Genomic DNA, 96989 nt, shown 5'->3' with positions numbered 1-96989 from the left:
CTGTGGAGCATAGGAGAATCGAACTCCTGACCTTCTGCTTGCAAAGCAGATGCTCTACCAATTGAGCTAATGCCCCATTGTTCCGTGGTGGGCCTAGCTGGAATCGAACCAGCGACCTCATCGTTATCAGCGATGCGCTCTAACCGACTGAGCTATAGGCCCTTGTGCGGAACGAGAATTAACTCTACATACTATCCCCGGATTTACACAAATCGCCTGTTCAGCAGATATTTCCGGCAACTCAAAAGCGGGGAAAGATTCGCACGAAAGAAAGAAAAATACCGGCACCCGAAGGTGCCGGTATCTTCAAACGCAAGAGAGGCGCTAGCGGCTGTCTAGGTCGACCCGCAGGCCGCCAAAGACGTCCACGATGGCGTTGTAAATAACCGCCATCAGTGGTGCCAGCAACGTAAGGAGAACGGCGAAAATAACGCCGATGAGCGCGGAGGCGGAGATGACGACACCGAAGGTGACCTCGAATCCGCCGCCGACGCCGCCGACGAGGCTATTGAGCGATTCCCAAATCCCCACCTGGTTCAGGCCAATATAAAGCAGGCATACGGCCAGCATCCAGGCGATCAGTCCGACGAGTGACAGGGCCAGACCGACGCGGAACGCCGAGATAGGCGAGATTCGCGTAATCGTTACGTCTCGTCGTGCCATTAATTACTCCTCATCCTTGGAAGCATCGCCAGCCTTGTGCTCCTGCTGGACTTCATCCACGGTCTTTTCGCCCTTAGCCACAGCTTGAGCGTCTTCCTCACCATCTTCTTCGACGTTGCGGTCGATGGCAAGCAGTTCGACATCGTCGGCCAGGTTCACCAAGCGCACACCCATGGTCGCACGGGAGGACGGACGAATCTGGTCCACCTCGGTGCGGATGACGCCACCGGCGGAGGTAATGGCGAAGATTTCATCATCCTCATCCACAGAGATGGCGCCGATAAGCTTGCCGCGCTTCGGGGTGTACTTGAAGGTCATAACACCAAGGCCACCGCGGCCCTGCGTGGTGTATTCCTCGATAGCGGTGCGCTTGCCGTAGCCGCCGGAGGTGGCAACCAAGAGGAACTCGCCATCGTGGACTACCGACATGGACAGCAGCTGGTCATCGCCGCGGAAGCGCATGCCCTTCACACCAGCGGTAGCGCGGCCCATGGGGCGCAGCTGGTCGTCGTCCGCAGTAAAGCGGATGGCCTGCCCCTGCTCGGAGGTGAGCAGGATGTCATCGCCCTCGGAGACGAGCTGTGCACCAATGAGCGCATCGCCCTCGTTGAGGTTGATGGCGATAAGGCCAGCGGAACGCGCGGACTCATAATCGGTCAAACGGGACTTCTTCACGCGGCCCTGCTGGGTGGCGAGAACCAGGTAAGGAGCATCCTCGTAGGACTGGATCTGGATGACCTGCGCGATCTTTTCTTCCGGCTGGAATTCCAGCAGGTTAGCCACGTGTTGGCCGCGTGCGGCGCGACCGCCCTCTGGCAGCTCATAGGCCTTGAGGCGGTAAACACGGCCGAAGTTGGTAAAGAACAAGATCCAGTCGTGAGTGGAGCAGACGAAGAAGTTCTTGACAATATCGTCCTGCTTGAGCTCAGCGCCGCGTACGCCCTTGCCACCACGCTTTTGCGCCTTGTAGGAATCCACCTTGGTGCGCTTAGCGTAGCCCGTGGAAGTAATGGTGACTACAACGTTTTCGCGGGCGATAAGATCCTCATCGGTCACATCGCCGGTTGCCGGAATGATTTCGGTGCGGCGTTCATCGCCATACTTATCGACGATCTCTGCCAGCTCATCGTGGACAATCTGGCGCTGGCGCTCCTCGCGGGCGAGGATATCCTTCAGATCAGCGATCTCGCGCTCGATTTCCGCCAATTCATCGATGATCTTTTGGCGCTCCAGGGCAGCCAGCTTGCGTAGCTGCATGGCCAGGATGGCATCGGCCTGGATATCGTCGACGTCGAGAAGCTCCTTCAAGCCCTCGCGCGCTTCGTCCACGGTGGGCGAACGGCGAATAAGGGCGATGACCTCATCGAGCATGTCCAGTGCCTTGACCAAACCGCGCAAGATGTGGGCGCGCTTTTCGGCCTCATTCAGGCGGTACTGGGTGCGGCGAACGATGACCTCGATCTGGTGCTCCACGTAGTAGCGCAGCATCTGATCCAGGCGGAGAGTGCGCGGCACGCCATCGACAATGGAGAGCATGTTGGCACCGAAGGACGTCTGCAGCTGGGAATGCTTGTAGAGGTTATTGAGCACCACGCGGGCCACGGCGTCGCGCTTGAGGGTGACGACGATGCGCATGCCAACGCGGTCGGAGGACTCATCCTCAATCTTGGAAATACCCGCGATCTTGCCGCTGGCCACGGACTCCGCGATATTGGAGATGAGGTTATCCGGGTTGACCTGGAACGGCAGCTCGGTAATCACAATGGTCTGGCGGGATCCAGATTCCTCGATGGAGGTCACGCCGCGCATACGGATGGATCCGCGGCCGGTGGTGTAGGCATCCTTGATGCCCTGATCGCCCACGATGAGGCCCGCGGTGGGGAAATCCGGGCCCTTAACGCGTTCCATGCAGGCTTCCAGCGCAGCCTCTTCATCGGCGTCTGGATTATCCAGTAGCCAGTAGATGGCCTCAGCCAGCTCGTTGAGGTTATGCGGAGGGATATTGGTGGCCATACCCACGGCAATGCCGCCCGAACCGTTCATCAGCAGGTTTGGAACGCGGGACGGCAGTACGTCCGGCTCGCTGGTTTTGCCATCGTAGTTGGGCGAGAAATCAACGGTGTTTTCGCGGATATCGCGCACCATCTCCATGGCCAGCGGAGTGAGCTTACACTCCGTATAACGCATTGCTGCTGGGCCATCGTTACCGCGGGAGCCGAAGTTACCCTGCCCATCCACCAGTGGGTAGCGCATATTCCACGACTGGGCCAAGCGCACCAAGGTGTCATAGATGGCGGAGTCACCGTGCGGGTGGAACTGACCCATGGTGTCCGAGACCGGGCGGGCGGACTTTACGTAGCCGCGCTCCGGCCGGTAACCGGAATCGAACATCGCGTAGAGGATGCGGCGGTGCACCGGCTTTAGTCCATCGCGCACCTCCGGCAGGGCACGGCCGACGATGACGGACATGGCGTAGTCGATGTAGCTCGACTCCATCTCCTCATTAATGTCAATGGGAAATATGCGATCAAAAAGATCGTCGTTATTGTCACTCATAACGCCAGATTCTACCCTTTAGCGCCTTTCAGGGCCCGAATTGCCGCACGCATGGTATCACCGTGGTATCACTGAGGCATGGCAATGACATTGCGGCTTACGGCCGAACAGGATCACGCGCTCACGCTACTGGCTTCCGCGCAGGGCACCTCCAAGCACGAGGCGGTGGTGCGCGCTGTTGTTGCGGCGGCAGCCCGCACGCTTGCCGACGCCCACGTGCAATCCACCGCCCGCGCCCTCCTCCCCGGCCGCGCTGAGCTGGAGGCGGAAATCCGCCGCGCCCGGCCCACGCAGTCCTAGGTGATCATGAGTACCGAACAGCTCTACCTTTTGGCACGCGAGTTTTGCGCGCGCTTTAACGTCCGCGTCACCAATTTTGCTGCTCTTGCGGCCGCTGCGGCGGCCAGCACTGCCAAGGTGGAAGGAATAGCCATCCACGATAGCCACCGCGATGCCGCCCGCGCTATGGCGGAGGTTTTAGCCCGCGTTCCGGCGCTGAGCGGGTATAACGCAGAATTCGCAAAGTTCACCGTGCGCGTCTACCTTAGTGTTAAAGAAGTTGCCTAAGTTTTGGGAAGAGTGACCCAAGGAAGGAACTAGCACCATGTCCCACGTCAAGAAGATCGCCGTATCGAGCCTTACGGCCGTTGCCCTAGCTGCCACCGCCGTCACTGCTCCTACCGCTACTGCAGCTGAGGCGGATTCCTGGAAAGACGAGGTAAATCCGGAATTTGAACAGGGCCAGACTGGTGGTTCCTCTACCGGTTCTTCCCAACTGGATCTCACGTTGATCATCACCGCAGCGGCCGCGGGCGTCACCGCCCTGGCCAGCGCCGTGGCCCTCTACTCCCCCAACGTGGATCTGGAAAAGGCAGCCCGCGATGCTGGCTTGGGCCAGATCGCCGATCAGATTGCTGCCATTCAGGCCAACCTCCCTGGCCTGCCGGGACAGCCGGCTTAACTCGCGTAAGGTGGTGCAGCATGGGACATCTTTCTGAACTTATGTCAGGTCCGCAGCGCACTGCGGTGATAAGCGATTGTGGCGAGCTGGTTGAGAGGGTCGTCGCCAAGCAATCGGGCATTACCGGCATGGCGCTGAAGGGCGCAGTCGCCGCCGCGAAAAAGGTCGACTCCGCCATCATCACCAAGGCGCTAGGCCGCGTGCTACCGGATGTCCTCGACGCTATGGACCCGCACTGGCAAGAGTTTGCAGGCAGCGCCGAGCAGGATTTCGGTTCCTTCCTGGAACCGCGTAGCAACGAAGTAAGTGATTCCATCATGGCGGTAGCCGATAAGCACGCCGAGCAGGTCAACTCCCCCGCGCTGTCTAAGCCTTATAACTCCCTGCGCGGTAAAGCCTCGAAATTCCTCACCCCTGCGGTTCCGGATTTCGGCCGCGTGCTGCAGAAGCATATGTAGATTCACGGCAGTTGAATCGCCTTCTCACCGCCAGGTATAAGTGTGGAAGTGATTACTTCCGCAGCTAACCAGACCGAGTACCCCGCCGGCCAAGATCCCGCCCGCTGGCGGGTACTTATCGTTTTGCTCACGGCGCTTTTTATGTCGCTGCTGAGCGTATCCATTGTTAATGTGGCCCTGCCCTCTATTCAATCGGGTTTAGGGGCCTCTAATTCGGATGTGCAATGGGTGCTCTCCGGCTATGCGCTCACTTTCGGCGTCATCCTCGTGGCGGCCGGCCGCGCCGGAGATCTCGTCGGCCGCGGCGGCATCTTTCTAGCTGGCATCGCTATCTATTCCATCAGCGCCGCAGTCGCCGGTTTTGCCCCTAATGCTGAGGCACTCAATGCCGCCCGCTTTATCCAAGGCATAGGTGCTGGCCTGCTTAATCCCCAGGGCGTGGGCATGATCCAGCAGTACTTCCGCGGCCCCGAGCGGGCCCGCGCCTTCGGCTATTTTGGCTCCACGGTGGGCCTCGCCGTGGCCATTGGACCGGTACTTGGCGGCTTGCTCATACGCCTGGGTGGCGCAGACCTGGGCTGGCGGTTGACCATGCTGGTCAATTTCCCCGTCGGCCTTATTGCCATCATCTTGGGATTGATGTGGTTTCCGCGGCCGCTGTTTTCTCGTGTACGCGATGAAATGGGCAATAAACTGGGAATTTTCAAGACCCTAGCCACCCTTGATCCCATTGGTGCTGTGATCCTTGGCGCCGCCGTGTGGGCCATCCTCTTCCCCTTCATGGAGTCTTCTGGAACACCTGGCGTGTGGTGGCTGCTGCTCCTGGGCGCGTTTTTACTGGTGGCATGGGTGCTTTGGGAGCGACGACACAAGGCCACCGGTCATCCACCAATGGTGGATCTTAATATCTTTGCTACTGCGAGCTTTCGCAATGGCACCATCATCGCCACCTTGTGGTTTATGGGTATTACCAGCATTTGGGTGCTCGTCGCGCTCTACTTCCAAAGCGGTCTCGGGCACTCCGCCCTCGCTGCCGGATCCGTAGGCATTCCGGCCGCTTTGTTGAGCTCTATTTCTGCCACACTGGCCGGCCGGTCAGTGTCCGTCCACGGCCGCAAGGTCGTGGTTATCGGCATGATGGTGACCATCTCCGGGCTCGTTGCCACCATTGCGCTCATCTGGGCCACCGAGCAATGGGGTACCAGCGAATGGTGGATGGTCCTGTCGCTCTCCTTGGTGGGCGGCGGGCAAGGCTCGGTCATCTCCCCTAACCAGACGCTCACCTTGGCACATGTCCCTCAGGCCTACGCTGGATCGTCGGGAGCTGTCCTCCAGACCGGCCAGCGCATCGGCACGGCCATCGGTCTTGCCGTCATCACGGCCATAGTCTTTGCCACCCTGCACGGCACGAACGCGGACTGGCCGCTTTCCATCGTCGCCGGCTTCGGCGTCATCCTAGCCATGTGCCTAGCCTCCCTGGGATTCGCCGTAGCGGATCAGCGCAGCTCCCAGGCCTAGGGCTCGCGCTTTAAAACGCCACAATTAAAGCCCACCGCAGTATTTTCCACGGTGGGCTTTGTGCTGCGCTTTAGATGTCTAGGAAGCGGACGTCCTTCGCGCGGCGGGTAATGAAGGAGCGGCGGGCCGAGACATCGTCACCCATGAGGATGGAGAAGAGCTCATCGGCGCGCTGCGCGTCTTCCAAATCCACGCGGCGCAGGATGCGGGTGCTCGGGTCGAGCGTAGTTTCCCATAGCTCGGCGGCGTTCATCTCGCCCAGACCCTTGTAGCGCTGGATGCCGTCATCCTTGTTGATCTTGCGGTTTTGCTCCAGACCCTCGGCCAACAGTTTATCGCGCTCGTCGTCGGAAAAGGCATAGCCCGGAGTGCCCTTGGACCACTTGAGCTTGTACAGCGGCGGGTTAGCCAGGTACACGTGCCCGTCCTCAACCAACTGGGGCATGAAGCGGAAGAGCAGGGTCAATAGCAGCGTAGCAATGTGCTGGCCGTCGACGTCGGCATCGGCCATGAGCACGATCTTGTCGTAGCGCAGCTTCTTGATATCGAATTCCTCGTGGATACCGGTACCCAGTGCGGTAATAATCGCCTGGACCTCAGCATTCTTGAGGACCTTATCCATGCGGGCCTTCTCCACGTTCAAGATCTTGCCGCGCAGTGGCAAGATGGCCTGGAACATGGAATCACGGCCGCCCTTAGCGGAACCACCTGCGGAGTCACCCTCCACGATGTAGAGCTCGGAAATCTTCGGGTCCTTAGAGCGGCAATCCGCGAGCTTGCCGGGCAGTCCGCCCAGGTCGGTGGCAGATTTGCGGCGCACCATCTCGCGGGCCTTGCGGGCAGCCATGCGAGCATGTGCGGAGGACACGGCCTTATTGATAATGGCCTTTGCCTCAGCCGGATTGGCATCGAACCAGTCATTGACGTGCTCGTTCACCGCACGCTGGACAAAGCCCTTGATTTCGGAATTGCCCAGCTTGGTCTTGGTCTGGCCCTCGAACTGCGGATCGCCCACCTTGACGGAAATGACGGCGGCCAAGCCCTCGCGGCAGTCATCGCCGGAGAGGTTGCCATCCTTTTCCTTGATGAGCTTATGCTCCTTGGCATAGCGGTTCATCAAGGAGGTTAGGGCCGCGCGGAAGCCCTCTTCATGCGTGCCGCCCTCGTGGGTATTGATGGTATTAGCAAAAGTGTGAACGGACTGCTTATAGCCCTGGTTCCACTGCAGTGCTACTTCCACCTCATGATCTTCGCCCTTGGCATCGAAAGAAACGATAGTCGGGTGGATCGCGGTCTTGGACTTATTGAGGTACTTGACGTAATCGGTCAAGCCATCCGGGTAGTGGAAGGTGATCTTCTTACGGCGCTTCTTTTCCGCCGCAGCTTCCGCCGCTTCACCGGATTCTTCGTTGAAAGTATCGCCAGCGTCCGGGGCATCATCGAAGGAGGTTTCATCCGCACTGGTCTCGCCGGATTCTGCATCGGCGATTTCTTCCAGCTCGATCTGCTCTTCGGTAACGCGCTCATCGATGAGCTCAATGGATAGGCCCTTATTCAGGAAGGCCATTTCCTGCAGGCGGCGAGCAATGATGTCGTAATCGTACTCGGTAGTTTCAAATACTTCCGGATCCGCCCAGAAGCGGATTTTGGTACCCGTGCCGCGGGCGTTGCCGCCCTCAACGAGATCATCCGGGACGGCGTTCTGGAAGTTTTGATACCAGTGCTTACCATCGCGTTTAATTTCCGCTTCTACGCGGGTAGAAAGCGCGTTCACCACGGAAATGCCGACGCCGTGCAGGCCGCCAGATACGGCGTAGGAGTCGGAGTCGAATTTACCGCCGGCGTGCAGCTGCGTCATGACCACTTGGACGGTAGGTGCGCCGGAGGCGTGCATTTCTACCGGGATACCACGGCCATTATCGATGACCTCGACGCCGCCATCTTCCAGCAGTTTGACGGTAACCTTATCGGCGTAGCCGGCCATAGCCTCATCGACGGAGTTATCAACGATCTCCCAAATGAGGTGGTGCAGGCCGCGCGAACCGGTCGAACCAATGTACATGCCGGGGCGCTTACGGACGGCCTCGAGGCCCTCCAGGATCGTAATTGACCCGGCATCATATGCGTGTTCTTCAGCCACGGATTCGTGCTCTCCTTTTGGCTATAGCTAATTCTAAGACTTTAACTATTCTACACGGATACCCCCTACTGAAAGACACCCCACACCCGTGAGAGATAGGAATCTGGCGCGCTCTGAGGTTATTTAGGATTTAAAGGTCGGATCCAAGTGCAACCTATTAGCCATACGTATCTTGCGATCCTTGTGGTTTCACCCACTGCCGCCCCTCATAATTTCGCTGCTGCTTGGGCCCATGAATGCGCAGCTCAACAATGACATCCGGGCCTAGGCGGTCAGAGATTTTCCGCAGGATTTGTCGCTGCAGATAGCGCAGCTCCGTAGCCCAGGTGGAGTTATCGCAGGACACATAGACAACCTTGTCCTTAATCCGTTGCGGCTGCGTATGGGCGGCGATGCGCTCGCCTACGAGATTTTCCCAATTCCCCATCACCCAGCCATTGGCCAGGTCATGCTCCCAGCCGCGATTGACTACCTCGCGGCTGATTTGGGCTCCCAGGCTCGGCACCGCCAGCGTTCGCCGTTTCTTCCTGCCATCTGGTCCCGTAGGAATGCCCCGTTGATAGCCCATATACCCCTGCTTTTGTGCCTTCTCCAGAGAGGGCACCGGCATCTTTGGCACTGGACGGGTTAGCTTCGGCGGGTTCTTGGAGGTGGACCGTACCAATTTAAAGTACTGGGTGACAGGATCAATGCGCTGCTTGCCGACGCCCCCTTGTTCCTCACTCATCCTTGTCACCATCCCCATCCTCAACGGCATCCTCAGCGCTGAGCTTGGAGATGCGGCCGGTATCGGTATCTTCCACGCTCACGCGGTAGCGCACGATGGGTTCCAAGTTCCCCGGTAGGTCCTCATCTACCGCCGCGGTAATGAGCACCTGCTCGGCCTCGGCGGCCAGGTGGACAAGCTGCTTGCGGCGCTTGGCGTCAAGCTCGGCAAATACATCATCCAAAATGAGCACCGGATCCGATCCTCCCTCTTGCCGCAGCAGATTAAACTCCGCCAGGCGCAGCGCAATGGCATAGGACCACGTCTCACCATGGCTGGCAAAGCCCTTGGCCGGCTGATCACCCAGATTAAGCACCAGATCGTCGCGGTGCGGGCCCACCAGGGAAATGCCGCGTTCAATCTCGCGCTGCCGGGCGGTGGCCAACTCGGTAAGCAAGACGGCCTCTAGTACCTCGCGATCCGAGGTGTCGATCGTGGACTTATATTGCACCTGCGCCGGCCGCGATTCTGGTGCCAGGCCGGAATAAGCGGCGGGGATGTGGTCTAAGAGGGCGTCGACAAGCGCAAGGCGCGCGGCGATTACTTGGGCGCCGAGCCGGGCAAGCTGCGCATCCCAGGTATCCAAGGTAGCCAATGCGGCGGCACCGTCGCTATCGGAATAGCCGCGGCGCAGGCTGCCGGAGGCTGATTTCAGCAAGGCATTGCGCTGCTTGAGTACCTTGTCATAGTCGGCCTTTACACCCGCAAGGCGCGGAGTCCGCGAGGCAATGATGCTATCGAGATAAGCGCGCCGTCCGGCCGGCTCCCCGCGCACCAAGGCCAAATCCTCCGGGGAAAAGAGCACCGTTTTTACCACGCCCAGCAGCTCACGGGGGCTGCGCAGGCGCGTGCGATTGATCTGCGCTTGATTGGCCGCGTGGGGTTTAATCAGCAAATGGGTGGTGAGCTCGCGGCCCTGGTTCACCGCGGTAATAGACACCCGTGCACTATCGGCACCCTGACGCACCAACGGCGCATCGTGAGATACGCGATGGGAGGAAAGATGGGCAGTATAACCAATGGCTTCGACGATATTGGTCTTGCCAAAGCCATTGCGCCCGACAAAAAGGGTGATCCCCGGCCCTAGCTGCACATTAAGTTCGGGCCACGAGCGAAAATCCCGAACATCGAGATCCCTGACGTACATTAGCCCGGCAGGCGAACCGGCATGAGCAGGTAGGTGAAGTTGGTCTCTGGCGTGGGGAAGTTGCCATCTTCATCGGCCTCAGGCAGCTCTTCCGGTTCTGGGATCATAATGGCTGGGCGGGAAGGCTCGGTGAAGCCGAAGACCACGCGGTCGGTGTTGATGACGGCCAAGCCATCTTTGAGGTAGCCCGGATTGAAGGCAATGAGAAACTCATCGCGGCCATGGAAAGCGCACGGCAAGGTCTCGGTCGCGTTACCGGCATCCGCGCCGGCAGATAGGGTTACCTGACCATCGGCGAATTCCATGCGAATCTGTGCATTACGATCCGTCAGCAAAGAAACGCGACGGATTGCTTCCTGCAGCGGTGCCACCTCAATGGAGGCAATATTGGTGTGATTCTTCGGCAGCAGCGGCTGAACATTGGGGAAGTCCGCATCCAGCATGCGCGTGGTGGTTTCGCGATTATCCGCGTGCAGACCAAAGAGACCATCGGCACCAATATTGTCATCGGTGCCAACGGCGATCTCCACTGGAATGTTGAGATGTGGATCCAAGGAACGGCCGGTTTCTTGGAGGGTCTTAGCAGGTACCAGGAGCTTGGCTTCCACGTTCGGGGACTTGGGCTCCCATTCCAAGGTGCGCATGGCCAGACGGAAGCGGTCCGTTGCCGTCATCTCAATGTCTTTGCCATGGATATCCATGTGCACACCGGTGAGCATAGGCAGGGTGTCATCCTTGCCGGCTGCGGCAGCGACCTGGTGGATGGCCTCGACGAAAAGCTGTGGCTGGATAGTGCCCGTAACCTCTGGCAATACCGGAAGCTGAGGGTAATCATCCAGTGGGATCAGTGGCAGCTCGAAGCGAGAGGAACCACAAGTAACCAGTGCTTTGGAATCTACCTGGGAGATCTCTACTTCCTTGTTGGGCAAAGAAGCAACGATATCGGAGAGGAGCTTGCCGGCTACCGCAATCTGTCCGGGCTCATCCACCATGCCGGCGATGCGGACGCGGGTAGAAACCTCATAATCGAAGCCGGTGAACTCAAGACCATTGTCATCCGCGGTGATCAACATCGCGCGAAGCACGGGCTGAGTGACCTTGGAAGGCAGGCTGCGAGCAACCCACGCTACGGCGTTGGCAAGGTCATCTTTAGCAACGCGAAATGACACGGCTTCATCCATGGTGCGAAGAGCTCCTCTGAGGCAAGTAGGAAATTTGTTACTTACAAAAGACTGGCTTCCAACTTACCGCATTGGGCGCGGTGCGCCACAACGTGTAATTCCATCTTTGCCCGCTCGATCCGCGCCTGGCCGGAGGCGGGGCGGGCCGAATTCCACACACCCTCTTTCTTCTATACAGATCAGAGAAATAATTTAGTAGTAGTAATAAGCGCTGTGCAATCTGTGCGTAACTAGGTAAATGACAAGTTCATGGCGCAGATCCGGGGTGTGGCAAATCTTGTGATCTTGCTGTGATCAATCGGGGTGAATTGTGGACAACTAGTGGGATCGCCGTTTTATCCACAGGTTTTGTCATTTGATCACTGATCTACACACAACACTGATCACAGGGTGGTTCTCCCAGCACAAGGCCTGTGGAATTTAAAACTGTGAGCAAGATCCATGAATTACAAAGATGAAATTACACAAGTGTGAATAACGCTGTGGATAACTTTTCTTGCAGATAAACGGCCCTTTTTAGAGGGTTTCGGGCCTTATTTGTGAAATTACACGGGTGTGCCGGTGCGGCGTGGAGGATTCTGTCTAGCTTTCTAGCTGGTTTCAACCCCAAGTGACCCCGGCGAAATCTGGGAAGCGGGATCGGGAAAACAAAAGCGCCCTCCTTATATAAAGGAGAGCGCTGAGGCAGCACGCTAAGGCTTAGGCGCGACTGCGATTCTTGATGCGTTGGGTAAGCGCCTGGATCTCGTCATAGGTATTGCGCTTTTCGGTCATCTCTTTGCGGATTTTGCGATCGGCATAAATGACGGTGGTGTGGTCCTTACCGCCGAACTGTTCACCGATCTTGGGCAGGGATAGCTCGGTAAGCTCGCGGCACAAATACATTGCCAGCTGGCGAGCATGCGCTACCGCGCGCTTCTTGCCGGCGCCGCGCAGAGTTTCCACATCAATATCAAAGAAGTCTGCCGTGACCTCCATGATTGAGGTAGCGGTGATCTGCCGATCAGCGGAATCCGGGGCCAGATCGCGCAATGCGATTTCCGCCATCTCTACGTTGATTGGCTCATCTACCAAAGAGGAATAGGCCGAAACGCGGATAAGAGCGCCTTCGAGCTCGCGAATGGAAGATTCAAAGCGCGAGGCAATGAGCTCAAGCACGGAGCGATCCACCTCGGTGCCGTCATTTGCCGCCTTCTTCATCAAAATCGCGATACGCGTTTCCAGATCTGGCGGCTGAATATCGGTAATAAGTCCGCCTTCAAAGCGCGTGCGGAGGCGATCCTCCAGCGTTGTCAGCTGCTTCGGCGGGCGGTCCGAAGACAAAATGATCTGCTTATTGGCTTGGTGCAGCGCATTGAAAGTATGGAAGAACTCTTCCTGGGTGGATTCTTTGCCCTCTAAGAACTGGATATCATCGACCATCAAGATGTCGAGGTTGCGGTAGCGCCGTTTGAAGGATTCCTGGCGGTCATCACGTAGCGAATTAATATAGTCATTCGTAAACTCTTCCGAAGACACATATTTCACGCGCAGACCCGGGTGCAGCACCTGGGCGTAATTACCAGCGGCGTGCAAAAGGTGCGTTTTGCCTAGACCAGAGCCACCCCAGATGAATAGTGGGTTATATGCACGGGCGGGATTTTCGGCCACAGCAACGGCTGCACCATTGGCAAAACGATTCGAAGAACCGATAACGAAGCTATCGAAGGTGTGCTTCGGATTCAGTGAAGTTTCACGGTTGGGATCATGTGCCGGAGCCTCGCGCGGGATGCGAGCGGAGTTAGAGCTAGCATCGGTGAAATTTCCCGCGGACTGCGCCTGCTGCTGGTTATAGTGCTGGGCAAGTTCATCCAAGCTGGCTGGGGCATGGCTGGATTGCCAGTTGTTTTGTGCGGGCGCTGGTTGCGTACCGGTATCAGAGTGTTGCGGGCGCGGAATGTAGTTCTGGGGAGGCTCCGTGTGCTGGGGTTGTTGCGCTTGCGGAGCCTGCTGCTGTTGCGGCGGAGCTGCCTGTGGAGAAGGCTCTGTGGCCGCTGGTTGTGGTTCCTGCGGAGTGGCCAAGGTAACCGCGAAGGAGCAGGGGCGCCCGAGATGCCGGGTCAAGGCCTTGGCGATGTACTCACCCAGTTCATTTTCGACCACATTTTTGGCGTCGAGGTTCTCGGCGGCAACGAGGGTGTAGCCCTCGACCATCATGATGGGGCGGACCAGTTGGAGGTAAAGGCGCTGTGAATGGGAAAAACTAGGGACCTCGGAATTGGGTTGCTCGGATTGTGCGAGCAGGTCATCAACGACCGCGCGCCAAATGGCATGCAGGTTCGCTTGTGGGTCAGTCACAACAGGCTACCTTTGTGGAATTCAGTCGGGAACGGGTGGACATTGAATAACAATTTTCACCGTGGATTCCACCGTGGTTTTCACAGTGGTTTTTATCGAGTCACCTCGATCTCCACAGAGTTATCCACAGGTGTGGATGAAAGAGTTATTCACAGCTTAGTTCATGGCTGTGGATAACTCTTCATTGGCCGGTTTATGGCGTTAAGCTGCGGAAACTGCAAAAGTCTCAAGCGTTGATTTAGAGTTATCCACATGCCAGGCTTGGCTGTGGAATTTGATTCTTCTGTTGTACCGCCGAAGCGGCGGGTGTGTCTAGTGAGAAAAATTCACCCCCTGGACGCCGATCTGGATAGGTCCTCCAGTGCGGTGGATTCGGCGCAGTAAGAGCCCGGAATCTGGCCGCCTAGCTGCAGGAAAAAACATTTATGTAATTTCGGGTGTACCCGGGTGTCGATTTGTTTCTAGCGGCAGAAATCACGTAATCTGGCATGGTCTATTGCAACAAAGAGTTGCGCGTGAAAGTGACAGCGTCACCTCGCACTGGCTGGGCCCGTCGGCTCGCCGTGCACCGGAGAGACTGTGATGCGTCAGGTTCATGGAATCTAATCATCAGTGGGTGCGCCGCTGTTAGCGGTGGTGTGCCTACGCACAACTTCAAGGAGAATTAACGTGGCAAAGGGTAAGCGCACGTTCCAGCCGAACAACCGTCGTCGTGCTCGTAAGCACGGTTTCCGCACCCGCATGAGCACTCGTGCAGGTCGCGCAATCGTTGCGGCTCGTCGCAAGAAGGGCCGCGCAAAGCTGACTGCGTAAGTTATGCTTCCGGCCCAGCACAAGCTCACATCGCCGACACAGTTTCGGCGCACGATGAAGGGCAGTCGCCGGGCGGGCACTCGTACGGTAGTCGTGCATGCGCGCGATAACGCAGGTACGGACAAGGAGGCCGAAATCGCAGCCACTGGGCCGCGCTTTGGCTTAATTGTTTCTAAAGCCGTCGGGAATGCAGTGGTTCGCCACCGCACCTCCCGGCGGCTTCGCCATGTGTGCATGACTTTCATTCCCAAGCTGCCCGCCAGCGTGGATGTGGTCATTCGTGCATTGCCCGCTAGCGCCACTGCTAGCAGTGAGCAATTAGAAAAAGATCTTGCTAAAGCACTGCGCAAGCAATGGGATATCTAAATTCCCGCGGGGAGGAGATTCCCCCAGCCAGAGGATTGGCCACACCAATGGTCAAAGTGGTTCGTTTCTACCAAAAACATGTCTCTGGCCTTAAGATGGTATCGACCTGTCGGTTTGAACCGACATGCAGTGCTTATGCTCTTGAAGCGCTATCCAAACATGGCGCATTCAAGGGTACGGCGATGGCAATTGCCAGGGTCTGCAAATGTGGCCCCTGGCATCCGGGCGGATTTGATCCGGTTCCGGACCCCAACAACAACTGAGGATTAAACACTCGTGCTTAATTTCATCTACTGGCCAATTTCGGCCGTTTTATGGTTCTGGCACTGGCTGCTTTCCCTCGTGATGGACCCATCCTGGGGCATTACGTGGATTCTGGCCATTGTGCTGTTGACCTGGACGCTTAAGGCGCTAATGGTCAAGCCGACCATCAGCCAGATTCGTTCCTCGCGCAAGATGCAGGAAATCCAGCCTAAGGTGCAGGAAATCCGTGCGAAGTACGGCAACGATCAGACCAAGGCCGCGCAGGAAATGCAGAAGGTCTACAAGGAATCCGGCGTTCGTCCGATGGCCGGCTGCCTGCCGGTATTTGTGCAGATTCCAATGTTCGTTGGTTTGTTCCACGTACTGCGCTCCTTCGACCGCACCGTCGCCGTAGCCGGTGGCATTGGCCACCCCAGTGGCGATCCAATGTCCGTTGAGGACAACGCAAATACTGCCAACTACATTTTTAAGCCGGAGCTGGTCCAGCAGTTCTTGGATGCCAAGATTTTCGATGTCCCGCTGGTGACCAACCTGCGCTTGAACTCGCCGACTGTGGAGGGCGTAACCACCAGCCAGGCCGCCGTTATCATCGTTCCGATGATCGCCGTGATTGCGGTTATGACGCACTTCAACGCCCGCATGAGCCTAAACCGCCAGGAACAGCGCCGCGCCGCCGGTAAGACCCAAGCGCCACAGGGCCAGAATGCGGAAATGATGCAACAGCAAATGGCCATGATGTCCAAGATGATGCTCTGGGTCATGCCAGCTATGCTGATCTTCTCCGGCTTCATCTGGCCAATCGGTTTGCTGTTCTACATGATGGCCAATACGGTCTGGACCTTCTTCCAAACCCGCATCGTCTATGCCAAGATGGACCGCGAGGAAGAAGAAGAGGAAGCCGCGAAGGCTGAGGCCAAGCGGACTTCCGCACCTAAGCCGGGTGCCCGCAAGAAGGACAACCGCACCAAGAAACAGCGCAAAAACAAATAAACACGGAGGAGAACCCCATCGTGTCCAAGATGGACCCGTCAGTAGTATTCGGCTCCCGCTTGCCCCTCGCGCAGGCTTACCATGATTCGCTCGCTACAGACGGGTCCACTCGTGGTTTTATAGGCCCCCGGGAGGTGCCGCGTTTGTGGGACAGGCACATTATTAACTGCGCCGTCGTCAAGCAGGCAATCCCCGAGGGCACCACGGTCATCGATGTAGGCTCGGGTGCCGGACTGCCTGGCATTCCGCTGGCCATTGCGCGCCCAGACCTGCGGATAACCCTGATTGAGCCGCTGTTGAAGCGCTATAACTACCTCAACGAGGTGGTAGAAGAACTAGGGCTCGACAATGTGACGGTCCTGCGTGGCCGCGCTGAGGAAGGCCCGATTAAAAAGGCCGTGGCGGGGGCCGATGTGGTGACCTCGCGCGCCGTCGCGCCCTTGGGTAAGCTTGCGAAGTGGTCGCTGCCGCTAGTGCGCAAGGGGGGCGAGATGATCGCACTGAAGGGCTCTTCGGTACATGAGGAACTAGAACGCGATGCCGCTGACATCAAGAAGGCCGGCGGTGGAAAGGCCGAGGTCAGAACCATCGAGGGAACCACGATCATTCGTGTCCCGCGCGTGAACTAAAGTAGACGGCATGACTAATCCGCGCCTTATCACCATTGCTAACCAGAAAGGCGGCGTAGGCAAAACCACCTCCGCCGCCAACTTGGCCGCAGCGCTTGCCGCAGAGGGCAAGAAAGTGCTGGTGATCGATCTTGACCCGCAGGGAAATGCTTCCACGGCCATGGGTGCGGAACATAATTCCGGCACCGATTCCAGCTATGAGGTGCTCCTCGGGGACTGCAGTGCCGAGAAGGCTATGCAGCCTTCTTCGCACAACGAGAACCTTTTCTGCATCCCCGCCACCATTGATTTGGCTGGCGCGGAGATCGAAATGGTGTCCTTGGTACGCCGCGAATTTCGGCTTTATGACGCCCTGCATAACGGCTTCCTCGAGGAGCATGGCTTCGAATACGTTTTCATTGACTGCCCGCCATCGCTAGGTTTGCTTACCATCAATGCGATGACGTGCGCGGAAGAGGTCATCATCCCGATTCAATGCGAGTACTACGCCCTCGAGGGTGTGGGCCAGTTGCTGGGAAATATTTCCATGATCCGTGAACACCTCAACGAGGATCTGCATATCTCTGCCGTGCTGTTGACCATGTATGACGCCCGCACGCGCTTGGCAGAAGATGTGGCAGATAACGTTCGCGAGCAATTTGGTGCCGTGGTGTTGGGCAATGTTATCCCGCGCTCCGTGCGCGTTTCGGAGGCGCCGGGATACGGTACTACGGTTATTGATTACGCTCCTTCGTCCACCGGTGCCCGCGCCTACCTTGCGGCGGCGCGCGAGCTTAACCGGCGCGGCGATTATCGCCCGCACCCGACCACCGGGGCGATTGGCGTGAGCCCAGAGATTTACGCGGAATTGGAAGGATAGGAACTCATGGCAGAACAGAAGCAAGGTGGACTCGGCAAGGGTCTCGCCGCACTCATCCCATCCGGCCCTGATGCCCCTACCCGCAAGCCGCGGCTGGGAGATTCCGCGGCGGATATCATCTTGGGAAATGCCACCCCGCAGCCTGGCCGCAAGGGCGGCGACGGCAAGCGTGTAAAGGGCGCGCCCACCATTCAACAGGGTTCTGGCTCACAATCTTCGAAGAAGCGTCAGGCCACCCCGGCTCCCATCGGTGCGACCTACCGCGAGATTTCCATTGGGGATATCATCCCTAATCCGAAGCAGCCACGCACCGTCTTCGACGAGGATGAGCTGGGCGAGCTCGTTCACTCGATCCGCGAGTTTGGCCTCTTGCAGCCCATCGTTGTTCGCCCTTCCGAGGAGGGTGGCTTCGAGCTCATCATGGGTGAGCGCCGTTGGCGCGCTTCTTCCAAGGCGGGTCTGGCTACTATTCCAGCCATCGTGCGCGATACCAAGGATGACAACCTTCTGCGCGATGCCCTGCTGGAAAACATCCACCGCGTGCAGCTCAACCCTCTGGAAGAGGCACACGCCTATCAGCAGCTATTGGAAGAGTTTGGCGTTACCCAGAACGAGCTGGCGGACCGCATTGGCCGCTCGCGCCCACAGGTGACCAATATGCTGCGCCTGCTTAAGCTGCCGGTAGAGGTACAAAAACGGGTAGCCGCTGGTACCCTATCCGCCGGCCACGCGCGTGCGCTTCTGTCTTTGGATGACACGGAGGCGATGGAATATATTGCCAACCGCATCATCGCGGAGGGCCTGTCCGTCCGCGCCACTGAGGAGGCAGTCACCCTTTATAAGCGCGATGGCAAGCCGGCCGAATCAAAAAAGAAGCAGCCGGCACCACAGCCGCAGTACTTCACCGATTCTGCCGAGCGCCTATCTGATCGCTTTGACACCAAAGTCACCGTGACCATGGGCAAACGCAAGGGCAAGATGGTCGTGGAATTTGGTGACCAAGAAGATTTTGAGCGCATCATGGCACTAATGCAGCCAGGTGGATAACTTTCGAAAGATGGAAAGTTTAAACAAATGCTATTTTGCGGTCACTTAAGATATTCGATCTTTTAATCCCAAGGCAGGCTTTAGTAGCAGCACTGATTATTTAACTCCTAAAGTCAGGCTAATGGCTTTCTGAACTTTCGATTGACGTCTCCAGGTATTTAGATTTGATACGGACGTAGAATCTCCTAAAGGGGGGTTCTTGTGTCGTTCAATAGAATGTTGCTAACTTTGGGATGATGAATTATTTGCAATTATTGCATTGCTGCCGAATTTGCTTTATGTAGTTAAATACCTCTCTGTGAAGTTTTACAATTCACTTGCAAGGAAATCGTTACTCTTTGTCAAAGTGAAAAGTAGAAGAAGTAATTGGTACACCCCTGAATTGCACTTCTGATCTGCTCGGGTTGAAAGGCCGTCAGAGAGGGACGTTGGCGTTACTCTCCTATTCTGATTCAGAATCGTTCAATGACAGCTACAGCCTGTCAAGCAGAGCGTGTTCGACTCGGATCATTTGTCCGAAACTCCACGAATTGACCATAAAATAGTCACAGTGAAGATTATTGGAATCGGATGGCTCAGTTCTACTGTTGTTTAGGTTACTTACCAAAAATAAACGGACTTTTAGATTGTTCCGTTTCAAAATCAGGGCTAAGAGGGATACCTTTTCTTTCTTGGAGAAGCAAGATAGCAGTAAAACCTACGAGGCTTGCAGTTACTAGATAGATTGTAACCGCAACTGTTGTGCCTGTTGCATCTACTAAAGATGCAGCGATCATAGGTGCAAATGCGCCGCCGAGAATTGATCCAATGGCATAAGATATCGATACCCCTGATGCACGAACGGATGCAGGGTAGAGCTCAGCATACATGGCGGACTGGGCACCATAAGTTAGTCCTAGGCCTACAGTTAGAAAGATAAGCGCGACATAAAGAAGGCCCAGTGAAGCTGAGTTGACCAGTGGGAAGAGTATTCCAGCTCCAATTGCCTGTACGACAAATCCAATGAGATAAGTCCTTCGTCGACCGATATAGTCCGACACCCAGCCGGCGAATAGCGTGAATATTAACCAAGTTACGGCAGACAAAGTAACTGCGTTGAGCACATCACCGCGCTCAAAGGAAATGGGTCCTTCTGGATTGGTGGCATAATTTTGAATATAGCCTCCTGCTGTCATATAACCTACAGCTCCGTTGCCTGCAAATACCAGTGCGGCGACAAATACAAGAGGTAGATGCTGTTTGAAGAGAACTCCAATGGGATTCGGGCCCTCATGACTTTTGTTGCCCGCTATAACTTTGAAAACCGGCGATTCATCGACGCCGATTCTTACTAAGTAGCCCACGATAACCAACACGAAGGAAAGTAAGAAGGGGACGCGCCAACCCCATTGAAAGAATGCATCTCCGGGCGCAATTCTATTCATAATGGATAAAATTCCCGAGGACATGAGAAGACCGATGGGAACTCCAATTTGGGGTCCGGCACCGTAAAGGCCACGCTTCTGGTTCGGAGCATGTTCAACCGCTAGCAATACCGCTGATCCCCACTCCCCTCCAGCGGATACGCCTTGAATAATGCGGAGAAAAATGAGCATAATGGGAGCCCATAGACCTACCGTTTCGTAAGTAGGTAAGAGGCCGATTAAAGTGGTTGCGCCCCCCATGGAGAAAAGTGTGACCATGAGGACGATTCGTCGACCGTAGCGATCTCCATAGTAGCCGGCTAAAAACGCACCGAGGGGCCGAAACAAAAACGATAGGCCCACAGAAGCGAAAGACACGATGCTGGCCAAACTTCCGGTTAAGGGAGAAAACATTACTTGGTTAAAAACGAGTCCGGCTACTGCAGCGTATAGAAAATAGTCGTACCATTCAATCGCCGTACCGATTGTGGTTGCAGCTACTACACGTCCCATTTCCTTGGGAGAGATCGCGGAGGGGCTCGAAGCATCCATCATGAAGATCCATTCAAATAGTAGAAATGAAGATTATCAGTAGATACTAATCGAATGATTCGCTTCGAACCAAGATTTGTGGGCAGATCTCGTTGACTTAGGACTGCTCAGCTTGAAGGAGTTCAGAAAATTTATAGGTACCTGTCACAACTGTATCCTGATCCATGAGATACATACGCTTTACCGCGATGACGATGGCCTCAGCAATATCGTCGCGGCGGGACGGATTGGTGAGGATCTTTATGTCTTCTGGGTTGGTGAGGTAGCCCAGCACGATCTGGATGACCGGCATTTGGGTCAGGCGAAGCAGATCCCAGGTGCGGCCGTGGTTGCCGCAGTCCAGCAGCTCGGTGCGTGCGACAATCTCACGCTGGATAAAGCCGGATAGGGTCTCACCAATAAGCGAGGAATTGCCGGATTCGGAACCGAAATAGAAGGTGGCAACACCATTGGCCTTCTCATTGGGATAGGAATCACAAGCCAAAGAGATGACAATGTCCGCATCGAAGGCGTTGGCTAACTCCGCGCGGGACTTCACGTCCGCATCGGAGGTCCGAGGACGGGAGATGATGGTCTCCATGCCGGCGGCAATCATGCGTCCCTCGATGCGTTGGGTGAGGTCCCACAGGATCTCTTGCTCAGAAATATCACCAAAGCGTCCCTTGACCTGTTGGCCGGCGTCGCCGCCGCTCAAGGCGGGATCGATCACAACGCGCTTGCCCGCCAGTTTAGGACCGGCGTTGCGCACGCGCTCGCGCTCTTGGATATTGTGCGCGGATCCGCCGGTGATACGGCGGCCAAGCAGACTGAGGGCGCGGATGGTGGCGGGACCGCATACACCATCTTCTTGCAAGCCACAGTTGTGTTGGTATTCCTTGAGCGCCGCGTAGGTATTGGTGCCAAAATGGCCGTCTACGCGCTGCTGGTAAAAGCCCAGCTCCTGCAGCTGTTGCTGGAGCTGCGAGATATCATCACCCACGAGCTCATTTGCGGGCTCGTAGGCAAGTACACGGCTGCCGAGCGTATACGAGGCCTGGCGCAGTTCGCGCAGGGTGAGATCATCGATCTCTCCCGTGGGCACGATGCCGCGCGATTGCTGGAAGGCCTTGAGGACCTCAGACAAATTGGCATCAAAGCTCTTGTCGCTCTCGGAGTACTTCTGCTTTTTCCACGCAGAAAGTTCCCCCTTGAAATCTGACAAGAGGCCGAGACGGGCCAAGGTGGCGCGAGCCTCAGCTACACGCACGCTTGTATCGCCGACTCGAAGAACGCGGTTCACGTCTTTTACCCCTTTCACAGCCCGTGTTTAGGGGCCGCATTTCAGAATTTCTACACGCTTAATCTAATAGGAATTAGATTAACAGTTAAAGTTGCTTTTTCACTTGCGCCACGATGTCATCTTTAGAACGCAGACCAACAAATTCGTCTACCTTCTCGCCGTGGTTGAAAATCAGCACGTTAGGGATGGACATGATCTGGAACATGGCACCTAGGTTGCGCTCTTCATCGACGTTGACTTTGGCGATGGTGACCTCGCCGTCTAGCTCCTCTGCTACCTCTTCCAAGATGGGGGATAGCTTCTTGCAGGGGCCGCACCATTCGGCCCAGAAGTCGACGACGACGGGCTTATCGGACTCGATGACGTCCTTGCGGAAGGTATCGGTGGTTACTTTCTTGACGTTGCTCATACTGAATTAACGGCTTTCTGCGAGGAAATGTTCCGCATCAATTGCCGCGCGGCAACCGGAGCCGGCCGCGGTAATTGCCTGCTGGTAGTGGTCATCCACCAAATCACCGCAGGCAAAAACGCCAGGCTGGGAGGTCTTGGTGGTGGGTTGTTCAACTACAACATAGCCATTGTCATTTAGCTCGACCTGACCATTGAGGAAGGAAGAGCGCGGATCATGGCCAATTGCTACGAACATGGCAGTCACGTCCAAGGTAGAGGTCTCGCCGTTGGTCACGTCCTTGAGCTTGAGACCGCCAACTTTGCCGTCGGCTTCAATGACCTCTTCGACGACCTTATTAGTCTCCCATTTAATCTTCTCATTGGCCTGGGCGCGCTCCAGCATGATTTTAGAGGCGCGGAAGTTCTCGGAGCGGTTCACAATGGTGACGGAGTCCGCGAACTTGGTGAGGAAGGTTGCTTCCTCCATGGCGGAGTCGCCGCCGCCGATAACCGCAATATTGTGGTCCTTGAAGAAGAAGCCATCGCACGTAGCGCAGGTAGAAACGCCGCGGCCGGTAAGTTCTTCCTCACCTGGAACGCCAAGGTGGCGCGGGGCGGCACCGGTGGCGAGGATGACGGCGCGGGCCTCGAAGAACTCGTCACCCACGTGCAGCTTCTTAATATCGCCTTCTAGCTCTATCGAGTCAACGACTTCCATGCGCAAATCCGCACCGAAGCGGATGGCCTGGGCGCGCATTTCCTCCATCAGCTCAGGGCCCATGATGCCCTTTTGGAAGCCGGGGTAATTTTCTACCTCGGTAGTATTCATAAGCTCGCCGCCGTACTCGAAGCCTTCGAAGACAATCGGGTTGAGCTCGGCGCGTGCCGCGTACAGCGCGGCGGTATAACCGGCAGGGCCGGAACCTACGATGGCAACATCGTGGACGGTCATTGCTAACTCCCTTAAATCAGAGTGTGGTTTCGCGTAACGCCATGAGTCTACCCGCCACACTGACAAACGTCGGTATTAGCAAACTCACCCAATGGCCGCGCGTAGGACTTCCCTCGCTCGGGCGCAGCGGGATTTAATGGTGCCGGGCTTTACTCCTTGAGCAGTGGCAACTTCTCCGACGCGGAACCCGGCGACGTCGGTAAGCACCAGCGCTTCGCGTTGATCCTCGCGCAGCAACTGCATGGCTTCGCGCACCGCCAGCTGCTCCGCTAGGTTTTCGGAAGGATTATGCGCGAGCAGCGGGTTGCGATCGTCGTCGAAGTCCTCCGTATCTAATGAGGCATTTTCCCTATTCGAGCGATGGTTGAGGTAGTCATAGCCAGAATTTTTCACCAGCCGGTGTAGCCAGGTTGATAGCGCGGATTCGCGGCGATAGGAGTGCAGGTTGCAGCTGGCGCGCAAGAAGGCTTCCTGGACCACATCTTGGGCATCGTGATCGTTTTTGGTGTAGCGGCGTGCCACGGTGGTCAGCCGCGTGCGGTGGCGTTCCACGATGGTGGAAAAGGCCTTATTATCACCTTCAATGAAAGCATCAACTAATTCTTCGTCACTGCGGTCATGACTCAGTGTCATATGTAGATTCCCCCCGGATCAACAACTGTTAACCACAGTGTGACCCGAGGGGAAGCAGAGCGCGAGCGCTGGACAGTACAGTCTATTGACCAGCCCGCACGCGAAGCGTGCGCCGCAGATTATCGCGACACTCGAGCAGTACGCGGCGCAGTGCTCCTGGCAGCTCACGGTGCAGCAGACGGGTGGTGGCGTCGTCGGCCATGGGCAGCTGTGGATAGAAGCCGCGGATGAGGCGGTTGGCAATCTCAATCGGGTGCGCGGCCCAGATCTCTTCCACGCGGGAGAAGAATTCCTCCGCAAAGGCCTCCTGCAGTGCAGCTGAGCGTGGGGCATTGAATCCGGCGACCAGCGCGTCTACCTCGGCATTGGAGTAGGCGCCAGGCGTGAGCGCCCTATCGAACGCGGCACGCTTGGTCTCTGGTGTGGGGAAAGCGTGGCTGGCGCCGAGGAATTCCGTAGCGCCGGTCAGCGTATTATCGCGCTGTTTTTCTTTCTCCAACTCGTCTAGTTCTACGGCATTTCGGGCGGCGAGTGCGCGCAGGATGGACCAGCGGATTTCGGGGTCCAAGCGAAGGCCGGCAATGTCACCGGAGAGCAGGGCCTTAAGGCGCGCGGTGCCTGATTCCTCCGGCGTTGCGGCGAGTGCGCGGATGGCGGCGCGAGCGAGTACAAGCTGGGCGTCCGAGGCTGGTTCGGCCTCGTCCAGATGGCCCCAGATTGCCTCGGCATAGTCGGTGCGGACCTGCTCGCGGTCGGCTTCCGAAACATAATGGGCAATCGCAAAATTGGCATTTGCGCAGGCAGTAGCCAGCAGCGTCGTGTTGGTCTCGTAGGCTTCGTGCTTGACGACGACCCCCACATAATCAATCGCCGACATTTCCCCATCGCGGGTGAGGTTCCATAGTGCGGTCCAGATGATAGCGCGGGTGAGATCATCTTCGATTTCGGTCAGGCGGTTCCCTGCCGTTTCTAGGGAGGTGTCGTCGAAGCGGATTTTGGCGTAGGTATGGTCGGCGTCGTTAAGCAGTAGCAATTCTGGGGCCGGAAGGCCGGCCGCCTCATCGATAATGGTGCGGGTGGTGTCATCGCCGGCGGGGAGATCGATGTCGATCTCGCGATACTTGTGTAAGTCGGCATCAAAAAGCGAGGCGGTCAGGCGGTGTGGCCGGCAGACGTCCTCGGCTTCTGCAAGGATGGCCAGCTCCGCAATCTTCTCGCCTTCGGTGTGCAGCTCCGGGATGAGCGTATCTGGACCCCACGTACGCAGCCAGGCCTGCGACCAAGCATCAAGATCGCGGTCTGTGTGCTTTTTTAGCGCCTTCAGGAGGTCATCAAAGGTGGCGGCGGCAAAGGCGTGCTCCTGGAAGTAGTCGCGCGCCCCAGCGTAGAAATTATCGCGACCGACATAGTGCACCAGTTGCTTGAGCACCGCCGCGCCCTTGGCATAGGTGATGCCGTCGAAATTTTGGCGCGCGGCATCTACGTCCGGGATCTCCGCCTTAATTGGGTGCGTGGTGGGCAGCTGATCCTGCAGGTAGGCCCAATTTTTGCGGGCGCCGGCAAAGTTGGACCAGGCCTCGGTGTACTCGGTGCCGTGCACGGAAGAGTCCGCGCCCATGAACTCCGCGAATGACTCCTTGAGCCATAGATCATCCCACCACTGTGGTGTAACCAAGTCGCCGAACCACATATGGGACATCTCGTGCAGGATGGTATTCGCGCGGCCGGCATGCTGCGCGCGGGTGGCGTGGGAGCGGAAAATGTAGTTCTCCGTGAAGGTGACGAGACCAGGGTTTTCCATCGCGCCGAGATTGTATTCGGGAACAAAGATGGAATCGTACTTGCCCCACGGGTAGGGATAGCCAAAGTTCTGGTGGAAAAAGTCCATGCCCTGGGCAGTAAGGTCCAAGATTTCCTCGTCGAGGTACTCAAACATGGACGCGCGAGCAAAGGCGCGCAACTGTGCCGAGTGGCTGCCATCCGGGGCGGTCCACGTGCGCTCTTGATACTGGTAAGGGCCTGCCGCGAAGGAAGTCAGGTAGGTCGACAGCGGCGGTGTCGGCGCGAAGGTAACAGTGGCGAGGTCACCATCCTCACTGCGCTCGACTTCCGGTTGGTTAGAGAGGATTTGCCACTGCTTCGGTGCGGTCATGCGCACGTGGAAGACGGCCTTGAGATCCGGCTGCTCGAGGCAGGGGAAGATGCGGCGAGCATCGGAAGGCTCGAGGTGTGAGTACAGGTAGGTCGCGTCATCGGCTTGATCGTGCATGCGGTGCAGGCCTTGGCCGGTGCGCGAATAACGGGAGTGGCTGGTGACCTCGATGGTCAGCTCCTCCCCTACTGGCACGCCGTGTAGCCGGATGATGCTGCCATCAAAGTCCACCTCCTGCGGGGTGCCATTGACCTTTAACTCCGCGACCGATTCTCCCAGGTAATCCAGGAAGAGCTCGGGCTCATTGCTGGTGAGCTCGAGGCGGGTAGTCACGCGGTAGGTGGGTCTATCGAGTACCTCCGAAAGATCAAGGTGGAGGTGATAGGCGAGCAGGTCCACCGCTGCTGCGCGTTCTTGGAGCAACTCGTGCTGCGTCTTATTTTGTGGTGCGGTCATACTTAGGAACTATAGTTACCTCCGTCACGTAGGGTACGGGGTTGGGGTCCTAAGTTCCGCTGCCTTTTAGGAGCAAAATACCCAGCGGGTATCGGGATCTCGCTGTGGACCTGTTGGATCAGTTTTGCCCGGTCCACACTCTTCAAGTGGCGCAAGGTGTCAGTGACCATCTGCAAGCGTTACACCACACTAGAGGACGCAACCGCGCGCGGAGGTGGGCGATCTCATCTCAGCACGCAAGATTTGCGAAAGAACCTAGTTGCCGCCTCAGGTACACAGTATGGTGGGCCTCACGACTAAATCTAAAGACGTGCAAGAAATTAATCGTCCGGAAAAATCAATAACCTCGGCGATTTACTCCTACTTTCGTAGTGCAGGGATCGTTCCGAGGCTTTCAAGATAGAGATTAGCATTTCCATAATGAGTAATCCAAGATCGACCCCCGTACCGCTATCGCAATGGTTTTCATCCGCGCGGATGAGCCGGTACGCCGATCACCCCACACCAGAGGCGCTATACCTTTGGAATACTCACCTCACGAAGACCTATCTCGCTGACATTGAGCATGTTGAAGTACTTCTTCGAAACTGCATTCACAGTGCCCTAACCAGAAGGTACGGTGACCGATGGTTTGATGACGATCGAATACCTTTCAACCTTGCAGCAAAGAAGAATATCCGCAAAGCGAAAAGACGAGCTGGAGGAGGAGGGGCGTTACCGGGAAAAATCATTGCTGAACTCAGCTTCGACTTCTGGCGTTATCTCTTAAGTAACCACTATCAAGCAAGCATCTGGCCTCAGGTAAAGAGGGCGTTGAAGAAACCCCCTGACAGCAGACAGCAGTTCGAAGAGCTTGTAGTCATTGTTTATGAAATGAGAAATAGGTGCTCTCACCACGAATCAATCGTTCAGCAGCGCGATAGAGCCCGTGAAGTCGCACATCTCGACTCCGTTGATAACGCTATCCAAGAAATAGCGGGTTTCATTGATCCTCATGCAGCAACATGGATCAAGAACAATTCCAGAGTCTCCGCTTTACGAGCACAACGCCCTTAGGCCCATATCGCAGTACAAAGTGGGAAACTGAAACCGTCATCACAGTTGGTGTGCATTCTAACTATTTTCCGTTGAACCATGCCGCCACCTCGTTCGCTGACAACTGAGGATTACTTTTCACTAGGCAAGGAACGATGTTTCAAGAAAGTCCTCGAGACTCCAATAGTCAGGATCGAACCAAGCAACGCCTTCGTTGACTTCGATTGCGATTAAGTGGTCAGGCAATAAGATGAGGAAATTATTTGTCTCGGTGCGGATTCCTTGGCGTTGTAGCTCTTGTGCGACTCGTTCAGTGCTCTCCTGTGCGGTCTCGGCGGGGTGACGATTAAGGTCAACGCCATAGAAAGTATCCGTGATTGGTACCTCCATGTACTTCATTTCAACGGTGACGCACTTACCGTCCTCCACGCAGCACCATATTTTCCATGAAAATTACTTTTTATGTCTTCATGTTCACGCTGAAATGCCTTCCCAGGGTTAAGGAGTGGCTGTACCGCAATACCGGAAGACGTAGGAAAAGCCCGCGGCCAGAAGGTGGCTGCGGGCTTGGAGAAGCTTAATGCTTCTAGTGCGTCTGGGGCACGGGTCTACTGCTTGATAGCGGAGACCTCGAGCTCAATCTTGATCTCCTCGGAGACCAGCACGCCGCCGGTCTTCAGTGGAGCGTTGAAGTCAATGCCGAAGTCCTTGCGGTTGATCTTGGTTGTTGCCTCGAAGCCCAGGCGGGTATTACCAAAGGGGTCCTCAGCGGTAGCAACATCTTCCACATCGAGGTCGACGGACTTGGTGGTGCCCTTGATGGTGAGGTCACCGGTGACGGTGCCGTTGCCATTCTCATCAACGTTGAGGTTGGTGGCCTTGAAGGTGATCTCCGGGTACTGCTCTACCGCGAAGAAGTCCTCGTTCTTTACGTGGGCATCGCGGTCATCGTTGCCAGTGGAGATGGATGCGGTGCGGATGGTGGCCTGAGCGTTGGACTCAGCGATGTTCTCGGCCACGGTAATGGTGCCTTCAAAATCTGCGAAGTTGCCGCGGACCTTGGTGACCATTGCGTGCTTGGCTACGAATCCGATAACGGTGTGGGCTGGATCGAGTGCGTAGGTACCTGCTGCGAGGGACATAGTGAATACTCCTAAAATTGTTGCTTGCGTTACACCCCACAGTGTACGCACTACTCCTAAATAGTCAATACTTGAAGTAAAAAAGTTTAGAAGGCGCAGCTCATGAAGTTTTGTGTTGAAGAAAAATAAAAACTAAGGCCGAACTGAAGGCGATTTTCTTCAGTTCGGCCGTCATTTCATGGACCGCAATGTGGGTTCATGTATCCGAAGTTTTCCTAGGGCTGTCCAACGAGCCCAATGTCTGCGATGGTTGCCTTATTGGACTTGGGTAGCTCGGTGATCATGAGCAGCAGGCCGTCGAATTGCTCGGGGGTTTTCTCCAGCTCGATGTCTTCCTTGCCGTTTTTGAACTTGCCTCTTGCCAGTTGGTACAGAGAGCCGGCCTGTGGGTTCTCTGGGTTGAAGCGGTCACGATTAACGCCATAGACGGCATATTTCGCCCCAGTCGAATTGGATTGCACCACCGGCAAGACTGCGAAGTGCGTTGGCGAATCGACAGTGACGAGGATGCCGGTGTCCTCCTCTTCGGTAGACCAGGTGGTGGCCGTTTTGCCGTCGATAAGCGCAGCGTCGTCCTTGTTATCAGGAACGGTAACCGCAGAGGAAGGCTGGAGACGCACCGGCGGGGTATCCGGAATGTCCGTGCTGCCGTGGATGGTTTCGCTGACCGGATTAGACGCCTTTACATCGCTGAGCAAGGACATGATCCAGGTGGTCAATGCAGCCATCGCTACGACGAAGATGGTGGCGAAGATACCGATGACGATGACGCCGGAACCGGAATAACCGCGGCCGCCGAAGCCAGGCTCTTGGGCCGGGTCATCCTCTTGGGCCGGTTCTTCTTCTGCCTTTACCGGCAAGGCCTCGGGTGCTTCCTCCGGTGCGAAGTCGTGCAGGCGCTGGGCGATGCCGGCCAAGGTCAGCGCTTTTGCCTCCTGCAGCTGTTCCATCTTTTCCTCGCGGCTGTCCTCATCAGCACTATCGAGGGCAAAGTGCGCGTCCTCGACGCGCTGGGCGGCCTCGTCGGCCGAGAGGTTGGCATCTTCAGAAATATCGCGCAGCTTCTTCGGCGAAGGCTCCGTGGACTCCACGAGCAGCTCCAGGGCGGAGCTGAGAGCCTCGCGGTCGGTGGCGGCGGAGGTGCCATCCAGTACGGCGGGGAAGGCCACCTTGACTACACCGTCGGTAGAAACGCGGAAGCGGTCGCGGTGTTCCACTCCGAGGATGAGGCCGGCATCGTGGGCAGCGGCGGCGTCAGCAAATAGCGGCGCAGTAGCACGAGCCACAGAATGGGGGTCGAGGTTATCGGCCTCAGCTACCTGCTTGAGGGAGGTGCCCTCAAACCAATCCGCCACCACCAGGCAGCCGGTGCGGTAGGACAGGACTTGGATATTATCCGCCACGGTATCGAGCTCCAGCTCGGCAAGGCGGCGGGTATTGCGCGAAATCTCGGCGGAGCGGCGGGCGGCAACTCCCGGAGTCGATGGCGCAATCGGTGCCAGGCTATTGGTATCGACGAACGTCAACGCGACTAGGCGGCCGGTGGACTGCTCGCGTGCTTGCCAGAACTGTGCACCGGTGACCGCACCGTGATCTTGGAGCAAGCGGAAGCGACCATCCGATACCGGGGCGCCCGGCACGAGGCGTGGGCCGCGGACGATACCGGCGGACATTGGTGGCGGTACCAGGGTGGCATTGAATGCATCCTGGGTGAATACCGGCCGGATTTCCGGCACGTCGGGCTCCTCCAGCTCGATAGCCTTGGAGGAATCGACCTTGATGAAGCGGGACATGCCCGGGATGCGCTGCAAGGCGCGGGCCAGGTTCTGGACCTCCGGCAAGGAGGACTTAGAGAGCACCAGGCCGGTGGCGATGAGGAAGATGACTCCAAGCACCGCGACCTTGATCAGCGAGACGATGGAGGGCAAATTCTCTGGAAGGAGGTAATTCACGCCCCAGTACAGCACCCAGGAGACAACCAAGCCTACGAGACCGGCACCAGAAGCCCACAGCACGGTCTGCGTGACGGCTTTGCCGCCGAGGCTGCCGAGCTTGCGCTTGAGCAAGAAGCCACCGATGACCGCACCGGAGACGAAGCCAAAGCCATTGGCCGTACCGAGCAAAATCACCACGCGGTCCGGGTTGGACGTCATCAACGGGGCCAAAAGCGTAAGGACGATCTTGGTCAGCGTGATGCCGGCGATGATGAAGGTCGGCGTCCAGGCTTCCTCGCGGGCATAGAACACGCGCAGGTGCAGCAGCACTAAGGCATACGGGATGAGCGTGAAGGCGGAGAAGCTGATGGTCAGGCCAAGCTGCTCGGCGCTCTCGGCGCCGTACGCACCGTATTGGAAGAGGGCTCGGGCAATCGGTACACCAAAGCCGGTCATGAAAATGACGATGGGGATAAGCGCGATGAAGGTCAGCTTTGAGCCCAAGGTCAGATCGCGGACTACGGCATCAACATCGCCGTCGGCGGCGTTGCGGGACAGGCGCGGCATGATGGCCGTCAGCAGCGTCACGCCGATTACGCCATAGGGCACCTGCAGCATGAGCCAAGCATTCTGATAGACCAGTGGGGCGCCGGCATCCGCATAGGCGGCTACGCGGGAGGTGATCACGTAGCCCAACTGGGAGATAGCCACATAGGTGATGATGGCCAGAGCCATGCCACCGAATTGCTTGATGCGGGCATCCAAGCCCCACTTGGGGCGCAGGTTAATGCCGGCCTTTTTGAGGTACGGCAACAAGATGAGGCATTGCACCATCACCGCCGTGGTGGTGCCCAAGCCCAATAGCATGACGTGGGGATCGGCCACCGGGGTGGGCTCGTGCGGGTCGAGCTGGCCGGGCAGGAAGCGATAAGCCAGCAGCACGCTAATGGAGATGACGTTATTGACTACCGGCGCCCACGCACCTGGACCAAAGATATTCTTAGTATTAAGAACGGCCTGGAAGAGGGCGAAGAGGCCGTAGAAGAGGATCTGCGGCAGCAATAAGAAGGCCAAGGAGGTTGCCTGCACGGCATTGGCCTTGGAATCTTCCGGCAGCATCATCCTCGTTAAGAAGGGTGCGAGCACCACGGAGGCGATGGTGACTATGCCCAGGATGGAAAAGGCCAGGGTAAATAGCCGCCGGACAAAGGTCTCGCCGCGGTCCGTGTCTTCTTTTTCGGCGCGTACGAGGACGGGCACGACCAGAGAGGTCAGCACGGCACCCAATACGATCTCGGTGACGAGGTTGGGGATCTGGTTGGCGCTACTAAACGCGGTGCCCACCGTGGCGCCGAGGGTGGCACCGATGAGCATCTGGCGCAGGAAGCCGGTGACGCGGGACAGCAGTGTCGCGATGGCCATCGTGCCCGTCGCGCGGATGACGTCCTGATTGGATGATTCGTTTTCCGCGTTGCGTCCGGTGAGCGCGGACTTGTCCTTCTCGGGAGGAACGGTGGTGTCCTGCACCGCGGGCGTGGGGCGCTTTTCTGGCACCGGAGCGGGAGGAGAGGCGCGGACGATGCGGCCGCGGGCACCCGCTGGGGCGGGGTGCTCTGCCGGCACGGCGGCATCCTTCGGGTCAACTACACCCGCAGGTGACTTCTCCACGTGTTCGGCCTCGCGGCCAGTTTTATCAGTCATAGAGGATACAACTTCAACTTACTTTTTAAGCCTTTGTGATTTTTTGCGCCGATGGCGGCCTAGCCGGAAGAGAGTGGCTAGGACCAGCGCAAGAGCGCCGGCTATGCCGACGCCATACACGCTTACGATACCGGCACGCGTTTGCACAGCGATACTGATCGGCTCCGAGATGGTTTGCTTTTCTGGGGTGGCAAGCCACAGGCCAATGTCTGTGCGATCGACGTCCTTAGGCATATCGGCGGTCATGGATACAGTAATAGAGCCCTTGGCCGGAATACGGACACTCTTGGGCGTGTTGAGGCGCGCGCCATCGGGGGCATCGTATTGCAGCTTGGCCTCTACCGGTAGCGGAAGCCCATTTTCTGCCACGATGAGCAGCGGCGATGACTCGGATACGCGGGTATAAACATTGCCCGGTGGGATAAGCGCCACAGAAGATCGCAGATCGCGCAAAGTATTCGAATGCACATCCATCGTGTGGGTGAACCTTCGTCGCGCTTCAGCATTGCTGCCCAAGCTATCGCGGTTGGTCAGCGAGAGCGCGGCCAGCAAATCCCGGCGCAAAGGCAGGACGAATTCATAGGGAGTCAGTGCGATATCTGGATCATCGACCATGATATTCATCAGCTCATCGGTATAGCGGGCCTGCTGCTCCACGCGGACGATATCGGATTCGGCGAAGGCGGCGGGATCACTAAAGGGGCTGCCAGGCAGTGACCCCGGAACGGCGGTTTCCTGCTTGAGGCTGCCGACGGTACGCGCATGGGACTGGCCGGAATCGATGAGCGCTTCGGCGGAGTCAAGCGCGTATTCGGCAGCGCTGGGATCCAAGTAATTGGGCAAACGCGCCACGGTGTCGTCGCTAGCGGCCAAACTCAACGCGGCGCCGCCGGTGATGGCGCGGGAAAGTTCGGAATCGAGCGAGTAGTCGTAGCGTAGCTCCGGGTTGGAATAGCCCACCGTCTGTGGCTTGGAGCCGGTTTGGGCTAAAAGGGCGCCCAGGGAGGCGTCGAAAGTCACGGCGCGGCCAGGCCACGAAGTATTATCAGCCACTAGTGCGGGCAGGGGCAGTTGTTGATCCACATAGCCGGAGCCAACCGCGAGGACAGAGGTGGCTGGCTTAGTGCCGAGGATTCGCTCGATGGTGCGGTTGCCGCGCTGCAGACCCTCGTAGGTAAGGAAGGGATTATTCGCCTTGGCCACGGATGAGGCATTAGCGTTTGCCCACGGCATAGACATAAAGCAATCGAGTTCACGCAGGCGCTTGAGCCAGCGGGCGGCATCCTCTTTGCCAGTGCCGGGTTCGAGGTGCACATCGTCGTTGTTATTGAACCACGAATCACGCAGGCGCTTAGGGCGCTCGGCTTGAGCTGGGCGGGCAGAGCCCACCTTATAGCCCTCCGCCATGCGGTTGACCGTATCCAAGAGGGCGGGATCGATGGCTACGCAGCCTGCCCCGCGCAGATCGTGGTCCGCATAGGTGCTCACCAAGCGATCGAGCCGGCCGCCCTCAGCCAGCTCGGTGGCTAGCTCGTCGGAGGCGAGAATAAGGTCTTCTCCCCCAGCGCCGCCTGGTACCGAGTCGATATCGGCGCTGATGGGATAGACCACGGTGAGATCGTGGGGCTTGGAATCCGAGGGGGCATCGCCAAGCGCCTGCTTCTTTCCCTGCACCTGGCCTATGAGGCGTTCTTCCGCAAAGCTGACCGCCTCGCCGCCAACAGTGCCGGTGAGGGTAAATAGCAGCGGATAGGCACCGGCGTCTTCGATGGCTAGGGTCTGCTCGCCGTGTAAGGAGGTGGGAACCTGGAAGGTAACCTCCCGGGTTTCACCCGGCTGCAGGGGCGCGGTGGTGGTGCTGGGACCGTAATACGGGAATTCGCCGGTGGCCAGCTGCGTGCGGGCCTGCGCGGTACCCTCTACGGCATCGCCGCGGCGGCTGGTGAGCTGGAGGTCTTCCATGGCTTCATCGGTGGGATTGTGCACCTGGAAGGTCAGTTTCAGTTCCTTGCCCACGGTGAAGGGTTCGGCCGCGATGAGGTCGAGAGTGGCCCGCTCTGGTCCGCGCGCGCCCAACCATGCCTGGATATCCTGCTGTTTTCCCGCAGTCGAATCCATCTGCGCGGCGGCCTCTGGCAGCGGCAGGCACAATCCCCACCCCGCTACCGCCAGGCAGCCGCCCACGGCGGCCCAAGACTTCAGGCGTTGGCGCATTACCGTGGGGTCACTTTCCCCGCGGCGGCTTCCTTTCGTGCGAGATCGGGAAGGAGATCATGCGCGATGCGCGCCAATTTGCGCTCGTCGGCGTAGGCCAAATGCTCGATGAGTTCAGACACGGGAATCCATGAGACCTCGGTGACCTCCGGATCCTCATCGTTCATGATGCCGTCTACAAAGCGCAGCAAGTGATGGTGCACTGTCTTATGGATACGCACCCCATCAGAGACGAACCAATAATCAATCATGCCGAGGTCTGCAAAAACCTCACCGGAAATGCCGGTTTCTTCCCATACCTCGCGCTCTGCGGTGACTTCCTTGGCCTCGCCATTTTCTACGTGGCCTTTGGGCATGGACCACAGCAGGCGTCCGCGACGGTCGAGGCGGCCGATGAGCGCCACATAAAGCCGGGAAAGATCTACCTCGCCAGTGGCATCGACGCACTCCGCCAAACCAGAGACAACAAGGCCGCCGGCGGAGGTTTCATCGCGGGTTTCCATGGCCGTGGATTGGCCATTGCCACCGCGGTAGGGCCTGCGCTGCTGAGTGCTGCGGCGCGCGCGATTATCCGGCCGGCGGCGCCGCCTGCGCCGGGACCGGTTACGGTTGCGGCCGCCTCCCTTAGAGGGGCCCTGTTCTTGGTTAGTCATCCCTGCCAATCGTAGTAGACTCTCACCCGTGAATTTTCAGGACACTCAGCTAATTGGCGTTCTTGCCCGCGCGGAATCCACCGTCTCCTCCCTCAGCGACCTGCTGGGCGGTTTGGTGGAGAAATTTGCCGCCCGTGGCTACTCGCTCTACCTTGTGGGCGGCTCTGTGCGCGATGCGCTTTTGGGCCGCTTGGGAAATGACCTGGACTTTACCACCCCGGCCCGCCCGGACGTGGTTAAAGAGATCTTGGATGAGTGGGCCGAGACTGTATGGGATACCGGCATCGACTTCGGTACCGTCTCCGCGGCCTATAAGGGCCAGCAGATTGAGATCACCACCTTCCGTTCCGATTCTTATGATGGCCAGTCCCGCAACCCTGAGGTGGTCTATGGTGACACCTTGGAAGGTGACCTAGTGCGGCGTGACTTTAAGGTCAATGCGATGGCCATCGAGCTGCTTGCCGACGCCTCTTTTACCTTCCACGATCCCCTCCACGGCCTCCAGGATGTGGCCGACCGGGTGCTCGATACCCCGGACAAGCCGGAAATCTCCTTCCACGATGATCCGCTCCGCATGCTGCGGGCGGCGCGTTTTGCGTCCCAACTGGAATTTCGCGTGGCCGACCGCGTGGTGGATGCCATGCGGGATATGGCCGGCGAGATCCAGCGCATCACCGTAGAGCGCGTACAGGTGGAGCTGGATAAGCTTATCTGCGGCACGGCGCCGTGGGACGGCATTGACCTGCTGGTTTCCACCGGAATCGCGGACTATATCTTTCCGGAAATCCCGGCATTGCGCATGACCGCGGATGAACACGCGCAGCACAAGGACGTTTATGCTCACTCGCTGAAGGTGCTAAGTCAGGCCATGGACCAAGAAGAAGATGGCCCAGACCTTGTCCTGCGCTGGGCGGCGCTTCTACACGATATTGGCAAACCGGATACCTTTGATAACACCGATGGCAAGGTCTCCTTTCACCACCACGAGGTGGTAGGCGCCAAGCTTGCCCGCAAGCGCCTGCGCAAGTTGAAGTACCCCAAGGCCACCACGGAGGCCATCGGCCAGCTGGTGTACCTGCACATGCGCTTCCACGGGTTCGGGGAAAATCAGTGGACCGATTCTGCCGTGCGCCGCTATGTTACTGACGCCGGCGACCTCCTCCCCCGTCTGCATAAGCTGGTGCGCGCCGATTGCACCACCCGCAATGCTAAAAAGGCCCGTCGACTCCAGCGCACCTATGATCAGCTTGAGGAGCGCATCGAGGAGATCGGCCGCAAGGAGGACCTGGCTCGCGTACGCCCGGACCTTGACGGCAACGAGATTATGGAAATCCTCGGTCTTCAGCCCGGCCCTGAGGTGGGCCAGGCATGGTCTTATCTCAAGGAGCTGCGCCTAGAGCACGGCCCCCTCGAGCGCGAGGAAGCGATTGCGAAGTTGCGCGAGTGGTGGGATTCTAAACAGTGATGTTTGCCGATAGATTATTTAACGCCCTCGAGCGCAATGACCCCGCCCCCGGCCAGCTTCTCATCGCTGCTCCGGGCATGCTTTCGCCGGAATTCGCCCGCTCCGTCATCCTCGTCATTGAGCACAATGACATGATGACCTTTGGCGTGGATCTGACTAAGCGCTCTGAGGTAGCTATTTTCAATGTGCTGCCGGAATGGCTTCCCGTGGTGGCTAAACCGCAGGCGCTGTATATCGGCGGTCCGCTCAACCAACAATCCGTTGTTGGGCTCGCGCAGACTAAACAGGGCGTCGATGTGGACAAGCAAGATCGACTCACCCGCCTCGCACCGCGCCTGGCACATGTGGATCTGCGCGCGGACCCAGAAGAGATCGAGCCACTAGTTTCTGGCATGCGTATGTTTGCCGGCTATGCCGAATGGGGGCCGGGCCAGCTGGAGGAGGAAATCGAGGCCGGCGAATGGTTCGTCTCTCCGGCCCTTGCCCAAGACGTTATTACTCCAGGCCCAGCCGACCTCTGGGCCGATGTTATGAAACGTCAGCCCATGCCGTTGCCGCTCTATTCCACATATCCAGTCAACGTGGAAGATAATTAATTCCTATCGCGCTGCAGGCAATGGGCTAGACTAGCCCGCATGCGCGCGGATATTTCTCAAGGATTAAGAGATACCTGGGCCGCCGCGATCGGCCTTATTCCCCTCGGCCTAGCCTTCGGCTTACTCATGGTCCAATCCGGTTTCAGCTGGTGGTGGACGCCGATTTTCTCCCTCGTCATCTACGCCGGCTCTATGGAATTCTTGGCCATTTCCATGGTTACCGGTGGGGCTTCCGCCTTTGCTTCGTTGGTTACCGGATTCATGGTGAATTTCCGCCATATTTTCTATGGCCTCACCTTTCCCCGGCACCACATTCGTTCACGGGTGGGCCGGGCTTATTCCACATATGCGCTTACCGACGAAACCTATGCCATCGTCTCCTCCCTCCCCGCCGAGGAGCGCCCGAGTGGGAACCGAATACTCACCATCCAAATCTTTTGTCAGGTCTTGTGGGTAGGCGGCGGCATCGTCGGTGCCCTCGCCGGCCGAGTGATTCCCTCTTCTGTGCAGGGAATGGAATTCGCTCTGGTTGCCCTTTTTGTCGTGCTGGCAATGGATTCCTTCCGCAATAACCAGGACTTTTCATTGCCGTTAAGTGCTGTGGTGGTGGGAATCCTTGCTGCAGCCTTCGCCCCAGGACAACTGCTCATGGTGGCGCTGAGTGCCTACTTCATTCTGCTTATTATCCGCTACGCATCTCCCCGCATCGATGCCGCTATTGGCTTGCGTAGACGCGGCGAGTCTACGAGATTCCGGGAGGAACGCTAATGCCCGCTGGAGTTACGCTTGCTTCCATCGCCGCAGTGTTGGTCCCCGTCGGCCTTATTACCGTAGTGCTGCGCCAGCTTCCCTTTTCCTTTGTGAAATGGATGAAGGATAGCCAGTTCTTTTCATTGCTGGGCATGATGATGCCGGTAGGTGTGATGACCATTTTGGTGGTTTATACCGTCTACGGGCAGGCTGGTGCCCCTGGGGGCATCTGGGCGGCTCTCCTCGGCGTGGTAGTAACCTTCCTGCTCCACCTGTGGAAGCGTGAATCAGCGCTGTCCATCTTCGGAGGAACCGCCTTTTATATGCTCCTCGTTAACGTTGTCTTGTAGGCACCGTGTTTGAACCCTAAAGGCCGAACTTGGCGGTAGCTTCGGACCATAGGGCGTCGAAATGAGATTGGTCCACGTAGTGGGCGCTAATGTCTGGAAACTCATCGTAGGTATCCGGGTGCGGGACAACCTCTTGCGGCTGATCTACGTTTCCCGTGGAACTGGTCGGGGTAGCCACACCAACTATGGCATCTGAGGGATCCAGGGCGATCATGCGGACCATTCGACAGCTGCGCGCATCTTGCTCCTCCATTTCCGCCATATGGATGGCCGAGCCTACGCCGGGCACGGTTAGTTCAGTTCGTACGTATAGATAATTCGCCATAGGACCTAAGTGTAGCTACGTGGTGGCACGCTGGGCGTAGCGGGATGCCAGCCACGAACACATCATTAACTGCACCTGGTGGTAAATCATCAACGGCAGGATAAGTAGACCAAGAGACGTTCCCCCAGAAGCAAAGATAACCGAGGCCATGGGTAGGCCCGTGGCTAGTGACTTCTTCGATCCACAGAACTCGATTGCGACTGTATCGGCGCGCTTGAATCCCAATTTCTCACTTACCTTCTTGGTGAGCCACAGCATGAAAGCAACGAAGATCGCTGCGAAGGCGACAAGGAAGGCCAACTCCCATATGGAGATGGAGGACCAAATTCCGTCTACTACGCCTTTGGAAAAGGCAGAATACACCACCATGGCAATAGAGCCGCGGTCTACCACTTTGGTGGCCTTGCTTTGGGCGAATTTGCCAACCCAGCGCCGAGTCAGCTGACCCAGGATAAAGGGAGCCAGCAGCAAGAGCGCGATTTCTCTAAATACGGAAGTGTCGATGTGGACCCCTCCCCCGGTTCCCATCAGGAGCATAACCAGCGAAGGGGTAATAAATACTCCGACCAAGTTAGAAGTAGATGCTGACACGATTGCGCCTGCAACGTTTCCCTTCGCAATGGAGGTAAAGGCAACCGAAGATTGCACGGTGGACGGTACCAGCGTGAGAAACAAGATCCCCAGGTACATATCGTGCGAAATGAAAGCGGTAAGCGGTCGTAGCGCTATACCTATGAGCGGGTAGACCACAAAGGTGAAGGCCAGGATCGTTAGGTGTAGGCGCCAATGCTTAAGCCCATTGAGGGCCTCTTGAGTGGAGAGCCTAGCGCCGTACAAAAAGAAGAGGAAAGCGATCGCAACATTTGTTAGCTGGCCGAATGTCTCGGCAAAATCCCCACGGGCTGGTGCAATGACCGCAAGGATGACCGCCAAGATGATGAGCACTATGAGGGGGTCGGGCTTCTTTAAACTCTGCAGCATTCTAAAAGTTTAAACCCTACCGCTCCTTCTTCCCCGGAAATACTCGGGCCAAAAATATGCCCTCTTTGGTTTCACGTGAAACCACAGAGGGAGGAATGCACCCTAGGCTGTAGTGACATTAGAGCCGTCTTGCTTAACTTCGTATCCTTCCAAGGGGTCGCGGCCCGGTCCGGATATTACGCTTCCATCGCTGAGGTCATAGGAGGTGTTATGTGCGGTGCAGGTGGCCGTCATGCCATCGATCTCGGTGATCGGATTGTGCTGGTGCGGACAGGTCTGGGAATAGGCCTTGAACTCACCTTCTTTCGGCTGAGTAAAAATGACGCCATCTACAATCTTCGCGGATCCGACTGGAATTTCCGTAGCTGCGATTTCTGCGGACGGAGAAGAACCACAGGCTGTTAGGTAGGCACCTGCGAAAGTGGTAGCGGTACCGAGCAAGAAGATTCGGCGAGAGCACTTATTCATGCCCTTAGTCTAGCTGGTGATGATGGTGCCTTGTGACTCAGCCGTGTAGCTGAGCGAATTTAGAGTTTCACGTGAAACACAGAAGTTAACTAACCAGATAGCCCTCCCATGTTTCAGGGGAGCCAGTGGGTGTAGGAGTGAGTTCATAGGTGCCAGATTCAATGCCTAAATCATCGACGATGCTATGGGCCGACTGCTGCCCCTCCGCTACCGGTGTGGATGTTGCCTCTTTGTGGCCTTGCTCGTTATAAGCGCCAATGGCAAAGGTCGAAGCGGCGATGGCTGCGAGGGCGGTGCTTTTCTTCATATGTATCATTTTGCCCAGCGGAGGCCTCTGATGCTCTTTACTTTCTGGGTTCCCCGGAAGCTTTACGCAATCTCCATCGTTATTGGCAGTAAGGCGAAAAGTACGGTAATCCAATTATTAACGTAGCCTAGCGTTGAAGTGACCAATATATTGAAAGAGTGACGGGATATCGTAAGTGACGGAACAAGAAGATGTAACGAGCCTGACCTATAACGTCACTGTGACTGTCGGGAAACATCCAATGAGCTATTCAAGCGAGAGGAAATAGCTACAAAAATTCCCCCTCTGGATGAGGCGTAATTCTTATCCAGAGGGGGGCGGTTGTGCAGCAGGCGCTGCTATCTGTCAGATTCTCGTGCGGCGTGACGGAGTGCGTCGACATCGACCTGCGGTGCAGAAGCCGCGGCAGCCTCTTCCCCACCGCAACCGTCGGAGCCACAATTGCAGGAATCCCCACAACCTTCTTCACTAGCGTGTGCCTGTTCGTAGAGGAACGCGGCACGCGAGCCGAGGTTGGAACCTACAGATAGGGCGAGAACTGCCGCCACAAAGGTAAGAACCGGAAGGAGCCACATCCAGCCCTCAGCGCTAAGCGCGACGATTCCACCGAAAATTAGGCAGACACCGCTGAGGATCCAGAATGGACCAGCGATGCGATGGGCGTTATCCCACGCTTCGCGAGACTTGCGGATTTCTTGCAGTCGCAAGCCAATGTAGTTATTTCCGGGTAGGCGCTTGGTTGAGGCCATGGTACCTACAACGATGAGGAAGACGGCGAGGATGAAGAAGATGATTCCCACTGCGATCATGTATTCAGTTTAGCCTTGTAGTGCTGAGATAAAAATTGCGCCTAGGCCGAGTGCTCTGTCGCTGTGTGCGCTCAGGTAGTATGCATTTAAGGTCGATTGATAGATATTGAATCGACCTTGGCCTCCGCACTGCGCTGTTTCGCCTCGGTCGTTTAGTCCTAGAGGTAGAGCACCCGATCTGATTGTAAGTATATGAATCTCAAGAAACTCTCGGAATCTTTGTTGTTCCGCATTATCGTTGCCATCATCTTTGGCGTGGTGGTCAGCCGATTCGCGCCAGAATGGTTTGGTCGCGTATTCGCCACCTTCAATGGACTATTTAGCAACTTCCTCAACTTCTTTATCCCGGTCCTTATTTTCGCGCTGATCGCTCCGTCCATTGCGGGTCTCGGGCGTGGTGCCGGTAAGTGGCTGGGGGTTACAGCGGGGATTTCCTATGGCTCCACTATTGTCGCCGGTCTTCTTGCCTATGTGCTTGCCCACTGGCTCTACCCCACCATGCTTAGTGGTCAGAATCTGATTACTAATGTCTCCGATATTGATGAGGGTGCACTCTCTCCCTACTTCGAGGTGGAGATGGCGCCGCCTTTTGAGGTTATGACTGCCCTCTTGTTGTCGTTCTGCATTGGTGTAGCTATGACTACCGTGAAGTCCGATACTTTGTATGCTGTCACCAAGGAATTGGAGAACGTAGTAGTTAAGGTAATCTGGGGCTTTGTTGTGCCGATTTTGCCCTTCTATATCTTTGGCATGTTCTTGGGATTGGGCATGAATGGCAATCTGGGCTCGGTACTTTCGGCCTTTGCCAAGGTTTTGATTTTGGCGGTTGTCATGACCCTGGTTTACTTGGTCTTGCAATACATCATTGCTGGTGCGATTACCGGGAAGAATCCCTTCAAGGCGCTTCGCAATATGCTGCCGGCTTATTTCACGGCTTTGGGAACCTCCTCTTCTGCCGCGACTATCCCAGTGTCCTTGGAGTCTACGCTTAAGAATGGCATTTCAAAGCCGGTGGCAAGCTTTGTTATCCCGCTGTGCGCGACCATCCACTTGTCCGGTTCGATGATTAAGCTGACGCTCTATGCCTTCGCAATCGTGTATATGGCAAACCTTGATATTAGCACCGGTACCGGACTTGGCTTCATCTTCTTGTTGGGAATCATGATGATTGCTGCTCCGGGCGTTCCGGGCGGTGCCGTCATGGTGGCGGCCGGCCTTCTGGCAGACATGATGGGCTTTGATGATGGCATGGTGGCGCTCATGATCGCCGCCTACATTGCCATCGACTCGGTCGGCACTGCCGCCAATGTCACCGGCGACGGTGCTATTGCGATGATCGTAGACAAATTCGCAGGCGACAAGAATGACCCCTCCGAAGAGGAATCTGCAGAAGCAACCGCGTAGAGGCTCACCAAAACCACACCCCTCGTTCAGCTGTCGAGAGCTGACGAGGGGTTTAATGCGTTGTGGGACTATTTTCGGGTCGCCGCCTTCATGCGGGTGACAAACTTAGCGAGTTCTTTGTGCAGCGCGGGGTCCACGCGAGCGCGGCCTGAGGTCCCTTCGATTTGGGTCCGCTCTGCAGCGGTTTCACGTGAAACGTGGCGATCAATGATTTTAGTAATGGCCGAGCCAGTAATAGCCCCCTCCGCTCCGGCTGCCACGGCATCGCGCACATGCTCGGGTGCTGAAATGCCGAAGCCGAGCAGTACCGGCGGGCCATCGAATCTATTGATGTTTGCTACGACTTCTTCAAGCCCGATGGTTTTAGATTCTCTTTCGGTACCTGTCACACCGTCGCGCGAAATGGCATAGATATAACCCCGCGAGCTGTGAGCGACGCCTTCGAGGGTGCTCGCGGTGGCACGAGCCGGGGCGATGAAGATCGGATCTATACCGGCCTTTTCTGCTGCAGCGATGAATGGAGCGCCTTCGCGTACGGGGACGTCGGGAAGCAAGATGCTATCCGCGCCTGCCTTAGCGAATTCGGAATAGAAGCGCTCGGAGCCGCGCGTGAAAGCCACGTTGCCATAGATCAACATGCCAATGGGAAGCTCAGGGAATTCTGAGCGAATCGTCCGCACCTGTTCTAGAGCGGAATCTACGGTGGCGCCAGCCGCTAGCGCCCTAAGGTGAGACGCCTGAATGGTCGGTCCATCGGCCACGGGATCAGAAAATGGGACGCCAAGTTCTAGTGCATCTGCACCGGCCGCGACAACGGTTCGTACAATGTCCAGCGTGTCCTCCGGGGTGGGATCGCCCAACATGAGGAAGGGGACGAACGCGCCCTCTCCCCTTTCGCGCAGTGATCGGAATAGGTTCTCGTATCGATTGCTCATTAGTGCTTCTCCTGCAGTTTAAATTCTGGGTGGGCCTCAAGTGCGCGGCGAACATGGTCGATATCTTTATCGCCGCGACCAGACAAAGAGACCACAATGGTGATGTCCTCATCCTTCCGTTTCAAGGCATAAGCAAGAGCATGGGAAGACTCAAGGGCGGGAATGATCCCTTCCCGCTGGGATAGCAGTTGGAACGCTTCCAATGCCTCGGCGTCTGTAATGCCAACGTATTGTGCTCGGCCGCTGGAGTGAAGGTAAGCATGCTGTGGACCGACTCCCGGGTAGTCGAGTCCGGCGGAAATGGAGTATGACTCTTCCACTTGGCCGTCTGCGTTCCTCATGAGGTAGCTGCGTGCGCCGTGGAGTATTCCTACGGTCCCGTTGTTGATGGTGGCACCGTGCTTGCCGGAGTCCAGTCCTTCACCGCCCGGTTCAGTGCCGACGAGTTCCACTTTTTCCTCCGCAATGAAGTCTGCGAACATACCGATTGCATTGGAACCGCCTCCGACACAGGCGACGACTACATCCGGCAGGCCGCCGGTACGCTCAAGCATCTGCTGCTTAGCTTCTTCGGAAATGACCTTATGGAACTCCCGGACGATAGTCGGGAAAGGGTGTGGCCCAGCCGCAGTGCCGAGGAGATAGTGGGATTCATGGAACGTAGCGGTCCAATCGCGGAGCGCTTCATTCACCGCATCCTTAAGCGTTCCGGACCCGGTATCAACGGCTACGACTTTCGCGTTCATTAGCTCCATACGGAAGACATTGGGCTGCTGCCGCGCGACGTCTTTTGCCCCCATATAGACCACACACTCGAGCCCTAAGAGTGCGCAAGCCAGTGCGGTGGCGGTGCCGTGCTGGCCCGCTCCCGTTTCTGCAATGATGCGAGTCTTTCCCATACGTTTGGCGAGGAGGGCCTGTCCGAGGACTTGGTTCGTCTTGTGCGCGCCACCGTGTACGAGGTCCTCACGTTTGAGGAAGATCCTCGCCTTACCGCCTAAATTTTTTGCCTCTGTCAGTGGCGTGGGCCGGCCAAGGTAGTCACGCAGAAGGCCGCTGAGCTCTTCGCGAAAGGACGGGTCATTCTGTGCTTCTACAAAAGCCTTCTCAAGTTGGTCGAGGGCGGGGATAAGGGATTCTGGGACGAACTGTCCACCGAATTCACCAAAGTATGCTGGAAGGAGTGTTTCACGTGAAACGGTCATGATCGTGTCCTTTCTATGGGTGTGTATAGCGTCGGATGATGTGGAAGGCTTGGGACACAAGCGAGGAATCCTTGCGGCCGGGTGCGTACTCTAGACCCGAATTGAGATCGAGCCCCATCGTGCCGATCGACAGAGCCTCTTCGAGGTTGTCTAACCGGAGGCCACCGGCGAGGAAGGATTTATCCTTAACTTCAGGGGGGATAGTGCTCCACTCGAATGAGCTTCCTGACCCGCCGCTTCCGGAGTCCAGGACTAGCGCTTCTACTTCTGGGACAAGGTCAGTTGCCAGTCCTGCGAAATCGGGGCTGAGCATATCGACGGCACGCCAGACGGATAATCCGCCCGCGACGCTGCGTACCTGGCGTAGGAATTCTCTTTCCGCTTCCCCACTTCCTTGGAATGGGGTGTGGAGCTGAAGTGCCTTGAGTCCTGGGAGCTCAGAAAGTCTCTGTAGCTCTTCGATATCCGAAGAACGTGTCACGGCCACGTAGTCCAGACCCGGCTCTGCGGAGATGATGTCACGCGCGGTTTCACGTGAAACAGTGCGCGGCGATTCCCGTACGAAGATAAGTCCTCCGTAGCGGGCCCCTGCAGCACGCGCCGCTTGCGCAGCGGAGGCAGAGTTAAGCCCGCATACTTTATTGCCACCGTAGACAAGATCGCGAGCGGCGCGATCGATATCCTCTTGGCGGCTGAGTTGTGAGCCTACAAGGAATGCGTGCACGTGAGAGCCCAGCCGGCGGACGGTGGCATTGTCGCGGATTCCGGATTCCGAGACGATCGTTTTTCCTTCAGGGATATGGCTAGCGAGGCGCTCGGTTCGTTCTAGGTCGATGCTGAGATCGTGGAGGTTGCGGTTATTGATACCGATGATGTCGCCACCTAATTGCAGCGCTCGTTCCACCTCTTCCTCGGTGATGGCTTCAGTCAGGACGTCTAACCCCAGTTCATCAGCCAGCGCCTTGAGTTTAACGTAGGTGTCATCATCCACGATGGACATCATGAGCAAGATGGCATCGGCTCCGTAGTGTCGCGCGGCGTAAACCTGAATGGGGTCAACAATGAAGTCTTTGCACAGCACCGGCAGGTGGGTAGATTGGGCGACGGTTTGCAGATGGTCATAGTCGCCGCCAAAGCGCGCAGGCTCGCACAGCACCGAAATGGCGGAGGCATAGCGTGAGTAGATGCGAGCGATATCGCCCGGACGGTAGTCCGCGCGAATCAACCCCAGGGATGGCGAGGCAGACTTACATTCCATGATGAAGCGATTGGCGCCATCGAGGGCTTCGACAAGCGAACGCTCCGAAGGCGGTACGCTAGCGAGGTCCACGTAGGACAACCTGTCGCGAATGGCCGGCAGATGAGTGCGGCGCTGGGCGACGATCTCTTGTAGCACGGTTGGCAATTCCTTCGCCGTCATTAGTTCTTCTCCCCTACCGCATAGTTGGCGCTTTCGTGGATATGGAGCCACTTTTCGACAGCGCCGCTATTAATCAGATCCTTAGCGTGAGAGACTCCTGCTGCGATACTCCTCGTGGTCCCGTTGAGGTAAAACATGGCTCCGGCGGTGGCAGCGATGGCGTCCACGTGTGCGGGCTTACCTCGGCCGGCAAATACCGCGCGTAGGGCTAAGGCATTTGCAGCGCCATCCCCACCGGCAAGCTCCGCGAGCTCGTGGCGCTCGATACCGAGCTCTTCAGGGGTGAGCTGGTAGGTGATAATGTCGCCGTTCCTGAGCTCCCAAGCCTGCGTGGTGCCATGAGTGGCAATCTCATCCGTGCCGGCTCCATGGACGACTAAGGCGCGCTCGCGGCCAAGTTCTCGAAAGACCTCTGCAATGAGTTGGCCTTGATCTGGGTTTGCAATGCCCATGATTTGGAGTGATGGGTGTCCTGGGGACAAGAGCGGGCCGAGGGTATTAAATATGGTTGAGATGCCCAGTGCCTTGCGCACCGGTTGGACGTGGGCGATGGCTGGGTTGTAGGCGGGGGCGAAAAGAAACGTAAAGTTCGAGGCCTCAAATTGGCGGACCGCTCGGGCGGCGTCTAAGTCGAGCGGGATATTAAGAGCCTCGAGTACATCCGCAGATCCGGACTTGGAAGAGACCGAGCGGTTGCCGTGCTTGATCATCTTCACTCCCCCTGCAGCGGCGACGAGCGAGGCCCCCGTCGTGATATTGATGGTATTTGCGCCATCGCCCCCAGTGCCGGCCGAATCCATAAGGCCTTTTCCGGTGATGGGGAAGGGATAGCCCACCTTTAAGAAAGCCTTGGCGGCGCCGGCAACGTCCGCGAAAGTCTCGCCCCGAGCCCGGATATGAGCGAGCAATGCCGCGATATGGATATCGTCGTAGGCGCCCACGGCCAAGGGGGTAAATACCTCCGTGGCTTCTTCGATGGTGGGTTGTGGATTGCTTAGATAGGCCTGAAAGGTCCGCAGTGGTGTTCGGCTCATTTTAGTTTTCCTTCTCCATAGTGGTGTGGGTAGATAGTTGGTGAATGCAGCGTTGGAGCATTACGGGTCCAGTGGGTGTGAGGACGGATTCTGGGTGGAATTGCAGACCTAGCCCCATACCGTCTTTTGTCTCCGCGGCCATCACTACTTCGCCGATATCTGAGGAAGTGTGTGCTAGGCAGCGCATCTCGTGCGGGATATCCGTACAGCCGAGCGAGTGGTAGCGTGCCACCGGAATCTGTGTGCCGAGACTATTTGGTTGATCAGGTTCGGTATCGGTGGCAAGCCCTTGGAATACGGGATGCTGAACCCCGGCTGGCGTGAGAGTCATCGGAACGGATTTCCCGTGTACCGGGCCGCAGGGCGCAACTGCCCCACCGTGGTATTCAAGAAGCGCTTGGAAGCCGAGGCAGACGCCGAGAATGGGAGTGGTGCCCAGGGTGGCGTCGATAAGCTCCATCATGCAGCCGGCCGACCGTGGATGGCCGGGGCCGGGGGAAAGCACAATTACGTCGGGCCGCGCCCCCAATACTTCATCGACCGCAACGGTGTTACGAAATACTGTGGTATCGAACCCAGCTAGGGCATCGACGAGGTTATAGACAAAAGAATCGTGGTTATCCAGAAGGACAATGTGTGGCGAACTCATCGCTGCACCTCCAAGTCGGCACCGTGTGCTACGGCAATGGCATTGAGCACGGCGTAGGCCTTATGCACCGTTTCATCGGCCTCGGCCTGTGGGACGGAATCTTTGACAACACCGGCACCGGCTTGCACTACTGCGGTGCCGTCTTGGACGTAGGCGGAGCGGATGACAATGCAGTTATCCATGGCGCCATCGCCGCGCAAGTAACCTACTGCCCCGCCGTAGGATCCGCGGCGTGTCCCTTCCGTTTGCCGCACCAGCTCGGTGGCACGAAGCTTGGGCGCACCCGTCAGGGTGCCCATGTTCATACAGGCTCGATAGGCATCGAGCGCATCGAAATCTGAGTGGAGCTTCGCCGTGACTCGGGAGACCAAATGCATCACACGGGAGTAGCGGTCCACCTGCAATAGCTCTGCCACCTGGCGGCTACGAGGAACGGCCACCCGCGCGAGATCATTGCGTGCTAGGTCTACCAGCATCGTGTGTTCCGCAATCTCTTTGTGGTCAGTACGCATCTCTAATTCATTGCGGATATCAAGCTCATGGCTGATGCTCCCATCCGGGCGCAGCCCGCGCGGCCGAGTGCCAGCGATGGGATAGAGCTGCACTCCCCTATCTTCCGGCGTGAACCTGAGATTGGATTCTGGCGACGCGCCAAATAGCTCATAGCCGTCGCCACGAACGTAAAACATATAGGGCGAAGGGTTAGTGTCTCGTAACGTCCGGTAGGCCGCGAGGGCGCTTGGACATTCCAGCGCGAAGGAACGCGCGGGCACTACTTGGTAGATATCGCCGGCGTGAATCTTGCGTTGGAGCTTTTCCACGTCTGCGCGAAACGTTGCGTCATCCGCATCAGCCACCGCACGGATCTTGCTTCTCTGTGGTGCCGTGGGGCGTGGGGTCTCCGGCCGCGTGGCTAGGGAATCAAGTTCCGCTTTAAGGTGGTCTTCGTCGATATCCCAGCCCTCTAGGCGCGCAGTTCTTTGCAGGTGGTCTACCTCCAGGACCGTTTGAGCCACCAAGAACTCATAGTCTGGGTAGGAATTCGGCCCCGGTTTAACCTCGGGGAGATCTTCGAAGGTGGCCAGGTAGTCATAAGCGAACCCGCCCCCTAGAAATGGTAGTAGCGGAGAGGAATAGGTGGCCTCTAATTGGAAGAATCGCAGAATGTCAGCGGTTGATTCAGCAAGGAGTCGCTGCCGCTCGTCGGGTTCGGCAGAAGGCGGGAATTCGAATACAGCGGTAGTAGTTTCACGTGAAACTAGGCGGTGGCGGAACCGGTCTCGGAGAGGAGGAAGGAGCACCTCCCCCGCGTTGGTGAGGGCCCGCACCTCCACCCTGTGGCCATGGCACGTGACTCTGAGTGCTGCCTTGAGGATGGCGAGACAGTTGAGGTTTTTCTTAGTCTCGATGTCTGCGCTTTCGAGCAACAGGGAGTCGTGCGGTTGCGCGAGCGCGTCAAATGTGGCGGCCGCATCGCTGTCGTAGGGTATGTCGCGGGTAGCCGTGTATGGCATTGCAGTGCCCTTTCGGAGAGGGTGGGTATGGGAAACGAAAATTAAACTTCCACGAGCACAGGCACAAAAACGCCAAAAGGCCCGCAGAATGCGAGCCTGAAAATAGCTTGCGAAAGATGGCCCGCGGGTTACGCGCGCCACCACCAAGCAGTAGTCATGTTCTTCATGGCAGCTACTTTAACCCAAATTTCTATAACTCGGAAGATATTGCCGATAAATATTCTCACAGCCCGAGCTGGCTTTCTCGCAGAAGAAGCCGTATTCGGGACTTTAAAGACTTTAAAGAAACGAGTGGGGTACTGTTGGGTGCATTAACAAAGGGAAGAAAGGTGATGTAAATGACTATGAGTCCTAATGAGGTAGTGGCAAAGGTTCCTACCCAACTTTTGATTGGAGGCGAGTGGCGAAAGGCATCTTCCGGCGAGACTTTCACGGTGGAAAATCCCGCCACCGGAGAGACCATTGCTACGCTCGATTCTGCTAATTCCGCTGATGCGGTAGCCGCTCTAGATGCTGCTTGTGCGGTGCAAGATGAGTGGGCACGAACCACTCCGCGCGAGCGGGCGAATATCCTCCGCCGGGCCTTCGAGCTGGTACACGAGCGCGCCGATGAGTTCGCGACGCTGATGACACTTGAAATGGGAAAGCCTTTTGCCGAGTCTCAAGGTGAGGTCACCTATGGTGCTGAGTACCTGCGCTGGTTTAGCGAAGAGGCAACGCGCGATTATGGCCGCTATTCCCCCGTTCCGGAGGGCACTTTGCGTATGGTCACACGCCGCAAGCCGGTCGGGCCATGCCTGCTAATTACCCCATGGAACTTTCCCCTCGCGATGGCCACGCGCAAGGTTGCGCCTGCTGTTGCGGCAGGCTGCACCATGGTTCTGAAACCGGCCAAGCTCACCCCACTGACTACGCAGTACTTTGCGCAAACCATGCTCGATGCCGGCCTGCCCAAGGGTGTGCTCAATGTGGTTTCCGGAAGCTCTGCCTCAGCCATTTCGGAGCCTTTGCTTGCCGACGATCGCCTGCGCAAGCTTTCCTTCACCGGCTCCACCCCAGTGGGCAAGACTCTACTGAAGGGTGCCGCGGATAATGTGCTGCGCACCTCCATGGAGCTGGGCGGCAATGCTCCGTTCATCGTCTTTGAGGATGCGGATATCGATCAGGCCGTAGCAGGGGCCATGGGTGCGAAGATGCGCAATATTGGTGAGGCCTGCACTGCGGCCAACCGTTTCATAGTGCACGAGTCCGTGGCGGAAGAGTTTACGCAGAAGTTGGCGGCGGAGTTTAACAAACTCGTCGTGGGCAATGGCCTGGACGAAGGCGTTACCTGCGGTCCCCTCATTGAGGCCAAGGCGCTCGACAATATTGCCGCCTTAGTGGATGACGCAGTGGAAAAGGGTGCCACCGTTGTTACCGGTGGCAAGCGTGGCGAAGGTGAGGGTTACTTTTATGCCCCCACGATCTTGAGCAATGTTTCACGTGAAACCCGCGTGGCCCAGGAGGAAATTTTCGGCCCAGTTGCACCTATCTTTACCTTCAGCGAGGAGGCGGAAGCCCTAGAGTTAGCAAACGAGACGGAATATGGTCTTGCGTCCTATATTTTTACGGAAAACTCAGACCGCCTGTGGCGCGTGGCCGATGGTCTCGAATTTGGCCTGATGGGATTCAATGCCGGCGTCATCTCCAACGCCGCTGCCCCATTCGGCGGCGTCAAGCAATCCGGTTTGGGCCGCGAAGGTGGCGCCGAAGGTATTGAGGAATATACCTCAGTTCAATACCTGGGCATCCGTGACCCTTATGCCAATGTTTAGAAACGCAAGCGTCTGAAAAGACACACAGGCCAGCCGGGCTCCCTTTCGGGGCCCGGCTGCGGCCTAATAATGTAAACATTCATTGAAAATGAGTCTGCCTCCCCGACCTAAAGCATTTATCCTGCTCAAACCGTCAATATTGTTTGCATTGGGCGGCAAAAAGTGAGGCCGAACAAGACCAAGAGGGTTTTTTGATTAACCATTGAAGCTTGCGGGGCGTATAGTTCCTCTCCGTATAATTTAATTCGTATCTCCTTCGCCCGCGCAGTGTGGCCTCATGGCCTGCTCGTGGAGAGGGAATTTTCTTTTTGTTATTTGGAGTGAGTATATGACGTCTACTGAATCTGCAGCGGCTAAGCCGCAGCTGATTACGCCCACGTTCGTTCTCGCGTGGGTGGCTAATTTCTGTCAGTTTTTGGTCTTCTACCTGTCCGTGACCACCATGGCCCTCTACGCGGTAGAGAGCTTCGGGGCATCGGATACCGTGGGTGGTTTTGCCTCCAGCGCCTTTGTTCTCGGTGCGACGTGCATGCGCGTATTCTCCGGCTGGCTCGTGGACCGCGTAGGCCACAAGAAGGCCGCCCTGACCTCCCTAGTCTTCGTCACAGTCGTTGCTGTGGCGTATTTTTTTGCACAGAACGTCGCCGTTCTTATTATCGTCCGTTTCCTGCACGGCACGGGTTATGCTTTGACCTCCACCGCGCTTATGGCAGTGGCACAGTCCGTCATTCCGCACGAGCGCCGCGCGGAGGGTACTGGCTACTTCGCCCTCGGTACTACCTTGGCAACGGCCTTCGGCCCAGCACTCGGCCTCTTCTTGGCTAATAACATTGGCTACAACACGCTCTTTGCTGTAGCGCTAGGCGCTAATGTCGTGTCTTTGGTCCTGGCCTTGGTGCTGCGCTACCCAGCTGAGGTTTCTGCCGAGAAGCCGGCCTTTACGCTGCGCAATGCAGTGCACCCCAACGTGGTTCCCATCGGTCTGTTTATGTTGCTGGTCGGAATCGCCTACTCCGGTGTGGTCACCTATCTCAACGCTTATGCGCGCAAGGAAGACCTTGTTACCGGTGCAGGTCTGTTCTTTATTGGTTACGCAGTAACCATGCTTATCATGCGCTTTGTTTTGGGCCGCATCCAAGACCACAAGGGCGATAACGCCGTGATGTACCTCGGCCTGGCAGCCTTTGTTATCGCCCTGCTCCTCATGGGCTTCCCCACCAACGACGTCATGCTGGTGGTTGCAGGAGCCTGCACCGGCCTAGGTTTCGGTACCCTCAGCCCCGCCTGCCAGGCTATCTCTGTGCGCTCGGTACCCGCCGCACAGATGGGCGCGGGCATCTCCACCATGTTCCTCCTGATGGACCTAGGCATTGGCCTGGCTCCGTTCGGCCTAGGCCCCATTGTTGGGGCAACCGGCTTTGACACCATGTACCTCATCCTTGCGGCCCTCGTAGTCATCGCAGCCATCTACTACTTCTTTGTGCACGGTCGCTTCCCCAAGGCCAAGGGGCACCATCTACACTTCGACGAAGGTAAGTAACACGGCACTCCCCTGTTAGCCTGAAGCATTAAAAGCACACCAGCCACCGAGGTTGGTGTGCTTTCGCTTTAGGTAGACCGTGCGGTTGTAGTTTGAGGGTCCGGAGGCTGGGGGTCGCGCGCAGCGCAGGAACGGAAAACTCGCCGAATAAGAGTCCAGGGTGTAGGGCTAGGCGCGCAGACTGTTGTTCTGGTGAGGGGGCAAGCAGCCAGCCTCGATTACGCGCTGGGCAAGGGTACGGTTGCCCATTTTGGCGGCAAAGGCGATGCGCATAGTGATGTCATGGTTGGGTGGCGCATCCATTGTGATGCAGTCGCCGGGTTGGATGCGGCCGGGAGAAATAATGCGCAGATAAGTACCGCAATCGCCACGGGCGGTCCAACGCTTGAGCCACCCGCGCTCCCCTAGCCAGCCGGCAAAGGTGGAACAGGGTTGGCGGGGAACGGATACCTCAAGTACAGCGGTGCCGATTCTTAGGCGTTGGTTAATGAGTAGAGCGGACAGATCGACGCCTTGGGTGGTGAGGTTTTCACCAAAGCAGCCAGACGCCAGCGGGCGGGAAAGCTCGGATTGCCAGTAGTCCAACTCTTCGCGGGCGTAGGCGTAGATGGCTTTATCATTGCCGCCATGATGTTGGGTATCACCAATTATATCGCCGCGCACGCCGGAACCGTCGCCATAATGGGGGCCGGGCGCAGCCACATCGATGAAGGATTGCGGCTGCTTATCGATGCCCGAAAACTCGTGCCGCCCGCTCGGGTCTGGCCGGCGGACGGCGACATTGGTGGAAATGACCTGCATGCCTGCCACACTAGCTGAGCGTGAGCGCCTCCGCGGTGAGAATATCGCGGTAAAACAGCTGCGGAGCGAGGGAGACGGCCTCGGCTAGCTGCGGGAGGGCGCCGTCAAGCGCGGCGGCGAAAGCGGGATCAGCCAGCTTGCCATTGGCCACGCCGCGCGCCGTGATGGCAAAGACGTAGGAGATAAACGGCATCCAGGCGGAATCGCCGAGCTCCGAATTGCCATCACCAAAGGCATCGAGCGCGAGCAAGGTGTGCAGTACGGACTTATCCACACCTAGCTGCTGCAGCGTTACCCGCAGCTGCAGGGCGGTGCTGCGCAGGTTGGAGATGGTGCCCAGGCGGGTGAGCGCGAGGTCGTTGGCAAAGCATTCGCGCAGTGCAGCGATTCGGTGAGCATCGTCGCAGAGCTGATCGTTGGCCGTCGATGGTGTGGGCGCCTCACCTGTGGCGCTCATCAGCAGCATTGGGCGGGTGACATCGTCGACGCCGGTGGACGGCACGCGCGCGAGCGCGGCGGAGCCGTGGGCTTCGATGTAGTCATGGGCGGCGTCGGCAAGCGCGGCCAGCAGTGAGGAAGGCTTTTCGGCCGGCTCCTCGCGGCGGAAATTGCGGGAGACCAAGCCGGTGCGGACAAAGGCGCGCATGCGCTGGCCCGGCTCAAAATCCGCCGCCATGAGGGCATCCATGCTGGCACGCGGATCGGCCTCAATCTCCTTGATGATCGCCTCGAAAGTTTCCTTGGCCTTGGGCGCTAGGCGGCGCATAGCCGCGTAGGTGGGCCACAACCCTTCGGTGTTTGCGGTTTCACCGTCCTGGAAGATGATAAGCGCGCTCGCCGGCGGGTACTGCGGCGCGGCCAAGTCGCTGGCCGGTTCGTCCTCCCGGAAATCCACGATGAGGTGGCCGGCATCCAGCAGCTCCTCGGGCAGCTCGAAGCCTTCCTCGGTGGGGTCCAGTGGCATCGGCTCGCCTGCGGGATTGCCCAGTGGCCAAGCCCATGCCAGCAGCTCCACCTCTTCCTCGTGTGGCTGCTCGGGGACGAGGATGCCATCCTCGATGGTGGCGCGGGAGATCAACGGAGCTTTGCGCACGGTGGCGATGGCGGCATAGATGAGGTCGCTGGCCGCCGTGGCTTCATATTCCATAACGCGCCGGTCAAAGCTGCGCTTTTGGTGCGCTGCGCGCTCCTTTTCCGGCAGGCCCTCGAGATACTCCTCATAGGAGAGCGTGGACCACAAGAGATAAAGCTCCAGCGAGGTCTTTTTCGTCAGTGCAGATTTCAGCGCGCGATTCGGCACGGATAGGCTGGTAGCCGCCTCCGTAGAGCCATTGGCGGTGACGAGGTCCCTGATCTTTTGGTTTTTATCAATGACCACGAATTTTGCCAGCGGTAATGGCTCCGGCGAGTGGATGGTAAAGAGGGCATCGGCATCGAGCTGATCTGCCAGGATGACTTGTTTATCGAGGTAATCGACTGGTTCGGCCGCGGTGCGCTTGACCCGGGTACGAATCGTCGCCGGTTCCACCTGGAAGGTCAGCTCATAGCCGGCTTCGCTGCCGATGGTCTCCTCGCGCACGCTCTCGTCCTCACCAAAGACGCGCTGGCCTTTTTCCATCTGGATGGGCTTGCTCGGCGCAGAAGCCAAGGCATAGCTAAACGGTGAAAGATTGCCCAGGGCGTCGATGAAGCGGAAGTTAGTGCCGCGCGGGCCCTCGTTTTTGGCGCGCATATGCAGTGTTTCCGCGAAGTTAAGGTACTGGATATCCACCAGTTCCTCATCCTTGTACAAGCTAAAGCGGTAACGACCTACCCAGGGATCTTCGAAGGCATCTGCCGGGAGCACCTCGTGGATGCCCTCCGGTAGCTCATCCTCCAGCACGGCCTCTTCTTCCCCACCGATGGGGACATAGGTCAATTCCATGCTGAGCTCAGTGTTCGCGATGACGCGAGGTGACTGGGTATAGACCAGCTCGCCATCCAGCCCGTGGGCATTGGGCAGCGACTTGACGGCCATATCCCAGGCAAAGTCAGGGCTGCCAGACACCTTGATGGTGGCGGGCTCTTGTTGCGGTGCTTCCACCGTGAAGGACTGGCTCACCTCTAGTGGGAAGATGGACCAACCTTCCCAGGCGCCGTGTGAGCGAGCCTCGCCGGCCTTAGCCTTGGTGAATTCCGTGCCAGCAGGGGCGATGAAGGTATATGAGCCCTTAGGTATCGCTGCGGTGGTATCGAGCGGCCGATGGGTGGAATCCAGCACTAAGCCGCCATTGGCCACACCAGCGAATTCCAAGGTGTGCTCCTCAAAGGAGACGCTCAGGTGGCTAAAGGGGTGGGGCATGCTGATCCACAGCCCGGGCTCCTCGCCCTCCACGTAGTAGAACTTACGAGTGTCCTCGCTGTCATTGAGCAGCTGAGCGGACACGGTCCACTGGGGATCCTCTGGCTCATAACCTGCGGTTAAGGCTGGTAGGTACAGCTCCAAAGTGTGGGTGGCTGGGGAGAGGCGCAGGTGCGGAATCCCCTGAAATACCGCTGCGTCTGCAAAAGATGAAAGCTGGCTGCGAAACTTCTCCTGGCTCATTTACCCCAGCCTAGATCATTTTCATGCAGATCTGCATTTTGGCTGCGAGCGGGGGAAATGACCCGAAAGCCGGGGGTGAGTCCAGCGGAGAATTTGGGAGCGCGTGCCCAGCAGGTCGCGGAATGCGCAGCGAACTACACCGCACCGGCACGCGGCTATTACACTGTGTGATTATGAATACCCAGAGCGATTCCACCTCGTACCGCTATACCCCGGAGCTGGCGAACCAGATCGAGAAGACCTGGCAGCAGTACTGGAAAGACAATGGCACTTTCAACGCCCCGAACCCGGTAGGCGAGCTCGCCACCGATGCGGGCGAGCTGCCTAAGGAAAAGCTCAATGTGCAGGATATGTTCCCCTACCCCTCCGGTGCGGGCCTGCACGTGGGACACCCGCTGGGCTATATCGCTACCGATACCTATGCTCGCTATAACCGCATGCTGGGCAAGAACGTGCTGCACACTTTGGGCTACGATGCCTTCGGCCTGCCGGCCGAGCAGTACGCCATCCAGACCGGTACCCACCCGCGCACCACCACCGAGGCGAATATTGAAAACATGCGCCGCCAGTTGGGCATGTTGGGACTCGGCCACGATCCGCGCCGCTCCGTAGAATCTACGGATCCGGAGTTTTTCAAGTGGACGCAGTGGATTTTCCTGCAGATTTATAACTCCTGGTTCGATGAGGAGCAGCAAAAGGCTCGCCCCATTGCGGAGCTCATCAAAGAACTAGAAGCCAATAAGCGCACCACTAAGGACGGCCGCTATTACGAGGACCTCACCGAAGAGGAAAAGGCCGCAGCAATTGATGAATTCCGCCTAGTTTACCTGTCTAATTCCACGGTGAACTGGTGCCCAGGCTTGGGTACCGTGCTGGCAAACGAGGAGGTCACCGCAGAGGGCAAGTCCGAGCGCGGCAACTTCCCCGTATTTCGCAAGAATTTGTCCCAGTGGATGATGCGCATTACCGCCTATTCCGATCGTCTGCTCGATGATCTAGAGCTTTTGGATTGGCCGGAGAAGGTCAAGTCTATGCAGCGCAATTGGATTGGGCGTTCCCGCGGCGCGGAGGTTTCCTTCCCCGCTGAGGGCTACGAGATCGAGGTCTTTACCACCCGCCCGGATACGCTCTTCGGCGCCGAGTACGTGGTGCTGGCCCCAGAGCATGAGCTTGTCGACGCCCTCCTCTCCCCCATCCCTTATGACGATGACGTAGACGAGCGTTGGACCTACGGTCACGATGATCCCAAGGAGGCCGTGGAGTCCTACCGCACCGATATTGCCGCCAAATCTGATCTAGAGCGGCAGGAAAACAAGGAAAAGACCGGCGTCTTCCTTGGCACCTATGCCACCAACCCGGTCTCTGGGAAAAAGGTCCCGATCTTTATCGCGGACTACGTGCTGACCGGCTACGGCACCGGCGCCATCATGGCAGTTCCAGCGCACGATACCCGTGACTACGAGTTTGCCAAGACCTTCGGCCTGCCCGTTACGGAGGTTGTTTCTGGCGGCAACGTGGACGAAGAAGCCTGGACCGAGGACGGTGCCCTGGTTAATTCTGCCAATGACAAGGGCCTAGATCTCAACGGCCTGAATAAGGCCGAGGCTATTGCCAAGGCCATTGAATGGCTGGAAAAGGACGGCTCTGGCCGGGAAAAGGTGCAGTATAAGCTGCGGGATTGGCTCTTCGCCCGCCAGCGCTACTGGGGCGAACCCTTCCCCATCGTCTATGACAAGGATGGCTTTGCCCACGCCCTGCCAGAATCCATGCTGCCAGTGGAGCTTCCAGAGGTAGAAGATTATAAGCCGGTTTCTTTTGATCCAGAGGATAAGGATTCCGAACCACAACCCCCGCTAGCTAAGGTGCGCGACTGGGTCGAGGTAGAACTTGACTTGGGTGACGGCCCGCAGACCTACTTCCGCGATACCAACGTAATGCCGCAGTGGGCAGGTTCTTCCTGGTACCAACTGCGCTACATCGATCCCCGCAACGATGAGGCATTCTGCGATATTGAAAACGAGCGTTATTGGACGGGCCCGCGACCGGACCAGCATGGCCCACAGGATCCGGGCGGTGTCGACCTCTATGTCGGCGGTGTCGAGCATGCCGTACTGCACCTGCTTTACTCCCGCTTCTGGCATAAGGTGCTCTTTGACCTGGGATTTGTCAGCTCTCAAGAGCCCTACCGTCGCCTGTACAACCAGGGATATATCCAGGCCTATGCCTACACCGATTCCCGCGGCGTGTACGTGCCAGCTGCTGAGGTAGAAGAAAAGGACGGCAAGTTCTACTACAACGGAGAAGAGGTCAACCAGGAATACGGCAAGATGGGCAAGTCCCTGAAGAATGCTGTAGCTCCGGACGATATCTGCCGCGACTTTGGTGCCGATACCCTGCGTGTGTACGAAATGTCCATGGGACCGTTGGACACCTCCCGCCCGTGGGCTACCAAGGACGTCGTCGGCTCCCAGCGCTTCCTGCAGCGCCTGTGGCGCCTTGCCGTCAATGAGGACACCGGAGAGCTGGCCACTACCGACGCCAATTTGAGCGAGGGTGATCTCAAGCAGCTGCACCGCACCATCGCAGGCGTGCGCGATGATTATGAGAACCTGCGGCTCAATACCGTGGTGGCCAAGCTCATCGAGTACGTCAACTACCTGACCAAAACCTATCGCACCGAGGCACCGCGCGCCGCCGTCGAACCAATCGCCCAGTTGGTCTCCCCCATCGCCCCGCATATCGCGGAAGAACTGTGGCAGCGCTTTGGCCACGACGAGACCATTACCTATCAGCCCTTCCCCACCTTTGAGGAAAAGTACCTGGTAGATGATGAAATCGAGGTGCCCGTACAGATCAACGGCAAGGTCAAAGCCCGCATCAACGTGGCTGCCGATGCGGACCAGGAGGCGGTCTTCGAGGTTGTTCTGGCCGATGCCAAGATCGCCGAACTGACTAGTGGAAAGAACGTAGTGAAGAAGATCTACGTGCCGGGCCGCATGGTCAACCTCGTCGTCAAGTAGTCACTCCTCCCAAAACTCCGTGGCGCACAGCGCTATGCCGTGTGCCCGGATTCCCTGGCCGACCTCCAGTTTCTCGTTCACAATGAGCGGCAGGCCGTCGAGGTCGCATACCCAAAACTCCCCCATGCCCAGCTCATTGCTGTGCTTGGCGATGTGCCCGATGGTTCCCGCCACCTCTACCTGCGGGTTGAGCATGCTGGGCTTTAAGTTCCGATAAAAGCGCTCGGTAGCAGGAGAATTCAAAGAAAATTCCTCCGGCTCCCCCACCTCGTACCGCAAGGCCACAACCGCCGGCTGGACCTGTCCCTCTAGCTTTTCGCCTCCGACGGGGTTTCCCGCTGGCAGGGCAAAGGGTGCATCCGCCAGTGCTGCGAACCGTAAATCCCCCGTCTCCACAATGCCGATATAGGGCGTTGCGCGATAAATCGTTCCTAGGGCCTGTTCCCCTCCCCGATACGAAGGAACTGCGGCCCACTCCCCTTCGTACTCCATCGCGGTGACCGCCATATCGGACGGATCTGCGTGAAAAAGGACTCGATCAAATCCAGGTGCATCCCATATTTCGCGGCTTGTGGGTAGCTCTGCGATGAGCTCTTCTATATCCATTAGATCAAAACCACATGTGCTAAATAGCTTATCCATGCTCGCCATTTTAAACACTTCGGTCGCTTCTCCCGAGACGCCGTTTGTTCCAGCGGACGGATCGCTACTAAGACTTTTTGTTTAACTATTTAATTTTTGCGGCAATAACATAACGGATTAAATATTTGGATAACCCGGCCAATAGTGTTCCAAAAGCAAAGCAATTATGACTTTGGCCCTAAAGATGTAGGGGCATTAAATTGTTGACATGCTATACGCCCGCCGTATTAACGTAGTAGGAGTTGTTGTATCAACTCCCGATCGCCTAATGGGTTGCTAGATCAACTGCGCTGTTTAAGCTGTTAAATAACGGCAATCGAAGGAGGATAGCCATGCGTGTGGAGCAGAGTGCGGCATGGGGAGATTTTGTCACTATGCAAGAGGTGCTGCATGCGCGACTTTCTGCACAGTTGCAGAGAGACTCTAGTCTAAGCGAAGCGGACTATGCGGTCTTGGCGGTGTTGCATCGCCGCCGCAAAATTCATACCCGTCCGCACGAATTGGGGACGGAACTACGATGGGAAAAATCGCGCCTGCATCGACAGCTGGTGCGCATGGAATCACGAAAATTAGTCTCCAGGCGGGAAGCACCGGAACTTGGGCCTCGAGCCATTGAAGTCACTGTGACGGAAAAGGGAAGTGCCGCCTTCGGTGCGGCAATAGCGCGCCACACCGCCGCAGTTGATGAAATCGTGGTGAGCACCCTTAGTGACGAAGACCTACAAACTTTGGGGGAAATTTCTCGGAAGTTGTTGCGTGGGATTGATGAGCAGGGCGCTGGAGAGTTCGCTTCTGAAGCCTAACCGCGTATGCAAAAGGCACCCGCCATGACGGCGGGTGCCGGGGAATTTTACCTAGGGCGCGGCCTAGGAAATCTTGAGGACGGTGCGTCCGTGGTGGGTGCCCTCTAGAAGAGACTTGGATTCCTCGACCACGTCCGAAAGTGGAATCGTTGTGGTCAGGGACTCAAGAATGGAACGGTCTAGCTTGCGGGCCAAGAGCTGCCAAGCGTTCTGGCGGTAGTGCAGTGGGGCGTCTACGGAATTGACGCCTGCCAAGTGCACATTGCGCAGAATGAATGGCAGCACGGTGGTGGGAAGATCCGGGCCGGCGGCCATACCGGTGGAGGCGACGGTACCGCCCCAAACCGTGCGAGCCAATACATTGGCCAAGACATGGGAACCGGAGGTATCGACAGCACCGGCATAGGTAGCCTTCTGCAAGGGTTTTCCGGCCTCGGCGAACTCGGCGCGGTCCACAATGGTGTGGGCACCGAGCTCGTGAAGATACTGGGAATAGTCATCTGGACGGCCGGTCATGGCGTGGACCTCGTACCCGGCATTGGACAGGAGGTTCACGGCGATGGAGCCGACACCGCCAGTTGCGCCGGTGACCAAAACGGGGCCATCGGGAAGCCCGCGCAAAGAGTTGACGCACAGTGCAGCGGTATAACCCGCGGTGCCGACAGCGGCTGCCTGTTCTGCGGTGAAGTCTGCGGGGAGCGCGACGGTGGCCTGGGAGTTAACGCGCTGCTTCGGGGTGTAGCCGCCGTGGCGGAACTCGCCAAGGCCATCACCGAAGGAGGCGACCAAGGTACCCACCGGTAGACGCTCTACGCTGGACTCGGCAACGGTGCCGACCACGTCGATGCCTGGAACCAAGGGGCTGGTGCGCATCACACCGCGGTCGCCCGCGATTGCCATGGCGTCCTTGTAATTCAGGGAAGAATAAGAAACATCAACGGTAAGGTCACCCTCGCTGAGGAACTCTCCCTCTTCAAAGGAGGTCGTGACGGTTTTGTCTTCGTTGCGAGTTACTAGTAGCGTGCTCATGCTCACCATCGTACGTTAAATGTGATGCAGGGATTCGACAGCGAATCTCCCGGGAATTTTTCAGACAGGCTTGTTAACTTGGGCATTATGACGACGACCACTGGATCCACCCGCACTTCGCACCAGGTAAGGGCGCAAGGCGCGCCTTCCAAGCGCACGTTGTGGCGCAGTGCTGGCGTTGCCTGCGTGGTCGTTGTGGTGGCTATTGCCGTAGCTACAGTGGGCAAGCCGTTTATTGATATTCCCGGCGTGCTCGATGCCTCTGCACATGCCCGCCGCAGCCTGGATCTGCAAATGTTCAACGGCTTTAATAACCCTCATCCGTGGTGGGGGCCGTGGACCAATACCTTGGGCAATATAGCGCTCTTTTTCCCACTTGGCGCGTGCTTGGTAGTGATGGGGCAAAATTCGCGCCACGTCCGCTTTGGCCGTGGCGGAACCATCCTTCTAGCGATGGCGCTCAGCTTGGGCATCGAAACTACCCAATATGTATTCTCACTGGGCTTTAGCGATGTCGACGATGTGGTTTTCAATACCCTTGGAGCGTCCTTGGGCGCGTTCCTAGTTAGCCGCAAGAGCGCACAGGCGCAGCTGCGAGCCGTCCGCGCTATCGGCTGGATGGCCGCATTGGGCTTGGGTGCCCTCGCCGCTGCGATTGTGGCCGGAGTAATTGTCTAAGTACCCAGGCTGACGCGGTGCCCGAAATTAAACATATCGAGGGAATCTCCCTCTTCGAGGCACTCAAACATACCGGCGGCGTCGGTGGGAACTATGCCGGTTACCTGTGATACCCCGTAGTCCTGAAGGAGAATAGGGGCCAGAGGCGTTGAGGGCCCCAAGATTACATTGATGGACTCGCGGGAGAGCTCGAGCAAGCGGGGCGCGGTCTTATTCACAAAGGCGGAGCCGGTAATGAAGACATAATCGCACTCGGGCAGTATGTACTCGGCGGCGGAATCGGGGTAGTCGCCCTCATTGAGTGAACGCTCTAGCATATAAAAATCCGCCGCCTGGTTGAGCGCCTTAGGCGCAAAAGGGAAGTGGCCAATGACGGCGACCTTCTTACCCGCGACGGCTTCGCGGAAGGGATCGAAGATGTGGGGCCAGGGGGCATCGGCAAGCGCAAAGCCATGTTCATCGGCCACGGAAGGTGTGGAGTAATAGGAATTGAGCGCAGCCATGCCGAAGGATGCCTCTGAGAAATTCCAACTCTTGGCCAGTTGTGCGATGGCGCGCAAGGGAACGCCGGAGTATTCGGCGCTCATCTGGGCGGGGCGGGAGGTAGCTGACATGGTCATGGCCACGCCGCAGCTAGGACTTTCGGTGTAAACGCGGGTCCACCGCGGGTTTTGGGCGGCGCGGGAGACCACTATGTCACGGGGAATGGCATCGATGAGGTCATCGTAGAGATCCCAGGCGGACATGAATAAACCAGCTTTTCCTTATCGTTTGGCACTGCTTGTGAGGAGGCAGTTTAGTCGAATAGGTGGGGAGCACCCTATAGCTTTAGTCACATATATTCGCAACGGCTTGTGCAGTCTGTTTAGCAAAGGGGCTTACCCCAGTAATGGTGGCGGAGCCGGGGCCGGTCCAGGTGCCGTAGCCTACGAGGAAGAGACCGTCGACGGTGGGGGAGGTGCCCGCAAGGAGCCTGCGGATGGGCCGGAGAGCAGGCCGGAAGCCGGTACACCAGATGAGGTGGTCTGTGTTGACCTCATCGAGGGATGAAAACATTGGAGTGGCCTGCAAGAGCCCGGAATCCCGCGCCCGCAAGACAGGTGGGACCATCACGATATCGCCCAGGTTCGAATCCGCGCCGGGGTCTGGTTCGCCGCGCAGCATTGCGTTGAGGCGGGCGCGATTGCGCTGAAACAGGACTCGACCATCAACATCATCGGGCATCCACCGCGGGGAGCTGCGGGTGTACCAGGTTGTCTCTACGCCGGAGAGTAGGAGCTCGGCCGCGATTTGGGCACCGGAATTGGCCGCGCCCACGACCGCCACGGTAGATTCGGCAAAGTCCGCGGGGCCTGGATAGAAGGCGGAATGCCATTGCCTTCCGCCAAAGTTGCCGGGGTAGTAGGGAATAAAAGGTGCGGACCACGTTCCCGTTGCCGCTACGACCGTGCGCGAGGTGAGTTTCTCTTCCCCCGCATAAACGTGGAAGTACGCGCCGTCATGGGTCACCTCATCCACTGTGACTGGCCGACGAATGGGCAGTTCATAACGCTGCTCATAGCGTGCAAAATAATCAATAACATGGCTGGCCGGTGGAAAGCCCTCGTAGTGGGGCATGGGCCATCCTGGCAGGTTGGAAGAGGCCGCATTGCTAAAAAGCGTCAGGGAGGGCCAGGTATGGCGCCAGGCTGCGCCAGGACCGGATTCTGCATCCAGAAGGACAAAATCTAGGCCCTTCTTGCGCAGGTAATAACCCACCGCGAGGCCTGCCTGGCCGGCACCAATGACTATGCAGTCCAGCATCAAATGAGCTTTCTCTCTCGTGCCACGGTCACCGCGGCGGTGCGGGTTTCCACGCCCAACTTTTGGAAAATATCGATGAGGTGGGTCTTGACCGTGGCCTCGGAAATGAACAGCTGCTTGGCTAGCTCCTTATTAGAGGAACCGCTAGATAACGCCCGCAAGATTTCCAGCTCGCGGGTGGACAGTGATTCTTGCGGTCGGCCCACACGCTGGGCGAGGAGATCCACAACCTCCGGCGCTAGGGTGCGGCGGTGCGCGGCGGTATTGAGCACGGCTTCGTGCAACGCCTGCTCGGGGGAGTCCTTGAGCAGGTAGCCCATCGCGCCGGCTTCCACGGCGGCGAGGATATCGGCCTGCGTGTCATAGGTGGTCAAGATGAGCACGGGCGGGCCGCCGGCGTCTACTACGCGCTTGGTGGCTGCGATGCCATCCACGTCGGGCATCTGGATATCGCAGACTACAGCGTCTACCTGCGGGGCATCTGCAGTAAAAAGCTTATCCACATCCGCGCCGGTGGAGCCCTCCATTACTACCTCGACATCGGAGAAGGTATTGAGGATGGCGCGCAGGCCGGCGCGGACCACTGGGTGATCATCAATCAGCATGACATTAACCATTGCTTCGCTCCTTCAGCGGGATACGGGCGGCCAGGGCGGTGCCTTCGCCCGATTCTAGGTTCATAGTGCCGCCCACGCTCTCCACGCGGTCGCGCAGGCCGGTAAGCCCGAAGCCATGATCCTTATTATCCCTGCTAGGGGAGGCGGTTACGCCGCCTCCATTATCAACAACGTCCAGGGTGACAGCATCTTCGAAAAGTCCGAGCGTGACCACCGCGCGCGAGGCGTGGGCGTGTTTGATGACGTTATTGAGACCCTCCTGCGCGGCCCGCACAATGACCTTTTTGATTTGGGCAGGCACCTTGCCGCTGCCGGAGACCACCAGTTCAAAGGTGGTATCTTCGCCCAAGGCTTTCACGCGGCTGCGCATTTGGGATAGCAGGGAATTGAGCTGGGTTTCCAGCCGCTCATCGGGGCCGGCGAGCTCTCGGACAAAGCGGCGGGCCTCGGCGAGATTCTCGCTGGCGACTTCCTCGATAATTTCCAGCTGTTCTTCTTTGGTTGCTGGATCAGTGGTGCCGCGGGCCGCACGGGAGAGCAGCAGAATAGAACTAAGACCTTGTGCGACGGTGTCATGAATCTCGCGAGAGAGCCGCTCGCGCTCCTCCAGCCGGCCGGCTTGGTGCTCGCTTGCGGCTAGCTCGGCCTGGGTTTCGCGCAGCTGCCTAGCGATGTCCCTGTGGTGCGCCGCCTCCGCCTGCAGTCGCCGCTGGATGAAAAAGACCGTGGCCGCAAAGGCGGTACCGATAAGCGGTCCTACCGCCGCAGCGATGGACCAGCCCTCAGGATGTAGCCAGGCGGGGATGAAAGCGGCAGCCGCCCACAATATGGCGATGGATACCAACCCAGGAACGGTGGGCAAGGCGCGCAGAAAGACAAAAATAAGCGGGAATTCCAGCCACATGAAATCCTGCGCATGGACCATCAAGCCCAGCCAGAGGAGGCAAAGTCCACCCAGCCAAAGCCACGTGGGCAACCAGCGTTGTGCGGCATACACCACGGCGAGTGCGATGGCTAGGCCAATAACGCGGGCATCGAGCCGGCCGTCCACGTAGGCACGCGCTACGCCGAAGACCAGCAGAAACGCGAACATGGCGTGCAAACCATAGACCCATAATTTCTGTCCTTTAAACACAACCACCCAGGATATCCGCGCAAGGGTGGACAGTGAATCAACCACTTGGTTGACTAGAGGTTCAGCGAGCTGGCCGATTACTTCTGACCTGCATAAAGCGAATATAGAAGTATGTTCCTAGCAATCAGAGAAATCACCACAGCGCGCGGCCGCTTCGCGCTTATCGGCGGCACGGTTGCGCTCATCACCCTTTTGCTGGTGATGCTCTCCGGCCTAACGGAGGGCCTTTCCAAGCAAAATACTTCCGCTTTGGAGTCCCTGGAAAAGGAGTACCCGTATATTTCCTTCTCTACCGAGGACCCCTCCTTCAGCGAGTCCGCGATGCATGCCGGCGATATCGCCAGCGACGGTATTCCCCTCGGCGCGGCGCAGACCAAGCTGGAGGGTCACGGCGGCGTTGCCGTCCTCAGCTTGCCAGCCGGCACCCAGGTTCCGGGCACCGATAAGACCATCCCAGAGCAGGGCGTGCTCCTGCCAGATTCCATCGATGCGGCCGAAACCGTCACCCTAGGCGGCACCGATTTCTCGGTGGAGGGCACTGTTCCGGAGACCATGTACTCCCACTCTGCGGTGGTATGGGCTTCCACCGAGTCTTGGCAGCAGATTAGCCACGCCCCGAAGGGCGTGGTGAGCACCGCCGCACTGTATAAGCATGAGGTTCCCGGCTCCGTCAAGGTTTCTAAGTCCTTCACCGGTCTGGCGGGCTATCAGTCTGAACGCGGCTCGCTGCTTACCATGCAGGGCTTCTTGTACGGCATCTCCGCGCTAGTCACCGTCGCTTTCTTGACCGTATGGACCATTCAGCGCACCCGAGAGCTGTCCATTTTGCGCGCGCTGGGCGCCACCGTGCGCTACCTGCTGCGCGATGCCCTGGCACAAGCCGCCATCATCTTGGCTGCCGGCACCATCCTGGGCGCTGTCGTTGGGTGGGCGCTCGGCGCGCTCGCCTCCGGCACCGTTCCTTTCGATGTCTCTTTGCGCAGCATTGCCGTTCCTGCGGTTGGTATTTGGGTCCTCGGTATGGCCGGCGCCCTCGTCGCTACCCGCCGCGTAGCTAAAGCCAACCCACTCGATGCACTTGGAGGAAACGCTTAACATGTCCACCATTCTTGATATTCGCAATGCCACCGTGACCTACCAGGACGGCGAGACAACCACTACTGCGCTTGCCGACGCCTCCCTCAAGGCCGAATCCAATAGCCTGACCGCCATCGTGGGCGAGTCTGGCTCCGGCAAGTCCACTCTGTTATCCGTAGCCGCTGGGCTTATTACCCCGGATTCTGGTTTCGTACAGGTAGATGGCACCCGGTCCATCATCTTTCAGCAGGCCAACTTGCTGTCCTCGCTCAATGTGCGCGACCAACTATTGATTATGGATCACATCGCTGGCCGCAAGCTGCGCCCACAGCGTGCCGATGAGCTATTGGACTTTGTGGGCCTGGCAGGTATGGGAAACCGCCGCATGGGCCAGATGTCTGGCGGCCAGCGCCAGCGCGTCAATATCGCTCGTGCGCTCATGGAGCAGCCAGACCTGCTGCTGGCGGATGAGCCTACCTCTGCGCTCGATTCTCACCTTTCCCAGGAGATCATCCGCCTTTTGCGCGATGTCACCCAGGAGATGAAGACCGCTACCGTGCTGGTGACCCACGACCGCTCCCTGCTGACCTTCGCTGACCGCGTGGTCGAGGTCAAAGACGGCCACGTTTCTGAGCAGGAGAAGGTTTCCGCGCTCAGCTAGCGTCGCATCACTAGCAACCGTGCGATTGCTTGGGGCACCGCCGCGGCAATCTGGGAGGCAGAGCAAATCCCAAAGCCGTCTGGGGTATGGGCGGCAATAGCGGCAGCGTGTTGGTGTATGGCTGCGGCGTGCAAAATCTCCGCAATGATCCCCTTCGCATCTACCTCAGCAAAATTCAGCTGGGCTAGCGTGGCGCCGAGGATGCCAGAAAGCACGTCACCGGATCCGGCGGTAGCTGCATAGGAGTGCCCCGCGTTCATGCCATAAATTTCCTGCCCGGGAGCCGTGACCGTGGTGATCCGGCCTTTGTGCAGGATAAAGCAGTCGAGCGACGCGGCAAGCTCCTGTAGGCGTACGCCTAAGCCCTCCGAAAGATCGAGTGCGCGGCCAAGCGTAGCCGTATAGAGCCGCTCAAATTCCCCGGCATGCGGGGTAAGAACCGTGCAAGGATGATCGCGCACAAGTTCGCGCAGATCCTCATTTGTTGCGAGCACCGTGAGCGCATCCGCATCGATAACTGTAGGAAGCTTGCGTGCTAACACGCTTCGCAATTCCGCTTCCGCTTTCGGCCCGGTGCCTCGCCCTGGGCCTACTACCCAGGCTTGAGCATGGACCTTTTCTTCGGCGCTTGCATGGGGCACTACCTCCGGCAGGCTTGCGACCACAGAGTCATTTCCTACGACGCGGACCATGGAGGGGGTGGCCCGCACCGCGCCCGTGGCGGCGAGTATGCCCGCGCCGGGAAAGGTAGTGCTGCCAGCGCATACCGCGGTAACCCCACCGGTGTACTTGGTGCTTTTTGCCCCCGGCGTCGGATCCAGAATTGGCCCCGTGCAGCCCACCGGCTTTGGGGCGGTAACCAGGCCTTGGTCACCCGTGAGTACCGGCTCGGTTGGCCACTGATAGGGCAAGGGGATGGTGGGTTCATTGGCGATATGGCCCACCGGTTCTGCGGTGGCAGACAGCTCTTCTGCAAAAGAGCGCGGCGCGCCTGGCAAGAGGAGATCGCAGAGCACCACCGCGCCGCATTCTGGGGCACAGACGTGTCCGGCGCGGGCCCAGCCAAAGCTAATGGTCACGTCCGCTTCCACCGCATCGGTCGCAGCCACACCGGTATCGGCGTTAATTCCGGAGGGAATATCCACCGCTAATACTGGAACTCCACGCTTTTTGGCTTCGGCATAGGCGCTGAGCGGGGCACCGGAAAGGCCGCGGGTGGAGGAGAGGCCGGCGACGGCGTCGATAAGCAGATCGGCATCCTCCAGACTGTGCACAATGGCCCCGCCGGCCGCGGTAAACGCCTGCAGTGCGGGTTCGTGGGCGCTATCCGCCGCGAGGATGGCCTCGACTGAATAACCATCTTCCGCCAGGAAAGCGCCAGCGTAGAGGCCATCGCCGCCATTGCCGCCTGGGCCGACGAGGATACTCACTCGCCGCCCAGGGCCGAGCATGGCTGCGGCCGTGGCTGCTACGCCGCGCGCGGCCAAGCGCATGAGCTCATCGTCAACGTTTTGCTGGGCTAGAAGGGAATGCTCCGCCGCACGGACGGCAGCAACGCTATAGGCATATCGCATGCCCGCCAGAATAGGCCTTTAAGGAGCCGGCTGGCAGGTCGGACACCAGAATAGGTTGCGTCCCTCCATGACCTTTTCCGTCACTGGGGTGCCGCACACATAGCAGGGCAAACCGGCGCGGCGGTAGACGTATACCTCCCCGCCATGGTCGTCTTTACGCGGTTCGCGCCCCATGGCTTCGGGAGAATGCTCGGGCCGTACCGTATCGATGCGGCCGTGTTCCACCCCGTACTCCATCAGATCCACTAGGTCGGTCCACGTGGCGTCAAAGGTTTCACGGGAAACGTCGCGGCCAGGCAGGAAAGGGGAGAGGCCATGGCGAAAGAGGGTTTCTGCACGGTAGATATTGCCCACGCCGGCATAGAGATGCTGGTCCATCATGAGCGAGCCAATGCTGCGCCGCGATTTGTGCACCTTGGCCCATAAGGCCTCCACATCGGCGTCTGGGCGCAGCGGATCCTGGCCTACCTTGGCCAGTTGTGCGCGGTACTCCTCTTCTGTAAGCAAGCGGCAAAACTGTGGTCCGCGCAGGTTGGCGGCCTCGGTGCCATTATCAATGCGCACCCGAATCTGTCCGCCGGTCTCCTCGCGGGGCTCGAAGCGCAGCTTGCCGATGAGCCCTAAGTGAATATAGAGGATATGGCGCGGATCCGGAGCGGTGAGGTGTACAAAAAGATGCTTACCGTAGGTCTCGGCCAGCTCGATGCGCTCGCCATCGAGAATCTCTGCCTCCGCCGCGAAGCGCCCCTGCGGGCTGGTCACGCGCAGCGGCATGCCGCGATAATCCGCGTTGAATTTATTGGCTAGGCGGTGGATGACGTGACCTTCAGGCATAGAAGCCAGTCTAATCGGGAAGAATTTTCGGCCAAACCTGCCGCTAACCAGCCCACTTATTTGGGAGGTGACAATAGCGTAAACTCGAAATGCGGAATGATTTAACTCAGGGGAAGGCTTTCAAATCATGACGCACAAAATCGGCTTTGACCGCGAGAAATATATCGAGCTGCAGTCAAAGCACATTCACGCCCGCCGCGAGGAAATCGGCGGCAAACTCTATTTGGAGATGGGCGGCAAACTTTTTGACGATATGCATGCCTCCCGCGTGCTGCCGGGTTTCACCCCGGACAATAAAATCGCGATGCTGGAGCGCATCAAAGAGGACGTAGAAATCCTCATTTGCATCAATGCCAAGGACATCTCCCGCCAGAAGGTGCGCGCCGACCTAGGCATCCTCTACGAAGATGACCTGCTGCGCCTTGTAGATGTATTCCGCAGCCGCGGATTCTTGGTGGAAAACATCGTCATGACCCAGCTGGAGGAGGGAAACTCCCAAGCCGAGGCCTTCATCGAAAAGGCAGAGCGCCTTGGCCTCAAGGTGGCCCGACACCGCGTTATCCCTGGGTACCCCACCAATACGGACCTAATCGTGTCCGAAGAGGGTTTTGGCCGCAATGAGTTTGCGGAAACCTCCCGCGATCTTGTCGTTGTCACCGCGCCGGGCCCTGGCTCCGGCAAGCTGGCCACTGCGCTCTCGCAGGTTTACCACGAGCACCAGCGCGGCAATAATGCTGGCTACGCTAAGTTTGAAACTTTCCCTATCTGGAATCTCCCCCTTGAACACCCCGTGAACTTGGCCTATGAGGCCGCCACGGTGGACCTCAACGATTCCAATATTATTGACCACTTCCATCTGTCCGCCCACGGTGAATCCACCGTGAACTATAACCGTGATGTGGAAGCATTCCCGCTGCTGCGCACCTTGTTGGAAAAGCTCACCGGCACCACCCCGTATGAGTCTCCCACGGACATGGGCGTGAACATGGCTGGGTTCTGCATTACTGATGACGCCGTGTGCCGCGCCGCCGCCCAGCAAGAAATCATCCGCCGCTACTTTAAGGCTCAGGTGGAAGAGGCCCGCGCTGGCTTGGGTACCGAACAATCTGAGCGTGCCGCGGTCATCATGGCTAAGGCCGGCATCAAGGTAGAAGATCGCCCCGTGGTGGCGCCCGCGCGCCAACGTGCGGAAGAAACCGGCGAGCCTGCCTCTGCTATGCAGCTGCACGACGGCACCATGATCACCGGCCGTACCGCGCCTCTGCTGGGCTGCTCGGCCGCGATGCTGCTCAACGCCCTGAAGCACCTGGCCGGCATCGATGACGATATCCATCTGCTTTCGCCCGAATCCATCGAGCCGATTCAAACGCTTAAGACCAAGCACCTGGGTTCCAAGAATCCACGCCTGCATACCGACGAGGTGCTCATCGCCCTGTCCGTGTCTGCAGCTAAGGATGACAATGCCCGAAAGGCGCTGGAACAGATCAAGGAGCTTGCCGGGTGCGACGTTCACACCACCACCATCCTGGGTTCGGTGGATGAGGGAATCTTCCGCAATTTGGGCGTGCTCGTGACCTCTGATCCCGTCTTTGCCCGCAAGAAAGCGCTGTACCAGAAGCGCTAGGTTCTGCGTAGTAGAGGGTCGGCCCTTTCAGCCCGTGCTGGAGGGGCCGCAGTCTTATAAAGAACAACTACAAGATTGGGGATCTACCCAGCTGCGGGCCTAAGATTGGGGCGTGACTATTGGCAAAGTTCTCCTGTATTACTGCTTTACCCCCATCGAAGATCCCACCGCAATCATGCTGTGGCAGCGCACCCTGTGCGAGTCCCTGGGTCTCAAGGGCCGCATCCTCATCTCTGAGCACGGCATCAACGGCACCGTAGGTGGCGATATGGAAGCCTGCAAGCGCTACGTCCGCCAGACCAAGGAATACCCAGGCTTTAAGCGCATGCAGTTCAAGTGGTCCGAGGGCGGAGCGGATGACTTCCCGCGCCTTTCGGTCAAGGTGCGCGATGAAATCGTGGCCTTTGGCGCGCCGGGCGAGCTGAAGGTGGATGAAAACGGCGTCGTCGGTGGCGGCGTGCACCTCAAGCCAGAAGAGGTTAATAAACTAGTAGAAGAACGTGGCGAGGAAGTCGTCTTCTTTGATGGGCGCAACGCCATGGAGGCAGAGATTGGCAAGTTTAAAAATGCCGTCGTGCCCGATGTGAAAACCACGCATGACTTCATCGAAGAAATTGAGTCCGGCAAGTACGACTGGATGAAAGATAAGCCGGTGGTGTCCTATTGCACCGGCGGTATTCGCTGCGAGATCCTGTCTTCGTTGATGAAGAATCGTGGTTTCAAAGAGGTCTACCAGATCGATGGTGGCATCGTGCGCTATGGCGAAAAGTACGGCAATGATGGCCTGTGGGAAGGCTCAATGTACGTCTTTGATAAGCGCATGCACCATGAGTTTGGCCAAGGACTCCAGGACCCAGGCTTTATCCAGCTGGGCCATTGCGTGCACTGTGGCAAAGGCACGAATACCTTCCACAATTGCATCAATGAAGATACCTGCCGCCAGCAGGTGCTTATATGTGATGACTGCATCCAGCACGTAGAAACCCAACACTGCGGCCGGCCAGATTGCGCCGAGGTAGCAGCAAAATTCGTCGACCAAGATTCCAAGGCTTGATTAGAAATTGCTAGGTACTTTAAAACAGGCGCGAGATCGCTAGATGCAGCGCCCAGCAGATGCTTTGCTTCGTCTTTGCGTGGGCTGAGTGTTAACCAAAGTATTAATAAGATTTTACTGCCATTTTACTTGCTGCATAGTATTTTCAAGTATGTTGATTTTTATAGGTCCAGCTTTGGCCGTTGCGCTGCAAAGATCGTACGCATCGGTGGCAGGCGGGCCTAAGGTTTTCACATTTGACTTGAGGAGTTTAGTTTATGCCCAATTTTAAGATGAAGGGGGGCGCGTTGCCGCGGCTGCACTCGTTGCCCTAGGTGCGATTTCTGTTGCAGTTCCGTCCGCCGTTGCGGCTGAACAAACTGATGAGACGGTGAACGCGGTTAATGATGCTGTTGGAAAAGAATTGCCTCCCGAGGTTGCTAAGCAATTGGATGAGTGGGCAGCATCTCAGAATCTTGATCTCGATGCCGAATTTGAAGAGGAACCTGTAACTACATCTACCGAGACTCAAAAGGCTCTTGCTGATAAGCACATTGTAATGTTCAACCGAGCAGGGGTTGAACCCCCACCGGGTTATGTGTATGACCCTTCAAAGGGAAATCTGAATGACTATTGTACGAATTCTCCCGATCAGTTCCCCGCTCCTGGCGACAATGCTGATTTCTCTGGCGCATGCGCAAAGCACGACATGTGCTACGGAGCCCATCAGGATCCCGGTGAGCGTGTGGGCTGCAATATTCAACTAAATAAGGACATGGTTCATATTTGCAAGAGCGTTTATCCAAATGCTGCCGATCCGCGTAGGGGAGGCTGTCTTTCTACTGCAGGAACCTATTTTGCTTTTGTGACTGCAGTTCATCCTAGCCAGTGGAACCCTACGATTTCGGGATAAGAGAAGCAAAGGAGAGTAACTATGGCAAGTGGAAACCTCCGTCCGCTTTGGCCTGAATTGGTGGCGGCCGTCTTAGGGGTGGCTCTCGTTCTTATGGCCCCAGTCAGAATCGGTTGGATCGGCACTGTGGTCATTATTCTATCTGCGGTTTCCGCAATTACCACGTTAATTCTCTCGAAACAGTCCGCGAAAGTTCAGTTGACAGGAATGATCATCGGCATCATTGCCATTGCAGTCGGTCTGTTAATCGGTTTAAAAAATGATGGGCAAACTGCGATCTTCTCGCCGGCCCTTGTTTGGGTATTTGGTGCGGGACTAGTGATGTCGACCCTTTGTACCTTGATAGCTCGAAAGTTGAAAGTTAATTCAAAGCAAACAGCTTAGGATTTTGAGTCTTTTCTCCGGCGGCCTCGTCTACCTATCGAACATAGTAGGCGGGGCCGCTCTCGTGCTTACTGACTGGGTGGTTAGGTGTTTGTAGAGGACAGTCGACTTAGAGAGTCAGTACCCATGACTGGTTACGGTCAACATGCAGTGCAAACGCAGTTGGCAGCCCAGCTAGCCAAGCAGGAGAGCTAGTCGCGCGCCGTTTCCTTGTGGAAGGAGTCCCACCACCACTGTTGCCAGGTGGCGGTGTGCTGGTTGCAGGGCGGATAGATGATGCCGGTAGGTGTGTATAGTTCGGTCACCGGGCTGATTCCGTGCAGCGAGTTGAGGAACCACAGGGGGCATTCGGTGGCGAGCTCCGGGGTGAGCGGGCGTGTTTCGGTCCGTATGCCTAGGGCCGCGGCGCGCTGGGTGACCTGGTGCAGCGTGATGCTGGGCAGCGCCGTCCCGGTGGAGAGAATAAGCGTCTCCTCCTCCCAGGCGACGAGCGCGCCGGTGGTGGTCTCCACCATGGCACCGGAGGAATCCACAATGACGGTGTCATCGGCACCGTCGTCCTGGTATTCGGCGCGGTAGCGTGCCAGTGCCGGGAAATCGGGGCCCTTAACAAAAGGCTGCGAGCGCGGGTCGGGTGCCTGCGCATAGGTTAGCCGGGTGACTGGGCGTGCAGGGGGTGCGGGGCGAATATCGAGGCGCAGTTGTCCTGCAGCTAGCGAGATGCGGGGAAAAAGATCGCCGGGGGCGAAGCGCTGTAGCATCGCAGGCACGAACCCAGCGGGAAGCGGCCCCGCCACCGACTCGAAGCGCCGGAGGTGAAGGCGAAGGGCGCTTGAGTGGGCGTCGCCAAGCATCCGCCAAGAATCCGCAACGTCAAAGGGACCGGGATGGGGTTGGCTGGGAATAAAGCCGCCCTCGTGCCAGAGATAGGTACTCACTGCCATGCCCCTAATACGGACTGCGCCTTAAGGTTGCGCTCTTCTAGCTCGGCGGCCGGATCCGAATCCAAAACGATGGCCCCGCCGGACCCGATAGTGACCTCACCGCTCGCGCGTACGGCCGTGCGGATGACCACGCTGAGATCGGCTTGCCCATCGAAGCCCAAGTAGCCCACCACGCCGGAGTAGACCCCGCGCGGGCCGGTCTCGAGCTGATCGATGATTTCGCAGGTGCGCAGCTTTGGCGCGCCCGTCATCGAGCCGGGAGGAAAGGTGGCGCGGAGGGCATCGACCGCAGTGGCATTGGCGCGCAGCGCTCCGGTAATGGTGGACACCAATTGATGAACCGTGGCATAGCTTTCTACCTGCATCAACTTCGGTACGCGCACGCTGCCGGGCTCGCATACCCGGGAAAGGTCATTGCGCAGCAGGTCGACGATCATGAGGTTTTCGGCGCGCGTCTTCGGGTCCGTGGTCAGCAACGTCGGATCCTGGTCGGCGGAGATAGTGCCCTTAATCGGCTTGGCTTCCACCTCACGGCCGCGCACGGTGAGGAAGCGCTCAGGCGAGGTGCTGCAGACTTCCACGCCATCGAAGACGAGGTGCGCGGCATAGGGAGCGGGATTGTGTGAGCGCAGTTGGGAATAAAGCTCCCCCTCGGCCCCGGCCGAGTAGGTATCGGTCAGGCAGACTTCGTAGCTCTCCCCGGCGTGCAGGAACTCCTGAGCGCGCTTAATCCGCTCCAGGTAGCCGGGGCTGCGCCAGGCGCCTGCGCTTAGCGACGCCCCGCTGCCCTCCCCAGTCTCCTGTGGTTCATCCGCACTCAAGGCGGCTTCTAATCGGTCCAGCAGTTGCTCGGCGCCGTCGCCAGCCAGGCAGCACAGATGCGCTGTTTCTTCCCGGTGGTCATAGACCATAAAAGACTGCGGCCGCACAAAATAAGCATCTGGGTAAGGGGAGCGGTGGCTTGACTCAATGGGCAGGGTGAGCTGGGCGCACTCATAGCCTAGGTAGCCGATGAGCCCGCCGGTGAAAGGAAGTTCTGGGGCGTTGGCGACGCGGGTAGCGAGCTCGCGGTCCAAGAGGGCAAGGATATCGGGGGCGTCACCAAGCCGATAGCGGAAAGAACGACTCAACGTGCCGGCAGTATCTCCGAGGATGGAGTAGCGCCCGCGCGGATCCGCGGAGTCGAGGAAGAAGGCATCTTTTCCTTCGGCGCGCAGGGTAGCAAAGACCCGCGGGCAGTCCACCGCGCCGGGCACCTCGCGGTGGATCAGGCGGAACCCACCCAGGAAGTTGCGCATAATATCCCGGCCGTGCTGGGTAAGCACCGACTCCGGGTGGAATTGCACGCCCCAGTGAGGCAAACCATCGACCTTGAGCGCTTGAATGACGCCATCCTCGCTACGGGCATGAACGGTGATACCGGGGACCTCGTCAATCTGCAAGGAGTGGTAGCGCACTACCTCGAAATTTTGCGGGATTCCGGCAAAGATGCCCTCGCCCGAGTGGCTAATAGTGGAGACAAAACCGTGGCGCGGTTGTGGCGCACGAGAAACCTGAGCGCCGGCCAACAGGCCCAGCCCTTGGTGGCCGAGGCATACGCCCAGCACCGGAATCTCGGCCGCTGCTGCGGCGGTGATGATGGCTCGGGCAGCACCGAAGTCCTCCTCCCGCTCAGGCGTGCCCGGACCAGGAGAAATCACCACATGAGAAAATTCGCCGGCACGGACGCGCTCGGCCAGACCTTCCGCCTCGCCGGCAGCAATAACGAGTGGGTGACGGCCGTCTACCTCTGCAATGAGGTGAGCCAGGTTGAAGGTATAAGAATCGTAATTATCAAGCAGGAGGATCATCGGGAGGGGGGGAAGTTTTCTAGGCGGCAGCCGAGTCCATGAGAAATAGCTGGATATCGGTAATGGTCCAGAGCATGAAATTGCAGGCCATCACCCAGAAAATGGCCATCCAACTCCGCCAGCGCAGATAGCGGTGTAGCTTGCGCACCATGATGATGGCGCAGCCAATCATGCCGAAGAAGGGAATGATCGGGGTGGTCAGGCTAAAGAAGGTGCGCTGCCCATCGGTGCAGAGCCACGTAGCGGTGCCATCTTCGCATAAAGGACCGCCCAAAAGCCTAGCGGCGAGCGCGACCGCGAAGCCATAGAGCGCGGAGATGACAAGGACTGCGAGCATGTACCAGACGGCTTGCCGGGTAGAGCGGCGGTTAGCAGCGGCAATCTCTAAAGGATCCGGCTCATCGGCCAGCTCATCGAAACTCTGCGGTTCTGGGCGGCGCAGATTGGCATAGTCAGCATCGGATGTCAGATCGTTTTCGGGATGCTCTGGTCGCTGGCTCATACCCCAATCCTAACCGCAGGCTGGGTGGACCAAGATGGGCACCCGAATATGCGGCAGCAGCTCCGTGGCAGTAGAACCCAAGAAAACGCGGGCGATGGGGCCTTGCGGGGTGGAGGCCATAAGCATGAGATCGCCCTTTTTCCACTTGAGCGAATCCACTGCGCCGCCCCAGCCGGCACCGGAACCAATTTCAGAGGTGACATCCAGCTCTGGGAATTTCTCCTGGATGCAATCGCGGGCGCGATCCAGCATGGCAAGGGAATCCTCGAGCCACTCCGCCGCCAGCTCGAGCGCCATATCGTGCTTATCCTTCGACGGGGTACTGAGCAAGCCCTTTGCCGAGAAAGCCAGCAGGCGCAGCGGCAGGTTCCAGCGATTGGCAAGCTCGGCTGCGGCGAGCATCTCATGATCTTCGCGCGGGCTGCGTTCAGTAATGGCAAAGTTAAAGCGGGTGACGCCGTGCTTGGATAGCTTTACCTTGCGAGGCACCAAGCCCAATGGTTGAGGAGAATAATGCAGCAAGGTATCGGCCGTAGAGCCGGCGAAGAAACGCCCCTTGGGCGCGGCCTGGTTGGGCCCCAAAATGATGAGGTCTGCCTCGAACTTCTTGGCCATTTCCGTCAGCAGCTGGGGGCGCGAAGGGCCGTCGACCAATAGGGAGGGTTTCTCATCCCAGCAGCTACGCGGCACGCCGGCCTCATCGAGGGCGGCACGGGTAGCGGCGGCACAAGCCTCCTTTTGTTCTTTAAACCATTTTTTATATTTTCCGCCTAGTTTGCTGAGGGAAGTAGTAGTCCACGGCTGGAATACGGTAGAGATGACGCGTACCTGGATATCAGCGGTACGGGAAAGCCACGCGGCACACTCGAGTGCCTCGGTGCCGGAGGAAGCGGGGCTCCAAGAAATAAGGATGCGAAGTGGCTTTTCGGCCGAGCCTTTGCTCAAGGCTGGGAGATGCCCATCGGAAATATCAGTTGCCATACGATATGAACTAGTGAACGATTACGGTTATTTCGCTTCCCTCAATTATCACGTTAAGCCGGAGAAAAATGAAATCACCGCGGGCAAAACTAGCGCTGTTCGCCGTTCATTGTGGGGCGATAGACATCTGCAAGCTTGGAGATGACAGTGGCTACTTCATTCGCGGTATCCAAATCTTCAGGCTCTAGCCACCGCATGATTTCTGCCAAGGCCGAGGCGCGCTGCTGTGAAACGATGGCGAGTTCAGATTCGCCCAATTGCGTCAGCGCTACCAGGACACCGCGGCGGTCTTCCTCATCGCGGTGGCGTTCTACGTAGCCGTGGCGCTCTAGCTGATAGAGCGCGTTAGAGGCGGTGGGCATGCGGATAAGCTCTGCCTGCGCGATGGTGGATACGCGTGATGGACCCCGCATACGCAGCTGGTTCATGATGGATACCTGGGAGGTGGTCAAAGAAGAGCCCTCTGCCGTGCGCTGGAAAATAAGGATGAGCTTATTGAGCGCCGGTTGGATGGAACGCGCGACCTCGACGGCATCCTCGTATGTAGACGGGGATTGAGCGGGGCCCTTCTCCTCATGTTGCTGCGTCATAGAAAACGATTGTATAGCTCGTTTTCTCTGCGCGGTAGTTTGGAAGTTAAAAAGTTAGCTTCCGGCAATAAAATCTTCCAGCTCGGCGCGTGCCACGTCATCGGCCTTTTGCACCGGCGGGGACTTCATCAGGTAGGACGAGGCAGGCAGTACTGGGCCGGCAACCCCGCGGTCGAGGGCAATCTTGGCGGCGCGCACAGCATCAATGATGATGCCGGCAGAGTTAGGTGAGTCCCAGACCTCCAGCTTGTACTCCAAGTTCAGCGGGACTTCGCCGAAGGCAGATCCTTCCAAACGGACATAGGCCCATTTGCGGTCATCGAGCCATTCCACATAATCCGAAGGGCCGATGTGAACATTGCGGTCCTCGCGCTTGCCGGCGATAGGCGAGTTGTGCAGGTTAGAGGTGACGGCCTGCGTTTTGGAAATCTTCTTTGATTCGAGGCGCTCGCGTTCGAGCATATTCTTAAAGTCCATATTGCCGCCCACATTGAGCTGCATGGTGCGCTCCAAGCGCACGCCGCGGTCCTCGAAGAGTTTTGCCATGACGCGGTGCGTAATGGTGGCACCTACCTGGGATTTAATATCATCGCCCACAATGGGCAGCCCGGCGTCTTCAAACTTCTTCGCCCATTCTGGATCAGAGGCAATAAAGACCGGCAGGGCATTGACGAAGGCGCAACCGGCATCGATGGCCGCTTGCGCGTAGAACTTATCCGCATCTTCGGAGCCCACCGGCAGGTAGGAAACTACGACGTCGGCGCCGGATTCGCGAAGGACAGCGGGGACGTCGGCAAGCGGGGCTTCTGATTCCGCAATGGACTCTTGGTAGTAACGGCCCAAGCCATCCAGGGTAGGCCCGCGCTGCACGGTAACGCCCAGGTTCGGGACGTCGGTAATAGAAATGGTGCAATTGCGGGAGCTGCGCGTGGCCTCCGCAAGGTCCTTGCCCACTTTGTCCGCATCCACGTCGAAAGCGGCAACAAATTCCACGTCGCCGACGTGATACGGGCCAAACTGGGTGTGCATCAAACCGGGAATATCTGCATCGGCAGCGGCGTTGCGATAAAACTCCACGCCTTCAATGAGGGACGTGGCGCAATTGCCGACGCCCACGATGGCGACCTTTACCTTCTCGGACAAGGTTTACTCCTTTTATATCCATGAATTGTGGTTGTCAGTGACTACGCAAGACTAAGCCGAAAATTATGCCCTGCGGTGGCATAACACCATGTGGATCGATCAAGAAGAGGTAATTAGGATGATCCGGGTGAATTCCGTTGCCTATAAGCATGTGCTCTCCCACGAGTGGGAACGCGCCCACCATCTGCGCGAATTTCGCGCTGGGCAGCTCACACGGGAAGAGGTATGCGATGCCGATTTTCTGCTGCGCGCCGCAGCTGAGCACCACGGGCGCACCATGGATAAAGAATGCCCAGTGTGCGGCGAGCCTTTGCGGCTTACCCGCTGGGTCTATGGAGAGAACCTCGGCCGGCGTGCTGGGAGCGCCCGTAGTGATAAAGAAATAGCGGAATTTGTAGCCGAGGGCTTGGAGTTTACGGTGCACGAGGTGGAGGTATGTCGCCAGTGCCGGTGGAACCACTTGTTGCGTTCTGCTACTGCTTTTAACGCGTGTTAGTTTCCGGCGCACCGCCTTAGGCAGTAAGCTGCAATTATTTAGTTTGTGATCAGGGATGAATGAGGACACGAATCAGTGACCGAGAAGGAATCTACCGGCAAGTCCACTAAGGTGGCTCGCCCCAGCAAAAAGCAGGCGAAGAAGAAACGCCGCATCTGGCCGTGGGTCGTTTTGGCGTTCCTACTGGTCTTTGTGGCATTGCCCGCAGGACTTTTTGCCTATGCGTACTCGCAATACACCGTTCCGGAGCCCAAGGACCTGGCCAATAACCAAGTCTCCACCATTTACGCGGGCGATAACCAGACCCAGCTCGCCCGTTTGGTGCCGCCGGAAGGCAACCGTACCCACGTAAACCTGGATGAGATCCCGGACTATGTGCAGGACTCCGTGCTTGCCGCGGAGGACCGCGATTTCTGGGATAACTCCGGCTTCTCCTTCACCGGCCTCGGCCGCGCCGTGGTGGGTAAGGTAACCGGCAACGCTGATGCTGGTGGCGGTTCCACCATTACCCAGCAGTATGTGAAGAACACGCTGGTGGGTAATGAGTACTCCTATGTGCGCAAGATTCGCGAGCTTATCTACTCGGTGAAAATGACCAATGAGTGGGAAAAGAAGGATATTCTCAACGCCTACCTCAACACCGTGTACTTCGGACGCAATGCCTACGGCATTCAGGCCGCATCCAACGCCTACTTTAATAAGGACGCCAAGGACCTCACCCCGGAGGAAGGCGCCATGCTCGCCGGCCTCATCCAGTCCCCGTCCGGACTCGACCCCCGCGTGAACCAAGAGGGCTCCGAGGACCGCTGGAACTACGTCCTAGATGGCCTCGTGGGCATGGGTGACCTCACCCAAGAACAGCGCGATGGGATGACTTTCCCGGAGACCCGCGACCCAACCGAGTACTCGGCTTATACTGAGGCCCCGGGCGCCAACGGTCACATCAAAGATCAGGTCATCCGTGAGCTGGAAGAGGTAGGCATCACCGAAAACGAGGTGTCCACCGGTGGTCTGCGCATTACCACCACCATTGATATGAACGTGCAGAACAACACCATCCAGGCAGTCGATGAGCAGATGGCTCCCCTGCAGGAAGATGCACGTGCGGCTTCCGTCACCATCGACCCAAAGACCGGTGCGGTCCGCGGGTACTTCGGTGGCCACGATTCCAATGGTTGGGATTACGCCAACTCCCCGCTGCAGACCGGTTCGACTTTCAAGATCATGGCCCTAGCAGCTGCCCTGCAGCAGGGAATTAGCCTGGATACTAATTACTCTTCTGCTCCTTATCAGCTGCCGGGATCCGATGTGGTTACCAACGTGGGCGGTGGCTGCGGCGTATGCAACCTGCGCGAGGCTACCAAGCAGTCCCTGAATACCTCCTTCCTGCGCCTGCAGGCGGACCTGAAGAACGGTACGCAGGACACCGCGGATATGGCGCATGCCCTGGGTGTGGCTAAGTCCCTGCCGGGCATTGAGAAGACGCTGACGGAAAAGGGCAAGCAGCCATTCGAGGGCATCGTCCTGGGTCAGTACCAGTCCCGCCCGCTCGATATGGCTACCGCGATGTCCACCCTGGCTAACCAGGGTGTGTGGCATAATCCCCACTTTGTGCAGCGCGTAGAAAACGCCGCCGGCGAAGTGCTGTACGAGCACCCTGAAGATGAAGGCGAGCGCCGCGTATCGTCCAATGTGGCCAATAACGTCCTCGAGGCCATGGAGCCGGTAGCCGCGTGGTCCAATGGCGCCCTTGCGGGCGGCCGCGCTTCTGCCTCTAAGACCGGTACGACCCAGATGGGCGATACCGGAAATAACAAGGATGCCTGGATGGTTGGTGCCACCCCGCAGCTGGCCACTGCCGTGTGGGTAGGTACCGCAGATAACACCTCCGCCATTTTCGATCAGTACGGTGGCATCATGTACGGCGCGGGCGCGCCGACCAAGATTTGGAAGGCCGTGCTGGATAACTCCCTGGCCAACTCCGAATTCCAAAACTTCCCGGCCGCCTATCCACTGGGATTCGGCAATATGGGCGCCGGAACGGCCGCCCCGGCCTATGACCCGAGCTGGGATAGCGGCGCTGGCGATACGCAAAACTACGAGGCTCCAGAGCAGCAGGCTGCGCCGGAAGAAGAGACCAAGCCGGTCCAGCCACAAGAGAAGCCGGAGAGCCCGAAGCCAGCGCCAAGTCCACAGCGTGGCAACCGTGGCAACAATGGCAACAATGGCAACAACAACCAAGCACCGGCCCAGCAAGAGGCTCCGTCCTTAGATGACCTCATTGGTCCGAATAGCGACCTGGCAGACCTTCTAGGGTAGGCGGCAGTGACAGTGAATTCGCACCAGCGCATTCCCGTCTCCTCAGAGCCGTTGGCCCGCGGAGTAATTGAATTCCTCGGCGGGCCAATGGGCCGTTTTGCCGGCGTTCGCCCCACTCAATGGTGGACCCCGCTGCGCGCCATCATCGCCGTCGGTTGGGTATTTCTGGCTTGCGGATTCCTCTCCAAAGCCAATTGTGCCGGCGGTACCCGCGGTGATGACGGGGTTATTAGCTTGAATTGGGCAGCAAACCGCCAGTACACCTCTTTCTGCTATAACGACATCATCCCGCTCTACGGCGGCCGTGGCCTCGATGAAGGCGGCTTCCCCTATGCCTATTCTTGGCAGGAGGGCGACCTGACCCGCTATATGGAATACCCGGTCCTCGCGGGCTTATTCCAAGGAATGATGGGGTGGATCGCCCGCAATACCTATTCCCTTGTGGAGTGGGCCGGAATCCCGGAGGCCGGTTGGTACTTCGGCCTCACCGCCCTGGTCATGTCCTGTATCTGGGTCGGCGTGCTTTATATGGTCTACCTGTTGGTAGGCAATCGCACGTGGGACACCATCCTCGTAGCGGCCAGCCCCCTTATCATCATTCACGCCTTTAGCAACTGGGATATCCCCTCCATCGCCTTTGCCGTAGGCGCGCTTCTGGCCGCCGCGCGCAAGCGGCCGGTGGTAGCAGGTGTCCTTATCGGCCTTGGCGCCTCTTTCAAGCTATGGCCGGTCTTCATCTTGGGGGCATTCTTGGTCTTGGCGGTGCGCAACCGCCGTTGGTCGCAATTTTTCCTAGCCTTACTTGGCGCGTCCGTAGCTTGGATTGCGGTCAACGCGCCGGTGGCAATGAAATACCCGGATGCGTGGCGAGAATTTTTCCGCCTCAACCAAGAGCGCGGTGCGGAGTGGACCACCATCTACTCAGTGCTCAGCCGCAATACCGGCATGAGTTTTAGCCCAGAGTTTCTCAATACCTTCAGCTTGGTGGCTTTTTTGGCTCTTTGCGCAGCAATTGCGGTGCTGGGTCTGCGCAGCGCGCGAACCCCGCGCATGGCAGAGCTGGTCTACCTCATCGTGGCTGCCTTTTTATTGGTCAACAAGGTGTGGTCGCCGCAGTATTCGCTGTGGCTGGTGGTCCCCGCAGCTCTGGCGTTGCCGCGCTGGCGTCTGGTCTTTAGCTGGGCGCTTGTCGACGCCCTGGTATGGCCGCTATTGATGTGGCACATGCTGGGCACGGACAATAAGGGCATTCCGCACGAGCTTCTCGACGTCGCCGTTATTTCCCGCGATGCCCTCATTATCGCCATGGCTGTATTTATCATTCGCCAGATGTGTGGGAAGGTCACGGATAAGGTGCGCGATGCGCATGGTAGCAGTGATCCTTTGGCAGGAGCATTCGCATGATTGTTACCTATATCGGGATGGCCTCCATCTTCTTAGGCTTTCTCTGCGTGATGGGTGCCTTTTGGCTGTTTCATAACCGCGAGGATCGGCGCGGGCCCATCGTTTTAGGGATCTTGGCTATCCTTTTCCTCACCATCATTCCGGCGACAGCCGCTGTGTTTTTCGCCGCAACTACCACCGGTTAGATTTCTTTTCGCCGGTCACTTGCGGTACTGTAGTGGGGTTGCTTGACGCAACGTACCCTCCTGCTGCATCCGCAAAGGTGATGCAGCCGAAAACTACTAGACCATAGGAGGTGATGAGGTCCGTGCGTCACTACGAAGTCATGATCATTCTGGATCCTAATCAGGATGAGCGCACCGTAACCCCGTCCCTGGATAAGTTCCTCGAAATCGTCCGCCAGGATGGCGGCAAGGTTGAGAACCTTGATGTATGGGGCAAGCGTCGTCTTGCATACCCCATCAACAAGAAGGAAGAGGGCATTTATGCCGTCGTCAACCTGGAGTGCGAGCACACTTCGGTTGCCGAGCTCGACCGCCGTCTGAACCTGAACGACACCATCCTGCGTACCAAGGTTCTGCGCACCGACAGCAAGTAACGGATACTGGGATCAAGCACAATCCACGTAACCGATAAGGAGTAAAGACATGGCACAGGGAGATACCAATATCACGGTGGTAGGCAACATCGTTGCTGACCCCGAGCTGCGCTTCACCCCGGCGGGTGCGGCAGTAGCTAACTTCCGCGTCGCCTCCACCCCTCGTCGCTATAACTCGCAGACGAACCAGTGGGAAGACGGCGAAGCTATGTTCCTGACCTGCAACGTATGGCGTCAGGCGGCAGAAAACGTCGCCGAAACCCTGTCTAAGGGCATGCGCGTCATCGTTACCGGACGCTTGAAGCAGCGTTCCTTTCAGACCCGCGAGGGTGAAAACCGCACCGTATTCGAGATTGACGTCGACGAAGTCGGCCCGTCTCTGCGCTACGCCACCGCACAGGTAAACCGCAATCCACGTGAGGGCGGCAATAACTTTAGCGGCGGCCAGCAGCGCTCGAATAACAATAATCAGGGCGGTTTTGGAGGCGGCCAGCAACAGCAGCCGCAGCAGCAGAACCAGGCTCCTTCTGAGGATCCGTGGAACTCCGCGCCACCAGCTGGTGGTTTCGGAGGCGCTGATTCTGAACCTCCGTTCTAAGTCTGTCACCCGCAACTATTCAACTAACTCAATTGAAAGGCAGGGATCATGAAGCTGATCCTCACCGCTGCCGTTGAGAACCTCGGCGCCGCTGGCGAAATTGTTGAGGTTAAGGACGGCTACGGACGTAACTACCTGCTTCCTCGCGGCCTGGCTATCGTGGCTACCCGCGGCGCAGAGAAGCAGATTGAGGGCATCAAGCGCGCCCAGGAAGCTCGCGAGATTCGCGACCTGGATCACGCACGTGAGGTCCGCAACCAGCTCGAGCAGCTGACGGATGTCAAGGTAGAGGTTAAGACCTCCGAATCCGGTAAGCTCTTCGGTTCCGTTAAAGCAGAAGACATTGTCAACGCCGTCTCCAAGGCCGGTGGCCCAAAGCTGGATAAGCGCATTGTTGTGCTTCCAAAGGGCCTGGTCAAGAAGACCGGCAACTACCAGGTCGAGCTGAAGCTGCACGCTGATGTTATCGGCAAGGTGAACTTCTCGGTCGTTGCTGCCTAACTAGGCGCACGACGGTCCATATAGACCCAAAGACAACAGCAACGCTTTAGGCCTCAAGTTCCTGCTATGTGAGGTGGCAGGCTCTTGGGGCCTTTAGCGCGTTTTCACCGGCTTGTGGATAACTGTGGAAATCTGTGGATAACTCTCCAGCTCATTAACTTTGCGTTTACACCTCGGTTGCTTTATTAACCCGCAGGTCAGGGCCCTTATCCACTGTTAATGTGCCACTTTTCACATCTGCGAAAACCCGTCGTGAGCAGGGGATATGATGTGTGCAGGTCATGGAGGTTTTGAGTTATCCACAAGCATATGCAGGGCAATTGCGGCCCGAGTATGCCGCGACCAGCAATTTCCACACCATCCTGTGGATAACTTCCGGCTTTATACCCAGGGGGTAGTGTCCCGGCGCTAGACTAAACTGAAATTCCGTTACGCTCGCTCGAATAGCTACAAGGGGGAAGACATGACCAACGCCAGCTTTGACGATGAACACCTGCCGCCGGAGCCGCCGCCCGAGGAGGAACCGGCCCCACGCCGTCGCTTTCAGCAGGAAGAGCCAAAGCGCTATGGAGAATTCCGCCAGCCCCCCGCAGACCGGGAGGCGGAGCAGGGCGTCCTAGGCGCAATGCTGCTGAGTCCCCATACGGTGATGGAAGTCATTGAGGAACTGGAACCGGAGGACTTTTACTATCCGGCCCATACCCTGATCTACCGCGCCATGCTGGACCTTTATTCTGAGGGTAAAGACGTCGATGCTGTCATTTTGGCCTCTCAGCTGGATCGCTTTAATAACCTCGAACGCGTTGGTGGCGCCCCCTATCTGCACACGCTGCTGGCCACGGTGCCGACGGCGGCAAATGCCCGCTATTACGCAGAGATCGTGGCGGAGAAGGCCGTGTTGCGCAAGCTGGTTGATGCCGGCACCCGCGTAGTACAGCTAGGATTTTCCGGCACCGAGGATGCAGAGATCGAGTCCGTCCTGGACCGCGCCCAGCAGGAAGTCTTCGCCGTCGCCCAGCGCAAAACTGCGGAAGATTACCGAGTCTTGGGTGACCTCATTGACCCCACCATTGATGAGCTGGCAGCACTGCAGCAAGCCGGCGGTGTGGAACTAGGCGTGCCAACTGGTTTTATCGATCTAGATAAGCTGACTAACGGTCTCCACGCGGGCCAGATGGTCATCGTCGCTGCTCGTCCCGGTGTGGGTAAATCGACCCTAGCCATGGATTTCATGCGGTCCTGCTCCTTGCAGCATGGTAAGTCCTCGGTAATCTTCTCCCTCGAGATGTCAGCCTCGGAGATTGTCATGCGCCTGCTCTCGGCGGAATCAGAAGTCAAGCTGGCCGATATGCGCGGCGGCCGTGTCTCCACCGAGGACTGGGCGAAAATTGATGAGACCCTCAACCGAGTGCAAGACGCCCCGCTGTTTATTGATGACTCTCCAAACCTGACGATGATGGAGATTCGTTCCAAGGCTCGCCGCCTAAAGCAGCAGCACGGGCTGGATTTGATCGTCTTGGACTACCTGCAGCTGATGTCTTCGGGTAAAAAGGTTGAGTCCCGCCAGCAAGAGGTTTCCGAATTCTCCCGCCAGCTCAAGCTTTTGGCCAAGGAGCTAGAGGTTCCTCTCATCGCAATTTCGCAGCTGAACCGTGGACCCGAGGCGCGTACTGATAAAAAGCCGCAGCTTGCTGACCTCCGTGAGTCCGGCTCCTTGGAGCAGGACGCCGATATGGTCATGCTGCTGTACCGTCCTGACTCCCAGGATCGCGATAATGAGCGCGCCGGCGAGGCGGATATTATCCTAGCCAAGCACCGTGGCGGTCCAATCGATACCGTGCAGGTGGCACACCAGCTGCACTACTCCAAGTTCGTCAATATGGCCCACGGATAAATTACAGGTCGACCACCGCATTGGGATCGCCCAATCGTGGGCCGAGGATAACCAACACCAGGAAAACCGCAGCTGCGGCAAGCGCTAACCAGCGCCAGACGGGGAAGAAGCGTTCGCCACATAGGCGGGCGAACGCCGCACCGATGAGTGCGCCCACGGTGTTAAATATGAGGTCATCAATATCCGTTCGCCCAAGGGCAAACGCATATTGGCACACCTCCAGCACTAGGCTCAGGCCAAATCCCCACGCCACAGTGGTTTTAATGGAACGGCACAGACTAAACACCAGCATTCCAAACGGGATAAAGAAGGCCGTGTTTCCCGCGTACTCAAATAGCGGACCAAACCAGCTGCCGCCGCAGAATTCATCCAGCGGCACCCAGCGCAGTTCTCGCGCACGCTGATTTTCCGGTTTCCACAAATAGCCGATTTGGTAGAAAGGCTTGAGCGTGGTCAATGCGACCATAACGGCCGTCCACGCGGCGAGGGAGAGCCTACTGAGCAAGCGCTATTCCTTTCTGCTCGGGCAGACTGAAGGCGGCGGCAGCCGCAATGCCAAATGCTGCGGCGAATACAATAAATAACCAGGCCGTCCCACCCGCAGCAAGCAGTGGCGGGACGATTAGTGGGGCCGCAATAGATGCTAGCCTACCGAAGCCTGCTGCCGCTCCCGTACCACGCCCTCGCAATGAAGTGGGATACAGCTCCGGACCGATGGCATAGAGGGCTCCCCAGGCGCCGAGGTTGAAGAAGGAGAGCAGACAACCAGCCAGGATGATCAATGCTTCCGTAGCTGCTGCTCCATATAGGCCGGCTGCTGCTGCCGAGCCGAGCAGGAATACCGCGAGGGTTACCCGCCTGCCCCAGAGCTCGATGAGCCAAGCTGCCACCGCGTAGCCAGGCAGCTGGGCAAGGGTGATAATGAGGGTAAAACTAAAAGACTTCACTAGGGAGAAACCGTCGGCTACTAGCAGAGAGGGAATCCAGATGAAGGCGCCATAGTAGGAGAGGTTTACACAGAACCAAATGGTCCACAACGCCGCGGTCCTCCTTCGTAGCTGCGGACTCCAGATAGACGCTGCGGGGGAAGGTGTGGGCTCTGGGAGGGCATCGTCCAGCGGGCGATTTTCCGCCGCGGCTTCGAAACTGGCAACGATAGCTTCGGCCTCATCATGGCGGCCTTTGGATTCAAGGAAACGCACAGATTCTGGTAGACCGCGGCGCACATAGATTGAATACGCGGCTGGCAGCATGCCAAGGGCCAGGGCCCAGCGCCAACCGGATTCAGATGTGCTCATCACGAAAGTGCCGATGATGGCCGCAAGGATCCATCCCAAGGCCCAGAATGCCTCGAGAATGACTACCATCCTTCCGCGGACCCGCCGAGGCGCGAATTCGGATATGAGCGTGGAGGCAACTGGTAGCTCGGCTCCGAGGCCCAACCCAACGATGAATCGGAAGAAGATGAGAACCGTAAGTCCCCCAGCTAGCGCGGATGCCCCTGTTGCCAAGCCGTAGACAAGCAAGGTGAGAGAAAAGACATTGCGGCGGCCGAATTTATCTGCCAGCAATCCGCCAAAGGTTGCACCGAGCGCCATGCCAAGGAAGCCTGCCGAGGCCAACCAGGAGGTCTGGCTGGCACCTAGATCCCAGTGAACGGCAAGGGCGGCCATGATGAAGGAGATTAACCCGACATCCATAGCATCAAGCGCCCATCCAAGGCCGGAACCTAAGAGTAGGCGCTTGTGCTTAGAGGTGACGGGAAGGCGATCGAGACGTTCGGTGCGGCTGAGCATGCGATAATACTATCGCTGAACAGAAAAACCTTTCAGGCGTAGTGAGTTGGTAACCACAAAAACCGAGCTCAGTGCCATCGCGAGGCCGGAAAATAATGGGTTGAGCAGGCCAAGCGCGGCAACAGGAATGAGTATGACGTTATAGGCAAAGGCCCAGAAAAGGTTGCCCTTGATAATTGCTAGCGTGCGGCGCGAGAGCCGAATGGCATCAGCAGCGCAGCGTAGATCGCCGTTCATCAGGGTGATATCAGAGGCTTCAATTGCCACGTCGGTACCCGCGCCCATGGCGAGCCCAAGGTCCGCCTGGGCAAGGGCGGCGGCGTCGTTAATGCCGTCGCCGACCATCGCCACGGTATGCCCGGAGCGTTGCAGTTCCTTGATGCTATCTACCTTGTCTTCTGGGAGGACTTCGGCTCTGACGTGCTCGATTCCTACCTCGGCGGCCACGGCGTGGGCGGCTCCAGCGTTATCACCGGTTAGCAGGTAAGGGGTAAGCCCAAGTTCCTTCATCTGTGCCACTGCGGCGGCAGAGCTGGGCTTGATGGTATCGCGGACCTCAATGATTCCGGCAGGTTGGCCGTCCACGGAGACAACCACCGGCGTGGCACCAGAGTCTTGTGCCTCGCGGAATGGTGCTTCTAAGTCCCCCAAGGGGCCTTGCGGCTTGCCGACGCCCACTCGGACCCCCTCTACAGTTCCTTCCACGCCGCCTGGAACTACTGCGAATTCGGTAGCCGGTTCCACGCTGCATTCCTGGGCAATGGCACGGGCGATGGGGTGTTCGGAATTGTGCTCGACGGCCGCGGCCAGCTCGAGCACGTCACCGTGGACGGCGGTAACGGACATCTCTCCAGCCGTGACCGTGCCGGTTTTATCCATCACAATGGTGTCGATTTGGCGCGTAGACTCCAAGATTTCCGGGCCCTTAATGACAAGCCCGAGCTGTGCCCCGCGGCCGGTGCCGACGAGGATAGCGGTGGGCGTCGCCAAGCCCATGGCGCATGGGCAGGCCACAATGAGAACGGATACGGCGGCGATAAAGGCCGGGGCTATCCCGCCGAAGAAGAGGTGAACAATCAGCGTAAGCGCAGCTACCGCAATCACCACAGGGACGAAGACCTGCGCGATGCGGTCCACGAGGCGCTGCACTGGTGCCTTGGAGGTTTGGGCATCTGTGACGAGCTGGGCCATCTGGGCCAGTACCGTATCCTCGCCCACCTTGGTGGCTCGCACCTCAATGCGGCCCGAAGCGTTGATGGTTGCACCAGTGACCGCATCGCCGGTACTCACCTCAACGGGTACTGGCTCGCCGGTAATCATGGACGTATCGACGGCCGAGTTGCCCGCCTTCACGATGCCATCGGTGGCGATCTTTTCGCCTGGGCGGACTACGAAGACATCGCCTACCTGCAGCTGTGCAATAGGGATGCGCCGCTCGCCCTGTGCGGTAAGTACCGAGGCTTCCTTAGCTCCTAAGGAGAGCAGCTCCCGCAGCGCCTCCGAAGACTGGCCTTTGGCCCGCGCCTCGAACCAGCGGCCGAGCAGCAGGAACGTAATGACCATGCCTACGGATTCAAAATAGATGTGGTCCATTTGTGCCGCGTTTGCATCCAGCGACATGTGCATCTTCATGCCCGGTTCGCCCGCGTTGCCGACAAACAGTGCCCACAGCGACCAGAAGTAGGCCGCCGAAGTTCCCATGGTGATGAGCGTGTCCATGGTGAAAGAACCGTGCTTAAGGTTCGTCCACGTGGCGGTGTGGAAAGGTGCGCCACCAAAGATGTAGACGATGGTAGCGATGATGGCGCAGGCCCACTGCCAATTGGGAAATTGCAGGGCCGGCGACATCGATACCATCATGAGCGGCAGCGATAAAGCTCCGGCGACAATGGTGCGGCGCAGCAACGCGTCGCCATCATCCTTCTTAGGCTGGGGATCCTCCGCCTTCGTCTCGGCCATGTCGAAAGCGCCGTAACCTGCGCCCTCTACCACCGAAATGAGCTCCTGCGGACTAACCGTCTGGGAGTCATACTCGATGGCCGCTGCCTCGGTGGCAAAGTTGACGCTGGCGCTTACCCCGTCAAGCTTGTTGAGTTTGCGCTCGACGCGGGAGGAGCAGGAAGTGCACGTCATGCCCGTGACGCCAAGGTCCAAGTGGGACATGGCGGTGCCTACTTCAACGTGTAGCCGGCCTCAGTTACAGCGGCCGCTACCTGTTCATCGGTGAAATCGGTGCCACTAACCGTAACCGCGCCGGTGGTGTGGTCTGCAGTGACTTCGCTAACGCCGGAGATTTCGCCGACTTCTTCCTTTACTGACATTTCGCAATGTCCGCAGGTCATGCCCTCTACGGTGTAGTTCTTGGTGCTCATAATGATCCTTCCTTTGGGTTGATTTCTGTACCGATTTTATACCCCCTAGGGGTATGTGACAAGGATGATTCAGGTACGTTGGGGGAATAAAGCGATACGTAAAGGAGTTAGATCAAGCATGGCTACTATCGATGTCACCGAAGAAAACTTTGAAGAAACCGTTACCGGCGAAGGCATTACGCTCGTAGACGCTTGGGCCGATTGGTGCGGACCGTGCAAGCGCTTTGCGCCGGTTTTTGAAAAGGCCTCCGAAGAGCACACGGATGCTACCTTTGCCAAGCTGGATACCGAGGCTAACCAAGGCCTCGCATCCGCACTGGAGATTCAGTCCATTCCAACGCTGATGATTTTCCGCGATGGCATCTTGGTATTCCGTGAGGCTGGCGCGCTGCCCCCTGCAGCATTGGAAGACCTACTCAAGCAGGTTAAGGAACTCGACATGGCAGAGGTCCGCCGCCAGGTAGAAGAGCAAAATGCGCAGGGCTAATACCTACTAGCTTCCTCGGCGCTTTCTGGTGAGTATCGCTAAACTCGCTAGAAAGCGTCTTTTTTATTTCCAAAGGAGAAGATAGGAGAAGATAATGGCTAACCCTTTCAGCAAAGGTTGGAAGTACATGATGAGTTCCTTCGATCAGAAGATTGATGAGAACGCTGATCCGAAGGTGCAGATCCAGCAGGCTGTTCAGGCATCCAAGGAGCAGCACCAGCAGATTTCTGAGTACGCCGCAGAAATCATCGGCCATAAGTCTCAGCTGGAAATGCAGATGGACCGCCTGGTGAAGTCCCAGCAGGACTACCAATCTCAAACCCAGCGTGCATTGGAACTGGCAGATGCGGCGGAGGATCCGCAAAAGGCTGCCGAATATAACCAGGCTGCGGAAGTTGTTGCTTCTCAGCTGGTTGCAGTGGAGCAGGAACTGGAAGACGTCAAGCAGCAGTACGCTGCCGCAGAGCAAGCTGCCGCGCAGGCCAAGAGCCAGCAGCAGCAGTCTGAGGCGCGCTTGAAGGAGCAGCTAGCCCAGGTTAGCCAGCTGGAGGCCCAAGCGGATCAAGCAGCGATGCAAGAAAAGAACGCTCAGGCCATTGAATCCATGAATCAGCTAAACCCGGATGATTCCGTGCCTACTCTTGATTCTGTGCGCGCCAAGATTGAAAAGCGCTACGCCGATGCCCTGGGCGCGCAAGAATTGCAGCATGCTACCGGCGGTGATCGCATTAGTGAGATTAAAGCGGCCGGCAATGACATGAAGGCGACTGCGCGCCTTGATGCCATCCGGGCGGATATTAAGAAGAAGAAAGAGCTCGAGTCCGGCGATTAATTCTGCCGGCGAACGTTAATTAAAACCCCACGAATCCCCGAGTGGAAACCATCGCGCAGGTTCACGCGCTGAGTTTCGGTCAGGGTGTATTCGTGCAGGGTTTCGCAGGCAAATTGCAGTAATGGGCGGTCGATCTCCGGGGGAAGCCCGCCGCCCGAAAGCAGGTGTGCCTGGTCGCGCTGCTCGGTGCTAGCAGCGTTATCGAACCACCACGAGGCGTATTGCTGGCCCACGTCAAAGGGGGACTGGAATCCAGCCGAGCTCCACACTTCTTCTGGCAGCGGAACATATTTAGAGCGCAGTTTGCGGCGAGGAGCCATCATGGATGGCTTTGGTGCTGGTTTCTCCGCGGGAGAGTCCTCCTCGGCGGGGGAATCCTCTGCAGCATCCACCTTGGGCGGAGCCGGCTTGGGCGTTGGGGCCGGGGTGGGCTTTTCGGTAGCACCGAAGGCTGCTTCCACCTCCGAAGGCTCGCCGCATTCGTCCGGCTCCGGCATTTCCTCGCTGTCCTTGTGCGCGTTTTCGCGCACCACTGGCGGAAGCGGGCCTTCCAATACCTGCAATTCCATAGCATCGGCGAAGTCCTCGCGCGGGTCCAAAATGGTGGTGGAATCGCACGCATGGCGCAGGGCGGAGGACATGGAGTCCCAGCCAAATCCATAAAGATGCACGCGGATGCCATTGTCCACGGCTGCCTGGGCACCGGGAATCATGTCTGCATCGCCGCTGACGAGAACAAAATCAGTGAATTGACCCTTCATGGCGGCGATGACCATATCCGCCACCAACCGGGTATCCACGGCCTTTTGGGTGCGGCGCTCACCCCACTCGATGAGCTGGCCAGTGCGTAGTTGTACGCCTTCGCAGGTGCGCAACGCCCGTTGGTAGCGGTGCGGGCCGGTATCGGGAATGCCGTCATACCAGTATTGGCGTTGGATCGGGGTTCCCAGTTGGTTCTCGATCATCCCGCCCATCGTGCTGACCACCTCGGGTAGATCGATTTCTAGTTGCGCGCGAGCTCCGGTGTCCCATGAGTTATAAAAGCTTGCGAGCAAGTATGAGGTATCGACAAAGACAAGTGTGCGTTCAAGCATGGCTCCTAAGTTCCGTTCTAATTGTTCTAAATAAAATTCTTTGTGGTTTCCAGTGTGCCCCATTAGTCACAAAACGTCGATAACATTGGACAAAATCCCAGCGCAGTAGGGGCAAAAAAGTTTTCTCTTCGGAAGTATTGCAGCGGTGGACTGTTGCCGATATGGTTGGTTACACAAGTAGCTAACCAACGAACCGAGGGTTAATGGATAATTCCACCCAACCACTCTTCCGCCAGATTGCTTCCTTGGTGGAAGACGCCATTGTGGACGGAACCCTGGGCGAGGGGGACCGGGCTCCGTCCACTAATGAGCTTGCTGACTTCCACAACATCAACCCGGCCACCGCTCGCAAGGGGATAAGCCTCCTAGTGGATATTGGTGTGCTGGATAAGCGTCGCGGCATCGGCATGTTTGTCGCAGACGGTGCCCTGGCGAAAATCCGCGAGCGCCGCAGGGCCGATTTTGCGGCGGAATACATGGCCCCGCTTGTGGATGAAGCTGTGCGGCTGGGGTACCACCGCGCCCAACTCCATGACCTATTTGATCGCGTTGCAGAAAGCCGAGGAATGTACTCATGATTAAGACACGAGATTTCACCTTTGCCGATGGCCTGACGCACGGCCTAGTTGGCCCCAACGGCATAGGCAAAACCACGCTCCTGCGCAAGATCGCCGGCCAAATCCAATCAGGCGGGATAACGGTCTTCGGGGAGAACCCTTTTGATAATCAATCGGTTCTCAACCGAGTCATTTTGATGGGGATTGATAACCCGCTACCGGATTCCTGGGGCATCGGAAAGCTGGGCGTCATAGGAAAGGCACGGTGGCCGCGATGGGACGATGAGCGGTTTAATGAGCTGCTGGTTCGCTTTGATGTTCCGGCCAAGGCTTATTCTTCCCTTTCCCGCGGGCAAAAGTCTGCGGTGGGCTTCATCTTCGCCGTTGCATCTGGCTGCGAAGTCATGCTTCTCGACGAACCCTATCTCGGCCTCGATGCACAGCGCCGGGAGCTCTTTTATCAGGTGCTGCGAGAGGAACACGGCCGCACCATGGTCATTTCTACCCATCACCTCAATGAGGTGGCGGGCCTTCTCGATACCGTTTCTCTCATGGGAGATAATCCAATTTCCGGTCCAATCGATGACTTCATCGAGGGGATTCTGGAGCTCACTGGTCCATCCGAGTCTCTCACCGCAGCGGCCGAGGAGCTGGGCCTTCCTGAGCTGACTAGGACAACCACGTCCTTAGGGGATCGCGTGCTTATCGACGCCCGCTCCGCTTCGACCGATCCCATTTTTCGCATTGCCCAGGCCAACGGCCTGCGTGTCAATGAGGTCTCTTTAGAGCGTGCGGTGCTGGCATTAGAGGAGAGAGCATGAAACTACTGTGGTACCTAGGCGATTGGTGGCTCTGGACCTTTTTCCTGTTCGCATTATTGGTCATGCCAGTCATGGCAGAGGGAACATGGAGCGTGCTCCCCGTAATCGCTTCCTTGGGGCTCGTGCTCTCCCTGCAGCCTGACTTTCAGAAATATCAACTAGTGGGCTTGGGATCGAAAATCTGGAACGAACATCGTCGCATTCTCGTCGCGCTACTCGCACTAGCGGCAGCCGTGGGCGCTCTCACTGTGCAGCTGTGGTGGGCATTGCCTGTTTATGCAGTCGCGACGCTATGGGCCATGTATCGCAGCGCCACTCCGAAACGCTCCGGGTACACCACTGTTGGCGTGCAACCTTCGAGCGGATTTGGTTGGTTCCCCCGCACCTTGGCCGGGCAAACGATCTATCGCCCGCAGGCCAAAGCTTGGTGTGGGGCGTGTTTGGCGCAGATGATTGGCTTAGTTCTCTACCAGTATGAGGACGCGGCTTCAGTGCTCGAATTCCTCGGCATCTTCATCTGGGTACTGACTGTTGTGCTGCTCGGGGCGGTCTTGGGCAGCTTAAGAAAATCCCTCCGCGAATACACGGTTATGGGAGGAAGTCGTAGAGATTGGGCCCTGCATACTGCAGTGCTCGGCCTGATACCTGTCCTCGCAGCCATCAGTATCAGCGCAGCACTGACGAATGACAGTGAACTCGTTACGGCCATCGCATTGCTTAGTGCGACCTGTGCCCCGGTTTTGGTCACGCTGGAATTTCTGGGAAAGAAGAACTGGTACCTATTCATCCTCTATGCGGTCCTCATAGCCGGAATAGTCGTCATTTACGTCCAGACCCCCATCCCCGCAATTGCCAAGTTCTTCTTGGCGGTGGCCTTCTATGCAGTATGGGCATTGACCCTCCCCAGCTACATTCGCCGAGCGAATGTTCACGGCGGCGGAATGAGTCGTTGGATGGGCGTATCTTAAAGCTCCCAAAATAGTAATTGTCCTGGGGATTTGTGTTTGTTTGAGTCGCTGTGTAACTTAATACGAGTCAGCGCGACCGACAGCGCCCCACAGGAACAAGAAAGTTCCTGGCTGAAGCGGCGATAGGAAAACAGGCCCTGACAAAATAAATTTTTCGCTCACGACGAGCTACACACGCAAGTGTGTCGTTGTTGTGTGGTGGTGATGTTTGAGAACTCAATAGTGTGCCAATGTACTTTTTATTTTTTGTGTGCATGGTTGTGTGTTGATTGG

The 96989-nt window shown here is 57.7% G+C and carries 92 protein-coding genes and 2 tRNA genes; 42 read left to right on the top strand and 52 right to left on the bottom strand.

Features of this window, described 5'->3' with window-relative positions; all coding sequences use genetic code 11:
- Nucleotides 1-3: 3 nt before the first annotated feature.
- From QP990_RS09935 to gyrA, 4 genes are all read right to left on the bottom strand, one after another.
- Nucleotides 4-76, bottom strand: a tRNA-Ala gene (locus QP990_RS09935).
- A 9-nt stretch (nucleotides 77-85) separates the two neighbouring features.
- Nucleotides 86-162: transfer RNA gene (locus tag QP990_RS09930), tRNA-Ile, on the bottom strand.
- Between the two features lie 162 nt (nucleotides 163-324).
- Complete coding sequence (locus QP990_RS09925) at nucleotides 325-663, bottom strand: DUF3566 domain-containing protein (protein ID WP_239207722.1); 339 nt, start codon at nucleotides 661-663, stop codon at nucleotides 325-327.
- Nucleotides 664-666: 3 nt separating this feature from the next.
- Nucleotides 667-3219: a DNA gyrase subunit A gene (gyrA, locus tag QP990_RS09920; protein WP_239207721.1), complete on the bottom strand. Its 2553-nt coding sequence runs from the start codon at nucleotides 3217-3219 to the stop codon at nucleotides 667-669.
- A 78-nt stretch (nucleotides 3220-3297) separates the two neighbouring features.
- Between gyrA and QP990_RS09915 the strand changes: the two genes are divergently transcribed.
- The 5 genes from QP990_RS09915 to QP990_RS09895 are packed head-to-tail and all read left to right on the top strand — an operon-like array spanning nucleotide 3298 to nucleotide 6156.
- Nucleotides 3298-3519 carry a hypothetical protein gene (locus QP990_RS09915; RefSeq protein ID WP_034655619.1) on the top strand — a complete coding sequence of 74 codons (222 nt, stop codon included), beginning with the start codon at nucleotides 3298-3300 and terminating at the stop codon, nucleotides 3517-3519.
- 6 nt (nucleotides 3520-3525) lie between these two features.
- The gene (locus tag QP990_RS09910) at nucleotides 3526-3786 is read left to right on the top strand and encodes a hypothetical protein (RefSeq protein WP_023020206.1); all 261 of its coding nucleotides are present in this window, start codon (nucleotides 3526-3528) and stop codon (nucleotides 3784-3786) included.
- Between the two features lie 37 nt (nucleotides 3787-3823).
- Nucleotides 3824-4180 carry a hypothetical protein gene (locus QP990_RS09905; protein WP_023020205.1) on the top strand — a complete coding sequence of 119 codons (357 nt, stop codon included), beginning with the start codon at nucleotides 3824-3826 and terminating at the stop codon, nucleotides 4178-4180.
- A gap of 20 nt (nucleotides 4181-4200) precedes the next feature.
- Entirely contained in the window at nucleotides 4201-4638 is a 438-nt protein-coding gene (locus QP990_RS09900; protein ID WP_023020204.1) for a DUF6918 family protein, read from the top strand.
- A gap of 42 nt (nucleotides 4639-4680) precedes the next feature.
- Entirely contained in the window at nucleotides 4681-6156 is a 1476-nt protein-coding gene (locus QP990_RS09895; RefSeq protein ID WP_023020203.1) for an MFS transporter, read from the top strand.
- Nucleotides 6157-6226: 70 nt separating this feature from the next.
- Here the strand turns inward: QP990_RS09895 and gyrB are convergent, their stop codons facing one another.
- The 5 genes from gyrB to dnaA all read right to left on the bottom strand — a co-directional run bounded on the left by gyrB (nucleotide 6227) and on the right by dnaA (nucleotide 13727).
- Nucleotides 6227-8296, bottom strand: a complete 2070-nt coding sequence (gene gyrB / locus QP990_RS09890; RefSeq protein ID WP_023020202.1) for a DNA topoisomerase (ATP-hydrolyzing) subunit B — start codon at nucleotides 8294-8296, stop codon at nucleotides 6227-6229.
- A 157-nt stretch (nucleotides 8297-8453) separates the two neighbouring features.
- The gene (locus tag QP990_RS09885; RefSeq protein WP_034655616.1) at nucleotides 8454-9023 is read right to left on the bottom strand and encodes a DciA family protein; all 570 of its coding nucleotides are present in this window, start codon (nucleotides 9021-9023) and stop codon (nucleotides 8454-8456) included.
- Nucleotides 9016-10209 carry a DNA replication/repair protein RecF gene (recF, locus tag QP990_RS09880; protein WP_023020200.1) on the bottom strand — a complete coding sequence of 398 codons (1194 nt, stop codon included), beginning with the start codon at nucleotides 10207-10209 and terminating at the stop codon, nucleotides 9016-9018. Before recF ends, QP990_RS09885 begins: the two co-directional genes overlap by 8 nt.
- A complete protein-coding gene (dnaN, locus tag QP990_RS09875; RefSeq protein ID WP_023020199.1) occupies nucleotides 10209-11390 on the bottom strand; it encodes a DNA polymerase III subunit beta in 1182 nt (393 codons plus the stop codon). Before dnaN ends, recF begins: the two co-directional genes overlap by 1 nt.
- A gap of 699 nt (nucleotides 11391-12089) precedes the next feature.
- Nucleotides 12090-13727 (bottom strand): chromosomal replication initiator protein DnaA, encoded by a 1638-nt coding sequence (dnaA, locus tag QP990_RS09870; RefSeq protein WP_023020198.1) that lies wholly within the window; start codon nucleotides 13725-13727, stop codon nucleotides 12090-12092.
- 669 nt (nucleotides 13728-14396) lie between these two features.
- Between dnaA and rpmH the strand changes: the two genes are divergently transcribed.
- From rpmH to QP990_RS09835, 7 genes are read left to right on the top strand one after another with little or no spacing between them, the layout of a single operon-like run.
- Nucleotides 14397-14540, top strand: a complete 144-nt coding sequence (gene rpmH, locus QP990_RS09865; protein ID WP_003847033.1) for a 50S ribosomal protein L34 — start codon at nucleotides 14397-14399, stop codon at nucleotides 14538-14540.
- A gap of 3 nt (nucleotides 14541-14543) precedes the next feature.
- Nucleotides 14544-14906, top strand: a complete 363-nt coding sequence (rnpA, locus tag QP990_RS09860; protein WP_023020197.1) for a ribonuclease P protein component — start codon at nucleotides 14544-14546, stop codon at nucleotides 14904-14906.
- A 47-nt stretch (nucleotides 14907-14953) separates the two neighbouring features.
- Nucleotides 14954-15169 carry a membrane protein insertion efficiency factor YidD gene (gene yidD, locus QP990_RS09855; protein WP_080971176.1) on the top strand — a complete coding sequence of 72 codons (216 nt, stop codon included), beginning with the start codon at nucleotides 14954-14956 and terminating at the stop codon, nucleotides 15167-15169.
- Between the two features lie 13 nt (nucleotides 15170-15182).
- A complete protein-coding gene (yidC, locus tag QP990_RS09850) occupies nucleotides 15183-16160 on the top strand; it encodes a membrane protein insertase YidC (RefSeq protein ID WP_023020196.1) in 978 nt (325 codons plus the stop codon).
- A 29-nt stretch (nucleotides 16161-16189) separates the two neighbouring features.
- On the top strand, nucleotides 16190-16789 hold the full coding sequence (gene rsmG / locus QP990_RS09845; protein ID WP_034656078.1) for a 16S rRNA (guanine(527)-N(7))-methyltransferase RsmG: 600 nt from the start codon (nucleotides 16190-16192) through the stop codon (nucleotides 16787-16789).
- Nucleotides 16790-16799: 10 nt separating this feature from the next.
- The gene (locus QP990_RS09840) at nucleotides 16800-17648 is read left to right on the top strand and encodes a ParA family protein (protein ID WP_023020194.1); all 849 of its coding nucleotides are present in this window, start codon (nucleotides 16800-16802) and stop codon (nucleotides 17646-17648) included.
- A 6-nt stretch (nucleotides 17649-17654) separates the two neighbouring features.
- Nucleotides 17655-18695, top strand: a complete 1041-nt coding sequence (locus tag QP990_RS09835; protein ID WP_023020193.1) for a ParB/RepB/Spo0J family partition protein — start codon at nucleotides 17655-17657, stop codon at nucleotides 18693-18695.
- Nucleotides 18696-19291: 596 nt separating this feature from the next.
- On the opposite strand, the gene QP990_RS09830 is transcribed toward QP990_RS09835, so the two are convergent.
- The 6 genes from QP990_RS09830 to pepN all read right to left on the bottom strand — a co-directional run bounded on the left by QP990_RS09830 (nucleotide 19292) and on the right by pepN (nucleotide 26512).
- Nucleotides 19292-20653 carry an MFS transporter gene (locus QP990_RS09830; RefSeq protein ID WP_023020192.1) on the bottom strand — a complete coding sequence of 454 codons (1362 nt, stop codon included), beginning with the start codon at nucleotides 20651-20653 and terminating at the stop codon, nucleotides 19292-19294.
- Between the two features lie 94 nt (nucleotides 20654-20747).
- The gene (locus tag QP990_RS09825) at nucleotides 20748-21929 is read right to left on the bottom strand and encodes an N-acetylmuramoyl-L-alanine amidase (RefSeq protein WP_023020191.1); all 1182 of its coding nucleotides are present in this window, start codon (nucleotides 21927-21929) and stop codon (nucleotides 20748-20750) included.
- 85 nt (nucleotides 21930-22014) lie between these two features.
- Complete coding sequence (gene trxA, locus QP990_RS09820) at nucleotides 22015-22338, bottom strand: thioredoxin (protein WP_023020190.1); 324 nt, start codon at nucleotides 22336-22338, stop codon at nucleotides 22015-22017.
- A gap of 6 nt (nucleotides 22339-22344) precedes the next feature.
- Nucleotides 22345-23271, bottom strand: a complete 927-nt coding sequence (gene trxB, locus QP990_RS09815) for a thioredoxin-disulfide reductase (protein WP_023020189.1) — start codon at nucleotides 23269-23271, stop codon at nucleotides 22345-22347.
- A gap of 84 nt (nucleotides 23272-23355) precedes the next feature.
- Nucleotides 23356-23904 carry an RNA polymerase sigma factor gene (locus QP990_RS09810; protein WP_023020188.1) on the bottom strand — a complete coding sequence of 183 codons (549 nt, stop codon included), beginning with the start codon at nucleotides 23902-23904 and terminating at the stop codon, nucleotides 23356-23358.
- Nucleotides 23905-23986: 82 nt separating this feature from the next.
- A complete protein-coding gene (gene pepN / locus QP990_RS09805; RefSeq protein WP_023020187.1) occupies nucleotides 23987-26512 on the bottom strand; it encodes an aminopeptidase N in 2526 nt (841 codons plus the stop codon).
- A gap of 420 nt (nucleotides 26513-26932) precedes the next feature.
- On the opposite strand from pepN, the gene QP990_RS09800 reads away from it, so the two are divergent.
- Complete coding sequence (locus QP990_RS09800; protein WP_023020186.1) at nucleotides 26933-27568, top strand: hypothetical protein; 636 nt, start codon at nucleotides 26933-26935, stop codon at nucleotides 27566-27568.
- Between the two features lie 120 nt (nucleotides 27569-27688).
- Here the strand turns inward: QP990_RS09800 and QP990_RS09795 are convergent, their stop codons facing one another.
- The 5 genes from QP990_RS09795 to QP990_RS09775 form a co-directional block, all read right to left on the bottom strand.
- Nucleotides 27689-27976, bottom strand: a complete 288-nt coding sequence (locus QP990_RS09795; RefSeq protein ID WP_023020185.1) for a hypothetical protein — start codon at nucleotides 27974-27976, stop codon at nucleotides 27689-27691.
- A gap of 179 nt (nucleotides 27977-28155) precedes the next feature.
- Nucleotides 28156-28689, bottom strand: a complete 534-nt coding sequence (locus tag QP990_RS09790) for a YceI family protein (RefSeq protein ID WP_023020184.1) — start codon at nucleotides 28687-28689, stop codon at nucleotides 28156-28158.
- A 215-nt stretch (nucleotides 28690-28904) separates the two neighbouring features.
- Nucleotides 28905-32324, bottom strand: coding sequence for a murein biosynthesis integral membrane protein MurJ (gene murJ / locus QP990_RS09785; protein WP_023020183.1), 3420 nt, complete (start codon nucleotides 32322-32324; stop codon nucleotides 28905-28907).
- Between the two features lie 18 nt (nucleotides 32325-32342).
- A complete protein-coding gene (locus tag QP990_RS09780) occupies nucleotides 32343-34538 on the bottom strand; it encodes a DUF6049 family protein (RefSeq protein ID WP_023020182.1) in 2196 nt (731 codons plus the stop codon).
- Nucleotides 34538-35191 carry an NUDIX hydrolase gene (locus tag QP990_RS09775; protein WP_023020181.1) on the bottom strand — a complete coding sequence of 218 codons (654 nt, stop codon included), beginning with the start codon at nucleotides 35189-35191 and terminating at the stop codon, nucleotides 34538-34540. Before QP990_RS09775 ends, QP990_RS09780 begins: the two co-directional genes overlap by 1 nt.
- Before the next feature lie 28 nt (nucleotides 35192-35219).
- Here QP990_RS09775 and QP990_RS09770 point away from each other — a divergent pair, with 28 nt between their 5' ends.
- The 4 genes from QP990_RS09770 to QP990_RS09755 are packed head-to-tail and all read left to right on the top strand — an operon-like array spanning nucleotide 35220 to nucleotide 38352.
- A complete protein-coding gene (locus QP990_RS09770) occupies nucleotides 35220-36656 on the top strand; it encodes a CCA tRNA nucleotidyltransferase (RefSeq protein ID WP_023020180.1) in 1437 nt (478 codons plus the stop codon).
- Entirely contained in the window at nucleotides 36656-37252 is a 597-nt protein-coding gene (locus tag QP990_RS09765) for a YqgE/AlgH family protein (protein WP_023020179.1), read from the top strand. The genes QP990_RS09770 and QP990_RS09765 overlap by 1 nt, the downstream gene beginning before the upstream one ends.
- Before the next feature lie 39 nt (nucleotides 37253-37291).
- Nucleotides 37292-38020 (top strand): AzlC family ABC transporter permease, encoded by a 729-nt coding sequence (locus QP990_RS09760; protein WP_023020178.1) that lies wholly within the window; start codon nucleotides 37292-37294, stop codon nucleotides 38018-38020.
- Nucleotides 38020-38352, top strand: coding sequence for a branched-chain amino acid transporter permease (locus QP990_RS09755; protein ID WP_023020177.1), 333 nt, complete (start codon nucleotides 38020-38022; stop codon nucleotides 38350-38352). Before QP990_RS09760 ends, QP990_RS09755 begins: the two co-directional genes overlap by 1 nt.
- A 16-nt stretch (nucleotides 38353-38368) precedes the next feature.
- Here the strand turns inward: QP990_RS09755 and QP990_RS09750 are convergent, their stop codons facing one another.
- The 5 genes from QP990_RS09750 to QP990_RS09730 form a co-directional block, all read right to left on the bottom strand.
- On the bottom strand, nucleotides 38369-38677 hold the full coding sequence (locus tag QP990_RS09750; protein ID WP_023020176.1) for a hypothetical protein: 309 nt from the start codon (nucleotides 38675-38677) through the stop codon (nucleotides 38369-38371).
- 15 nt (nucleotides 38678-38692) lie between these two features.
- Entirely contained in the window at nucleotides 38693-39658 is a 966-nt protein-coding gene (locus QP990_RS09745) for a bile acid:sodium symporter family protein (protein ID WP_023020175.1), read from the bottom strand.
- A gap of 102 nt (nucleotides 39659-39760) precedes the next feature.
- Nucleotides 39761-40126 (bottom strand): Rieske 2Fe-2S domain-containing protein, encoded by a 366-nt coding sequence (locus QP990_RS09740; protein ID WP_023020174.1) that lies wholly within the window; start codon nucleotides 40124-40126, stop codon nucleotides 39761-39763.
- Between the two features lie 85 nt (nucleotides 40127-40211).
- Nucleotides 40212-40433, bottom strand: coding sequence for a hypothetical protein (locus QP990_RS09735; RefSeq protein WP_084278937.1), 222 nt, complete (start codon nucleotides 40431-40433; stop codon nucleotides 40212-40214).
- A gap of 338 nt (nucleotides 40434-40771) precedes the next feature.
- On the bottom strand, nucleotides 40772-41242 hold the full coding sequence (locus tag QP990_RS09730; protein WP_023020172.1) for an SdpI family protein: 471 nt from the start codon (nucleotides 41240-41242) through the stop codon (nucleotides 40772-40774).
- A 192-nt stretch (nucleotides 41243-41434) separates the two neighbouring features.
- Here QP990_RS09730 and QP990_RS09725 point away from each other — a divergent pair, with 192 nt between their 5' ends.
- Entirely contained in the window at nucleotides 41435-42646 is a 1212-nt protein-coding gene (locus tag QP990_RS09725) for a dicarboxylate/amino acid:cation symporter (RefSeq protein WP_023020171.1), read from the top strand.
- Nucleotides 42647-42714: 68 nt separating this feature from the next.
- Here the strand turns inward: QP990_RS09725 and trpA are convergent, their stop codons facing one another.
- From trpA to QP990_RS09695, 6 genes are read right to left on the bottom strand one after another with little or no spacing between them, the layout of a single operon-like run.
- Nucleotides 42715-43581, bottom strand: a complete 867-nt coding sequence (trpA, locus tag QP990_RS09720) for a tryptophan synthase subunit alpha (protein ID WP_023020170.1) — start codon at nucleotides 43579-43581, stop codon at nucleotides 42715-42717.
- Entirely contained in the window at nucleotides 43581-44786 is a 1206-nt protein-coding gene (gene trpB / locus QP990_RS09715) for a tryptophan synthase subunit beta (RefSeq protein WP_023020169.1), read from the bottom strand. Before trpB ends, trpA begins: the two co-directional genes overlap by 1 nt.
- Before the next feature lie 13 nt (nucleotides 44787-44799).
- Nucleotides 44800-46206: a bifunctional indole-3-glycerol-phosphate synthase TrpC/phosphoribosylanthranilate isomerase TrpF gene (gene trpCF / locus QP990_RS09710; protein WP_023020168.1), complete on the bottom strand. Its 1407-nt coding sequence runs from the start codon at nucleotides 46204-46206 to the stop codon at nucleotides 44800-44802.
- Nucleotides 46206-47240, bottom strand: coding sequence for an anthranilate phosphoribosyltransferase (trpD, locus tag QP990_RS09705; protein WP_023020167.1), 1035 nt, complete (start codon nucleotides 47238-47240; stop codon nucleotides 46206-46208). The genes trpCF and trpD overlap by 1 nt, the downstream gene beginning before the upstream one ends.
- A 1-nt stretch (nucleotide 47241) precedes the next feature.
- Nucleotides 47242-47889 (bottom strand): anthranilate synthase component II, encoded by a 648-nt coding sequence (locus QP990_RS09700; RefSeq protein ID WP_023020166.1) that lies wholly within the window; start codon nucleotides 47887-47889, stop codon nucleotides 47242-47244.
- Nucleotides 47886-49403: an anthranilate synthase component 1 gene (locus tag QP990_RS09695; RefSeq protein ID WP_023020165.1), complete on the bottom strand. Its 1518-nt coding sequence runs from the start codon at nucleotides 49401-49403 to the stop codon at nucleotides 47886-47888. The genes QP990_RS09700 and QP990_RS09695 overlap by 4 nt, the downstream gene beginning before the upstream one ends.
- 338 nt (nucleotides 49404-49741) lie before the next feature.
- On the opposite strand from QP990_RS09695, the gene QP990_RS09690 reads away from it, so the two are divergent.
- A complete protein-coding gene (locus tag QP990_RS09690; protein WP_023020164.1) occupies nucleotides 49742-51217 on the top strand; it encodes an NAD-dependent succinate-semialdehyde dehydrogenase in 1476 nt (491 codons plus the stop codon).
- Nucleotides 51218-51545: 328 nt separating this feature from the next.
- Entirely contained in the window at nucleotides 51546-52757 is a 1212-nt protein-coding gene (locus QP990_RS09685) for an MFS transporter (protein ID WP_023020163.1), read from the top strand.
- Between the two features lie 168 nt (nucleotides 52758-52925).
- On the opposite strand, the gene QP990_RS09680 is transcribed toward QP990_RS09685, so the two are convergent.
- Together QP990_RS09680 and QP990_RS09675 are read right to left on the bottom strand one after the other, a co-directional pair.
- Nucleotides 52926-53558, bottom strand: a complete 633-nt coding sequence (locus QP990_RS09680) for an MOSC domain-containing protein (RefSeq protein ID WP_023020162.1) — start codon at nucleotides 53556-53558, stop codon at nucleotides 52926-52928.
- Nucleotides 53559-53568: 10 nt separating this feature from the next.
- Nucleotides 53569-56142 (bottom strand): hypothetical protein, encoded by a 2574-nt coding sequence (locus QP990_RS09675; RefSeq protein WP_023020161.1) that lies wholly within the window; start codon nucleotides 56140-56142, stop codon nucleotides 53569-53571.
- A 173-nt stretch (nucleotides 56143-56315) separates the two neighbouring features.
- Here QP990_RS09675 and leuS point away from each other — a divergent pair, with 173 nt between their 5' ends.
- Nucleotides 56316-59162: a leucine--tRNA ligase gene (gene leuS, locus QP990_RS09670; RefSeq protein WP_034656067.1), complete on the top strand. Its 2847-nt coding sequence runs from the start codon at nucleotides 56316-56318 to the stop codon at nucleotides 59160-59162.
- Here the strand turns inward: leuS and QP990_RS09665 are convergent, their stop codons facing one another.
- Nucleotides 59163-59804, bottom strand: a complete 642-nt coding sequence (locus QP990_RS09665; protein ID WP_232212566.1) for a hypothetical protein — start codon at nucleotides 59802-59804, stop codon at nucleotides 59163-59165.
- A gap of 332 nt (nucleotides 59805-60136) precedes the next feature.
- On the opposite strand from QP990_RS09665, the gene QP990_RS09660 reads away from it, so the two are divergent.
- Nucleotides 60137-60607, top strand: coding sequence for a MarR family winged helix-turn-helix transcriptional regulator (locus QP990_RS09660; protein WP_023020158.1), 471 nt, complete (start codon nucleotides 60137-60139; stop codon nucleotides 60605-60607).
- Between the two features lie 63 nt (nucleotides 60608-60670).
- On the opposite strand, the gene QP990_RS09655 is transcribed toward QP990_RS09660, so the two are convergent.
- Nucleotides 60671-61645, bottom strand: a complete 975-nt coding sequence (locus QP990_RS09655) for an MDR family oxidoreductase (RefSeq protein ID WP_034655607.1) — start codon at nucleotides 61643-61645, stop codon at nucleotides 60671-60673.
- 78 nt (nucleotides 61646-61723) lie between these two features.
- Here QP990_RS09655 and QP990_RS09650 point away from each other — a divergent pair, with 78 nt between their 5' ends.
- Nucleotides 61724-62314 carry a VanZ family protein gene (locus tag QP990_RS09650; protein ID WP_232212565.1) on the top strand — a complete coding sequence of 197 codons (591 nt, stop codon included), beginning with the start codon at nucleotides 61724-61726 and terminating at the stop codon, nucleotides 62312-62314.
- Here the strand turns inward: QP990_RS09650 and QP990_RS09645 are convergent.
- The 4 genes from QP990_RS09645 to QP990_RS09630 form a co-directional block, all read right to left on the bottom strand.
- On the bottom strand, nucleotides 62311-63060 hold the full coding sequence (locus QP990_RS09645; RefSeq protein WP_023020155.1) for a DUF364 domain-containing protein: 750 nt from the start codon (nucleotides 63058-63060) through the stop codon (nucleotides 62311-62313). The genes QP990_RS09650 and QP990_RS09645 overlap by 4 nt on opposite strands.
- An 82-nt stretch (nucleotides 63061-63142) precedes the next feature.
- Nucleotides 63143-64117, bottom strand: a complete 975-nt coding sequence (locus QP990_RS09640) for an NAD(P)-binding domain-containing protein (RefSeq protein ID WP_023020154.1) — start codon at nucleotides 64115-64117, stop codon at nucleotides 63143-63145.
- Nucleotides 64117-64734, bottom strand: coding sequence for a response regulator transcription factor (locus QP990_RS09635; RefSeq protein WP_284799082.1), 618 nt, complete (start codon nucleotides 64732-64734; stop codon nucleotides 64117-64119). The genes QP990_RS09640 and QP990_RS09635 overlap by 1 nt, the downstream gene beginning before the upstream one ends.
- Nucleotides 64727-65827 (bottom strand): sensor histidine kinase, encoded by a 1101-nt coding sequence (locus QP990_RS09630; RefSeq protein ID WP_232212564.1) that lies wholly within the window; start codon nucleotides 65825-65827, stop codon nucleotides 64727-64729. The genes QP990_RS09635 and QP990_RS09630 overlap by 8 nt, the downstream gene beginning before the upstream one ends.
- 153 nt (nucleotides 65828-65980) lie before the next feature.
- Here QP990_RS09630 and QP990_RS09625 point away from each other — a divergent pair, with 153 nt between their 5' ends.
- Entirely contained in the window at nucleotides 65981-66964 is a 984-nt protein-coding gene (locus QP990_RS09625; RefSeq protein ID WP_023020151.1) for an ABC transporter permease, read from the top strand.
- A gap of 1 nt (nucleotide 66965) precedes the next feature.
- Nucleotides 66966-67607: an ABC transporter ATP-binding protein gene (locus QP990_RS09620; RefSeq protein ID WP_023020150.1), complete on the top strand. Its 642-nt coding sequence runs from the start codon at nucleotides 66966-66968 to the stop codon at nucleotides 67605-67607.
- On the opposite strand, the gene QP990_RS09615 is transcribed toward QP990_RS09620, so the two are convergent.
- Both QP990_RS09615 and QP990_RS09610 read right to left on the bottom strand, forming a co-directional pair.
- Entirely contained in the window at nucleotides 67604-69181 is a 1578-nt protein-coding gene (locus QP990_RS09615) for a bifunctional ADP-dependent NAD(P)H-hydrate dehydratase/NAD(P)H-hydrate epimerase (protein WP_023020149.1), read from the bottom strand. The two genes, QP990_RS09620 and QP990_RS09615, sit on opposite strands and share 4 nt — an antisense overlap.
- A gap of 18 nt (nucleotides 69182-69199) precedes the next feature.
- Nucleotides 69200-70015 carry an Fpg/Nei family DNA glycosylase gene (locus QP990_RS09610; protein WP_023020148.1) on the bottom strand — a complete coding sequence of 272 codons (816 nt, stop codon included), beginning with the start codon at nucleotides 70013-70015 and terminating at the stop codon, nucleotides 69200-69202.
- Nucleotides 70016-70142: 127 nt separating this feature from the next.
- On the opposite strand from QP990_RS09610, the gene QP990_RS09605 reads away from it, so the two are divergent.
- The 4 genes from QP990_RS09605 (at nucleotide 70143) to QP990_RS09590 (ending at nucleotide 73969) form a co-directional block, all read left to right on the top strand.
- Nucleotides 70143-71639, top strand: coding sequence for a DUF1846 domain-containing protein (locus QP990_RS09605; RefSeq protein ID WP_023020147.1), 1497 nt, complete (start codon nucleotides 70143-70145; stop codon nucleotides 71637-71639).
- 112 nt (nucleotides 71640-71751) lie between these two features.
- Nucleotides 71752-72693, top strand: a complete 942-nt coding sequence (locus tag QP990_RS09600; RefSeq protein WP_023020146.1) for a rhodanese-related sulfurtransferase — start codon at nucleotides 71752-71754, stop codon at nucleotides 72691-72693.
- Between the two features lie 370 nt (nucleotides 72694-73063).
- Nucleotides 73064-73585 carry a hypothetical protein gene (locus tag QP990_RS09595; protein WP_152687310.1) on the top strand — a complete coding sequence of 174 codons (522 nt, stop codon included), beginning with the start codon at nucleotides 73064-73066 and terminating at the stop codon, nucleotides 73583-73585.
- 21 nt (nucleotides 73586-73606) lie between these two features.
- Entirely contained in the window at nucleotides 73607-73969 is a 363-nt protein-coding gene (locus QP990_RS09590; protein ID WP_023020145.1) for a hypothetical protein, read from the top strand.
- A 191-nt stretch (nucleotides 73970-74160) separates the two neighbouring features.
- On the opposite strand, the gene QP990_RS09585 is transcribed toward QP990_RS09590, so the two are convergent.
- From QP990_RS09585 to QP990_RS09560, 6 genes are all read right to left on the bottom strand, one after another.
- The gene (locus QP990_RS09585) at nucleotides 74161-74913 is read right to left on the bottom strand and encodes an aminotransferase class IV (protein WP_023020144.1); all 753 of its coding nucleotides are present in this window, start codon (nucleotides 74911-74913) and stop codon (nucleotides 74161-74163) included.
- Nucleotides 74904-76763, bottom strand: a complete 1860-nt coding sequence (locus QP990_RS09580) for a chorismate-binding protein (protein WP_023020143.1) — start codon at nucleotides 76761-76763, stop codon at nucleotides 74904-74906. Before QP990_RS09580 ends, QP990_RS09585 begins: the two co-directional genes overlap by 10 nt.
- Before the next feature lie 19 nt (nucleotides 76764-76782).
- Nucleotides 76783-77265, bottom strand: coding sequence for a hypothetical protein (locus tag QP990_RS09575; RefSeq protein WP_023020142.1), 483 nt, complete (start codon nucleotides 77263-77265; stop codon nucleotides 76783-76785).
- A gap of 9 nt (nucleotides 77266-77274) precedes the next feature.
- Complete coding sequence (locus tag QP990_RS09570; protein ID WP_023020141.1) at nucleotides 77275-78246, bottom strand: universal stress protein; 972 nt, start codon at nucleotides 78244-78246, stop codon at nucleotides 77275-77277.
- Nucleotides 78247-78335: 89 nt separating this feature from the next.
- A complete protein-coding gene (locus tag QP990_RS09565; protein ID WP_023020140.1) occupies nucleotides 78336-78836 on the bottom strand; it encodes a MarR family winged helix-turn-helix transcriptional regulator in 501 nt (166 codons plus the stop codon).
- Nucleotides 78837-78890: 54 nt separating this feature from the next.
- The gene (locus tag QP990_RS09560; protein ID WP_023020139.1) at nucleotides 78891-79979 is read right to left on the bottom strand and encodes an inositol-3-phosphate synthase; all 1089 of its coding nucleotides are present in this window, start codon (nucleotides 79977-79979) and stop codon (nucleotides 78891-78893) included.
- Nucleotides 79980-80097: 118 nt separating this feature from the next.
- Between QP990_RS09560 and QP990_RS09555 the strand changes: the two genes are divergently transcribed.
- From QP990_RS09555 to dnaB, 8 genes are all read left to right on the top strand, one after another.
- Nucleotides 80098-80475 carry a DUF5318 family protein gene (locus tag QP990_RS09555; protein WP_034655603.1) on the top strand — a complete coding sequence of 126 codons (378 nt, stop codon included), beginning with the start codon at nucleotides 80098-80100 and terminating at the stop codon, nucleotides 80473-80475.
- Nucleotides 80476-80550: 75 nt separating this feature from the next.
- A complete protein-coding gene (locus QP990_RS09550) occupies nucleotides 80551-82794 on the top strand; it encodes a transglycosylase domain-containing protein (RefSeq protein WP_023020137.1) in 2244 nt (747 codons plus the stop codon).
- A 6-nt stretch (nucleotides 82795-82800) separates the two neighbouring features.
- The gene (locus QP990_RS09545) at nucleotides 82801-84198 is read left to right on the top strand and encodes a glycosyltransferase family 87 protein (RefSeq protein WP_034655600.1); all 1398 of its coding nucleotides are present in this window, start codon (nucleotides 82801-82803) and stop codon (nucleotides 84196-84198) included.
- Entirely contained in the window at nucleotides 84195-84383 is a 189-nt protein-coding gene (locus QP990_RS09540) for a hypothetical protein (RefSeq protein ID WP_023020135.1), read from the top strand. The genes QP990_RS09545 and QP990_RS09540 overlap by 4 nt, the downstream gene beginning before the upstream one ends.
- 122 nt (nucleotides 84384-84505) lie before the next feature.
- Nucleotides 84506-84796 (top strand): 30S ribosomal protein S6, encoded by a 291-nt coding sequence (rpsF, locus tag QP990_RS09535; protein ID WP_023020134.1) that lies wholly within the window; start codon nucleotides 84506-84508, stop codon nucleotides 84794-84796.
- A 49-nt stretch (nucleotides 84797-84845) separates the two neighbouring features.
- Entirely contained in the window at nucleotides 84846-85394 is a 549-nt protein-coding gene (locus QP990_RS09530; protein ID WP_023020133.1) for a single-stranded DNA-binding protein, read from the top strand.
- A 48-nt stretch (nucleotides 85395-85442) separates the two neighbouring features.
- The gene (gene rplI / locus QP990_RS09525) at nucleotides 85443-85895 is read left to right on the top strand and encodes a 50S ribosomal protein L9 (protein WP_023020132.1); all 453 of its coding nucleotides are present in this window, start codon (nucleotides 85443-85445) and stop codon (nucleotides 85893-85895) included.
- Between the two features lie 463 nt (nucleotides 85896-86358).
- Entirely contained in the window at nucleotides 86359-87789 is a 1431-nt protein-coding gene (dnaB, locus tag QP990_RS09520; RefSeq protein ID WP_023020131.1) for a replicative DNA helicase, read from the top strand.
- Nucleotide 87790: 1 nt separating this feature from the next.
- Here dnaB and QP990_RS09515 read toward each other — a convergent pair whose 3' ends face one another.
- From QP990_RS09515 to QP990_RS09500, 4 genes are read right to left on the bottom strand one after another with little or no spacing between them, the layout of a single operon-like run.
- A complete protein-coding gene (locus QP990_RS09515) occupies nucleotides 87791-88255 on the bottom strand; it encodes a VanZ family protein (RefSeq protein ID WP_023020130.1) in 465 nt (154 codons plus the stop codon).
- Nucleotides 88256-88283: 28 nt separating this feature from the next.
- Nucleotides 88284-89585, bottom strand: a complete 1302-nt coding sequence (locus QP990_RS09510) for an MFS transporter (RefSeq protein ID WP_284799081.1) — start codon at nucleotides 89583-89585, stop codon at nucleotides 88284-88286.
- A gap of 9 nt (nucleotides 89586-89594) precedes the next feature.
- Nucleotides 89595-91748 carry a cation-translocating P-type ATPase gene (locus tag QP990_RS09505; RefSeq protein ID WP_023020128.1) on the bottom strand — a complete coding sequence of 718 codons (2154 nt, stop codon included), beginning with the start codon at nucleotides 91746-91748 and terminating at the stop codon, nucleotides 89595-89597.
- An 8-nt stretch (nucleotides 91749-91756) separates the two neighbouring features.
- Nucleotides 91757-91957 (bottom strand): heavy-metal-associated domain-containing protein, encoded by a 201-nt coding sequence (locus QP990_RS09500; protein ID WP_023020127.1) that lies wholly within the window; start codon nucleotides 91955-91957, stop codon nucleotides 91757-91759.
- A gap of 64 nt (nucleotides 91958-92021) precedes the next feature.
- On the opposite strand from QP990_RS09500, the gene trxA (QP990_RS09495) reads away from it, so the two are divergent.
- Together trxA (QP990_RS09495) and QP990_RS09490 are read left to right on the top strand one after the other, a co-directional pair.
- On the top strand, nucleotides 92022-92444 hold the full coding sequence (trxA, locus tag QP990_RS09495; protein ID WP_374048517.1) for a thioredoxin: 423 nt from the start codon (nucleotides 92022-92024) through the stop codon (nucleotides 92442-92444).
- Nucleotides 92445-92538: 94 nt separating this feature from the next.
- Nucleotides 92539-93276 (top strand): PspA/IM30 family protein, encoded by a 738-nt coding sequence (locus QP990_RS09490; protein WP_023020126.1) that lies wholly within the window; start codon nucleotides 92539-92541, stop codon nucleotides 93274-93276.
- Here QP990_RS09490 and QP990_RS09485 read toward each other — a convergent pair.
- Nucleotides 93273-94370 carry an NYN domain-containing protein gene (locus QP990_RS09485; RefSeq protein WP_023020125.1) on the bottom strand — a complete coding sequence of 366 codons (1098 nt, stop codon included), beginning with the start codon at nucleotides 94368-94370 and terminating at the stop codon, nucleotides 93273-93275. The two genes, QP990_RS09490 and QP990_RS09485, sit on opposite strands and share 4 nt — an antisense overlap.
- A gap of 203 nt (nucleotides 94371-94573) precedes the next feature.
- Here QP990_RS09485 and QP990_RS09480 point away from each other — a divergent pair, with 203 nt between their 5' ends.
- The 3 genes from QP990_RS09480 to QP990_RS09470 are packed head-to-tail and all read left to right on the top strand — an operon-like array spanning nucleotide 94574 to nucleotide 96716.
- Nucleotides 94574-94948, top strand: coding sequence for a GntR family transcriptional regulator (locus QP990_RS09480; RefSeq protein WP_023020124.1), 375 nt, complete (start codon nucleotides 94574-94576; stop codon nucleotides 94946-94948).
- Nucleotides 94945-95748, top strand: a complete 804-nt coding sequence (locus QP990_RS09475; RefSeq protein WP_023020123.1) for an AAA family ATPase — start codon at nucleotides 94945-94947, stop codon at nucleotides 95746-95748. The genes QP990_RS09480 and QP990_RS09475 overlap by 4 nt, the downstream gene beginning before the upstream one ends.
- The gene (locus QP990_RS09470; protein WP_023020122.1) at nucleotides 95745-96716 is read left to right on the top strand and encodes a hypothetical protein; all 972 of its coding nucleotides are present in this window, start codon (nucleotides 95745-95747) and stop codon (nucleotides 96714-96716) included. Before QP990_RS09475 ends, QP990_RS09470 begins: the two co-directional genes overlap by 4 nt.
- Nucleotides 96717-96989 lie beyond the last annotated feature (273 nt).

It is taken from the genome of Corynebacterium sp. MSK071, assembly GCF_030232125.1.
Taxonomy (GTDB): domain Bacteria; phylum Actinomycetota; class Actinomycetes; order Mycobacteriales; family Mycobacteriaceae; genus Corynebacterium; species Corynebacterium kefirresidentii.
This window is presented reverse-complemented; position numbering and strand designations above follow the sequence as displayed.

Excerpts from the sequence above, each read along its gene's own strand:
- QP990_RS09925 (WP_239207722.1), bottom strand. The coding sequence starts at position 663 with ATGGCACGACGAGACGTAACGATTACGCGAATCTCGCCTATCTCGGCG.
- gyrA (WP_239207721.1), bottom strand. The coding sequence starts at position 3,219 with ATGAGTGACAATAACGACGATCTTTTTGATCGCATATTTCCCATTGAC.
- QP990_RS09915 (WP_034655619.1), top strand. The coding sequence starts at position 3,298 with ATGGCAATGACATTGCGGCTTACGGCCGAACAGGATCACGCGCTCACG.
- QP990_RS09910 (WP_023020206.1), top strand. The coding sequence starts at position 3,526 with ATGAGTACCGAACAGCTCTACCTTTTGGCACGCGAGTTTTGCGCGCGC.
- QP990_RS09905 (WP_023020205.1), top strand. The coding sequence starts at position 3,824 with ATGTCCCACGTCAAGAAGATCGCCGTATCGAGCCTTACGGCCGTTGCC.
- QP990_RS09900 (WP_023020204.1), top strand. The coding sequence starts at position 4,201 with ATGGGACATCTTTCTGAACTTATGTCAGGTCCGCAGCGCACTGCGGTG.
- QP990_RS09885 (WP_034655616.1), bottom strand. The coding sequence starts at position 9,023 with ATGAGTGAGGAACAAGGGGGCGTCGGCAAGCAGCGCATTGATCCTGTC.
- recF (WP_023020200.1), bottom strand. The coding sequence starts at position 10,209 with ATGTACGTCAGGGATCTCGATGTTCGGGATTTTCGCTCGTGGCCCGAA.
- dnaN (WP_023020199.1), bottom strand. The coding sequence starts at position 11,390 with ATGGATGAAGCCGTGTCATTTCGCGTTGCTAAAGATGACCTTGCCAAC.
- rnpA (WP_023020197.1), top strand. The coding sequence starts at position 14,544 with ATGCTTCCGGCCCAGCACAAGCTCACATCGCCGACACAGTTTCGGCGC.
- yidD (WP_080971176.1), top strand. The coding sequence starts at position 14,954 with ATGGTCAAAGTGGTTCGTTTCTACCAAAAACATGTCTCTGGCCTTAAG.
- rsmG (WP_034656078.1), top strand. The coding sequence starts at position 16,190 with ATGGACCCGTCAGTAGTATTCGGCTCCCGCTTGCCCCTCGCGCAGGCT.
- QP990_RS09840 (WP_023020194.1), top strand. The coding sequence starts at position 16,800 with ATGACTAATCCGCGCCTTATCACCATTGCTAACCAGAAAGGCGGCGTA.
- QP990_RS09835 (WP_023020193.1), top strand. The coding sequence starts at position 17,655 with ATGGCAGAACAGAAGCAAGGTGGACTCGGCAAGGGTCTCGCCGCACTC.
- QP990_RS09830 (WP_023020192.1), bottom strand. The coding sequence starts at position 20,653 with ATGATGGATGCTTCGAGCCCCTCCGCGATCTCTCCCAAGGAAATGGGA.
- trxA (WP_023020190.1), bottom strand. The coding sequence starts at position 22,338 with ATGAGCAACGTCAAGAAAGTAACCACCGATACCTTCCGCAAGGACGTC.
- trxB (WP_023020189.1), bottom strand. The coding sequence starts at position 23,271 with ATGACCGTCCACGATGTTGCCATCGTAGGTTCCGGCCCTGCCGGTTAT.
- QP990_RS09810 (WP_023020188.1), bottom strand. The coding sequence starts at position 23,904 with ATGACACTGAGTCATGACCGCAGTGACGAAGAATTAGTTGATGCTTTC.
- pepN (WP_023020187.1), bottom strand. The coding sequence starts at position 26,512 with ATGACCGCACCACAAAATAAGACGCAGCACGAGTTGCTCCAAGAACGC.
- QP990_RS09800 (WP_023020186.1), top strand. The coding sequence starts at position 26,933 with ATGAGTAATCCAAGATCGACCCCCGTACCGCTATCGCAATGGTTTTCA.
- QP990_RS09790 (WP_023020184.1), bottom strand. The coding sequence starts at position 28,689 with ATGTCCCTCGCAGCAGGTACCTACGCACTCGATCCAGCCCACACCGTT.
- murJ (WP_023020183.1), bottom strand. The coding sequence starts at position 32,324 with ATGACTGATAAAACTGGCCGCGAGGCCGAACACGTGGAGAAGTCACCT.
- QP990_RS09780 (WP_023020182.1), bottom strand. The coding sequence starts at position 34,538 with ATGCGCCAACGCCTGAAGTCTTGGGCCGCCGTGGGCGGCTGCCTGGCG.
- QP990_RS09775 (WP_023020181.1), bottom strand. The coding sequence starts at position 35,191 with ATGACTAACCAAGAACAGGGCCCCTCTAAGGGAGGCGGCCGCAACCGT.
- QP990_RS09765 (WP_023020179.1), top strand. The coding sequence starts at position 36,656 with ATGTTTGCCGATAGATTATTTAACGCCCTCGAGCGCAATGACCCCGCC.
- QP990_RS09760 (WP_023020178.1), top strand. The coding sequence starts at position 37,292 with ATGCGCGCGGATATTTCTCAAGGATTAAGAGATACCTGGGCCGCCGCG.
- QP990_RS09755 (WP_023020177.1), top strand. The coding sequence starts at position 38,020 with ATGCCCGCTGGAGTTACGCTTGCTTCCATCGCCGCAGTGTTGGTCCCC.
- QP990_RS09750 (WP_023020176.1), bottom strand. The coding sequence starts at position 38,677 with ATGGCGAATTATCTATACGTACGAACTGAACTAACCGTGCCCGGCGTA.
- QP990_RS09745 (WP_023020175.1), bottom strand. The coding sequence starts at position 39,658 with ATGCTGCAGAGTTTAAAGAAGCCCGACCCCCTCATAGTGCTCATCATC.
- QP990_RS09740 (WP_023020174.1), bottom strand. The coding sequence starts at position 40,126 with ATGAATAAGTGCTCTCGCCGAATCTTCTTGCTCGGTACCGCTACCACT.
- QP990_RS09735 (WP_084278937.1), bottom strand. The coding sequence starts at position 40,433 with ATGAAGAAAAGCACCGCCCTCGCAGCCATCGCCGCTTCGACCTTTGCC.
- QP990_RS09730 (WP_023020172.1), bottom strand. The coding sequence starts at position 41,242 with ATGATCGCAGTGGGAATCATCTTCTTCATCCTCGCCGTCTTCCTCATC.
- QP990_RS09725 (WP_023020171.1), top strand. The coding sequence starts at position 41,435 with ATGAATCTCAAGAAACTCTCGGAATCTTTGTTGTTCCGCATTATCGTT.
- trpA (WP_023020170.1), bottom strand. The coding sequence starts at position 43,581 with ATGAGCAATCGATACGAGAACCTATTCCGATCACTGCGCGAAAGGGGA.
- trpB (WP_023020169.1), bottom strand. The coding sequence starts at position 44,786 with ATGACCGTTTCACGTGAAACACTCCTTCCAGCATACTTTGGTGAATTC.
- trpCF (WP_023020168.1), bottom strand. The coding sequence starts at position 46,206 with ATGACGGCGAAGGAATTGCCAACCGTGCTACAAGAGATCGTCGCCCAG.
- trpD (WP_023020167.1), bottom strand. The coding sequence starts at position 47,240 with ATGAGCCGAACACCACTGCGGACCTTTCAGGCCTATCTAAGCAATCCA.
- QP990_RS09700 (WP_023020166.1), bottom strand. The coding sequence starts at position 47,889 with ATGAGTTCGCCACACATTGTCCTTCTGGATAACCACGATTCTTTTGTC.
- QP990_RS09695 (WP_023020165.1), bottom strand. The coding sequence starts at position 49,403 with ATGCCATACACGGCTACCCGCGACATACCCTACGACAGCGATGCGGCC.
- QP990_RS09690 (WP_023020164.1), top strand. The coding sequence starts at position 49,742 with ATGACTATGAGTCCTAATGAGGTAGTGGCAAAGGTTCCTACCCAACTT.
- QP990_RS09685 (WP_023020163.1), top strand. The coding sequence starts at position 51,546 with ATGACGTCTACTGAATCTGCAGCGGCTAAGCCGCAGCTGATTACGCCC.
- QP990_RS09680 (WP_023020162.1), bottom strand. The coding sequence starts at position 53,558 with ATGCAGGTCATTTCCACCAATGTCGCCGTCCGCCGGCCAGACCCGAGC.
- QP990_RS09675 (WP_023020161.1), bottom strand. The coding sequence starts at position 56,142 with ATGAGCCAGGAGAAGTTTCGCAGCCAGCTTTCATCTTTTGCAGACGCA.
- leuS (WP_034656067.1), top strand. The coding sequence starts at position 56,316 with ATGAATACCCAGAGCGATTCCACCTCGTACCGCTATACCCCGGAGCTG.
- QP990_RS09665 (WP_232212566.1), bottom strand. The coding sequence starts at position 59,804 with ATGGATAAGCTATTTAGCACATGTGGTTTTGATCTAATGGATATAGAA.
- QP990_RS09660 (WP_023020158.1), top strand. The coding sequence starts at position 60,137 with ATGCGTGTGGAGCAGAGTGCGGCATGGGGAGATTTTGTCACTATGCAA.
- QP990_RS09655 (WP_034655607.1), bottom strand. The coding sequence starts at position 61,645 with ATGGTGAGCATGAGCACGCTACTAGTAACTCGCAACGAAGACAAAACC.
- QP990_RS09650 (WP_232212565.1), top strand. The coding sequence starts at position 61,724 with ATGACGACGACCACTGGATCCACCCGCACTTCGCACCAGGTAAGGGCG.
- QP990_RS09645 (WP_023020155.1), bottom strand. The coding sequence starts at position 63,060 with ATGTCCGCCTGGGATCTCTACGATGACCTCATCGATGCCATTCCCCGT.
- QP990_RS09640 (WP_023020154.1), bottom strand. The coding sequence starts at position 64,117 with ATGCTGGACTGCATAGTCATTGGTGCCGGCCAGGCAGGCCTCGCGGTG.
- QP990_RS09635 (WP_284799082.1), bottom strand. The coding sequence starts at position 64,734 with ATGGTTAATGTCATGCTGATTGATGATCACCCAGTGGTCCGCGCCGGC.
- QP990_RS09630 (WP_232212564.1), bottom strand. The coding sequence starts at position 65,827 with ATGTTCGCGTTTCTGCTGGTCTTCGGCGTAGCGCGTGCCTACGTGGAC.
- QP990_RS09625 (WP_023020151.1), top strand. The coding sequence starts at position 65,981 with ATGTTCCTAGCAATCAGAGAAATCACCACAGCGCGCGGCCGCTTCGCG.
- QP990_RS09620 (WP_023020150.1), top strand. The coding sequence starts at position 66,966 with ATGTCCACCATTCTTGATATTCGCAATGCCACCGTGACCTACCAGGAC.
- QP990_RS09615 (WP_023020149.1), bottom strand. The coding sequence starts at position 69,181 with ATGCGATATGCCTATAGCGTTGCTGCCGTCCGTGCGGCGGAGCATTCC.
- QP990_RS09610 (WP_023020148.1), bottom strand. The coding sequence starts at position 70,015 with ATGCCTGAAGGTCACGTCATCCACCGCCTAGCCAATAAATTCAACGCG.
- QP990_RS09605 (WP_023020147.1), top strand. The coding sequence starts at position 70,143 with ATGACGCACAAAATCGGCTTTGACCGCGAGAAATATATCGAGCTGCAG.
- QP990_RS09590 (WP_023020145.1), top strand. The coding sequence starts at position 73,607 with ATGGCAAGTGGAAACCTCCGTCCGCTTTGGCCTGAATTGGTGGCGGCC.
- QP990_RS09585 (WP_023020144.1), bottom strand. The coding sequence starts at position 74,913 with ATGGCAGTGAGTACCTATCTCTGGCACGAGGGCGGCTTTATTCCCAGC.
- QP990_RS09580 (WP_023020143.1), bottom strand. The coding sequence starts at position 76,763 with ATGATCCTCCTGCTTGATAATTACGATTCTTATACCTTCAACCTGGCT.
- QP990_RS09575 (WP_023020142.1), bottom strand. The coding sequence starts at position 77,265 with ATGAGCCAGCGACCAGAGCATCCCGAAAACGATCTGACATCCGATGCT.
- QP990_RS09570 (WP_023020141.1), bottom strand. The coding sequence starts at position 78,246 with ATGGCAACTGATATTTCCGATGGGCATCTCCCAGCCTTGAGCAAAGGC.
- QP990_RS09565 (WP_023020140.1), bottom strand. The coding sequence starts at position 78,836 with ATGACGCAGCAACATGAGGAGAAGGGCCCCGCTCAATCCCCGTCTACA.
- QP990_RS09555 (WP_034655603.1), top strand. The coding sequence starts at position 80,098 with ATGATCCGGGTGAATTCCGTTGCCTATAAGCATGTGCTCTCCCACGAG.
- QP990_RS09540 (WP_023020135.1), top strand. The coding sequence starts at position 84,195 with ATGATTGTTACCTATATCGGGATGGCCTCCATCTTCTTAGGCTTTCTC.
- QP990_RS09530 (WP_023020133.1), top strand. The coding sequence starts at position 84,846 with ATGGCACAGGGAGATACCAATATCACGGTGGTAGGCAACATCGTTGCT.
- rplI (WP_023020132.1), top strand. The coding sequence starts at position 85,443 with ATGAAGCTGATCCTCACCGCTGCCGTTGAGAACCTCGGCGCCGCTGGC.
- dnaB (WP_023020131.1), top strand. The coding sequence starts at position 86,359 with ATGACCAACGCCAGCTTTGACGATGAACACCTGCCGCCGGAGCCGCCG.
- QP990_RS09515 (WP_023020130.1), bottom strand. The coding sequence starts at position 88,255 with ATGGTCGCATTGACCACGCTCAAGCCTTTCTACCAAATCGGCTATTTG.
- QP990_RS09510 (WP_284799081.1), bottom strand. The coding sequence starts at position 89,585 with ATGCTCAGCCGCACCGAACGTCTCGATCGCCTTCCCGTCACCTCTAAG.
- QP990_RS09505 (WP_023020128.1), bottom strand. The coding sequence starts at position 91,748 with ATGTCCCACTTGGACCTTGGCGTCACGGGCATGACGTGCACTTCCTGC.
- QP990_RS09500 (WP_023020127.1), bottom strand. The coding sequence starts at position 91,957 with ATGAGCACCAAGAACTACACCGTAGAGGGCATGACCTGCGGACATTGC.
- trxA (WP_374048517.1), top strand. The coding sequence starts at position 92,022 with ATGATTCAGGTACGTTGGGGGAATAAAGCGATACGTAAAGGAGTTAGA.
- QP990_RS09490 (WP_023020126.1), top strand. The coding sequence starts at position 92,539 with ATGGCTAACCCTTTCAGCAAAGGTTGGAAGTACATGATGAGTTCCTTC.
- QP990_RS09485 (WP_023020125.1), bottom strand. The coding sequence starts at position 94,370 with ATGCTTGAACGCACACTTGTCTTTGTCGATACCTCATACTTGCTCGCA.
- QP990_RS09480 (WP_023020124.1), top strand. The coding sequence starts at position 94,574 with ATGGATAATTCCACCCAACCACTCTTCCGCCAGATTGCTTCCTTGGTG.
- QP990_RS09475 (WP_023020123.1), top strand. The coding sequence starts at position 94,945 with ATGATTAAGACACGAGATTTCACCTTTGCCGATGGCCTGACGCACGGC.
- QP990_RS09470 (WP_023020122.1), top strand. The coding sequence starts at position 95,745 with ATGAAACTACTGTGGTACCTAGGCGATTGGTGGCTCTGGACCTTTTTC.